This is a genomic window from Caulobacter sp. 05L422 (genome assembly GCF_056397765.1).
In genome coordinates this window covers 395,262-505,341 of the sequence record NZ_JBFTOB010000001.1, presented here as the reverse complement: position 1 = coordinate 505,341, position 110,080 = coordinate 395,262, and the positions used below count along the sequence as shown (strand labels likewise).

Annotated in this window: 103 protein-coding genes, 1 tRNA gene and 3 pseudogenes (2 of these 107 only partly in view); 36 read left to right on the top strand and 71 right to left on the bottom strand. The window is 69.5% G+C overall.

Annotated features, from left to right (window positions below; genetic code table 11):
• From AC1DMQ_RS02205 to AC1DMQ_RS02195, 3 genes are all read right to left on the bottom strand, one after another.
• On the bottom strand, nt 1-951 hold the 5' portion of the coding sequence (locus AC1DMQ_RS02205; protein ID WP_477031915.1) for an MFS transporter. It extends 315 nt beyond the left edge of the window; 951 of the gene's 1,266 nt are visible here — the first part of the coding sequence; it begins with the start codon at nt 949-951; its stop codon lies beyond the left edge, outside the window.
• A complete protein-coding gene (locus tag AC1DMQ_RS02200; RefSeq protein ID WP_477031914.1) occupies nt 951-3,350 on the bottom strand; it encodes a TonB-dependent siderophore receptor in 2,400 nt (799 codons plus the stop codon). Before AC1DMQ_RS02200 ends, AC1DMQ_RS02205 begins: the two co-directional genes overlap by 1 nt.
• 147 nt (nt 3,351-3,497) lie before the next feature.
• A complete protein-coding gene (locus AC1DMQ_RS02195; protein ID WP_477031937.1) occupies nt 3,498-4,241 on the bottom strand; it encodes a GntR family transcriptional regulator in 744 nt (247 codons plus the stop codon).
• A 236-nt stretch (nt 4,242-4,477) separates the two neighbouring features.
• On the opposite strand from AC1DMQ_RS02195, the gene AC1DMQ_RS02190 reads away from it, so the two are divergent.
• Entirely contained in the window at nt 4,478-4,972 is a 495-nt protein-coding gene (locus AC1DMQ_RS02190) for a pyridoxamine 5'-phosphate oxidase family protein (protein WP_477031913.1), read from the top strand.
• Between the two features lie 4 nt (nt 4,973-4,976).
• On the opposite strand, the gene AC1DMQ_RS02185 is transcribed toward AC1DMQ_RS02190, so the two are convergent.
• Nucleotides 4,977-5,777, bottom strand: a complete 801-nt coding sequence (locus AC1DMQ_RS02185) for a MetQ/NlpA family ABC transporter substrate-binding protein (protein WP_477031912.1) — start codon at nt 5,775-5,777, stop codon at nt 4,977-4,979.
• 150 nt (nt 5,778-5,927) lie between these two features.
• Between AC1DMQ_RS02185 and AC1DMQ_RS02180 the strand changes: the two genes are divergently transcribed.
• On the top strand, nt 5,928-6,176 hold the full coding sequence (locus AC1DMQ_RS02180) for a hypothetical protein (RefSeq protein ID WP_477031911.1): 249 nt from the start codon (nt 5,928-5,930) through the stop codon (nt 6,174-6,176).
• Nucleotides 6,177-6,179: 3 nt separating this feature from the next.
• On the opposite strand, the gene AC1DMQ_RS02175 is transcribed toward AC1DMQ_RS02180, so the two are convergent.
• The 5 genes from AC1DMQ_RS02175 to AC1DMQ_RS02155 form a co-directional block, all read right to left on the bottom strand.
• Nucleotides 6,180-6,548: a hypothetical protein gene (locus AC1DMQ_RS02175; protein WP_477031910.1), complete on the bottom strand. Its 369-nt coding sequence runs from the start codon at nt 6,546-6,548 to the stop codon at nt 6,180-6,182.
• A gap of 9 nt (nt 6,549-6,557) precedes the next feature.
• Nucleotides 6,558-7,223 (bottom strand): methionine ABC transporter permease, encoded by a 666-nt coding sequence (locus AC1DMQ_RS02170; protein ID WP_477031909.1) that lies wholly within the window; start codon nt 7,221-7,223, stop codon nt 6,558-6,560.
• Nucleotides 7,220-8,233 carry a methionine ABC transporter ATP-binding protein gene (locus tag AC1DMQ_RS02165; protein WP_477031908.1) on the bottom strand — a complete coding sequence of 338 codons (1,014 nt, stop codon included), beginning with the start codon at nt 8,231-8,233 and terminating at the stop codon, nt 7,220-7,222. Before AC1DMQ_RS02165 ends, AC1DMQ_RS02170 begins: the two co-directional genes overlap by 4 nt.
• 110 nt (nt 8,234-8,343) lie before the next feature.
• Nucleotides 8,344-10,461 (bottom strand): ATP-binding protein, encoded by a 2,118-nt coding sequence (locus AC1DMQ_RS02160; RefSeq protein ID WP_477031907.1) that lies wholly within the window; start codon nt 10,459-10,461, stop codon nt 8,344-8,346.
• A 104-nt stretch (nt 10,462-10,565) separates the two neighbouring features.
• Nucleotides 10,566-11,855 (bottom strand): Xaa-Pro dipeptidase, encoded by a 1,290-nt coding sequence (locus tag AC1DMQ_RS02155; RefSeq protein WP_477031906.1) that lies wholly within the window; start codon nt 11,853-11,855, stop codon nt 10,566-10,568.
• A 168-nt stretch (nt 11,856-12,023) separates the two neighbouring features.
• On the opposite strand from AC1DMQ_RS02155, the gene AC1DMQ_RS02150 reads away from it, so the two are divergent.
• Together AC1DMQ_RS02150 and AC1DMQ_RS02145 are read left to right on the top strand one after the other, a co-directional pair.
• Nucleotides 12,024-12,110, top strand: a tRNA-Leu gene (locus AC1DMQ_RS02150).
• A 26-nt stretch (nt 12,111-12,136) separates the two neighbouring features.
• Nucleotides 12,137-12,649, top strand: a complete 513-nt coding sequence (locus AC1DMQ_RS02145) for a hypothetical protein (RefSeq protein WP_477031905.1) — start codon at nt 12,137-12,139, stop codon at nt 12,647-12,649.
• Nucleotides 12,650-12,686: 37 nt separating this feature from the next.
• Here AC1DMQ_RS02145 and AC1DMQ_RS02140 read toward each other — a convergent pair whose 3' ends face one another.
• From AC1DMQ_RS02140 to AC1DMQ_RS02095, 10 genes and pseudogenes are all read right to left on the bottom strand, one after another.
• Nucleotides 12,687-14,318, bottom strand: a complete 1,632-nt coding sequence (locus AC1DMQ_RS02140) for an alkaline phosphatase D family protein (protein ID WP_477031904.1) — start codon at nt 14,316-14,318, stop codon at nt 12,687-12,689.
• Between the two features lie 90 nt (nt 14,319-14,408).
• Entirely contained in the window at nt 14,409-17,582 is a 3,174-nt protein-coding gene (locus AC1DMQ_RS02135; RefSeq protein WP_477031903.1) for an outer membrane beta-barrel protein, read from the bottom strand.
• Nucleotides 17,583-17,674: 92 nt separating this feature from the next.
• A complete protein-coding gene (locus AC1DMQ_RS02130) occupies nt 17,675-18,694 on the bottom strand; it encodes a FecR family protein (RefSeq protein ID WP_477031902.1) in 1,020 nt (339 codons plus the stop codon).
• On the bottom strand, nt 18,663-19,265 hold the full coding sequence (locus AC1DMQ_RS02125; RefSeq protein WP_477031901.1) for an RNA polymerase sigma factor: 603 nt from the start codon (nt 19,263-19,265) through the stop codon (nt 18,663-18,665). Before AC1DMQ_RS02125 ends, AC1DMQ_RS02130 begins: the two co-directional genes overlap by 32 nt.
• A gap of 172 nt (nt 19,266-19,437) precedes the next feature.
• Nucleotides 19,438-20,649 carry a hypothetical protein gene (locus tag AC1DMQ_RS02120; protein ID WP_477031900.1) on the bottom strand — a complete coding sequence of 404 codons (1,212 nt, stop codon included), beginning with the start codon at nt 20,647-20,649 and terminating at the stop codon, nt 19,438-19,440.
• A 105-nt stretch (nt 20,650-20,754) separates the two neighbouring features.
• A complete protein-coding gene (locus AC1DMQ_RS02115) occupies nt 20,755-21,558 on the bottom strand; it encodes a TOBE domain-containing protein (protein WP_477031899.1) in 804 nt (267 codons plus the stop codon).
• 55 nt (nt 21,559-21,613) lie between these two features.
• Nucleotides 21,614-22,057 carry a hypothetical protein gene (locus tag AC1DMQ_RS02110; protein WP_477031898.1) on the bottom strand — a complete coding sequence of 148 codons (444 nt, stop codon included), beginning with the start codon at nt 22,055-22,057 and terminating at the stop codon, nt 21,614-21,616.
• Nucleotides 22,058-22,124: 67 nt separating this feature from the next.
• On the bottom strand, nt 22,125-22,469 hold the full coding sequence (locus AC1DMQ_RS02105; protein ID WP_477031897.1) for a hypothetical protein: 345 nt from the start codon (nt 22,467-22,469) through the stop codon (nt 22,125-22,127).
• A gap of 202 nt (nt 22,470-22,671) precedes the next feature.
• Complete coding sequence (locus AC1DMQ_RS02100; RefSeq protein ID WP_477031896.1) at nt 22,672-23,025, bottom strand: hypothetical protein; 354 nt, start codon at nt 23,023-23,025, stop codon at nt 22,672-22,674.
• 157 nt (nt 23,026-23,182) lie between these two features.
• Nucleotides 23,183-23,374, bottom strand: a pseudogene (locus AC1DMQ_RS02095) (LuxR C-terminal-related transcriptional regulator); the annotation flags it as partial.
• 117 nt (nt 23,375-23,491) lie between these two features.
• On the opposite strand from AC1DMQ_RS02095, the gene AC1DMQ_RS02090 reads away from it, so the two are divergent.
• On the top strand, nt 23,492-23,881 hold the full coding sequence (locus AC1DMQ_RS02090) for a helix-turn-helix domain-containing protein (protein ID WP_477031895.1): 390 nt from the start codon (nt 23,492-23,494) through the stop codon (nt 23,879-23,881).
• Here the strand turns inward: AC1DMQ_RS02090 and AC1DMQ_RS02085 are convergent.
• Both AC1DMQ_RS02085 and AC1DMQ_RS02080 read right to left on the bottom strand, forming a co-directional pair.
• Nucleotides 23,878-24,639: a competence/damage-inducible protein A gene (locus tag AC1DMQ_RS02085; protein WP_477031894.1), complete on the bottom strand. Its 762-nt coding sequence runs from the start codon at nt 24,637-24,639 to the stop codon at nt 23,878-23,880. The two genes, AC1DMQ_RS02090 and AC1DMQ_RS02085, sit on opposite strands and share 4 nt — an antisense overlap.
• A 66-nt stretch (nt 24,640-24,705) precedes the next feature.
• Nucleotides 24,706-25,266 carry a hypothetical protein gene (locus tag AC1DMQ_RS02080; protein ID WP_477031893.1) on the bottom strand — a complete coding sequence of 187 codons (561 nt, stop codon included), beginning with the start codon at nt 25,264-25,266 and terminating at the stop codon, nt 24,706-24,708.
• An 81-nt stretch (nt 25,267-25,347) separates the two neighbouring features.
• On the opposite strand from AC1DMQ_RS02080, the gene sfsA reads away from it, so the two are divergent.
• From sfsA to AC1DMQ_RS02050, 6 genes are all read left to right on the top strand, one after another.
• Nucleotides 25,348-26,076, top strand: coding sequence for a DNA/RNA nuclease SfsA (gene sfsA / locus AC1DMQ_RS02075; RefSeq protein WP_477031892.1), 729 nt, complete (start codon nt 25,348-25,350; stop codon nt 26,074-26,076).
• Nucleotides 26,077-26,088: 12 nt separating this feature from the next.
• On the top strand, nt 26,089-26,919 hold the full coding sequence (gene map / locus AC1DMQ_RS02070) for a type I methionyl aminopeptidase (protein WP_477031891.1): 831 nt from the start codon (nt 26,089-26,091) through the stop codon (nt 26,917-26,919).
• A gap of 56 nt (nt 26,920-26,975) precedes the next feature.
• Nucleotides 26,976-27,725: a RadC family protein gene (gene radC, locus AC1DMQ_RS02065; protein ID WP_477031890.1), complete on the top strand. Its 750-nt coding sequence runs from the start codon at nt 26,976-26,978 to the stop codon at nt 27,723-27,725.
• A gap of 196 nt (nt 27,726-27,921) precedes the next feature.
• Complete coding sequence (locus AC1DMQ_RS02060; RefSeq protein WP_477031889.1) at nt 27,922-29,163, top strand: dipeptidase; 1,242 nt, start codon at nt 27,922-27,924, stop codon at nt 29,161-29,163.
• 66 nt (nt 29,164-29,229) lie between these two features.
• Nucleotides 29,230-29,883: a lysozyme inhibitor LprI family protein gene (locus AC1DMQ_RS02055; RefSeq protein ID WP_477031888.1), complete on the top strand. Its 654-nt coding sequence runs from the start codon at nt 29,230-29,232 to the stop codon at nt 29,881-29,883.
• Nucleotides 29,884-29,888: 5 nt separating this feature from the next.
• Complete coding sequence (locus tag AC1DMQ_RS02050) at nt 29,889-30,584, top strand: lysozyme inhibitor LprI family protein (RefSeq protein ID WP_477031887.1); 696 nt, start codon at nt 29,889-29,891, stop codon at nt 30,582-30,584.
• Here the strand turns inward: AC1DMQ_RS02050 and msrQ are convergent.
• The 3 genes from msrQ to AC1DMQ_RS02035 all read right to left on the bottom strand — a co-directional run bounded on the left by msrQ (nt 30,581) and on the right by AC1DMQ_RS02035 (nt 35,228).
• Nucleotides 30,581-31,219, bottom strand: a complete 639-nt coding sequence (msrQ, locus tag AC1DMQ_RS02045; protein WP_477031886.1) for a protein-methionine-sulfoxide reductase heme-binding subunit MsrQ — start codon at nt 31,217-31,219, stop codon at nt 30,581-30,583. The genes AC1DMQ_RS02050 and msrQ overlap by 4 nt on opposite strands.
• Nucleotides 31,219-32,139, bottom strand: a complete 921-nt coding sequence (gene msrP / locus AC1DMQ_RS02040; RefSeq protein ID WP_477031885.1) for a protein-methionine-sulfoxide reductase catalytic subunit MsrP — start codon at nt 32,137-32,139, stop codon at nt 31,219-31,221. Before msrP ends, msrQ begins: the two co-directional genes overlap by 1 nt.
• A 212-nt stretch (nt 32,140-32,351) precedes the next feature.
• The gene (locus AC1DMQ_RS02035) at nt 32,352-35,228 is read right to left on the bottom strand and encodes a bifunctional [glutamine synthetase] adenylyltransferase/[glutamine synthetase]-adenylyl-L-tyrosine phosphorylase (RefSeq protein ID WP_477031936.1); all 2,877 of its coding nucleotides are present in this window, start codon (nt 35,226-35,228) and stop codon (nt 32,352-32,354) included.
• A 134-nt stretch (nt 35,229-35,362) separates the two neighbouring features.
• On the opposite strand from AC1DMQ_RS02035, the gene AC1DMQ_RS02030 reads away from it, so the two are divergent.
• The 4 genes from AC1DMQ_RS02030 (at nt 35,363) to AC1DMQ_RS02015 (ending at nt 38,890) form a co-directional block, all read left to right on the top strand.
• Entirely contained in the window at nt 35,363-36,892 is a 1,530-nt protein-coding gene (locus tag AC1DMQ_RS02030; RefSeq protein ID WP_477031884.1) for a collagenase, read from the top strand.
• Nucleotides 36,893-36,968: 76 nt separating this feature from the next.
• Nucleotides 36,969-37,337, top strand: coding sequence for a BlaI/MecI/CopY family transcriptional regulator (locus AC1DMQ_RS02025; protein WP_477031883.1), 369 nt, complete (start codon nt 36,969-36,971; stop codon nt 37,335-37,337).
• Nucleotides 37,327-38,229, top strand: coding sequence for a M56 family metallopeptidase (locus tag AC1DMQ_RS02020; protein WP_477031882.1), 903 nt, complete (start codon nt 37,327-37,329; stop codon nt 38,227-38,229). Before AC1DMQ_RS02025 ends, AC1DMQ_RS02020 begins: the two co-directional genes overlap by 11 nt.
• A 112-nt stretch (nt 38,230-38,341) precedes the next feature.
• The gene (locus tag AC1DMQ_RS02015; RefSeq protein WP_477031881.1) at nt 38,342-38,890 is read left to right on the top strand and encodes a hypothetical protein; all 549 of its coding nucleotides are present in this window, start codon (nt 38,342-38,344) and stop codon (nt 38,888-38,890) included.
• 24 nt (nt 38,891-38,914) lie between these two features.
• Here the strand turns inward: AC1DMQ_RS02015 and AC1DMQ_RS02010 are convergent, their stop codons facing one another.
• The 13 genes from AC1DMQ_RS02010 to AC1DMQ_RS01950 form a co-directional block, all read right to left on the bottom strand.
• Nucleotides 38,915-40,321 (bottom strand): sensor histidine kinase, encoded by a 1,407-nt coding sequence (locus tag AC1DMQ_RS02010; RefSeq protein ID WP_477031880.1) that lies wholly within the window; start codon nt 40,319-40,321, stop codon nt 38,915-38,917.
• 3 nt (nt 40,322-40,324) lie between these two features.
• The gene (locus tag AC1DMQ_RS02005; protein ID WP_477031879.1) at nt 40,325-40,639 is read right to left on the bottom strand and encodes a type II toxin-antitoxin system RelE/ParE family toxin; all 315 of its coding nucleotides are present in this window, start codon (nt 40,637-40,639) and stop codon (nt 40,325-40,327) included.
• A gap of 6 nt (nt 40,640-40,645) precedes the next feature.
• The gene (locus AC1DMQ_RS02000; RefSeq protein WP_477031878.1) at nt 40,646-40,864 is read right to left on the bottom strand and encodes a hypothetical protein; all 219 of its coding nucleotides are present in this window, start codon (nt 40,862-40,864) and stop codon (nt 40,646-40,648) included.
• 44 nt (nt 40,865-40,908) lie between these two features.
• The gene (locus AC1DMQ_RS01995) at nt 40,909-41,580 is read right to left on the bottom strand and encodes a response regulator transcription factor (RefSeq protein ID WP_477031877.1); all 672 of its coding nucleotides are present in this window, start codon (nt 41,578-41,580) and stop codon (nt 40,909-40,911) included.
• Between the two features lie 132 nt (nt 41,581-41,712).
• A complete protein-coding gene (locus AC1DMQ_RS01990) occupies nt 41,713-43,284 on the bottom strand; it encodes a trypsin-like peptidase domain-containing protein (RefSeq protein WP_477031876.1) in 1,572 nt (523 codons plus the stop codon).
• 146 nt (nt 43,285-43,430) lie between these two features.
• A complete protein-coding gene (locus tag AC1DMQ_RS01985; RefSeq protein ID WP_477031875.1) occupies nt 43,431-43,895 on the bottom strand; it encodes a cytochrome c-type biogenesis protein in 465 nt (154 codons plus the stop codon).
• Complete coding sequence (locus AC1DMQ_RS01980; protein ID WP_477031874.1) at nt 43,892-45,868, bottom strand: heme lyase CcmF/NrfE family subunit; 1,977 nt, start codon at nt 45,866-45,868, stop codon at nt 43,892-43,894. The genes AC1DMQ_RS01985 and AC1DMQ_RS01980 overlap by 4 nt, the downstream gene beginning before the upstream one ends.
• Complete coding sequence (gene ccmE, locus AC1DMQ_RS01975) at nt 45,865-46,398, bottom strand: cytochrome c maturation protein CcmE (RefSeq protein WP_477031873.1); 534 nt, start codon at nt 46,396-46,398, stop codon at nt 45,865-45,867. Before ccmE ends, AC1DMQ_RS01980 begins: the two co-directional genes overlap by 4 nt.
• Nucleotides 46,395-47,519, bottom strand: coding sequence for a c-type cytochrome biogenesis protein CcmI (gene ccmI, locus AC1DMQ_RS01970; protein ID WP_477031872.1), 1,125 nt, complete (start codon nt 47,517-47,519; stop codon nt 46,395-46,397). Before ccmI ends, ccmE begins: the two co-directional genes overlap by 4 nt.
• Before the next feature lie 68 nt (nt 47,520-47,587).
• On the bottom strand, nt 47,588-48,928 hold the full coding sequence (locus tag AC1DMQ_RS01965) for a hypothetical protein (protein WP_477031871.1): 1,341 nt from the start codon (nt 48,926-48,928) through the stop codon (nt 47,588-47,590).
• A 217-nt stretch (nt 48,929-49,145) separates the two neighbouring features.
• A complete protein-coding gene (locus AC1DMQ_RS01960) occupies nt 49,146-50,528 on the bottom strand; it encodes an ATP-binding protein (protein ID WP_477031870.1) in 1,383 nt (460 codons plus the stop codon).
• 79 nt (nt 50,529-50,607) lie between these two features.
• A complete protein-coding gene (locus AC1DMQ_RS01955; protein WP_056442765.1) occupies nt 50,608-51,285 on the bottom strand; it encodes a response regulator transcription factor in 678 nt (225 codons plus the stop codon).
• 34 nt (nt 51,286-51,319) lie between these two features.
• Nucleotides 51,320-51,637 carry a PepSY domain-containing protein gene (locus tag AC1DMQ_RS01950; RefSeq protein ID WP_477031869.1) on the bottom strand — a complete coding sequence of 106 codons (318 nt, stop codon included), beginning with the start codon at nt 51,635-51,637 and terminating at the stop codon, nt 51,320-51,322.
• Between the two features lie 288 nt (nt 51,638-51,925).
• Here AC1DMQ_RS01950 and AC1DMQ_RS01945 point away from each other — a divergent pair, with 288 nt between their 5' ends.
• Nucleotides 51,926-52,924 (top strand): hypothetical protein, encoded by a 999-nt coding sequence (locus tag AC1DMQ_RS01945; protein ID WP_477031868.1) that lies wholly within the window; start codon nt 51,926-51,928, stop codon nt 52,922-52,924.
• 16 nt (nt 52,925-52,940) lie between these two features.
• On the opposite strand, the gene mazF is transcribed toward AC1DMQ_RS01945, so the two are convergent.
• The 7 genes from mazF to AC1DMQ_RS01910 form a co-directional block, all read right to left on the bottom strand.
• Nucleotides 52,941-53,273: an endoribonuclease MazF gene (mazF, locus tag AC1DMQ_RS01940; RefSeq protein ID WP_477031867.1), complete on the bottom strand. Its 333-nt coding sequence runs from the start codon at nt 53,271-53,273 to the stop codon at nt 52,941-52,943.
• A complete protein-coding gene (locus tag AC1DMQ_RS01935) occupies nt 53,273-53,515 on the bottom strand; it encodes an AbrB/MazE/SpoVT family DNA-binding domain-containing protein (RefSeq protein WP_477031866.1) in 243 nt (80 codons plus the stop codon). Before AC1DMQ_RS01935 ends, mazF begins: the two co-directional genes overlap by 1 nt.
• 71 nt (nt 53,516-53,586) lie before the next feature.
• Nucleotides 53,587-54,534 (bottom strand): DnaJ C-terminal domain-containing protein, encoded by a 948-nt coding sequence (locus tag AC1DMQ_RS01930; RefSeq protein ID WP_477031865.1) that lies wholly within the window; start codon nt 54,532-54,534, stop codon nt 53,587-53,589.
• Between the two features lie 85 nt (nt 54,535-54,619).
• The gene (locus AC1DMQ_RS01925; RefSeq protein ID WP_477031864.1) at nt 54,620-58,450 is read right to left on the bottom strand and encodes a baseplate multidomain protein megatron; all 3,831 of its coding nucleotides are present in this window, start codon (nt 58,448-58,450) and stop codon (nt 54,620-54,622) included.
• A gap of 154 nt (nt 58,451-58,604) precedes the next feature.
• On the bottom strand, nt 58,605-59,081 hold the full coding sequence (locus AC1DMQ_RS01920; RefSeq protein ID WP_477031863.1) for a C40 family peptidase: 477 nt from the start codon (nt 59,079-59,081) through the stop codon (nt 58,605-58,607).
• A gap of 127 nt (nt 59,082-59,208) precedes the next feature.
• Nucleotides 59,209-59,859 (bottom strand): baseplate hub domain-containing protein, encoded by a 651-nt coding sequence (locus AC1DMQ_RS01915; RefSeq protein WP_477031862.1) that lies wholly within the window; start codon nt 59,857-59,859, stop codon nt 59,209-59,211.
• A complete protein-coding gene (locus AC1DMQ_RS01910; protein ID WP_477031861.1) occupies nt 59,859-60,491 on the bottom strand; it encodes a phage distal tail protein, Rcc01695 family in 633 nt (210 codons plus the stop codon). Before AC1DMQ_RS01910 ends, AC1DMQ_RS01915 begins: the two co-directional genes overlap by 1 nt.
• A 67-nt stretch (nt 60,492-60,558) precedes the next feature.
• On the opposite strand from AC1DMQ_RS01910, the gene AC1DMQ_RS01905 reads away from it, so the two are divergent.
• Both AC1DMQ_RS01905 and AC1DMQ_RS01900 read left to right on the top strand, forming a co-directional pair.
• On the top strand, nt 60,559-61,098 hold the full coding sequence (locus AC1DMQ_RS01905) for a hypothetical protein (protein WP_477031860.1): 540 nt from the start codon (nt 60,559-60,561) through the stop codon (nt 61,096-61,098).
• A gap of 65 nt (nt 61,099-61,163) precedes the next feature.
• Nucleotides 61,164-61,622: a DUF805 domain-containing protein gene (locus AC1DMQ_RS01900; protein WP_477031859.1), complete on the top strand. Its 459-nt coding sequence runs from the start codon at nt 61,164-61,166 to the stop codon at nt 61,620-61,622.
• A gap of 54 nt (nt 61,623-61,676) precedes the next feature.
• Here AC1DMQ_RS01900 and AC1DMQ_RS01895 read toward each other — a convergent pair whose 3' ends face one another.
• The 10 genes and pseudogenes from AC1DMQ_RS01895 to AC1DMQ_RS01850 all read right to left on the bottom strand — a co-directional run bounded on the left by AC1DMQ_RS01895 (nt 61,677) and on the right by AC1DMQ_RS01850 (nt 67,720).
• A complete protein-coding gene (locus AC1DMQ_RS01895; protein ID WP_477031858.1) occupies nt 61,677-62,204 on the bottom strand; it encodes a phage tail tape measure protein in 528 nt (175 codons plus the stop codon).
• Nucleotides 62,201-62,386 (bottom strand): phage tail assembly chaperone, encoded by a 186-nt coding sequence (locus AC1DMQ_RS01890; RefSeq protein ID WP_477031857.1) that lies wholly within the window; start codon nt 62,384-62,386, stop codon nt 62,201-62,203. The genes AC1DMQ_RS01895 and AC1DMQ_RS01890 overlap by 4 nt, the downstream gene beginning before the upstream one ends.
• Nucleotides 62,383-62,676 (bottom strand): GTA-gp10 family protein, encoded by a 294-nt coding sequence (locus AC1DMQ_RS01885; RefSeq protein ID WP_477031856.1) that lies wholly within the window; start codon nt 62,674-62,676, stop codon nt 62,383-62,385. The genes AC1DMQ_RS01890 and AC1DMQ_RS01885 overlap by 4 nt, the downstream gene beginning before the upstream one ends.
• 148 nt (nt 62,677-62,824) lie before the next feature.
• Complete coding sequence (locus tag AC1DMQ_RS01880) at nt 62,825-63,241, bottom strand: phage major tail protein, TP901-1 family (protein WP_477031855.1); 417 nt, start codon at nt 63,239-63,241, stop codon at nt 62,825-62,827.
• Nucleotides 63,242-63,400: 159 nt separating this feature from the next.
• The gene (locus tag AC1DMQ_RS01875) at nt 63,401-63,811 is read right to left on the bottom strand and encodes a DUF3168 domain-containing protein (RefSeq protein ID WP_477031854.1); all 411 of its coding nucleotides are present in this window, start codon (nt 63,809-63,811) and stop codon (nt 63,401-63,403) included.
• Complete coding sequence (locus AC1DMQ_RS01870; RefSeq protein ID WP_477031853.1) at nt 63,808-64,077, bottom strand: head-tail connector protein; 270 nt, start codon at nt 64,075-64,077, stop codon at nt 63,808-63,810. The genes AC1DMQ_RS01875 and AC1DMQ_RS01870 overlap by 4 nt, the downstream gene beginning before the upstream one ends.
• Nucleotides 64,078-64,250: 173 nt before the next feature.
• Complete coding sequence (locus AC1DMQ_RS01865; RefSeq protein WP_477031852.1) at nt 64,251-65,477, bottom strand: phage major capsid protein; 1,227 nt, start codon at nt 65,475-65,477, stop codon at nt 64,251-64,253.
• A 159-nt stretch (nt 65,478-65,636) separates the two neighbouring features.
• Entirely contained in the window at nt 65,637-66,056 is a 420-nt protein-coding gene (locus AC1DMQ_RS01860) for an HK97 family phage prohead protease (RefSeq protein WP_477031851.1), read from the bottom strand.
• Nucleotides 66,049-66,300 carry a hypothetical protein gene (locus AC1DMQ_RS01855; protein ID WP_477031850.1) on the bottom strand — a complete coding sequence of 84 codons (252 nt, stop codon included), beginning with the start codon at nt 66,298-66,300 and terminating at the stop codon, nt 66,049-66,051. Before AC1DMQ_RS01855 ends, AC1DMQ_RS01860 begins: the two co-directional genes overlap by 8 nt.
• A gap of 174 nt (nt 66,301-66,474) precedes the next feature.
• A pseudogene (locus tag AC1DMQ_RS01850) lies at nt 66,475-67,720 on the bottom strand (phage portal protein).
• Between the two features lie 30 nt (nt 67,721-67,750).
• Here AC1DMQ_RS01850 and AC1DMQ_RS01845 point away from each other — a divergent pair.
• Nucleotides 67,751-68,089: pseudogene (locus tag AC1DMQ_RS01845) on the top strand (endonuclease domain-containing protein); the annotation flags it as partial.
• Between the two features lie 134 nt (nt 68,090-68,223).
• Here AC1DMQ_RS01845 and AC1DMQ_RS01840 read toward each other — a convergent pair.
• Nucleotides 68,224-69,429 carry a DNA-packaging protein gene (locus tag AC1DMQ_RS01840; protein ID WP_477031849.1) on the bottom strand — a complete coding sequence of 402 codons (1,206 nt, stop codon included), beginning with the start codon at nt 69,427-69,429 and terminating at the stop codon, nt 68,224-68,226.
• Complete coding sequence (locus AC1DMQ_RS01835; RefSeq protein WP_477031848.1) at nt 69,359-69,847, bottom strand: hypothetical protein; 489 nt, start codon at nt 69,845-69,847, stop codon at nt 69,359-69,361. The genes AC1DMQ_RS01840 and AC1DMQ_RS01835 overlap by 71 nt, the downstream gene beginning before the upstream one ends.
• Before the next feature lie 208 nt (nt 69,848-70,055).
• On the opposite strand from AC1DMQ_RS01835, the gene AC1DMQ_RS01830 reads away from it, so the two are divergent.
• Nucleotides 70,056-70,358, top strand: a complete 303-nt coding sequence (locus tag AC1DMQ_RS01830) for an ArsR/SmtB family transcription factor (protein ID WP_477031847.1) — start codon at nt 70,056-70,058, stop codon at nt 70,356-70,358.
• A 99-nt stretch (nt 70,359-70,457) separates the two neighbouring features.
• Nucleotides 70,458-71,207 carry a glucose 1-dehydrogenase gene (locus AC1DMQ_RS01825; protein WP_477031846.1) on the top strand — a complete coding sequence of 250 codons (750 nt, stop codon included), beginning with the start codon at nt 70,458-70,460 and terminating at the stop codon, nt 71,205-71,207.
• Between the two features lie 83 nt (nt 71,208-71,290).
• On the opposite strand, the gene AC1DMQ_RS01820 is transcribed toward AC1DMQ_RS01825, so the two are convergent.
• Nucleotides 71,291-71,848: a hypothetical protein gene (locus AC1DMQ_RS01820; RefSeq protein ID WP_477031845.1), complete on the bottom strand. Its 558-nt coding sequence runs from the start codon at nt 71,846-71,848 to the stop codon at nt 71,291-71,293.
• 206 nt (nt 71,849-72,054) lie between these two features.
• Between AC1DMQ_RS01820 and AC1DMQ_RS01815 the strand changes: the two genes are divergently transcribed.
• Complete coding sequence (locus AC1DMQ_RS01815) at nt 72,055-72,282, top strand: DUF4287 domain-containing protein (RefSeq protein WP_477031844.1); 228 nt, start codon at nt 72,055-72,057, stop codon at nt 72,280-72,282.
• Nucleotides 72,283-72,286: 4 nt separating this feature from the next.
• Here the strand turns inward: AC1DMQ_RS01815 and AC1DMQ_RS01810 are convergent, their stop codons facing one another.
• Nucleotides 72,287-72,967 (bottom strand): DUF3313 family protein, encoded by a 681-nt coding sequence (locus tag AC1DMQ_RS01810; RefSeq protein ID WP_477031843.1) that lies wholly within the window; start codon nt 72,965-72,967, stop codon nt 72,287-72,289.
• A 186-nt stretch (nt 72,968-73,153) separates the two neighbouring features.
• On the opposite strand from AC1DMQ_RS01810, the gene AC1DMQ_RS01805 reads away from it, so the two are divergent.
• Together AC1DMQ_RS01805 and AC1DMQ_RS01800 are read left to right on the top strand one after the other, a co-directional pair.
• Complete coding sequence (locus AC1DMQ_RS01805) at nt 73,154-73,360, top strand: hypothetical protein (RefSeq protein ID WP_477031842.1); 207 nt, start codon at nt 73,154-73,156, stop codon at nt 73,358-73,360.
• A gap of 17 nt (nt 73,361-73,377) precedes the next feature.
• Entirely contained in the window at nt 73,378-74,103 is a 726-nt protein-coding gene (locus tag AC1DMQ_RS01800) for a hypothetical protein (RefSeq protein ID WP_477031841.1), read from the top strand.
• On the opposite strand, the gene AC1DMQ_RS01795 is transcribed toward AC1DMQ_RS01800, so the two are convergent.
• Nucleotides 74,085-74,570 carry a YcgN family cysteine cluster protein gene (locus AC1DMQ_RS01795; RefSeq protein WP_477031840.1) on the bottom strand — a complete coding sequence of 162 codons (486 nt, stop codon included), beginning with the start codon at nt 74,568-74,570 and terminating at the stop codon, nt 74,085-74,087. The two genes, AC1DMQ_RS01800 and AC1DMQ_RS01795, sit on opposite strands and share 19 nt — an antisense overlap.
• A 54-nt stretch (nt 74,571-74,624) precedes the next feature.
• Between AC1DMQ_RS01795 and pbpC the strand changes: the two genes are divergently transcribed.
• On the top strand, nt 74,625-76,766 hold the full coding sequence (gene pbpC, locus AC1DMQ_RS01790) for a multimodular transpeptidase-transglycosylase PbpC (protein WP_477031839.1): 2,142 nt from the start codon (nt 74,625-74,627) through the stop codon (nt 76,764-76,766).
• 37 nt (nt 76,767-76,803) lie between these two features.
• Here pbpC and AC1DMQ_RS01785 read toward each other — a convergent pair whose 3' ends face one another.
• On the bottom strand, nt 76,804-79,269 hold the full coding sequence (locus AC1DMQ_RS01785; protein WP_477031838.1) for a response regulator: 2,466 nt from the start codon (nt 79,267-79,269) through the stop codon (nt 76,804-76,806).
• 569 nt (nt 79,270-79,838) lie between these two features.
• On the opposite strand from AC1DMQ_RS01785, the gene AC1DMQ_RS01780 reads away from it, so the two are divergent.
• The 3 genes from AC1DMQ_RS01780 (at nt 79,839) to AC1DMQ_RS01770 (ending at nt 85,555) form a co-directional block, all read left to right on the top strand.
• Complete coding sequence (locus AC1DMQ_RS01780) at nt 79,839-82,658, top strand: TonB-dependent receptor (protein WP_477031837.1); 2,820 nt, start codon at nt 79,839-79,841, stop codon at nt 82,656-82,658.
• Between the two features lie 255 nt (nt 82,659-82,913).
• Nucleotides 82,914-83,573 (top strand): transposase, encoded by a 660-nt coding sequence (locus AC1DMQ_RS01775; RefSeq protein ID WP_477031836.1) that lies wholly within the window; start codon nt 82,914-82,916, stop codon nt 83,571-83,573.
• A 149-nt stretch (nt 83,574-83,722) separates the two neighbouring features.
• Nucleotides 83,723-85,555 carry an ABC-F family ATP-binding cassette domain-containing protein gene (locus AC1DMQ_RS01770; protein WP_477031835.1) on the top strand — a complete coding sequence of 611 codons (1,833 nt, stop codon included), beginning with the start codon at nt 83,723-83,725 and terminating at the stop codon, nt 85,553-85,555.
• 25 nt (nt 85,556-85,580) lie between these two features.
• Here the strand turns inward: AC1DMQ_RS01770 and AC1DMQ_RS01765 are convergent, their stop codons facing one another.
• Nucleotides 85,581-87,479, bottom strand: a complete 1,899-nt coding sequence (locus tag AC1DMQ_RS01765) for a potassium transporter Kup (protein WP_477031834.1) — start codon at nt 87,477-87,479, stop codon at nt 85,581-85,583.
• A 236-nt stretch (nt 87,480-87,715) separates the two neighbouring features.
• Between AC1DMQ_RS01765 and AC1DMQ_RS01760 the strand changes: the two genes are divergently transcribed.
• Nucleotides 87,716-87,997 (top strand): hypothetical protein, encoded by a 282-nt coding sequence (locus tag AC1DMQ_RS01760; RefSeq protein ID WP_477031833.1) that lies wholly within the window; start codon nt 87,716-87,718, stop codon nt 87,995-87,997.
• An 84-nt stretch (nt 87,998-88,081) separates the two neighbouring features.
• Nucleotides 88,082-89,014 carry an iron-containing redox enzyme family protein gene (locus tag AC1DMQ_RS01755; protein WP_477031832.1) on the top strand — a complete coding sequence of 311 codons (933 nt, stop codon included), beginning with the start codon at nt 88,082-88,084 and terminating at the stop codon, nt 89,012-89,014.
• Between the two features lie 106 nt (nt 89,015-89,120).
• Here AC1DMQ_RS01755 and AC1DMQ_RS01750 read toward each other — a convergent pair whose 3' ends face one another.
• Nucleotides 89,121-90,014: an EamA family transporter gene (locus AC1DMQ_RS01750; RefSeq protein ID WP_477031831.1), complete on the bottom strand. Its 894-nt coding sequence runs from the start codon at nt 90,012-90,014 to the stop codon at nt 89,121-89,123.
• 249 nt (nt 90,015-90,263) lie between these two features.
• Between AC1DMQ_RS01750 and AC1DMQ_RS01745 the strand changes: the two genes are divergently transcribed.
• Entirely contained in the window at nt 90,264-91,307 is a 1,044-nt protein-coding gene (locus AC1DMQ_RS01745) for an alpha/beta hydrolase (protein ID WP_477031830.1), read from the top strand.
• Between the two features lie 183 nt (nt 91,308-91,490).
• Here AC1DMQ_RS01745 and AC1DMQ_RS01740 read toward each other — a convergent pair whose 3' ends face one another.
• Together AC1DMQ_RS01740 and AC1DMQ_RS01735 are read right to left on the bottom strand one after the other, a co-directional pair.
• The gene (locus AC1DMQ_RS01740) at nt 91,491-91,688 is read right to left on the bottom strand and encodes a hypothetical protein (RefSeq protein WP_477031829.1); all 198 of its coding nucleotides are present in this window, start codon (nt 91,686-91,688) and stop codon (nt 91,491-91,493) included.
• A 70-nt stretch (nt 91,689-91,758) separates the two neighbouring features.
• Nucleotides 91,759-92,391, bottom strand: a complete 633-nt coding sequence (locus AC1DMQ_RS01735) for a TetR/AcrR family transcriptional regulator (protein WP_477031828.1) — start codon at nt 92,389-92,391, stop codon at nt 91,759-91,761.
• A gap of 234 nt (nt 92,392-92,625) precedes the next feature.
• Between AC1DMQ_RS01735 and AC1DMQ_RS01730 the strand changes: the two genes are divergently transcribed.
• From AC1DMQ_RS01730 to AC1DMQ_RS01710, 5 genes are all read left to right on the top strand, one after another.
• On the top strand, nt 92,626-93,687 hold the full coding sequence (locus tag AC1DMQ_RS01730) for an efflux RND transporter periplasmic adaptor subunit (RefSeq protein ID WP_477031827.1): 1,062 nt from the start codon (nt 92,626-92,628) through the stop codon (nt 93,685-93,687).
• A gap of 211 nt (nt 93,688-93,898) precedes the next feature.
• Nucleotides 93,899-96,985 carry an efflux RND transporter permease subunit gene (locus AC1DMQ_RS01725; RefSeq protein ID WP_477031826.1) on the top strand — a complete coding sequence of 1,029 codons (3,087 nt, stop codon included), beginning with the start codon at nt 93,899-93,901 and terminating at the stop codon, nt 96,983-96,985.
• A gap of 219 nt (nt 96,986-97,204) precedes the next feature.
• Nucleotides 97,205-98,854 carry a phytoene desaturase family protein gene (locus AC1DMQ_RS01720; RefSeq protein WP_477031825.1) on the top strand — a complete coding sequence of 550 codons (1,650 nt, stop codon included), beginning with the start codon at nt 97,205-97,207 and terminating at the stop codon, nt 98,852-98,854.
• 177 nt (nt 98,855-99,031) lie between these two features.
• Nucleotides 99,032-100,189 (top strand): aromatic ring-hydroxylating oxygenase subunit alpha, encoded by a 1,158-nt coding sequence (locus tag AC1DMQ_RS01715; RefSeq protein ID WP_477031824.1) that lies wholly within the window; start codon nt 99,032-99,034, stop codon nt 100,187-100,189.
• A 35-nt stretch (nt 100,190-100,224) separates the two neighbouring features.
• Nucleotides 100,225-100,857: a TetR family transcriptional regulator C-terminal domain-containing protein gene (locus AC1DMQ_RS01710; RefSeq protein WP_477031823.1), complete on the top strand. Its 633-nt coding sequence runs from the start codon at nt 100,225-100,227 to the stop codon at nt 100,855-100,857.
• Nucleotides 100,858-101,007: 150 nt separating this feature from the next.
• Here the strand turns inward: AC1DMQ_RS01710 and AC1DMQ_RS01705 are convergent, their stop codons facing one another.
• The 7 genes from AC1DMQ_RS01705 to AC1DMQ_RS01675 form a co-directional block, all read right to left on the bottom strand.
• Nucleotides 101,008-101,247: a hypothetical protein gene (locus AC1DMQ_RS01705; protein WP_477031822.1), complete on the bottom strand. Its 240-nt coding sequence runs from the start codon at nt 101,245-101,247 to the stop codon at nt 101,008-101,010.
• A gap of 226 nt (nt 101,248-101,473) precedes the next feature.
• Nucleotides 101,474-101,659: a hypothetical protein gene (locus tag AC1DMQ_RS01700; protein WP_477031821.1), complete on the bottom strand. Its 186-nt coding sequence runs from the start codon at nt 101,657-101,659 to the stop codon at nt 101,474-101,476.
• A gap of 632 nt (nt 101,660-102,291) precedes the next feature.
• A complete protein-coding gene (locus AC1DMQ_RS01695; RefSeq protein WP_477031820.1) occupies nt 102,292-103,566 on the bottom strand; it encodes a Xaa-Pro dipeptidase in 1,275 nt (424 codons plus the stop codon).
• A 70-nt stretch (nt 103,567-103,636) separates the two neighbouring features.
• The gene (locus tag AC1DMQ_RS01690; RefSeq protein ID WP_477031819.1) at nt 103,637-105,016 is read right to left on the bottom strand and encodes an amino acid permease; all 1,380 of its coding nucleotides are present in this window, start codon (nt 105,014-105,016) and stop codon (nt 103,637-103,639) included.
• A 202-nt stretch (nt 105,017-105,218) separates the two neighbouring features.
• Complete coding sequence (locus tag AC1DMQ_RS01685) at nt 105,219-107,603, bottom strand: TonB-dependent receptor (protein ID WP_477031818.1); 2,385 nt, start codon at nt 107,601-107,603, stop codon at nt 105,219-105,221.
• Between the two features lie 127 nt (nt 107,604-107,730).
• Nucleotides 107,731-109,758 (bottom strand): tetratricopeptide repeat-containing sulfotransferase family protein, encoded by a 2,028-nt coding sequence (locus AC1DMQ_RS01680; protein WP_477031817.1) that lies wholly within the window; start codon nt 109,756-109,758, stop codon nt 107,731-107,733.
• 193 nt (nt 109,759-109,951) lie between these two features.
• Nucleotides 109,952-110,080: the final stretch of an NAD(P)/FAD-dependent oxidoreductase gene (locus AC1DMQ_RS01675; RefSeq protein ID WP_477031816.1), read on the bottom strand. It continues 1,161 nt past the right edge of the window; the window shows 129 of its 1,290 coding nt (coding positions 1,162-1,290); its start codon lies off the right edge, out of view — the gene reads right to left on this strand; the stop codon is at nt 109,952-109,954.

Genomic DNA, 110,080 nt, shown 5'->3' with positions numbered 1-110,080 from the left:
GACCACCAGCAGGCCCTGGGCGAACACCAGCAGCCAGCGCGGATCGATCCGATCGCCGATCGCCCCGCCGCCCAGCCGCGCGACCACCTGCATCCCGCCCTCCAGGCTGAGCATGCCCGCCGCCACCGCGCCGGCGACGCCCAGCTGGGTCAGGTGGGCCTGGGTCAGGCTGGCGGCGCTGATCCCGGCCAGCAGATGGCTGAAATAGGCGGCCAGCAGCACGTAGAACTGCGGCGTGCGCACCGCGTCGCGGACGCTCCATTCGTGGTCGGTGTGATAGACGTGGCTTGGCGTCTTGCCGGCCTTGGCCTCGGCGTCCAGCTCCCGGTCCAGCGCGGCGCCGGCCTGCTCCAGCCAGCGCGGGCCGCCCACGGCGACGGCGCAGATCAGGCCCACCAGCCCCACGGCCACCGCCTGCAGCGCCCAATAGAGCCGCCAGTCGTTGTGGGTCGCGCCCAGGACGCTGACCACCATCCACGGTCCGGCCACCCCGCCCAGCGCGCCGAAGGTGAAATAGATTCCGAACGGCAGGGCCCGTTCCTTGAAGATCGCCGACAGCACGTGGGTGCCGGGGATCAGGGCCGCCATCTGGAAGCCGATCCCGCAAAGGGCTGTCCCGAAGAAATAGATCGGCAGGGCGTGGACCCGCGACAGGCAGGCCAGACCCCCGGCCATCACCGCCACCCCCACCAGGATCGCGCCGCGCACCCCGATCCGGCGGATCAGCAGGGCCGGCAGCCAGGACGAGAGGCCCGTGAACACCCCCAGGATCGTGAAGCCCAGGAAGGCGTGCTCCCAGCTCCAGCCCAGTTCCGGAACCATGGCCGGGATCACCACGCCCAGCGACGAATAGGTCGCCGCCGTGATCAGGAACAGCAGCAGGCTGAACACGCCGACCAGCAGCCAGGGACGCCACGCCGTCGTGGTCCGGGAAATCGACAGGTCGGTCATCAGAACGTCCGCTTCAGGGTCACGCGCCATTCCCGCCCCTTGCCGGGCAAGGCCCCGAGATTGGCATAGGTGTCGGCGTCCGGGGTGAAATAGAGCTTGTCGAGCAGGTTATCGACGTTGAGCTCGGCGGTGTAAGGCCCGCGCGTCACATAAGCCGAGGCGTTGACCACGGCGTAGGCGGGATAGGTCACCGCGTCCTGCACCGTGCCCGAGGTCTTGGTCACATGGGTGACGCCCAGGGTCGCGCCCGCCGAACCCCAGTCATGGGCGTCGCTGGTATAGGCGCCGTACAGGCTGACCACCGACTTGGGGATCAGGGTGTAGTCGTAGTCGCCCGCCCGCCCCGGCAAGGTGTTGAAGGTCCAGACGACGTAGCTGCCGCCATAGCCCTGCGCGCCGGGCACGCCCGCCGTATAGGCCGGGATGTACTGGAACGACTGGTCCGGCCCCTTGACGGTGGTGTGCTGGGTGTTGCCGGTCGCCGTGAAGCTCAGATGCTCGGAGGCCAGCCACCGGACCTCCAGCTCGACGCCCTTGGCCCGCGTGCCCTGCACCACCGGCGTAAGGCCCGACAGCTGGGTGCGGTTCTGGCGATAGGCGGCGAGCGAGCCGACCAGGGTTCCGCGCAGCAGCTGGAACTTCACCCCGGCCTCGGCCAGGTCGCTGTCCGACAGCCACGAGCCGTCGGCGACCAGGCCCGGGGCGATGTCGCCGGCCTGGCTGACCTCCAGGGCCGAGGCCTTGGCGTAGCTGATGTAGGGTATCAGCCCGACCGGCGTCTGGTAGGTCAGGCTGGCGCTGTAGGTCCCCTTTCCCCGGTCGTCGGTCTGGCGGCCGGCGACGGTGAACGGCAGGAAGCCGGTGTCCTCGGCCTCGACCTCGTACCAATCGTAGCGGCCGCCCAGGGTCAGGGTCAGGCGCTGGCCGAACTTGATGTCGCTGGTGAAGAACAGGCCCGTCTGGCTCCAGGTGCTCCTGTTGTCGTTCTCCCACTCCAGGCCCTGGACGCCGGCCGGCTCGGTGCTGAACGGGCTGTCGATGATGTCGTTGGGCTGGGCGCCGACCGAGACGTCGCGACGATCGATGGCGATCATGCCGCTGTTGAAGCTCTCACGCCGGCGGCCGTCGAACGCCCGATAGCCCGCCCCGACGATGGTGTTCGTGCTCACCGCCCCGAACGCGCGCTTGAAGGCGTAGCTGGCCCGCGCCTCCCAGATCGAACTGTCGAACCAGGCCGGATAGCCGTACGAGACGAAGCGCTTGTTCTCCTGGTCGTCGTAGAACAGTTGCAGCTTCAGCACGCTGTCGTCGTCGAACCGCTTGGCCAGGTCGAAATAGAGGGTGTTGGTCCAGGTCTTGGAGAAGTCGGCGGCGCTGACATGGACCGTGCGCGGGTCCAGCTTCGTCGCTCCCACCCCGGTGTCCAGCGTGTGGTTGGCGTCGGTGGCGGGGAAGCCGAAGTACGGGATGTAGAGGGCGCTGCCGAACGGGTAGAAGCCCACCTCGCCGGGCGTGATCCGGCCGTTGCCGTCGGCGTCGACCAGGGTCGTGTCGCGGCCGGTGATGTAGGTCTGGTGGTCGATCAGATCCTGGGTCAGGCGGTTCCAGCCCGGCGTCTGGATGTCGCCGGTCGAGTGATAGACCATGCCGCCGAAGGCCGTGCTCCAGCCGTTGTTCAGGTCGAAGTCAGCCGAGATCTCGGCCAGTTGCCGCTTGGGGTGCAGACCCCGGTAGAAGCTCCTGGAGTCGTCGATCTCGCCATAGGCGTAGATCCCGCCGTCGGCCGAGCCCAGCTTGACCGGCAGGGCGACCTGGCCGGTCAGGTTCTTCTTGTCGTAGGCCCCGAAGGTGGCGGTGACCTCGCCCTTGGGATCGGTCAGGAAGCGGCCCTCGTCGCGCGCGGACTTCGGGATGAAGTTCAGCATGCCCCCGACCTTGCCCGCGCCGTAGATCGGGGTCGGCGGACCGCGCACGATCTCGATCTGGGCCGCCCCGCCGATCGGGGTGGAATAGGTGCCGCGGTTCTCGACCCGCTTGAAGCCTCGGAAGTAGTTCTCGGCCAGGGTGCCGCGGATGTTGAGCGCGCCCGGGACGCCATAGAAGCTGGCGGTGTAGGTCCCCGGCGACACCGCCGTCAGCCCGTCGATGGTCTCGATGCCGAACCGCTGCAGGGTGGTGTCGCTGACGAAGCTGGCCGAGCGCGGCGTCTCCAGCAGCGACTTCTCCAGGCCGAACACCGTGGTGCTGGGCTGCTTCTCCAGCAGACCCGCCTTGTCGCGGGCCAGGACGATGACTTCGTCCACGGCGTCGGCCTGGGGCGCATCCTGGGCCAGGGCGTATCCGGCCGTGAACAGGCCGGTCGCCATGGCGCTGCTCAGCAGGAAGACGCGGATCGACATCGCGGAAAGCTCCAGATCCGCCGAGGGAGCAGCGGTGGAGCTAGCAAATGGGATGTTACGCAACGTTCGTCAAAACGTTATGTAACATTTCAGAAGAAATTATATTGAGGCCGCGATTAGGAAAGCAGAAGGCGTCGCGGGACGCTCTCAGCCTTCCAGCAGCGGCCGGGTCGCCTCGGGCATGATGTTGAGCACGCGCATCATCGCCAGCTTGGCGCCCTCGACGTCGCCGCGGGCGATCACGTCGGCCACGGCGCGGTGCTGCTCGACGTCCGAGATCAGCTCGGCCTCGGTGGCCGCGCCGAACGAGAACACCCAGTAGCGGGCGGCCTTGTGCTGCAGGGGGATGAGGATGCGGGCCAGGGCCATGTTGCCGCCGGCGCGGGCCACGGCGGCGTGGAAGCGCTGGTCCATGGCCACCAGGGCCGGCAGGTCGCGGTCACGCGCGGCCTGCTCGCCGCCGTCGAAGGCCGCGCGGATGGCGTCTGCCTCGGCCTTGCTGGCGTGCTTGGCGGCCAGACCCGCGCAGTGCGGCTCGATCAGGGCCCGGGCGTCATAGCCCTGGCGCAGCTCGACCAGGTCCAGCGGCGCGACCGTGGTGCCCGAGCGGGCGCGGCGGATCACCAGCCCCTCCAGGGCCAGCCGTCCCAGGGCGTCGCGCACCCCGGCCAGACCGGCGTCGTAGCGGGCCGCCAGCGACTGCTCGTCCAGGCGCGCACCGGGCGCCAGGCGGCCCAGGATCAGGTCCAGCAGGATGCGCTCGTAGACCTTGGCCTTCTGCAGGTCGGGCGACCAATCCTCGAGCCCCGAAGACGAGCAGATGTCCAGCACCAGCATCCGGTCGCGGCCGCCAGCCGGTTGGGCGCCGGCCAGGGCGTCGTCAGGGGCCATGAACTGTCGCAAGGCGGGGCTCCGAGTAAGCAAGCCCTGATATGTACGGTGAAATGTCAGCTTCGCCTAGGGCGACTGATCTACTTCAGGACGCAAGCAAGCAAACCACCAGCGGAAATCGGCGGTTGTGCTAGTCTTCACGGCAGCCGCGCCCGCGCCACGCCGCTCTTCGCCGAGATTTCTGCCGGCTTTCTTCGCGGACCTTCGGTCATCCGACGCGAGCAGGAGACGACGCCATGACCTCCACGGACATAGCCGCCGAAGCAGCCGGCAAGAAGGCGCTGCAAATCCTCTCCGAGAACCGGATCATGGCGGTGGCCACCCTGCGTCCCGACGGCTGGCCACAGGCGACCATGGTCGGCTACATCCATGACGGCCTGACGCTGTATTTCGTCGTCGCCCGCGATGGACAGAAGCTCGCCAACATCCAGCGAGACGCCCGGGTCTCGATCGCGATCGGGCGGCATGACGGCGACGGATCCGATCTTCGCGGCCTGTCGATGGCGGCCGACGCCATCGAGGTCACCGACGCCAACGAGGTTCGCCGCCTCAACGCCATGCTCGTGAAGCGCTACCCAGAACAACAGGTCTTCAATCCGCACGGCGCGTCGGTGGCGGTGATGAAGGCTACGCCGTTGGTGATCTCGCTGATCGATCCCCACGGCGGCCTGGACCGGTCTCCGCTGCTGCGGGTGGACCCGCTGACCGGCGCGCTCCGACGGGCCGATTAGCGCCCTAGAACGCCGGCACCACCGCGCCGCCGTACTTGCGCTCCATGAACGCCTTCACCTCCGGCGAGATCAGGGCTTTGGCCAGCTTCTGGACGCGCGGGTCGTCCTTGTTGTCCGGACGGCCGACCAGATAGTTCACATAGGGGCTGTTCTTGTCCTCGATCAGCAGGGCGTCCTTGGACGGGTCCAGCTTGGCGTCGAGGGCGTAGTTGGTGTTGATCACCGCCAGGTCGACCTGGCCCAGGGTGCGCGGCAGGGTCGCGCCCTCCAATTCCTTGAACTTCAGGCCCTTGGGATTGCCGCTGATGTCCTTGAGGCTCAGCGCCTTCTTGGTCGTGTCCAGCGAGATGACATTGCCGCGCGCCAGGAGCCGCAGGGCGCGGTCCTCGGTGCTGGCGTCGTTGGGAATGGCCACCGTCGCGCCTTGCGGCAGGTCGGCGATCGACTTGTGGCGGCTGGAATAGGCCCCGATCGGCTCGATATGCACTCCGACCACCGGCACCAGGTTGGTGCCCTTGTCGACGTTGAAGGTCTCGAGATACGGCAGGGTCTGGAAATAGTTCACATCCAGGCGCTTCTCGGCGACCTGGATGTTGGGCTGGACGTAGTCGTTGAAGACCTTGATCTCGATCTTCAGCCCTTCGGCGGCCAGTTTCGGCTTGATGAACTCCAGCACCTCGGCGTGCGGGATGGCCGTGGCGGCGACCGTCAGGGTGTCGCCGGCCCCGCTGGCGGCGGGCTTCTTGCCGCAAGCCGCGAGGCTCAGAACGGCGAGGCTGACGAGAAGGGCGCGGCGGGCGACCATGAACGGCTCCGTTAAGGCGATTAATCGGGTCGGGTATTGCCCGCTTCCCGTCGGATCGGGAAATCAGTTTTCCTGAACCGGCGCGCAGAGTCTTGGATCATTTCAGCCCCGCGTCTTGACCCGAAGGCCAAACAGGTCGCCTGGAGAAGGATGGCCAGAGAAACCGTCTACATCGTCCAAGCCTACAAGGCCGGCCGCGGCAAGGGCCTGAAGGCCGAGCAGCAGGTCGGCTGCAAGGACGCCGAGGAAGCCCGCCGCAAAGCCGAGCGCCTGGCTCCGATCCGCGAGGGCGTCGTGGCCTTCGCCGCCTCGGCCGACGTCGAGCTGGGCGATTACGACGAGAACCCGCAGATCATCTTCAAGGCCGGCCGGCTGCCGTTCCCGTTCGACCAGGCCTGAGGCCTATTCCTCGTCGTTCGCCGGCTCTTCCGGCCCGGCGATGGTCCAGCTGGACAGGAAGTCGGGGTTCTCGACCGACTCGCCGCCGGTCAGCGGGTAGAGGCCCGGCGCCGCCGCGACGATATTCGAGGTCTGGGGCGGCAGGGTCGTGGTGTCGCCGTCCTGCGGGCCCAGCAGGTCGAGCAGGATCCCCTCCTCCGCATCGGCGGTGATCACGACGCCGTGGAAGGCCTCGCGCCCTTCCAGGTCGCCGTCGGCGTCCAGGAAGGTCAGGTTCACCAGCATGATCTTGCCGACCAGGCCCTGGGCGAAGCTTTCGTCCCAGTGCTCGGGCGGCGGGGCGGACAGGATGGGGATGTCGTCGTCGGTCATGGGAGGGTTCTAGCGGTGCGAGACGCGGCGCACCACCGCGTCGCCGACCATCTGCAGCGCCTGGACCAGCACCAGCAGCAACACCACGGTGACCACCATCACGTCGGTCTGGAAGCGCTGGTAGCCGAAGCGGATCGCCAGGTCGCCCAGGCCGCCGGCGCCGACCACGCCGGCCATGGCGGTGTAGGACACCAGGGCGATGGCCGTGACGGTGGCCGCGGCGATCAGACCCGGCATGGCCTCGGGCAGCAGCGCCCCCAGCACCACCTGCCGCCGCTTGGCGCCCATGGCGAAGCTGGCCTCGATCACGCCCTTGTCCACTTCACGCAGGGCTGTTTCCACCAGGCGGGCGAAGAACGGCGCTGCGCCGACCACCAGAGGCGGGATCGCCCCCGGCACGCCCAGCGAGGTGCCGACCAGGGCCACGGTCAGCGGGATCATCACGATCAGCAGGATCACGAACGGCACCGAGCGCAGGATGTTGATGACCAGCGACAGCACGCCGTTGGCCGCGCGGTTCTGCAGCATCTGCCCCTTGCCGGTCAGAAAGAGGATCACGCCCAGCGGCAGGCCCAAGATCACCGTCAGCACCATCGAGCCGCCCAGCATCGACAGGGTGTCGAGCGTCGCCTGGCCGATCTCCGACCAGTCGATATTTTCCATGAAGGCGCTCATCGGCCCGCCTCCGTGACCAGGTCGACCCGGACGCCGTCGGCCTGGAACCGCTTGATCGCCGCCTCGACGTCGCCGCCGGTCAACGACAGGGTCAGCTGGCCATAGGGCGTCTCGCGCAGGCGATGGATGCGGCCGCCCAGGATCGAATAGTCGACGCCGGTCTCGCGGGCCACCGCGCCCAGGATCGGCTTGTAGGTCGCCTCGCCCCGGAAGGTCAGGCGCACCACCCGGCCGTCGACCGCCGCCCCGGCCTCGCCCGGCACGCCGTCGGCCTCCATGACGAACCGCCGGGCCGTGGCGCTGGCCGGGTGCAGGAACACCTCCTCGACCGCGCCGGTCTCGACCACCTTGCCGCCCTCCAGCACCGCCACCCGGTCGCAGACCCGGCGCACCACGTCCATCTCGTGGGTGATCAGCACGATGGTCAGGCCCAGCTCGCGGTTAAGATTGGAGACCAGCTCCAGGATCTGTTCGGTGGTCTCGGGATCCAGGGCGCTGGTGGCCTCGTCGCACAGCAGCACCTTGGGGCCGGTCGCCAGGGCGCGGGCGATGCCAACCCGCTGCTTCTGGCCGCCCGACAGCTGCGCCGGATACTTGTTCGCGAAGTCGCTCAACCCCACCCGCGCCAGCAGCTCCGCTGTGCGCGCCTTGACCTCCGCGTCGGGCCGGCCGGCCAGCTTCAGCGGGAAGGCGACGTTGCCGTCCACGGTCTTGGACGACAGCAGGTTGAAGTGCTGGAAGATCATCCCCACCCGGCGGCGCAGGGACCGCAGCCCCTCCACCCCCAGGGCCGCCACGTCGTCGCCGTCGACCACGACCTTGCCGCCCGACGGCTTCTCCAGCCCGTTGATCAGCCGGATCAGCGTCGACTTGCCCGCGCCCGACGCGCCGATCACCCCGAACACCTCGCCGGGCGCGACCGACAGGCTGACCCCGCTGAGCGCGGCGCGTCCATCGTCCTTGGCGCCGGCTCCGGCATAGGTCTTGGAAACATCGTCGAAGGTGATCAAGGGCGAGGCCTGAAAGCGGAAGGGCGGCCGTCGCGCGGCCGGGAGCCGTCCGATTTAGGCGCTGTGGCGCGAAAGGTGAAGCCTGTCCCGCGCGGACAGGTTCGCCGCCCTCAGATCGCGGCGACGCTGGTCGGGTTCAGAGCCCGGCCGATGCCGGTCATCAGGGCGACCGCGTCGACCGGCTTGGCGACGTGCAGGTCGGCGCCGGCCGCCAGGGCGTCCTGCCGGTGGTGGTCCATGGCGTTGGCGCTGAGCATGATGATCGGCGTACGCGCGCCGCCGCGCTCGCGTTCGCGGGTTCTGATGACGCGGGTGGCGGCCAGCCCGTCCATCACCGGCATCTGCATGTCCATCAGCACTAGGTCGAACAGGCCGGTCTCGAACGCCTCGACGGCCAGGGCGCCGTTTTCGACCACCGTCACCTCCGCGCCGTACGGGGCGAGGATCAGCTGCACGACCTTCTGGTTGACCGGATGGTCCTCGGCCAGCAGCACCCGCAGGCCGTCCGACCGAGCGAGCGGCGGCGCGGCGACCTCGCGCGACGCGTCGTGATCGGCCGGGCCGCGGGCGCGCGCCAGGGGGATGGTCACCTTGAACAGGCTGCCGCGAGCGGGCTCGGAATCGGCGACGATCTCGCCGCCCATCATCTCGACCAGGGTCTTGCTGATCGACAACCCCAGGCCCGTGCCTCCGAACCGGCGGGTGATGGTGGTGTCTGCCTGGCTGAACCGCTGGAACAGGGTGGCCGCCAGGGCGGGGTCGAAGCCGACGCCGGTGTCGGCCACCTCGAGGATCAGACGCGCGGCCTCATCGGCCGGTGCGGGGTCGACCACCGCGATCCGCGCGACGATCTCGCCCTGGTCGGTGAATTTCAGGGCGTTGGACAGCAAGTTGCCCAGCACCTGCTTGATGCGGACGCTGTCGCCCCGGAAAACGCCGCGCGTCTCGCCAAAGCGTTCGACGCGGAAGGCCAGGCCCTTGTCCCCGGCGCGGATGCGCGTGATCTCCAGCAGGCCGCCCAGATCGGCGTCGAGGTCGAAGTCGCGCTCCTCGATGGCCAGGCGTCCGGCCTCGATCTTCGAGACGTCCAGGATGTCCGACACCAGCCGCTCGAGGGTCGCGCCTGAGCTCTGGATCAGTTCGACCATCTCGCGCTGGGCCGGCGTCAGGTCGGTCTGGTCAAGGGCGGCGACCACGCCGATTACCCCGTTCAGGGGCGTGCGGATCTCGTGGCTCATATTGGCCAGGAAATCGGTCTTGGCGCGGTTGGCCGCTTCGGCGGCCGACTTGGCCGCCTCGATCTCGGCCTGCTGGCTCAGCCGTTCGGTGACGTCGCGGGCCACGGCGAACACCAGGTCGCCCGAGCGCCGCGCCCGCCATTCCAGCTGACGATAATGGCCCTCGCGATGGCGGTAGCGGTTGATGAAGCCGACCACCTCGTCGTCGAGATTGGCCCGCGCCATCAGGTCCTGGGTGGCGGGCAGGTCGTCCGGGTGAACCAGGGGCTGAAGCGGCGTCCCCTCCAGCATCTCAATGGGGTAGCCCAGGACGTCCTCCCACGCCCGGCTCAGCTTGACGAAATTGCCCCGCATGTCGCGGATGCACAGCATGTCGAGCGAGACGTCGAAGAAGGTCGTCAGGTCGCGCGCGGTCTCCCGCGCCGCCTCGGCGGCTTGCCGGGCCCGGGCCTCGCTGGCGGCCAGGGTCTCTTCGGCGCGCTGGCGGTCGATGGCGATCGCGGCCAGTTCGGCGGCGGCCTCGATGAAGGCGATGTCCTCGCTGTCCGGCGCGCGGATCTGTCGGAGATAGATGGCGAACGTGCCGACCACCGCGCCGCCGGCGGCGACGATCGGCTGCGACCAGCAGGCGGCGAGACCGGCCTGGCCGGCGAGCCTGGCAAGGTCCCTGTAGTCCGCCCAAAGGGGATCGGTCTGGATATCCTCGACGATCACCCGGCGTCCCAGGAAGGCGGCCGTCCCGCAGGAGCCGGCGGCGGGCCCGATCTCGGCCCCGTTCAGAGCCTGGTTGTAGAAGTCGGGCAGTCCGGGCGCCGCGCCCAGCAGCAGGTGGCGGCCCTCGTCGTCCAGCAGCAGGATGCTGCACAGGATGTCCGGGTCCTCGGCCTCCACCGCCTGGACGATGGCCAGGAGCACGGACGACAGCGGGTTGCCGCCGGCGATCAGCGTCATGGTCCGCCTGAACGCGCGGTGGGCCGAGGTCCGGCTCATGGCTGGGAGGCTCCGAGGAATGACCATCCTGGACTATCACCGCCGCGAAGCCCTGGCGTTAAGTCCAGGCTTCGCGACGCCGCGACATTCTGAAGCGGCGGAGCTTAAGGCTGCTTGACCACCGCCCCGCCCTTCATCACGAACACCGGCTTTTCCAGGGTCGTGACATCGCTCAGCGGGTCGCCGGCCACCGCGATCAGGTCGCCGTAGCGGCCCACGGCCACCTGGCCGACGTCCTTCTCCTGGCCCAGGGCCTGGGCGGCGGTGATCGTCGCGGACTGGATCGCCTGCAGCGACGTCGCGCCATAGCGCACCATGACGGCGAACTGCTTGGCGTTCTGGCCGTGCGGATAGACCCCGGCGTCGGTGCCGTAGACCATCTTCACGCCAGCCTTCAGGGCCTTGCGGAAGTTCTCGCGCTGGATCTCGCCGATGTCGCGATCCTTGCGCAGATTGTCCTCCAGCACGCCGTTCTTGGCGCCCTCGGCCTGGGTGTAGTCGGTGTTGTAGATGTCCATCGAGAAGTAGGCGCCCTTCTGGACGGCCAGCTTGATCCCCTCGTCGTCGACCAGGCTGACGTGCTCGATGGTGTCGACGCCGGCCCGGATGGCGTCCTTGATGCCTGCCGCGCCGTGGGCATGGGCGGCGACCTTCAGGCCGGCCATGTGGGCCTCGTCGACGATCGCCTGCATCTCGGCCAGGGTCAGCTGCTGCTGGCCCGGCTCGTTCCCGCGCGAGAACACCCCTCCGGTGGCGCAGATCTTGATCACCCGGGCGCCGTACTTCTTCAGCTCCCGCACGCGCTTGCGGCCCTCGTCGGGGCTGTCGACGTTGTAGGGGCTCTTCTCGTCCATCGACGGTGGGAAGAAGGTCGAGTCGCAGTGACCGCCGGTCGCGCCGATCGCATAGGCGGCGCTGACCACCCGCGGACCGGGCACGTAACCCTCGTCGATCGCCTCGCGCAGGCCCACGTCGTCGAACTGGGCCGAGCCGACATTGCGCACGGTGGTGAAGCCGGCCTCCAGGGTGACCTTGGCGTTGCGGGTCTGGACCACGCTCCAGAAGGCGTCGCTGTACTGCAGGCCCTGATAGCCGCCGATCTCGGCGACGCTGTCCAGGTGCACGTGCATGTCGATCAGGCCCGGCAGCAGGGTCGCGCCCGGAAGCTCGACCACCTTGGCGCCGGCCGGAACCGCGTCGCCCGCCTTGCCCGCCGCCGTGATCCGGCCGTCGGTGACCACCACCTGCGGATTGTCGAGGTACTTGCCCGTGGCCACGTCGAGCAGCCGCGCGGCGCGCACCACCTCGACGTCGGCGGCCCAAACCGCGGAAGGGGCCAGAGGCGCGGCGCAGGCCGCCGTCAGGAAAGCCAGAACGGCCAGTTTGCGCTGCATGATCACGATCCCCCGTCCCCGGACGATCGGGGACGGCGACGCTATCACGCGCCCGCCGAACGTCGAGCCGTAACGCTCGAGTTTCACGCCGGCGCCGCGAACCAGGGCGCCCGGCGCTCGCACGGCCTTGGCGAGACTCTCCCCTCATCCTATACGGGCAGGACCAGCGCGGGCGTGGCGAAACTGGTAGACGCAACGGACTTAAAATCCGTCGGGAGCAATCCCTTGCCGGTTCGACCCCGGCCGCCCGCACCAACATGCGTCGCCTGCCGTCAGGAAACATGTCCAACGCCCCCGCATCCATCATCGCCACCCTCGACACCCGCGACGAGCGCCGGTTTGACGAGGAGCCTGACGTCGTAGACTTCGCGCGGTCGTCTGCTCCGACGCCGGACGGAGCGTTCGCCGACAACGAGGACCTGGACCTCGAACTCGTCTGGGGAGGCGAACAGCTGGATCCCAACAATACGAATTGGGATGGTGCCGACGCGCTCAGGGACGGCTTCACCCACCGCGTTACATTTTGCGCGCGCGGAGTTGCGGATCAACGGCCGTACGCGATCCTGGAACTTTACAGTAACGGGACGGATCTCCCTGCGGCGAAGAAGAAGGTCATCGCCCTGGACGTAGACCACCGCTTCCAACGGCGCGGCATCGGATCCCAATTGCTGTCCCGACTGAACACGCTGTTCGGCGTCATGCCCGATCCTCCGTACACCAAAGCGGGAGCGGCCTTCGCTCAGAACTATCTCGCCTCGCGGCCCACCGATCCAAATGCCGACGATATGATCTAACCGTAGGCGCCGGCTCTGATCGGACAGCGTCGCGGACCTAGGCCGCGAACACCCTCCGGCCGCGTTCGACGTGCATGCGGTGGGTTCCCGAAAGCGCGGTGTCGCGGGCCTTGATCGTGTTCATGAACAGCCACTCGCCGGTCACGCGCTGCGGCGTGACGTCGATCATCATGTAGCCCCGCCGGCTGGTGTCCGCCCATTTCAGTTCGGGATTGGCGGCCATGAAGCCTTGGGCGACGAGCTTGGGATCGGCTCCGAAATCGCCCTCGGCGCCGCCCGAGGTGACGGCCTGGCCGGCGAACTCGACGCCGGCGGGCCGGCCGTCCTCGACCAGCCCGTAGGCCCAGGCGTTGTGGCTGTCGCCGGCCAGCATCACCAGGTCCGCATCGGCCTGTTGCGCAGCCTTCAGCAGTCGCGACCGCGCCTCGGGATAGCCGTCCCAGCGGTCCATCCACATCGGCAGGCCCAGCTTGGCGGCGCGGATGTTGTTCTTGTAGCTGGCGACCTTGCGCTCGGTGACCTCGGGGCGAAGCCAGCCGACGGCGTCCTGCGGCATCACGGTCCGCCCGATGATGGTGCCCATGCCGACCATCTGCCACGCCGTGGAGCGCGCGTTGGTCTTCAGTTGGTGCGCCAGCCAGCTTTCCTGGGTCGAGCCCAGCATCGTCGCCGAGGGATCGCGCCAAACGCCGTCGCGGAAGGCCTTCAGCGCGGCGTCGGGATCGTCCGACCGGAAGGCGGCGCCGATGTCGGCCGGACGGGTGCGGCCCAGCAGGCGGGATTCGGTGCGGTACAGCGTCGCCAGCGTGCCGATCGGATAGGCCTTCCAGGGCTCGTCCGAGACCGGCATCCACTCGCGATAGACCTGCATCGCGGCGGCGCGGCGGACGTTCCAGTCGCCCTCGGTCGCGGCCTGATGGTTCTGCGCGCCGCCTTCCCAGCTGTCGTTGGCCGACTCGTGATCGTCCCAGAGGGCGACCATCGGCGCCATCTGGTGCAGGCGCTGCAGATCGGGGTCGGCGCGATAGGACGCGAACCGCAGGCGATAGTCGGCGATGGCCAGGATCTCGTGGGCCGGCTCCTGGGACCGCCCCTCGGCCCGGTCGCTCTCACGGACCGAGGCCAGGCCGTATTCGTAGATGTAGTCGCCGGTGTGCAGCCACAGGTCCAGGTCGGGCCGTGCAGCCGCGTGGCCATAGGCGTTGAACCAGCCCACGGGCAGGTTCGAGCACGAGAACACGCCCAGCTTGAAACGGGCCACGTCGCCCACGGGCAGGGTCTTGGTGCGGCCGACCGGGGACTTGGTCCCGTCGGGGGCCACGAACCGATACCAGTAGACCGTTCCCGGCTTCAGTCCGTCGACCGTGATCTTGGCGGTCCAGTCGCGATAGGGGCCGGTGCGGACGACGCCGCCCGAGACCACCTTCGTGAACTGCGGGTCGAGCGCCACCTCGGCCTCGAGCCGGATGACGCCGTCGCCGGTCGCGGGGACGTAGCGCGTCCACAGCAGCATGGCGTCGGGGCCCGGCTCGCCGCTGGCCACGCTGTGGGTGAACCCGGTGGCGCCGATCAGTTCGGCGGCCACGCCGCGCCCGGCCGGCAGAAGGAGCGCGCTCAGCCCGAGCCCGGCGCCGAGAACCATGCTGCGACGATCGATCTTCAGAACCATGACAAGGTCCTCGACTGGAATGCGGGGGGAGGCAGAAGGAAGAGTGGCCGCGCCGAGGGGAGCCGGCGCGGCCACGGACGGGATCGGCGCCTAGAAGGTGCCCTTGATCCCGACGTTCCACATCGAACCGTAGATGCTGTACTGCTGCACCCGGTCGCGGACGTTGGAGTAGATGACGTCAGGCGCGTTGAAGATGTTCCGCCCGGCCAGCATCACCTCGAAGCTTCGGTTGATCTTGTAGCTGGCGCTGATATTCCAGAGCTCGCGCGCGGTATGATAGAGGATGCCGTTGTTGGCGGTGGTCGGCGTGTTGCTCAAGGCGCTGGTGCGATACTTGCCTTGCGCGTTGCCGGTCAGCTGGAAGTCGAAGCGGCCGTTGCTGTAGCGGACGCCCCAGTTGGCGGCCGTCTTGGGCAGGTTCACGCGCTCGCCGTCGGGATCGATCTTGGTGATCGAACCGCGCAGGCCCAGGCCCTTCAGCGCCCCCGGCAGGAAGGTCAGCTGCTGGTCGTATTCCAGGGTCAGGCCCTTGTTGGTGCTGGTGCCCGGCAGGTTCTGCGCGCTGCGGAAGGTGTAGCCGGCGTAGGCGTCGGGATCGTAGCCGACATCCTCGGGATCGACCGTGATGCCGGTCACCTGCATGTCCTCCACGTCCAGCTGGTAGGCCGAGATGCCGATGATCCCGGAGGGCTCGAGGAAGTACTGCAGGCTGGCGTAGTACTTGGTCGAGTGCTCGGGCTTGAGCAGCGGGTTCGGCACCGTGACGATCTGGTTGTTGTCGTCCACCGAGACGACGCCGCCCAGGTTGCCGTAGTCGGGGCGGAGGATGGATTGGCTGAAGGCCAGCTGACCGACCAGCTTCTTGGTGAGGTCGTACTTGGCCCCGCCGCTGAGGAACCAGTCGTCATACTCGCCGTGGCGGGTGGTGTAGGTCCCGTTTTCGCCGACCCGAGCCTCCGTCTTGGTGTTCTCAAAGCGCAGGCCCAGGTCGAACTGCGCCTTGCCGACGCGGGGCTGGACTTCGACATAGGCGGCGGCGATCTCTTCGCCGACCTTCTTGTTGTTGGCGAACTGGCGCGACAGGTTGCCCGCCGTGTCGGGCACGAAGTACTCGGGGTGCGCCTTGTAGATGTCGTAGACGGCGTAGTTGCTGTCGGCGCGCCAGTTCTGGTCGTTCATGTTGCCCGCGTCGAAACCGAGCATCTTGAACTGGTATTTCTGAGTCCACGGAATGTAGGCCTCGGGAGCCTTCTGGGTCAGGTCGCCGGTCGGGCCGACATACTGGAACTGCTTGTAGGACCCTTCATTGGTCTTCCAGACGTTGGTGCGGGCGCCCGCGCCGGCCAGGACCTTGACCTGCACCGCGCCGATGTTGAGCCGCTGCTTCAGGTCCAGGTAGGCGCTGTACATCTGGTTGTTGGCGTTCGACTGCGACGTGCGGATGTTGTTGCCGATGTCGTCGTCGCGGTTGAAGTTCGACGGCACGCTCCAGTCGCGGCCGGCGGTCTGCTTCAGCGTCCAGGCGTTCGAATCCTGCGACGCGCGGTCCAGGGTGAAGCCAATGCGGGTCAGGTAGCTGTCCGTACGCTGAAAGAAGCCCTCGTCATTGTCCCGAAAGTTGAACTGCGAGCTGGAATAGCTGGTGCGCAGCGCGGCCTCGGTCGTATCGCCCCGGTATTCCAGCTTGGGCGCGAACAGCACCGAGGGCGTGCCGGCGTAGCGGTGGGAATACTGCGTATGCAGGCGGGTGTTGGTCCCGTTGGGATTGACCACGATGTGGGTGGGCGTGGAGTCCGCCGTGGCCCGCGACACCGTCGTCGTGCCGAAGATCAGGTAGGTGTACTGGTTGAAATACTCGACGTCGTAGAACGAGTAGGTGCTGCGCAGCGACAGCGCCAGTTGGTCGGTGATCTTGTAGTCCACGGAAAGGTTGGCGGCCTTGCGGCTGGTCAGCTTCGGGCCGGGACGCCACATCACCTGGTAGGGCATGACCCGGCCGCCGGGAAGGTAGGACCAGTCCGTTTGGATGCGGTCCTGCTGGACGTAGTTGGCGTTGTAGCTGGCGTTGAACGCGATCCCCAGACGACCGTCCAGGAACACGTCGGCATAGCCGACCTGGGCCGAGGGGAAGATCCGCGCGTGCAGTTTGTCGTCGGGCAGATAGATCCGCGAGAGGCCGGAATCCGACGTGCCGACGGCGCCGACCTGGAAGCGCAGCAGGCGGCTGGTGCGCTGGAAGGCGTACTTACTGCGCAGGTTGATGGCGCCGCCGGGGGAGTCGGCGTCCATGTTGGCCTGCAGCGTGTTGTTCAGCTCGATCGAGTCGATGCCGGTGATCGACATCTGCTCGAACGAGTTCTGGCGGCCTGAGTTGTTGTTCGACGTGGCCGTCGCCATGCGGGCGCCGTCGGTGGTGAAGGTCGAGTACTTCGGGTCCAGGCCGCCGATGCGCACCGCGGTGGCGTCGACCTCGGTGTAGTCGATCGAGATGCCCGGCATGTTCTTCATGAACTCGCCCACGTCGCCCATGGTCAGGGCGCCGAAGTTGTCGGCGGCGACCACGTTCTTGGCGTTGGTCGAGGCGCGGCGCTCCATGATGGCGCCGGCCTGGCCCTCGCGGCGGGCGACGATCATGACCGCCTCCACCTCGCCGTCCCTGGCGGCGTAGGACTGCGGGCTCAGCGCGACGTCCAGGTTCGCTTGCTGACCGGCGGTCACCGCGACGACGACCTTGGTCTCCTGCAGGCCGGTGTACTTGACCACGACGGTGGCCTCGCCGCTCGGCACGCCGGCGAGGCGAAAGTCGCCGCCGTCTTCGGAGAAGGCGACGATCGTCGTGCCTTCGACACGGATCTCGGCGTTGCGCACGTACTCGCCGGTCGCGGTGTTGAGGATGCGGCCGCGCACGGCGCCGACGCCGGCCTGGGATTGGGACGGGGCATCGTTCGACGCCCCGGGGCCGGACGATCGCAGGGTGATGATCTGGCCGTCGTCGGTGTCGATCTGCAACGGCGTGCCGGCGATCAGGAGGCGGAGCGCCGCGCGGACGTCCATCCGGCCTTTGACGGCGGGGGTCCGAACACCCTCCAGGTTCCGTGCGGGCGCCACGATCTGCACCTGCCCCTGGCGCGCCAGTTCGGGAATGGCGCGAACGGCGGCTTGGGCCGGAATGTCGAAGACGCGCTCCTGCGCATAGGCCGGCGCGGCGACCGCGAGCGCCACGACGGCGGCCCCGCAGGCGAGGACGGAAAGACGAGAATTCATTGGCTGGTAGCCCCCAGTCATCGCGTTAGTCGCGAGGTTCGGGGGTTAAGAGCCGTCAGTCGGCGGCTTCCACTATCGGTAACAAAAACTTCTTATTGCGCGGCGGAACCCTGGGAGGCGGCGCGGGTCAAGACGACGTCGTCGCCGTCCTGTTCCAGCCTGGCGTCGAACACCCGCGCGATGGCGCGGCTGAAGCCCACGGGGTCGTTGGCGGCGAACAGGCCGGTCACCGGTTCACGCGCCAGGCTCGCGTCGCGGATCTGGATCCGTGTCCCGCTGTAGCGCGCGAAGGTGTCCGCCGCCTGCTTCAGGGTCTCCCCCTCGAAGGCCAGCTTGCCCTCGCGCCAGGCCAGTTCTCGGGTGACCGTCTCGGGGGTGATCGCCTGGGGACGCTCGACCGCGGCGCCGGCGGGATCGGACAGGATCAGCCGCGTGTTGTCCCTGAGCGCCAAGACGCCGGTCGAGGCTGACGGGCGCGCGGCCGCGACGTCGACCCGCCCCTGATTGACCAGCACGTCGACCGGATCCTGGTCGAGCTTGCGGACCCGGAAGCCGGCCTGGACCGTGCTGAGGCGGCGACCGTCCACCTCGACGATGAACGGGCGCTCTTCATCGCGCGCCACCGAGAAATAGGCCTCGCCCTTGAGCAGGGTGACCAGGCGCTCGCCCTTGCTGTACCTGACCCGGATCCTGGTCTCGGTGTTCAGCAGCACCGTCGAACCGTCCTTGAGCGGCGCCAGGCGGATCTCGCCCCGCTCGGTGCTGATGACGGCCCCGGCGGCCGGCATACCGACGCCGAGCGCCACCAGGGAGGCCGCGGCGGCCGCCCCCCCCGTCCAGGTCAGCGCCTGGCGACGGGACACACCAGCCAATCGCGAGCGCTTCGGCTCCTCGAAGGCGATCGGGTCGAAGCTGGATCCGAGCGCCTGGGCGGACTCGCTGATCATCGACACGGCCCGGGCGCGCAACAACGCGCCCTTGCTGCGTGGATCCCCACTCAGCCAAGCCTGGAACGCCTCTTCTCCCTCCGGGGACAGCGGCCCACGATCCAGCCGCGCCGTCCAATCGGACGCCGCCTGATCAATGTCTCGACTGGTGTCTCGCTCGGCCATCTATCGAGGCAATCTCCGCTTCCGTATTCCTAGAGGTTTGGGACCGCTTGTTTCCGCTACGCCCGAACCAATCAATCAAGAATAGGATGCCTCGTGAAATATGGGTCTCGACCGTATTCTCGGATATCCGCATCTGCGCCGCAATCTGCCGCTGCGGCATTCCCTGGACCCGGCGAAGGACAAAAGCCTCGCGGGTCTTGAGGGGCATCGCCGCGATCGCCCGGGCCAGCTGGCGTAATTCGTCCCGGTCTATCGCGTGCTGCTCGGGCGAGGCCGCGTCGTCGAAATGCTCGAGCCGTTCCAGATCGTCGACGGTGTGGATCGGAACGATTCGCGCGCGACGGACGTGACGCATGATGACCGAGCGCGCGACCTGGAACAGATAGGCGCGCGGGTGACGGATGGCGTCCACGGACTCCAGCTCGGCCAGGATCGTATAGGCCTCCTGGATGACGTCATCGGGATCGACTCCCGACGGCGTGCTGCGCGAAAGCCAACCTCTGAGCGCGGGCTCGTGAGGCAGGATGTTCCGCAGGAACCATCGTGTTCTTTGCCTGTCGGCGCCGCTCATCCCTGACCCGTTGGTTGGACATTGCGCTGGCGGAGCGGTCCAGCGTCGGAAGCGACGGAACAGCGCCGCTTCGGTTCGACGCCCTGCCTAGACGCCAATTGTGACACTCAATCCTCTTTGCACGCGGGCGGACGATCTCGGAGGTTTCCAACCTCCGGTCGCGCGTCGAAACTCACGGTGCGGTCGATGCTTTCGCCAAGGCGTCCCGCTCCTCCGCCGTCACCGGGGCGAACGGCTTTCGCGCGTCGCCGGTCCAGCGCATGAGCGTCAGGTCGGCGGTCTGCTTGCCTTCGACCTTGGCGTTCACGGCGGCGTAGAGCAGTCCGTGGCCCACGGGCTGGAGGCCGACATCGGCCTTCTGATTCCATCCGCGGACGCCCGTGGCGGCGTCCTTCAGGCCGTCGTCGGCCAGCGCCAGCGTCAGCCCCTGCTCCCATCCCTTGCCGCCGGGGCCGGGCACGCCGACGAGGTCGGCGCTCACGGGCTTCTCGCCGGCCTCGACGGCGAACAGCAGGTAGTTGGGAAAGGTCGTCTTCTGGCCCTGGTACACGCCCATGAACCAGCGCCGCTGGGTCTCGTCATAGGCCAGGTTCTGCACGCCGTAGCGCGTATTGCCGGTGCGCACGAAGACCTTGCCGTGCACGGCGGCGGGACCGTTGTGGTGGGGCGCGGCCTCGGTCAACGGACTGGCGTAGCGGGCCCAGTCGGCGATGTCGTATTGCAGCAGCACCTGATGATCGTTGTCGGTGCGCGTGGTGTTGCCATAGATCCCGTAGGCCACGGTCAGATAGCGCGTGCCGTCGGTGCGGCCGAACTCGGGGCCGAAGCTCACCCCGTCGATGCCCGAGCAGTCGTAGCGGTGATCGGGCGAGGCGACGACGTCGCCCTTGAACTTGCCGTCGTCGCCTTCGAAGACCCCGTCGCCGTTCAGGTCGGCGGCGTAGTCCTTGACCACCTCGGGCAGATAGACCGTGCGGAAGATCTCGGTCTTGCCGGCCTCGACACCGACCCGGTCCAGCCGGCCCACGTCGATCACGGCGATGTAGAAGGCCTTGTCTTCCTTGTACTCGAGCGAGCCGTACACCTTGCCGTCGGCCGGGTTGAAATCGAGGTCGCCCAGGTGGCCCGTCCAGCCGACGAGCGTGCCGATCAGCTTGCCGCTGAAATCGTATTTCGCGAGCAGGTTGGTGAACGAGTAATAGATGTAGCCGCCCCGGACATCGACGGCGACGCCCTGCACGTGGCCCGACGGCCAGACGCCGCCGTTCTGTTTGAGCGGCAGATTGGCCGCGCCGCCCAAGGCGACGGGGTCGGCGAGCGCGGGACTCGCGACGCCAAGGACGAGAACCGCGAGCGCCGTGGCGAGACGGTGACGATCGAACATGATGGAAGGCCCCGCTTTTTCGTTGGGGCGGGGCTAGCGGGCCACTGTGACAGGCGCGTGAAATCCGTGACGGTTTGGCCGCGCGGCGTCAGTTAGGCGTCGGTCCTAGTCGACCGCGAGGATGACGTGCGAGGCCTTGATCAGCGCCTGGGCTCGGGCGCCGACCTTGAAGCCCAGGGCTTCGCCGCTGCCGCGCGTGATCGTGGCCGTCAGGGTTTTTCCAGGCTCCATCTCCAGCACGACCTCGTCGTTGACCGCGCCCTCGTCGTGGCGGATCACCGTGCCGGCCAGGCAGTTGCGGGCGGAGGTCCGCAGGCCTTCGTCGCCCTGGGCCAGGATCACGAAGCTCGACTTGATCAGGGCGATGGCCTCCCGGCCCGGCGTCAGGCCCAGGTCCGCCACGCTGTCGCGGGTGACGATGGCGACGATGACGACGCTGGGCGAGATCCTCAGAGTCACCTCGGCGTTGACGGCGCCGTCGGTGACGGTCTCGACGACGCCCCGCAGGGCGTTTCGGGCGCTGGTCTTCATGCCAAAACTCCAGATCAGGGATTTCAGATCGACGTCCGCGCCGCCGAGCGCCTCTTCCAGTTGTCCGACCAACTGGCTCAGCCCGTCCTCGACCTTGGCGTAGGCGGCCAGGACCGCCTCGCCGGCCGGCGTGACCTGGGCCGCCCCGCCTTGGCGACCGCCCGTCTGGGCGGTGACCAAGGGCCGCTCGAACAGGTTGTTCAGCGCCTGGACCGCGTCCCAGGCGCCCTTGTAGCTGAGCCCCACCTCCTTGGCCGCGGCGGTGATCGAGCCGTGGGCCTGGATGGCCGTCAGCAGCCGGATGCGATCGGGCCCGACGCGGGACGCGGGGCCCTTGCGCAGCTGGAGGACGGCCTGGACGGGAAGCGATCGGGTCATGGGCAATCTATGCGTCAAGCCACGCCCGGGCGCCAATCGCGAACCACGCCCACGCTCAGGCCTTCCTGGATCTCCATCGCCCCCAGCCGGCCTGCGCCACGCCGACCGCGAAGGCGACCAGCTCGGCGTCGCTCCACAGGTAGTAGGCGGAGAAGAAGCTCCACTGCATCAGCGTCCGGTCGATCATGAAGGCCACATGGGTCAGCACGACCAGCAGCTGGAAGGCGGTCATGAACAGGATCCAGATCCGGCGCTCGAACGTGCACAGATAGATCAGGATCAGCAGGTAGACGATGTCGACCGTGAAGATCCCCCACTGCACGCCGACGCGGTCGGAGGTCTGGACGGCGGCCGAGATGAACCAGGCGGCGACGGTGGCCACGGCCAGCCAGCGCTCCAGCCGCCGCCCGATCAACAGGGCCAGCGCGCAGACCGCCAGCATCGCCAGGGCCGCGATCTGGGTCGGCAGGATCGAGAAGAGGTCGTAGAACTGAGACATGCCGCCCCCGCGCCAGGAGCGACATGTGTCTCATGAATCGAGGCCCCGCCAAGACCTCCGGCGCCGGCTAGACCCTCTGGACCTCGCGCAGGTGGCCGGTGGGCGGGACGCCGCCCTCGGTCTTGTCGCCGCCGCCCACCAGGGTGACGCGCCGCAGTCCGACCTGATCCCGGGCCTCGGCCAGAGCCTCATGGGCGGCGATCAGCGAGCGGCGGGCGTGGGCCATGCCGGAGGCGGCCTCCAGCACGCGATCGACGGCCTGCTGACCCACGCCGGCGGCCAGGCCCGCCTCGAGACGCGCGCGCGGCATGGCGGCGATCAGGTCGCCCATCAGGGCCAGGGTGGTGTCGACGGCCTCCTCGGTGGTGAACAGGCGGCTGGCCAGCTGCTCGGCGACGATGCGACGTTTCATGTGACGGTCTCCCCGCGCCCTCGGGCGCATTGCTGAACGGATGACGGACGCCCGGCGCCCGTGCGGGGTTCAGCCCCGGGGGATCAGCCGTAACGCAGGTGTTGGAAGAAGTGGGCCACTTGCCGCGTCCCCAGGAGGGCGCCGATCAGCAGGCTGCAGGCAGCGGCTATGGCGAGGACGACCAACACCCGCATCGCGGGGTTCAGGACATGATCGTACCGTCCGCCCATTTCTCGTGAAAAGCTTCGTCCAGGACCGTGGCCGCGATGATCAGGATCTCGCGCAGCACCATCTCCGGCGGCTTGGGGCTGGCTTCCTTGCGCACCGCCGAGACCAGGTCGCGGACCATCGGCGCCAGGTCGTCGGGCGCCAGGCTCAGCAGTTGTCGCTCCAGCTCCGTCCAGGCGAAGACCGGCATCGGCGGCCGGTTCAGCAACGGCGGCCAGTCGCGGTCGAAAGTCTCCACCGCGTCGCGGATCTGCAGCGCCTTGCGGACCAGCAAGCCCAGGCGAGCCCCCGCCAGATTGGTCGCCTCGTTGTCGTTCATCACGCTCATGATCACCGTCTTCGTCCGTCTCTTGGGATGTCGAGACGGCAGCAGACGGCGGCGGCGGGACGGACGACAGTCCCATTGAATCGGGGTGGGATTCAGTCCCATAGCCGGGCCCATAGCCGGGAGCGGCGTTTTCGTGGGCGCTCAGCACCCGCGCCGCGGCGCGGCGGCCGCTGACCCCCAGCTTGCGGCAGGCGCTTTCGACCAGGGCGTCGGCGCGCGACTTGGAGACCCCCATCAGCGGGCCGATTTCCTTGGACAGCCTATGCTCGGCGACCCAGCGCAGGGCCTCGCGCTCACGCTGGGTGAGCAGCTCGATATTGGGAGCCGAGGGGATCGAAGGCCTGTCCATCACGCTCGACGTCGATACCGCTGGCGCCCGACGCGCCGCGCAGGGTGCAAGAATGCATTGCGGCCGGCCAAGGCCAAGCCGATAGTTCCACATCGCCCTCTGTGTGTGGAACCCACCTTGAACACGCCGACCGGTCCCGACCCCATCGACGTCGCGGTTGGAACCCGCATTCGGGTTCAGCGGCGACACATGAAGATCAGCCAGGACGAACTGGCCCAGGTGTTGGGCCTGACCTTCCAACAGGTGCAGAAATACGAACGCGGCACCAATCGGGTCTCGGCCTCGATGCTGGTGCGCATCGCCGCGAAACTGCAGACGACGGTCGGCAGCCTGGTGGGCGAGGATGTCCTGGCCGAACAGGATGTGGCCATGCTGACGGCGCTTTCGACGCCGGGCGCCATCGACCTGCTGCGGGCCTACAGCCAGGCCACGCCGAAGGGCCGCAAGACCATCCTGACCGTGGCCAAGACCCTGGTCGAACCGGACGAGACCGCGGGCGCGGCCTAGGCGGCTCCCGCCTCCAAGCGCTCGATGCCCTTGACGCCGACATCGGTCAGCGCCGCCACCAACTCTTCCACCGCCACATCGACCTCGATCGGATCGCGGCCGCGGATCACCAGGCTGGCGCCGTAGACGTCCGGCGGGGCGAAGAACGGGTAGCTGCCGATCGACAGGTCCGGGTGGGCCTTGGCCACCGCTTCCAGCGGCGCGGCGATCGTGCCCTCGCCGGTGCCGGTGACCCGAACCGTCTTGCTGATCACCACCGCGCCGGTGCGCAGGCGCGGGCCGACGTCGTCCAGCATGCCGCGCATGATCGCCGGCACGCCCGCCAGGACGAAGACGTTGCCGATCTGGAAGCCGGGCGGCCCCTGGACCGGGTTCTTCACCAGCGTGCCGCCCTCGGGCACGTGGGCCATGCGCCGGCGCGCAGCGTTGGGCTCGCCCCAACGCTCGCGCAGCAGGGCCATGATCTCGGGATGCTCGGGGGCGGTGACGCCGAACGCCTTGGCCACCGAGTCGGCGGTGATGTCGTCGTGGGTCGGGCCGATGCCGCCCGTGGTGACCACGTAGTCGTACCGGGTGCGCAGGGCGTTGACCGCGTCGACGATCTCCTGCTCGACGTCGGGCACGATCCGCACCTCGCAGACATCGACGCCGTAGGTGGCCAGGTACTTGGCGATGGCGTTGAGGTTCACGTCCTGGGTGCGGCCCGACAGGATCTCGTCGCCGATGATCAGAACGGCGGCGGTGACACGATCTACCATGCGGGGGCTCCTGGCGTTCACCTCGACTTAAGCTGCCCGCGCGTCGCTCGCAACCGACAGCGCCGCCTACTGTTCGTCCTCGGGCCGAAGCGGCTTTCGAAACCAGTCGAAGGCTGACAGGACGGCCTTGGCGCTCTCGTCGAACTCTGGACGGTAGTAGTGCATATGGCCGCCCAACGGCGGAAGCTCGCCCTCCTGGAAGCCCAGCCCCCGCAGCGTCGCGACGAAAGCCTCGATCGGCCCATAGGCGTGGAGGAGATTGTGCCGATCCCAGACGAGGAGGGCGCTGTCCTCCGCCGAGATGACCCACAGGTCGAAGCGGCCATCCCCGGTCAGGAACGCCGCGTGGCCGTCGAGAAAGTCACGCAGCGCCGCGTGATCGATCGTCTCGCTTTCATATCGCCCCGCCTCGCCTTCGCCGCGCGGCGTATGAAGGACGTAGAGGACAGCCAGCGGCTCGGCGAGATGCGCGGCCAGGGCCCCGAACACGGCGGGATCGCCGCCCGGCACGCCGATCACCAGCCGGCTTCGCCCCGAATCTCCGGGCGCAACGATCTGGCGAATAAATCGCGGGGGGTGGGAGTGCTCCACCACTTCCCCATCGACTTCGTGTCCAAGCTTGTACATCACGCCCCCGAAGACTCGCGACAGGGCTATCGCGCGGCGTGATCCGCGCCTAGCTCAAAGCGTCAGGCCGGAATCCCACGCATGCTTCTCCCGCAACCGATGGCGCGCGGCGTCATCGTCCAGCGCTACAAGCGCTTCTTCGTCGACATGGTGCTGGACGACGGGCGCGAGATCACCGCGCACGTGCCCAATCCCGGCGCCATGCTGGGGCTGAAGGATCCGGGTCTGGCCGCCTGGGTGTCGTGGTCGGGCGATCCCAAGCGCAAACTTCCGTGGACGCTGCAACTGGTGGAAGCCGACGGGGGCCTCGTCGGCGTCAACACCATGAACCCCAACAAGCTTGTCGCCGAGGCCCTGGCGGCCGACGCGATTCCGGAGTTGTCGGGCTACGCGGTGATCCGGCCGGAGGTGAAGTACAGCGAAGCCAGCCGCGTCGACTTCCTGCTGACCCATCCCGACCGGCCGCCCTGCTGGCTGGAGGTCAAGAACTGCCACTACCGCCGCGACGGGACCCTGGCCGAGTTCCCCGACTGCGTCGCCGCCCGCAGCGCCAAGCACCTGAAGGACCTGGCCGCCGAGGTCGCCAAGGGCGCGCGGGCCGTGCAGCTGTTCGTGATCCAGCGCACCGACTGCGACAGCTTCGCGGCCTGCGAAGACCTGGATCCGGTCTACGCCCGGGGTTTGAGCGACGCGGCGGCAGCGGGCGTTGAAGTTCTGTGCTATCGTTGCGACATAAGCCCTGACGAAATTCGCATTTCCCGGCGTATCCCCCATCTCCCGCCTAGGGGGCGGGACGCACCGACAGTTTGAGACCAGACCGCCATGACCCTTGAAGACACGGTTGAGATCGAAGCCGAAACCCGCACCGGCGCGATCAAGATCCACAAGCCCGCCGACTTCGAAGGCATGCGCAAGGCCGGCAAGCTGGCCGCCGAGTGCCTGGACATGCTGGTCCCGCACGTCAAAACGGGCGTGTCGTCGGACTATCTGGACACCCTGGCCCGCGAGTTCATCCTCGACCGCGGCGCCCTGCCGGCCTGCCTGTTCTATCGCGGCTATCCCAAGACGGTCTGCATCTCGCGCAACCACGTGGTCTGCCACGGCATCCCCGGCGAGTGGGCGCTGCGCGAGGGCGACATCGTCAACATCGACGTGACCGTGATCGTCGACGGCTGGCACGGCGACACCTCGCGGATGTACGGCGTGGGCGAAGTCGGGCCGCGCGCCCGCCGCCTGGTCGAGATCACCTACGAAGGCATGAAGCGCGGCCTGGACGCGGTGAAGCCGGGCGCGACCTTGGGCGACATCGGCTACGCCATCCAGTCCTACGTCGAGGCGCAGCGCTGCTCGGTGGTGCGCGACTTCTGCGGCCACGGCCTGGGCAAGGTGTTCCACGACGCGCCCAACATCCTGCACTTCGGCCGCCCCGGTCAGGGCGCGGTGCTGAAGCCGGGCATGTTCTTCACCGTCGAGCCGATGGTGAACCTGGGCAAGCCGGCGGTGAAGGTGCTGGGCGACGGCTGGACGGCCGTGACCCGCGACAAGTCGCTTTCGGCCCAGTGTGAGCACTCGATCGGCGTCACCGAGGACGGCTACGAGGTGTTCACCGCCTCGCCGACGGGTCTGTTCCAGCCCGCGATCCTGGGCGGCTGAGACTCGACAACCCCCAATTGATCTGACCTACTTCCCGCTCGCATGACGGGGGCGGGATGGTCAGCGGCAGATCACTCAGGGCGACAGATCCCAGGGCCACGGGCGTCGCGGACGCCGCTACGACCAAGCCGGCGCCCAGCCACGCTTTGGGCCACCGCGAACGCCTGCGCGAGCGGGCTAAGGCCGGGGGCCTCGCCGCCCTGCCCGACTACGAGCTGCTGGAGCTCTATCTCTTCCGCACCTTCGCCCGGGGCGACGTCAAGCCGATGGCGAAGGCGCTGCTGGCCCGGTTCGGCTCGTTCGGCGCGACGATCTCGGCCTCGATCGAGGAGCTGAAGACCGTGACCGGCGTCGGCGAGAGCGCGGCGGTCGACATCAAGCTGCTGCACGAGGCCGCCTTGCGAGCCGGCCGCGACAAGATCGCCAAGCGGCCGGTGATCTCGTCCTGGACGGCTCTGCTGGGCTATGTCCGCGTCGCCCTGGCCAACGAGCCGCGCGAACAGTTCAGGGTCCTGTTCCTCGACAACAAGAACCAGCTGATCGCCGACGAGGTGATGAACCACGGCACGGTCGACCACGCCCCGGTCTATCCACGCGAAGTGATGCGCCGGGCGCTCGAGCTGTCGAGCAGCAACATTATCTTGCTCCATAACCATCCCAGTGGAGACCCCACGCCGTCGCGACCCGACATCGAGATGACCAAACAGATCGTCGAGGCCGGCAAGGCGCTGAAGATCAACGTCCACGACCACCTGGTGGTCGGCCGCGACGGCGTGGCCAGCTTCAAGGCGTTGGGGCTGTTCTAAATAGCCCCCCCTGTGGCGGAGGTGTCGGCGCAGCCGACGGAGGGGGAGTGTTCTGGGCTCGGATGCGGCGCTATCGACCCGAAAAATCCCCCCACCGATCGCTTTGCGATCACCTCCCCCACAGGGGGAGGAACAGCTTGACCCCGCCGTCCCTATCCCCGAGCGTGGCCGTCGTAATCCTTGCGTCGGAGCCAAGATGTCCCGCCTGCTGACCGCTCTCCTCGGCTCCGCCGCTCTCGCCCTCGCCACGACCGCCTCCCCTCTCGCGAGTTGGGCCGCCGACGCTCCGGTCTCGAAAGCCGACCGGGCGCTGCACGAGAAGGTCCTGACCCTGGACACCCACCTCGACACGCCCGAGCACTTCGCGCGCAAGGGCTGGAGCATGGTCGACCGTCACGAGGTCAAGGTCGACGGCACCCAGGTCGACCTGCCGCGCATGGACGCCGGCGGCCTGGATGGCGGGTTCTTCGTGATCTACACCGAGCAGGGCCCCCTGACCGCCGAGGGCTATCGCGCGGCGCGCGACGTCGCCCTGGAGCGCGCCACCGAGATTCGTGAGATGGTCGCGGCCCATTCGGACAAGTTCGAGCTGGCCTACACCGCCGACGACGCCGAGCGGATCAACAAGGCCGGCAAGAAGTTCGTCTTCCAGAGCATCGAGAACAGCTGGCCGATCGGTGAGGACCTCACCCTGATGCAGACCTTCCACGCCACCGGCGTGCGCATGGCCGGCCCGGTGCACTTCAGGAACAACCAGTTCGCCGACAGCTCGACCGACAAGCCGATCTGGCACGGCTTCTCGCCGCTGGGCCTGCGCTGGCTGGCCGAAGCCAACCGGCTGGGCATACTGATCGACGTCAGCCACGCCTCCGACGACGTGGTCGATCAGGCCGTGCAGCTGTCGAAGGTCCCGATCATCGCCTCGCACTCCGGGGCCAAGGCGATCTACGACCACGCCCGCAATCTCGACGACACGCGGCTGAAGAAGATCGCCGACGCGGGCGGGGTGATCTGCATCAACTCGGTCTATCTGAAGAACACCAACGCCAGTCCCGAGCGCCTGGCGGCCCTGAAGGCCCTGGGGACGGCGGCCGACAGCGAGACGGCGACCGAGGCCGAGATGGTCGCCTATCTGAAGAAGCGCGCCGAGGTGGACGCCAAGTTTCCGCCGGTCCGCGCCAGCTTCGAGGACTTCATGGCCAGCCTGACCCACACCCTCAAGGTGGTCGGGCCCGAGCACGTGGGCATCGGCGCCGACTGGGACGGCGGCGGCGGCGTGGCCGGCTTCGAGGACGTCGCCGACCTGCCCAAGGTCACCGCCCGGCTGAAGGCGGCCGGCTACACCGACGCCGACGTGGCGGCGATCTGGGGCGGCAACGTGCTGCGCATCGTGCGCCAGGCCCAGGACTACGCGGCCAAGCAGACCGCCGCGAAGTAGCTCGCGCTTTCGAATAACGCGGTTCTCGGTTAGCCTCTCCCGGCGTCGTTTGGAGGGGCTCTCCGCATGGTCCGTGTCACGCTCTGGGTCGGTCTGGCCGCCCTGCTTTGCCTTGCCGCCCCGACGGCGAGCTGGGCCGCCAGTTTCGACTGCGCCAAGGCCGGCACGCCCACCGAGAAGGCGATCTGCAAGGATCCCGCGGTCTCCAAGCTGGACGACCAGGTGGCGGCCGCCTTCAAGGCGGCCCAGGGGCTGTGGCCGGCCGGGAACTGGTCGACCTACATCCGCACCGAACAGCGGGAATGGCTGAAGGACCGCAACGAGATCTGCAAGGCCGACGCCGCCTGCCTGAAACAGGACTACGAGCGCCGCCTGACTTTCCTGACGCATCCGAGCCTGAAGTGGACGGGCCGATACGTCGCCGGGCGCTGCCCGCACGACGGGGTCTATCTGGACGTGACGCAGCGCTATCCCGAGGCGGGGATCGACGTCCTGCTCTACATCTGCCCCGAGCCGAAGGGGAGCGTGTTCCTGCAGGCCGACGGCGACGTGGACGCTTCGGGGAAGCTGAGCTTCGAGGACGCCGGCTGTCCGCGCGTCCTGGCCTTCACCCAGGACACCGCGACCCTGTCCGCGCCCAAGACCGAGCGGTGCGCCATGGGGACCGACTTGAAGGTCTTCCGCCGCGACCCGGTAAAGTCGCCCTATCTGTCGGAGTAGGCGCCATGAGCCTTTTTGGAACCCGCGTCGCCCCCGTCCTCGCCGGACTTCTGCTGCTCCTGGTGGCCGCCCCCGCGACCGCCGCCAGCTTCGACTGCGCCAAGGCCCGCACCAAGGTCGAGAAGCTGATCTGCAAGGATCCCCAGCTGTCGCGCCAGGACGAGGACCTGGCCAAGGCCTATGGCGAGGCGCTGAAACTGTGGGACGGCCAGATCGCCGCCTATGTGAAGATGAACCAGCGCGGCTGGGTGGGTTCGCGCGCCTTGGAGCCTCCCGGGATGAGCGGTGGCGGGATCCTCTGCACCGACGACGAAACCGCCCTGCCCTGCCTGCGGACCATCCACGCCGACCGCATCGCGGTGCTGAGGAACCCGGGGTTCCGGCTGAGCGGGATCTATGCGCGCGGCCAGGACTTCCTGAGCATCAAGGCCGTGCCGACCGGCCTGGACTTCGCCTACCAGTTGGCCGACGCCAACGCCGCCCAGGGGTTCACCGACGACACCCAGCCGGTGAAGGTCATGACGGGCCAGACGATCACGAGCTTTCCGCTGACCGGGACGGGCCCCGACGCCTGCCGGCTGGACGCGTCGTTCACCGTCGACACCGTGCTGCTGACCCAGAAGGGCCCTTGCGGCGGGGCCAAGCTGGGCGGGTGGTGGAAGCGGGACCAGACGCGCGATCCGGACGCGGAGCTGTTCTAGGACCGGGCCCGCCGCTGCCAGGCGTCCCAGAACCGCCACAGCATCAGCACCGTCAGGATCGCCGCATAGACCAGCGGCGGCCGGTGGTCGGCCTTCACCAGCAGATAGTAGTGGGCCACGCCCAGCGGCACGATCAGATAGATCAGCCAGTGGATCCGTTGCCAGGTCGCCCGGCCCAGGCGCCGGATCATGCCGTTGGTCGAGGTCACGGCCAGCGGGATCAGCAACACGAAGGCCAGCATGCCCAGGGTGATGAAGGGCCGCTTGAGGATGTCCTTCACCAACTGCCCCCAGTCGAAGAACAGGTCGACGCCGATGTAGGTCAGCAGGTGCAGGCAGATGTAGCTGAAGGCGAACAGGCCGATCGTCCGGCGAAAGCGGACCAGGCGCGGCTTCTTCAGGATGCGCGCGGCCGGGGTGATCGCCAGCCCGACCAGCAGCAGCCGCAGGCCCCAGACGCCGATCTGGCGGATCAGGGTCTCGATCGGATTGGCCCCCAGGTCGTCGCTGAACACGCGCCAGGCCAGCCAGACCAGGGGCGCGAAACAGGCCAGCCAGACGGCGGCGTAGACCAGGTTGTCCCAGGTCTTGGAGGGGCGCTTGCTCTTGGCCGCCCGCTTCACCGAGGCGTCCATCAGAAGTTCCGCTTCAGGTCCATGCCGCGATAGAGGTCGGCGACATACTGGCCATAGCCGTTGAACGGCAGGGTTTCGCGGCGGCGGAACTCGCCGATCCGGCGCTCGGTGGCCTGGGACCAGCGCGGGTGGTCCACGGCCGGATTGACGTTGGAATAGAAGCCGTACTCGCGCGGGGCCAGCAGGTTCCAGGCGGTGACGGGCATCTTCTCGACCAGGCTGATCCGCACGATCGACTTGGCGCCCTTGAAGCCGTACTTCCACGGCACGACCAGCCGGACCGGCGCGCCGTTCTGGTTGGGCAGGACGTCGCCGTACAGGCCCACGGCCAGGATGGTCAGCGGGTGCGTCGCCTCGTCGATCCGCAGGCCTTCACGATAGGGCCACTGCAGGGTGTCCCAGCGCTGGCCCGGCATCTCGGACGGTCGCATCAGGGTCTCGAAGGCGACGAACTTGGCCTTCGACGTGGGCTTGACCTGGGCCAGCAGGTCCTTGAGCGGGAAGCCCACCCAGGGGATCACCATCGACCAGCCCTCGACGCAGCGCATGCGGTAAATGCGCTCCTCCAGCTTGTTGGCCTTGATCAGATCGTCGATCGCGAAGCTGGCCGGCTTCTCGCACTCGCCGTCGACGCGGACCGTCCAGGGGCGGGTCTTGAGGGAGCCCGCGTTCTCGGACGGGTCCTCCTTGTTGACCCCGAATTCGTAGAAGTTGTTGTAGCTGGTGATGTCCTTCTTCGGGGTCGGCTTCTCCGTGGTCGAGAAGCCCGGGCTGTAGGCCAGGTCCCGCGCGCCGGCCGCCCCGGCCGCGCCCAGCAGACCCAGTCCCGCCGCCCCGCCGATGAACTCGCGCCGCCGCAGGTACAGGCTCCGGTCGGTGACGTCGTTGTCGGTCAGGTCGGGGGCGTGGCGGATCAGCATGGGCGGGCTCCGAGGGGCTACCTTGGAAGATACGTACGATGAGGGGGAATGGTTACAGGCGGGCGAGGAATGTTGCCACTTGCCCCCTACGGATCGCTTCGCGATCGTCTTCCCCCACAGGGGGAAGAGGCTTGGCCGGCACCGCGCGTCCTCCGCCCCTATGGGGGCGGACAGACGGCGTAGCCGTCAGGTGGGGGCAAGTGGGTGAGCCCCTAACCCCGCACCACCGCCTCGAACGCCCCTCGCGCCTCGACCTTCGCCTTGGCCAGCTTCACCTTCAGAGACCGGAACTCCCGCACGCCTCCGGCCCGCGCCAGCAGCGCCCGGAACGCCTTCGGCTCGGTGTCAGGGTCATGCCCGTCCTCCAGCGCCACCTTCAGCAGTTGCGACAGGTCCTGCTCCAGCCGCCACGCGGACTCCAACGCCGCCAAGGCCGCCGGATCCCCCAGCCCCGCGCGTCCCAAGGCCGCCAGGGCCTCGCCGGTGTTCTGCGCCAGCGGACCGCCGTCCGCCGCGTGGACCAGCTGCAGGAACTGGGCGGCGAACTCGATGTCGACCAGGCCGCCGGGGGTGAGCTTCAGGTCCCAGTCGCCCTTGCCGGGCCGCTCGTCCTCCATCAGCTGGCGCATCTCCAGCACGTCGACGGCGGTCTTCCTCGGGTCGCGCGCCCGACGCAGGGCGGCGGCGATCGCGCCTTCCGCCCGCGCCTGGAAGTCCGGCGACGACGCCCAGATCACCCGGGCCCGCGTCAGGGCCTGCAGCTCCCAGGTCTCGGCCTCGCGCTCGTAATAGTCCTCGAACGCCGCGTAGCTGACCGCCACCGGCCCCTTGGTGCCCGACGGCCGCAGCTTCAGGTCAACCTCGTAGAGCGTGCCCTCGCCGGTCGGAGCCGACAAGGCCGAGGTCAGGCGCTGGGTGAACCGGGCGTAGAAGCTCTCGGCGCCCCAGGCCTTCACGGCCGACATGCCGGCCGGATCGTCGGCGGCGTAGAGCGTCATCAGGTCCAGGTCCGACTTGACGGTCATCTCGCGCGAGCCGGCCTTGCCCAGGGCGACGACGGCCACCTGGCCCGGGAATTCGCCTCCGAGCCGCTCGACTTCGGCCAGGGCGGCGGGAGCCAGCCCGCGGACGATCACGTCGGCCAGGTCGGCGAAGGCCGCGCCGGCATCGCGCGCACCGGCCGTGCCGCTGATCACCCGCACCCCGATCCGGAAACTCTGGTCGCGGAACAGCCGCCGCGCCGCGTCCATCGCCCCCTCGAAATCGGCCGAATCCCAGGGCGCGTCCTTGGGCATCTCCATCGGCCCGAAGAACGCAGGGTCCAGCAGGGCGTCCAGGGCCGTCGGCCGTCGCGCCAGGGTCGAGGCCAGGCGCGGCGCGAAGGCCATGACCTCGACGATCAGCTCGAACAATCGCGGCTGGGCCAGGAACAGCGACTGGATCTGCACCCCGCTGCTCAGCGACGAGAAGAAGTCGCCGAACCGGTTGAAGGCGTCGTCCGACGCGCCGGTGGCGTTGGCGGCGTCCAGCAGGCGCGGCGCCAAGCGGGTGAACAGCTCGCGCCCCCGCGCGGTGCGGGTGGCGGCGATGTGGCCGTGGTGCCAGCCGCGGATGGTGGCGGCCACCCGCTCGGGGTGCGAGAAGCCCATGCGCTTGAGCGTGGCCAGGGTCTCTGGATCGTCCTCGACGCCGGTGAACACCAGGCTGCCGAACCGCGACGACAGCTCCTCCTCGCCCTTGAACAGTGCGCCGTAGCGGCGGTTCACGCCCTTGAGGATCTGGCCGACCACGGCGTCGAAACTGCGCAGCGCCGCGTGGCCCCACAGGGCCGCCACCTTCTTGCGGTCGGCGTCGGACTCCGGAAGCTTGTGGGTCTGGTCGTCGGCGATCATCTGGGCCCGGTGCTCCAGGGCGCGCAGGTCGCGATAGGCCTTGATCAGGTAGTCGCGGTCTTCCGGCGTGACGTGGCCGGCCTCCGACAGGGCGGCCAGGGCCTCCAGGGTGCGCGGGCTGCGCAGGTCGGGATGACGGCCGCCCAGGATCAGTTGCTGGGTCTGGACGAAGAACTCGATCTCGCGGATGCCGCCGCGCCCCAGCTTCAGGTCCGCGCCCTTGGCGGTCAGCCGGTCGTCCACCTTGTAGGCGTGGATCTGGCGCTTGATCGAGTGGATATCGGCGATGGCCGCGAAGTCGAGGTTCTTGCGCCAGATGAACGGCTGCAGCTCGGCCAGGAACGCCTCGCCCTGCGCGAAGTCGCCGGCGCAGATCCGCGCCTTGATGTGCGCCGCCCGCTCCCAGTTCTGGCCGACGCTCTCGTAGTAATCGAGGGCCGCGTCGATCGGCATGGCCGGCGGGGTCGAGGACGGATCCGGGCGCAGCCGCAGGTCGATGCGGAACACGTAGCCGTCGACCGTCCGCTCGGCCAGCAGCCGGCCCAGGTGGTTGGCGATGCGCACCGCCACGCCCTGCGGCTCGACGCCCTCGGCTGCCGGCAAGGCCTCGGGGTCGTAGAAGATCGAGAAGTCGATGTCGCTGGAGTAGTTGAGCTCGAAGGCCCCGTGCTTGCCCATGGCGATGCAGAACAGGCCGGGGGCAGGCCCCTCCGGTCCCTCGCCGACATGGGTCAGGGCGCCGCGCGCCACTTCCAGCCGCACGGCCTGGGTCAATGAGGCGTGCAGGGTGGCGTCGGCGAAGCGGGTCAGGGCGGCGGTCACCGCGTCCAGGTCCCAGACACCGCCCAGGTCGCACAGCGCGGTCAGCAGGTGCAGGTCGGCCTTCAGCTCGCGCATCGTCCGGCGGGCGGTCTCGAAGTCCGGCTCCGCGCCAACGGCTTCGGCTTCGGCCAGGATACGGGCCAGCCGTTCGTCGGGATCGCCATCGAGGATCGAGGGCAGCCGCTTGGCGTCGCGCCGCGCCAGGCCCGCCAGGTAGGGCGAGGCGGCGAACACCGGCGCCAGGGCGGGCCAGACGGCCTCGACCAAGGGCGCGGCCTCGCCGACCCGCCGGGTGATCGCCTCATGCGCCCGCTCGGCGGCCTTGGGATCGACGACGGGGCCGCAGGGGGTGAGACGTTCGAGCAGGCGAGTCATGGCCGCCACTGTGGCGCGGTGGAACGGCGAGGTCATCTGTTGGACTTCAAAAAATGGGTTGTCGAGCGCGCGCGTCGAACCTCAACCTTAGATATGCGCGCGAGACACAGTGCGCCGAGGGTGGGGAAACGGACATGAAGACAATCGTGCGCGGCCTGGTGGCCCTGCTGTTCCTGGTCGTTTGCCGACCGGCCCTGGCGGCCGACACCTGGCTCAAGGCCCAGACCCAGCACTTCAACGTCTATGGCGAGATCAAGGAGTCCGACCTGCGGACGGCCGCCTCCGACCTCGAACGCTATCACCGCCTGCTGGCGGCCGTGATGAAGGTCGACGACAAGGCCGCCGTCGCCCGGCTGGACATCTATCTGGTCGGCGGGCGCGACGACCTGCAGAAGGTCGAGCCGAGCCTGGATCGCGCGGTCGCCGGCTTCTACCGCGCCGGGCCCGGCGGCCGGGCCGCCTTCGTCTCCTGGAACAGCGTCGACCGCGACCAGGCGCGACTGATCCTCCAGCACGAATACGCCCACCATTTCATGCGCCAGTACTTCAGCTGGTCCTATCCGGTCTGGTTCACCGAGGGCTTCGCCGAGTACTTCGCGCCCACTCTCGTCAAGGGCGACACGATCCAGCTGGGCGCGGCCGACGACGGACGCGTACGCGCGCTGGAGAAGCAGCCGTGGATGTCGATGGACGCCTTGCTGGACGCGCGGCAGAGCATCACGCGCGGCGGGATGGTCTACGCCCAGGGCTGGTTGCTGACCCACTATCTGCTGCGCGACACGGATCGCGCCGGCCAGTTGCAGGCCTATTTCGCCGCCTTGCGCACGGGCCAGGCCGAGCCCGAAGCCTTCGCCGCCGCCTTCAAGACCGACAAGGCCGCCCTGCAAAGGCAGCTGACCACCTATGCCCGCTCCGGCATGACCTTGACGGTCATCCCGATCAAGCCCCTGGCCCCGACCGACGTGGTCGTCACCTCCCTGCCGCCCTCGGCCGACGACCTGCTGCTGGACTCGCTGCGGCTGATCCGCGGCCGGCGCGGCGAGAACGACGGCCAGGCCGCCGACGCGCTGAAGTCCATCGAGAAGAAAGCCGCCAAGTATCCGGGCGATCCTCTGGCTGTCCGCACCCTGGCCCACGCCCAGCAGGTGTTCGGCGACCCGACTGTCGCGGTCCAGATGCTGAGCGGCTCCGAGGCGACCAAGACCGACGCCTACGCCCAGTACCTGCTGGGCGTCTCGTGGCTGAGCGTCGGCAAGCGCGACCCGGCGCGGCTGGCCGAGGCCACCACCGAGGGCAAGAAGGCCCTGGCCCGCGCCCTGAAGCTGGACCCGACCTTCTATCCCGCGCTCTACCGCTATTCCCGCACCCTGCCGGCGGGCAGCGAGCAGGTGCTCGACGCCCTGGTCCAGGCCCATCTGATGGCCCCGCAGGTCGAGGAGATCCGCATCGACGCGGTGATCGCCCTGCTCCGCAAGGGCGAGTACGACACCGCCGACTCCCTGATCGAGCCGCTGGCCCAGGCGCCCCACCTGAGCCTCAACGTCGCGGTGGCCCAGGTGCTGCGCGACAAGGCGCTGGCCCACCAGGCGCCGGCCAGTGACCAGGCCATGGTCGCCGAGGCGCGGGCGCGGCTGGAGATCCTGACGGCGCAAGCCAAGTCCTGACGCCCCGCCCCGGAAACGTGGTCGCTTGACAGTCGATGTTACAGGCGTAATCGTTGGCGTCGGAGATCGGAACGCCATGAACATCACTCAGGCCGAAAGCCGCATCATGGAGGCGCTCTGGACGCGCCAGCCCCTGACGGTGGACGAAATCATGGCCGAGGTCGCCGAGCCGCAGGGCTGGGGCGAGGCGACGGTCAAGACGCTGATCAACCGGCTTCTGAAGCGCAAGGCGATCCGCTCGGACCGCATCGAGGGCCGGGCGCGCTACGCCCCGATCATCCAGCGCGCCGACTATGTGCAGGCCGAGAGCCAGAGCCTTCTCAACCGCCTGTTCGACGGACAGCTGACGCCGCTGGTGGCGCACTTCGCCCAGCACCGCGCGCTGTCCAACGACGAGATCAAGCAACTGAAGACTCTGATCGAGGGTCTCGAAGATGGTCGCTGAACTGCTGGCCCTGACTCTGCTGCGCACCCAGGCGGCCGCCGCCGCGGCGGTGCTGCTGGTGCTGTTGCTGCGCGGTCCGACCCGCAAGGTGATCGGCGCGCGCCTGGCCTACCGCCTGTGGGCCCTGGTGCCCGTCGCGGCGATCGCCACGGTGTTCCCCAGCCTGTCGGAGACCCTGGGTTCGGGCCTGCCGGCCTCGCTGATGGGCGAGGAGCGCGCGGTTCTGCTGCTGGCCGTCTGGCTGGCCGGCGGCGTCGCCCTGGCGACGGCCATCCTGCTGCAGGAGCGCGCCTTCCGGGCCCGCGCCGAGGCCGGTCGCGCCGGTCCGGCGGTGATGGGAGTGTTCTGGCCCCGGGTCGTGCTGCCGTCCGACTTCGCCACCCGCTTCGAGGAGCAGGCCCGCAAGATGGTCGACCTGCACGAGCGGGCTCACATCAAGCGCGGCGATCCCGTGGCCAATCTGGTCATCGCCGGGATCCAGGTGCTGGGCTGGTGCAACCCGCTGGTCCATGTCGGCGCCCTGTGCGCCCGACTGGACCAGGAGATGGCCTGCGACGCCACCGTGCTGAGCCTGCGCCCCGACCTGCGCCGCACCTATGCCGAGGCCCTGGTCGAGGCCCACACCCGGCGCACCGGTTCGGCCCTGGCCTGCTTCTTCGCGGCCCATCCATTGCTGCTGCGGGTCAAGCTGCTGGGCCGTCCCGAGCCGAGCTATCGCCGCCAGACGGCGGGCGCGGCGGCGATCTTCCTGCTGGCGATCATCACCGCCGGCGGGGTCTGGACCGTCACGCCGCGCGGTCCCGTGCCGCAGTACGAGACCTCGTGGCCCGGCCGCTTCGTCGGCGACACCCCGGCCGACGGCATCACCCTGCCCGTCCTGAACAGCCACTAGGCCGCCCTCGCCGTCTGGGTCCTGACGTCACGCTTGCCTTGACGCAGTAGATTACATCTGTAACTTTTATAATCTACAGACGTAATCCAGCTTCGACCTGGGGGGAGCGGACATGGCCTTCATCCTGCGGATGCCCGAGCGGCGCGGCCGTGGCGCCCGACACAAGGCCCTGGCTGTCCGGGCGTTCGACGTCCTGGTCATGGGGCTGATCGTGCTGGGCGTCGGGCTGATGCTGATGTTCTTCGTCCAGTACGAGATGAAGGTCGAACCCAAGCGCCCCGCCACGGGCTCGCGGCTGGTCGCCGCCAAGTCGATGGCTCGGGTGCGCTGGGCCAGCGTCAAGCCGCGGCTGATCGCCCGCCTGGACCAGCCGCACGCCCTGGAGCTGGGCCGGGTCTGGGCGCGCCGCGACGGCCGGGTCTGCGGTCTGGTCAACGGCTGGGGCAGCTTCGGCGGCTTGACCGGCATGACCCGCTTCTACGCCCAGGGCGACGAGCCGGTGTTCAAGCAGGACGGCGGGGCCGGCTTCGAGGAAGAGTGGTGGGCCTGCAGGCGCGACCGCTACGTGATCATCCGCGAGGGCTCGGAGGAGACGGGGTTCTGCCCGACGAAGCTCGGTCGGGAGCGGTGCTATGACGTCGTGTACGGGCGGCCGGAATAGGTTTGGTCGCCTAGCGCCTGCCCCCTACTCCACCCGCGGCAGCACCAACGCCACCCGCAGGCCGGGGCCGAAGCCGCCGTACTCGCCCGGCCCCTCGGCCAGCTCCAGCCGTCCGCCGTGCGAGGCGGCCACCGCCTGGACCAGCGACAGGCCCAGCCCCGCCCCCGGCTCGCTGCGGCTGTTCTCCAGCCGCACGAAGCGCTGGACCACACGGGCGCGGTCGGCCTCGGGCACGCCGGGGCCGGTGTCGGTGACCGAGAACTCCAGGTCGCCGGACGAGGTGCGCCGGGCCCGCAGCATCACCGCCCCGCCCTCGGGCGTGTACTTAATGGCGTTGTCCAGCAGGTTGGCCAGGGCCTGGGCGATGAACTCGCGATTGCCCCGGATGCTGAGCGCCGGAACGATCTCGGCCTTGAAGTCCAGGCCCTTGTCCTCGCAGCTGGCCTCGTAGAGCTCGGCCATGTCCGAGGCCAGTTCGCTGGCGTCGAAGCTTTCCTGGTTCGGCGCCTCGCCGGCCGCCTGCAGGCGCGCGATGGCCAGCACGGCGTTGAAGGTCTTGAGCACGCCGTCGGCGTCCATCAGGGCCGTCTCCAGGGCCGCCATCGGATCGCCCTTGCCGTTCTCGGCGTCGATCAGGGCCACCTCCATGCGGGCGCGCAGGCGGGTCAGGGGCGAGCGTAGGTCGTGGGCGATGGCGTCGCCGGCGTGGCGCAGGCCGCCCATCAGCCGCTCGATGCGGTCGAGCATGTCGTTCAGGCCCTCGGCCAGCTCGTCATACTCGTCGCGGGTGCCGCGCACCCTCGCACGGGCGTGCAGGTCGCCGGCCCGCACCGCGTTCACGACGTCGACCAGGCCCTGCATGCTGCGCGAGACGTTGCGGCTGATCAGCACCCCGCCGGCCAGGCCCAGGATGATGACCAGCGCCCCGGCCCCGCGCAGGGCCCGGACGATCTTCATCACATAGCCTTCCGACTCCTGGACGTCGGCCCCGACGAACAGGGCCTCGCCGCCGGAGAGGCGCTCCTGCACGCCCCGCGCCGCGCGCTTGACCTCGGCGCCGTCGATGTCGGTCTCGGTGAGCTTGAAGGTCTCCCAGGTCGGGCCCGGGCCTTCGAAGTCGTCGATCGGCGACTCCTCGATCGAGCCCGAGATCCGCTTGCCCTCCTTGTCGAGCAGCAGGTACAGGAACGGCCGCTCGCCGGTGGCCCGCTCGACGATGGTCTGGTTCAGGGCATTGATCCCGCCCACCCGGTAGGCGGCCTCAAGGCTCTCCATCTCGCGGGTGATGTCGGCGTCGGCGCGGCGGTTCACCTCGCCGGCGGTGGCGATGTAGATGTAGCCCAGGAACGCGCTGGCGGCCGCCGCGAACAGGGCCAGGAACAGCAGGGTCAGCCGAAACGGCGTCGATCGGATCAGGCGCGGCAGGCGCATGGGCTAGCTCTTCTTGCCCATGAGGGCGGCGATGTCTCGGCGACTGTCGAGGATGCGGAGCACGAGAATTCCGCGATCCTCCGCGAGAGGCTCGTAGACCACAAGCCATGGCGGTACTGAAAACGATCTCGGCTCGCCCACGAAATCAGCTCTGACACGTCCCAGCCCCGGGCGGGCGGCAAGCCGTTCGAGCGTCCGTTCAATTCTGAAGATGACGCCGCGGGCTCGGCTCGCACCGTCACGCCGCGCGATCCAGATGAAGACATCCTCGGCGTCGACGACGGCCTTCGCGCTTCTGACAACCGTCGGCGGGACCATTCCGGACTATTGATCTTCCTCAGCCATGCGCTTCAAGGCGCCAGCGATGATCTCCTCGGAGTCCCAAGGCTCGGCCTTGCCTTCCGCGAATTCCTGACGCGCCTCACGCAGAGATTCGTTAATGACCTCGCGATTGCGCGCGATCCAGGCGTCCATCTCGGCCTCGGAAAGCTCGGGGCCGAAGTCGCCTTCATCGTCAGGAACGGGCTGGGTCAGCTTGTTCATGCCACGAGCCTAACACGGGTCGGCCGACCGCCAAACCGCGCCGCCTACGGATCGAGCCGGTAGCCCGCCCCGCGCACGGTCTGCAGCATGGCCCGGTCGAAGCCCTTGTCGATCTTCGAGCGCAGGCGCGAGATGTGCACGTCGATGACGTTGGTCTGCGGGTCGAAGTGGTATTCCCACACCTTCTCCAGCAGCATGGTGCGGGTCACCGACTGGCCGGCGTGGCGCATCATGAATTCCAGCAACTGGAACTCGCGGGGCTGGAGATCGATCTCCTTGCCCTGGCGATGGACCGTGCGATTGATCAGGTTCATTTCCAGTTCGCCCACCTTGAGGGTGGTCGCGACCGCGCCTGTCTCGCGGCGACGCGACAGGGCGTCGACCCGGGCCATCAGCTCGGCGAAGGCGTAGGGCTTGACCAGGTAGTCGTCCGCGCCGGCCCGCAGGCCCACGACGCGGTCGTTGATCTCGCCCAGGGCCGAGAGGAACAGCACCGGCGTCTGATCGCCCTCGCGGCGCAGGGTCTCGACCACCTCGACGCCGTTCTTCTTGGGCATCATGCGGTCGACGATCATCACGTCGAAGCCGCCCTTGCCCGCCTCGGTCAGGCCGGCCTCGCCGTCAGGGGCGTGGACGCAATCGTAGCCGGCCTCGGTCAGGCCGTGGCGCATCGCCGCCGCCGCCTCGAGATCGTCTTCGATGATCAGAATACGCATCACAAACCCCCAGATGCACGAAAGGGCGTCATCGTGCGAATCGATGACGCCCTCTGTCGTGTCGTCGTCACGTCCCCGAGATGGTGACGTGATCCGCGCGCGGGCGAAAGCCCCCGCGTATCCGCGTTACCCTTACGGCGCGATCTTCAGCGGCACGATCGTCGGGCGACCGGCGCGGATGATGCGCAGGTTGACGCTGGGGCGCTGCAGCTTCTTGGCCGCTTCCACCGCCGAGGCCACTTGCGAGGCCGAGGTGACGGGGTCGCCGTTGACGCTGGTCAGCACGTCGCCCTTGCGCAGGCCCTTCTCGCCGGCGTCGGAATTGGCCTTCACGCCGTCGATGAGGACGCCGCGGACGGTCGCGTCGATGCTGTAGGTGCGACGGGCCGCGTCGTCGATCGGCGCCAGGCTCATGCCCAGGGCTTCCGACTTCTGGACCTGCGGCTTGGTCGGCGTGTCGGCGCCGCCCTCGTCGCTGTCGTCGTCGCTGAGCGCCAGCTCCTTCTCGGTCGGACGCACGCCCGACTTGATGTCGACGGTGCGGGGCTTGCCGCCGCGCAGGACCGACAGCTTCAGGGTGTCGCCGGGACGGCCCTTGGCCACTTCGCGGGTCAGCTCCGAACCGCTCTTGATCGGCACGCCGTTGACGGCGGTGATCACGTCCTCGGGCATCAGGCCGCCCTTCTGGGCCGGACCTCCGTCCAGAACGTCGGCGACGATCGCGCCCTTGATCTCGCCCAGACCCTGGGCTTCGGCCATTTCCTTGGTGAAGGGCTGGATCTGCGCGCCGATATAGCCGCGCACCACCTTGCCGCCGCTGATCAGCTGCTTGGCGGTGGCTTCGGCCACGTCGGCGGGGATGGCGAAGCCGATGCCCACCGAGCCGCCGGTCGGCGAGAAGATCGCGGTGTTGACCCCGATCACCCGGCCGTAGATGTCGAACGACGGACCGCCCGAGTTGCCCCGGTTGATCGGCGCGTCGATCTGGATGTAGTCGACGAAGGTCGACGAGCTGTCGCCCAGGTCGCGGTTGTAGGCCGAGATGATGCCGGCCGTGGCGGTGCCGCCCAGGCCGAACGGGTTGCCGATGGTGATCACCCAGTCGCCGACCCGCGGCTTGGCCTGGTTCTCGAAGTTCACATACGGGAACGCCGCGCCCTTGGCCTTGGGGTCGACCACCTTCAGGACCGCCAGGTCGGTGCCTTCGTCGCGACCGACCACCGTGGCCTTCAGCTCGCGGCCGTCCTTCAGGACGACGTTGATGCCGTCGTCGTCAGCGTCGGCGACGACGTGGTTGTTGGTCACCAGATAGCCGTCGGCCGAGATGAAGAACCCCGAGCCCGAGGACTGCTGCTTGGGGCCCGGAGCGGCTTCCTCGCCCTCCTCGCCCGGCTTCTGGCCGCGCGGCACGATGTCGAAGCCTTCCAGGCCGGGGATGCGCAGGCGCGGGGCCGCGGCGGCCTTGGACGTCACGTCGATCTGCACCACGGCGGGCGAGACCTGTTCGAAGATGTCGGCGAACGACATCGGCGCGCCGGGGGGCGGCGCGAACATCGGAGCGGGCGCGCCCGAGGTGCGAACCACCTGGGCCGGCTCGGCGGCGCCCGCGGGCGCCATGCGCATGCCGACCCCGGCCAGCGCCGCGCAGGCCACGCCCGCGCCGGCGACCGCACCGACAAAGAAACCAGACTTCCTAGCAGCCATCTTAACGTCTTTCCTCACCCACGGCGCGCGGCGCCGGGTCCTTGGCTTGAGAACCTAGTTGCGCTGGCGAAAGGCGCAATGGTCTTCGAAGAGATCATGCGTCCACGCTCAAGATGGTCTTGCGGCGTCTTCGCGGCGCAATCGTGTCATTCGTCCTTCAACAACACCTGAAGACGCGCTTCCTCCACCTGGGAAAGTGTCTGCGCATCTTCACCGTCCGCGACCGACGCGGTCCGCCGACGCAGGAGCAGCGCCATCAGCACGCCGCCCAAGATCAACGCAATCCCAGGCGTGGCCCAGAGCAGCGCGTTGCCCAGCGAGAACGGCGGCTTGAGCAGCACGAACTCGCCATAGCGCTCCACCAGGAACGCGCGGATCTGCTTGTCGCTGCGTCCCTGCTTCACTTGGTCGCGTACGACCTGTCGCAGGTCGCCCGCCAGGTCGGCTTCGGAATCGTCGATCGACTCGTTCTGGCAGACCAGGCAGCGCACCTCGCGGAAGATTTCGCGGGCCCGGGCTTCCTGGACGGGGTCGGGCAGGCGCTCGGCCGGGTCGGCGGCGGCGCCGGCCATGCAGGCGATGGCGGCCAGGGCGATCAGGAGGCGCTTCACGCCGCCGTCTCCGCGCGCTTCGCCACGCCGAACCGCAGCCGACGGTCCGACAGCGAGACCAGGCCGCCGATCGCCATGACCAGCGGACCCAGGAAGATCAGCCGCACCCACGGATTGACGAAGGCCCGCACCAGCCAGGCCGGCTGGCCGCCCGCGCCTTCCCGGCGCTCGCCCAGCACCACATAGAGATCGTCCAGCACCTTGGGGCAGATCGCGACCTCGGAGGTGGTCTGCTTGCCGGTCGGATAGAAGCGGCGCTCGGGCTTGGCTTCGCAGACCAGGGCGCCGGCCTTGGTGATCGTCACGATCCCGCGCTCGGCGATGTAGTTGCCGCCTTCCACCGTGCCGACGTCGGTCAGGACCAGCTCATAGGCGCCCAGCTTCAGCTGCCCGCCCACGCTCAGCGCCTGGGCCGCCTCGACCCGCCAGGTGGTCTCGAACGACGCGCCCAGCACGAAGATCCCCAGGCCCGCGTGGGCCAGGGTGGTGCCCCAGGCGCCGCGCGGCAGGCCGGTCAGGCGGCGGCGCACCTCGGCCCAAGGGGCGCGGAAGGCCTTCACCCGCTCGCCCAGCTCCAGCACCGCGCCGCCGATCAGCCAGAAGCCGACGACGAGGCCGGCGCTGGCCAGGGCGCTGCGCGGGGCGACGACGGCGAAGGCGACCAGGCCCAGGATCGCGGCGACCGCCAGGGCCAGCCACAGGCGGCGGACCACCAGGCGGGCGTCGCCGCGCTTCCACGCCAGCAGCGGACCGGCCGGCAGGATGGCCATGGCCAGGATCATCAGCGGCACGAACGTCATGTTGAAGAACGGCGCGCCCACCGACACCGCCTCGCCGTCCGTCGCCTCGCGGATCAGCGGGAACAGGGTGCCCACCAGCACCACCGCCGTGGCCGTCGACAGGATGATGTTGTTCAGGACGATGGCGCTCTCGCGGCTGACCGGGGCGAACAGGCCGCCGCTGTTCAGGCTGGGTGCGCGCAGGGCGAACAGGAAGAAGCCGGCCCCGGCCGCGATGCCCAGAATGCTCAGCAGCAGGATCCCGCGCGCGGGATCGACGGCGAAGGCGTGGACGCTGGTCAGCACGCCCGAGCGCACCAGGAAGGCGCCCAGCATCGAGAAGGTGAAGGCGGCCAGGCCCAGGAACACCGTCCAGCCCGGCAAGGCCCCGCGCTTCTCCAGCACCACGGCCGAGTGCAGCAGGGCCGTGCCGATCAGCCAGGGCATGAAGCTGGCGTTCTCGACCGGGTCCCAGAACCACCAGCCGCCCCAGCCCAGTTCGTAATAGGCCCAGAAGGCGCCCAGGGTGATGCCGACGGTCAGGAAGCTCCAGGCCGCCAGGGTCCAGGGCCGCACCCAGCGGGCCCAGGCCGCGTCGACCCGACCCTCGATCAGGGCCGCCATCGAGAACGAGAACACCACCGAGAAGCCGACATAGCCGCAATAGAGGAACGGCGGGTGGAAGGCCAAGGCCGGGTCCTGCAGCAGCGGATTCAGCGACGCGCCCTCGACCGGCGCGTCGAACAGCCGGGTCATCGGGTTGGAGGCGAAGACGGTGTAGGCCAGGAACAGCACGCCCAGCGCGCCTTGGGTCGCCACGGCGTAGGCCCGCAGGCGCGGCGGCAGGGCCTCGCCGAAGCTGGCCACGGCCGCGCCGTAACCGGTCAGCACCAGGCACCACAGCAGCATCGAGCCCTCGTGGCTGCCCCAGGCGCCGGCCACCTTGTAGAGCATCGGCTTGGCGGTGTGGGAGTTGGCCGCGACGTTGGCCACCGAGAAGTCCGACATCACGAAGGCGTGGACCAGGGCCAGGAAGGTCAGGGCCGTGCAGAGGAACGCCCCGACCGCCGCGCCGCGTCCGGCCCCGGCCAGCAACGACGAGCGCCGCGCCCCGCCCACCGCCGACAGGATCAGCTGCAGCACCGACAGGACCAGGGCCAGGACGAGGGCGTAGGCGCCGAATTCGGTGATCATGACTTGGTCTTCGGCCCAGAGCCTTGGGGGGCGTAAGCGGGCGCGCCATAGGCAGGCTTGGCGCCGTCGCCGCGCCACTCGCCCTGTTCCTTCAGCGCCTTGGAGACCTCGCGCGGCATGTAGCGTTCGTCGTGCTTGGCCAGCACCTGCTTGGCGACGAAGGCGCCGGACTCGTCGAAGGCGCCGGAGGCGACGATGCCCTGGCCTTCGCGGAACAGGTCGGGCAGGTCGCCCTGGTAGCGCACCAGGGCGGTGGAGGTCTGGTCGGCGACCACGAACTCGACCAGCCCATCGGGATGCTTCACGACGCTGCCGGCCTGGACCAGTCCGCCCAGCTGCACCTTGCGGCCGGCCGGCACGTGGGCGGCGGCGGCCTGGGCCGGGGTGTAGAACAGCGAGATGGCGTCGCGCATGCCCCACAGGGCCAGGCCCACGGCCAGGGCCACCACGGGGGCGGCCACGGCCAGGACGGTCAGGCGGCGGCGCGCCTTGCGGGACTTGGGCCAAAGACTTTGGGGCAGGAAGCTCATGGCTGCGACGTCTTCTGGGACGGAGTTTGGGCGGCCTGGCTCAGCGCGGCCAGGAGCTTGGGCTGATCCTTGTAGCGTGTCCGGGCCTTGGCCAGGGTCGCGTCGCGGCGGGTCGTGTCGCCCAGCACCGAATAGGCGCGCACCAGCTTGATCCAGCCGTCGGGATCGTCGGGATTGGCGTCGAGCCGCGCGGCCAGGCCCGCGACCATGCCCTGGATCATGTCCTGGACGTCACCGCCCTGCGCCGCCTCGGCGGGCTGGCCCGTGGGGGCGGCGGAGGCCCGCAGGCCGCCGTCGGCCTGGACCTGGGCGATCTGCTGACCAAAGCCCATGCGGCGCGGATCGTCGGGCGGCAGGTCGGCCAGCAGGGCCTTCCAGTCGGCCAGGCCGCCCTGGACGTCGCCGTCGGAGATCCGGGCCAGGCCCAGGTGATAGCGGGCGCTGGTGTTCTTGGGGTCGTGCTTGAGCGCCTCGGCGAAGGCCTTGCGGGCGTCCACGCCGATCTCGCCCTGCCCCTCGGCCACGAAGGTCTCGCCCAGCCCGGCCCAAAGGTCGGCGCGGGCGGGGGCGATGATCACGGCTCGGCGCAGGGCCTGCGAGGCGCCGGTGGCGTCGCCGGCGGCCATGCGGGCCAGGGCCAGGTTCTTCAGCGGCTCGGGATCGGTCGGATGCTGGAGGGCGATCTGCTCCAGCACGGCGGCGATCTTCCGCGGCTCCAGCTGGAGCGGGTCGGTCCTGCGCCACTCGGCCACACGCTTGAGGTACGGCTGGTCGGACACGCCCAGCGCGCCGATCATGCCGTAGATTCCCAGGGCCAGGATCGGGGCGGCGGCGCCCAGGACCAGCACCAGGGGCCGCTGCCGGGGATTGGCCGGCGGCCAGGGGGCCTTGTGGTCGGCGGCGGCGATCAGCCGGCGTCCGGCCTCGGCCCGCGCGCCCTTCAGCTCGGCGTCGGCCAGCAGGCCCCGCTCGGCCAGGTCGTCGATCTCGGACAGTTGCCGCCGGTGCACGGCGAGGCTGGCGTCGTCGCCCACAGCCAACGACGCCCGCGCGGCGCCGCGCAGCATCAGGGCGGCGACGACGGCCGACAATCCCGCCGCGGCGATCCAGAAAGCGATCATGGACCGCGTGTTAGCTGGGAAACGGCGCCGGCCGTTAGCGAAAAAATCGCGTAAGGAACCCGGGGGCCCTAGGCCGCCGCGGCCATCGCCGCGGCCGCGCGGCGGCGGACGATCTCAGCGGTCTTCTCGTCGCGGCTGTAGGCGATGTAGCCGGCGGCCAGGTCGACATAGAGACGCGCCAGCCCCTGGTCGCCGCCGTCGCCGGTGCGGACCACGTGCAGGATGTCCTCGATGTACTGGTCCAGGCGTCCGTTCAGCTTTTCCAGCACCTTGGCCCGGCTCGAGCCGTAGCCGCTCTGCATGGCGCAGCCGCGGATCTCGGCGATGAACACCAGCACCGCCGTCAGCCGCCGGCCGGCGACCTCGTCGGGCTCGGTCGTCAGCTGGGGCACGCCCTTGCCCTTCTTGCCGCCGAGGATCGAGATCGGCCGCAGCGGCAGGGCCGCCAGGAATTCCCGCTCGGCGCCGTTCATCCGCATCTCGACCGTCTCGGCGACGGCCTGCTTGTGCTTGGCGATCCGCCGGCCCCAGGGACCGTCCTTGGCCAGGTTCACCGAATGCTCGAACTCGGTGATCTCCTGCGAGACCTTCTGGGCGGCCAGGGCGGCCTTGCGGCCCTCGGCCTCGCCCTTGCCGGCGTCGAAGTTCGCGATGAATTCGATGTTCCTGGCGATGTCGGCCAGCACCCGCTCGCCGAACACGCTGACCTCCGAGGAGGCCCAGAACTTGTCGCCCGGCCGGTCCATCACCGCCGAGATCACCCGCAGGATCCGCCAGTCGTCCGGCAGGTGGGCGGCCAGGATCTCGAACAGCAGCGGTCCGGCGTCCGAGCGGATGGCGCAGGCGTCGTTATAGGCCAGCCGGGCCGAGGAGGCGCGCTCCTCGTTCATCTTGCTGACCCACTCCTGCAGTCGCGGCAGGGCCATCCGGACGATGTGCGCCAGCTCCAGGCACGAGGCCAGCTCGTCGATGTCGCAGATGGCGTCCAGCGCCTGGAAGCCGGGCTCGGCCTGGGCGCGCAGGCCCTTGGAGGCGATCTTGCAGAGGTCGTTGAAGACTTCGGGCGGGCCCTCGTCCAGGTCCCACGGATTGCAGCGCGCGGCGGCCTCCTCGACCTCCCTCGGCGCCACGGTCCTCAGCGCGGTCCACAGCAGGCTCAGGGTGCGGGGCGGGAACGAGGTCTGCTCGGTGTCGCGCTTGGCGCACAGCGGGACGATCGGGGCCAGGACGCTGTTGCGGACATAGCGGGCGGCGGTCTCGTCCTCGACGAGGCCGCGCACGGCCGCCAACGCGCCTTGCCCGCCGGCCGGACCGGCCAGGGCGAGTTCGAGACTGCGCAACGCGGCGTCGGGCGCGGTTTCCACCAGCTTCCGAACCATCAGCAACTTATTGGCGGCGACCCCGGCCATAACCCCCCGCTGGACCAGCCCGCTCCCGGGCCGCGTCAACCATGTTGCCAACGAGGTTAAGACTTTCCGAAACCATATGTTTTTGGTGGTCGAAGATCAGCGTCGAAACGTCGCTGGATCGTTGTCACCGGTGTCTGTCGAAAACCGACGAAATGCTGGGTTGAGCCAAAGGCGTGTTTTTCCCCTCACCGGGGAAATCGGGAAAGGCGCTTCGCCCCTACCCCTCCGAACGCGGCAGAATCAGCGTCACCCGCAGGCCGCCCAGGGGCGAAGCGCCCAGGGTCACCGAGCCGCCGTAGGCGCGGGCCAGTTCGTCGACGATCGACAGGCCCAGGCCCGAGCCCGGCGTGTGCTCGTCCATCCGCTGGCCGCGCTTGAGGGCGTCGCTCCACCGGTCCGGCGGCAGGCCAGGGCCATCGTCATCGACCGTAAGCGTCATCTGCTCGGGCGAGCTGGCCACGGCCTCGGCCCGCACCTTGCCCTTGCACCACTTGCCGGCGTTTTCCATCACGTTGCCGGCCAGCTCCATGAAGTCCTGGCGCTCGCCCTGGAAGCACAGGTTCTCGGGGCATCGCCAGTCGATCACGACGCCCTTGTCCTGGAAGATCCGCTCCAGGGTGACGGCCAGTTCGTCCATGATCGGCTCGACCGGCGTGCGCTCGCCCGAGGTCTGGGAGCGGGCGGCGGCGCGGGCCCGGCGCAGGTGGTGGTCGACCTGCTCGCGCATGGTCGCCGCCTGGCGCTCGACCACCTCGGCCAGCGAGCCCGGCTGCTGGGCGGCCTCGGTCAGCATCACCGACAGCGGGGTCTTCAGGGCGTGGGCCAGGTTGCCGACGTGGGTGCGCTGGCGCTCGACGACCTCCTGGTTGTGGGTCAGCAGGGCGTTCAGTTCGACCGCCAGGGGCTCCAGCTCCTCGGGATAGGCGCCCTCCAGCTTCTCGGCCCGGCCGCGCCGCACCGAGGCCACTTCGCGGCGCAGGCGGAACAGCGGCAGCAGGCCGACCCGGACCTGCACGACCACGGCGGCGATCAGGCCGCCGCCCAGGATGACCAGGGCCACGGCGGTGATGCGGGCGAAGCGGTCGGCGTCGGCGTCGATCGGCGTGCGGTCCTCGGCGGCGATGAACACCACCGGCCGCGGATAGTCCGGCAGCCGCGCCAGCAGGGCGGCGGCGCGCAACGGCCGGTTCTGCGGTCCCTTGAGGTCGAAGAACAGGGTCTTGCCCGGCTCGGACATCAGCCGCTCGGACTGTTCGGCCGGGATCATCAGGTCGCTGTCGAACAGCGAGCGCGAGCGCTCCAGCACGTTCAGCCCGCCGCCGCCCGCCGGCTGGTCGAAGATCGTCCAGTAGCGGCCCGAATAGGCCCGGGTGGCGCGGATGTCGGTCAGGACCGGGGCCTTCAGCACCCCGCCGTCGACGCTGGACCCGGCGTAGAGGTCGTCGGTCAGCACGGCCAGCGACTGGTCGAAGCGCCGGATCGCCGCGTCGCGGAACTGGGCGGTCAGGAACACGCCCGCCAGCACCAGCACCACCAGGTTCCAGATCCCCGCCAGCAGCACCAGCCGCCGGACCAGCGAACGCTTGCTGAGGTCCCACATGTCTAGCGGGCCCCGCAAGTTGGTTTGCAGCGCGTCCTTGTCGCGAAACCGCTCACACTTTCGCGGGACGCGCCGGCGGTCACTCGGTCGTCTCGCCTTCCAGCGGCGTCAGGCGATAGCCCAGGCCGCGCACGGTCTCGATGCGGTCGCTGCCCAGCTTCTTGCGCAGCCGGCCGATGAACACCTCGATGGTGTTGGAGTCGCGGTCGAAGTCCTGGTCGTACAGGTGCTCGACCAGCTCGGTGCGGCCGATCACCCGGCCCTGGTGCATCATCATGTAGTGCAGCAGGCGGTATTCCAGCGAGGTCAGGCGCAGGGGCTCGCCGTTGACGCTGGCCCGAGCGGCGCGCGGGTCCAGGCGCAGGCCGCCGCACGACAGGCTGGGCGAAGCGTGGCCGGCCGAGCGGCGCAGCAGGGCGCGCAGGCGGGCCAGCAGCTCCTCGGTGTGGAACGGCTTGGTCAGGTAGTCGTCGGCGCCGGCGTCGAAGCCCGCGACCTTCTCGTTCCACGAGCCGCGCGCGGTCAAGATCAGCACCGGGGTGGCGACATTGCCGCGCCGCCAGCGCTCCAGCACCGACACGCCGTCCACCTTGGGCAGGCCCAGGTCAAGCACGACGGCGTCGTAGGGTTCGGTCTCGCCCAGGAACTGGGCCTCCTCGCCGTCGGCGGCGTGATCGACGGCGTAGCCCGCGTCGCCCAGGGCCAGCTTCAGCTGGCGCGACAGGTCGGGATCGTCTTCGACAAGCAGGATACGCATGGAGGAGCCTCTGTCTCGTGACGCGATGGGGGAATTAGTTGGCGCTCAGGATCTGACCGGTCCGGGCGTCGACGATGAAGTCGATGCGGCGGCCGTCGGTGGTGGCCCAGCGGACCCGGTAGTTGGGGCCTTCCAGGCCGGCGTCAAGCACGCGGCCGGGCGTGCGCCGACCGATCTGCTCGATCACCCGGCTCAGCGGCACCAGCTGGCCCGACTGCACGCCGCCACGCGCCTGGTCCTGCCGGGCGCGCCAATCGGCGCCCAGCGAGTCCGGGCCGCGCTGCGCGGACGCCACGCCCGGGAGGGCGGAGGCGGCCAGGACGGCGACGAAGAGGAAGTGGATCGGCTTCATGGGCTCCGGTTTAGAGCTTGGCGGCTGAATAGAGGCTGAACACGGCCGTTATGGACGGGTAGCGTCGTTCTGTCACGGATTCGGCGCACGAAAGCAAAGCTTGCCGCCGCGCGGCCGATCCTGGCGCGGAAACGCCGCGAACGGAGCTTTCGCCCTGGACTTGCCAGTCAAATAACACGGTTCTAGCGTGCAATTGTTGCGTGTAGAACGCTGGGTTACAGCCCAACGTCCGGGCGCGGCGTCGGATCCTCACGAGGTCCGATCCTGAAGGTCCTTGGGGGGAAACACATGCGACCGTTCGGAAATCCACGAGGCCTGGCCCTGGCCTGCGGTCTGGCGCTGGGTCTGGTCCTGGCTCCAAGCTTGACCCTGGCCGCCGCCGACGCGCCGCCGCCCAGCGCCTCGCCCGCCACGGCCGACGGCGTGATCCAGGCCATCGGGGTCGAGCCCTCGAAACTGGGCGCCAATTCCGACCAGCTGACGTTCCTGCCGACCGGCGCCGCCTACCCCGTGGTGCTGACCGTGGACCGCGTCGCCGACAAGACGACCCTGGACCTGGGCGCCCGGCCCGGCGACCGCATCTGGCTGACGGTGGACGATCCGCTGAACCCCGAGCATGTGGTGCAGATCACCCGCGTCGCCCGGCCCGTGCCGGTGCTGCAGCGGCTGATCGCCCTGGGCGCCGCCTTCGCGGTGATCGTCGTCGTCGCCGCCCTGGCCACCGGCGGCAGGCCCTGGCGCTTCGCGGTCGGCAACGACAACCGCATGAGCAATTCCCAGACCCAGCTGGTGCTGTGGTTCGGCGTGGTCGCCATGGTCTATGGCGCGACCCTGATCCTGCGCGCCTGGTTCCTGGGCTGGGAGTTCATGGGCGGCATCTCGATGACCACCAACGTCCTGGCCATGACCGGCCTTTCGGGCCTGTCGTTCGGGGCCGCCAAGGTGGTGGCCGTGCAGAAGGCCTCCAACGCCGCCGCGGCGGCCGCCGCCACGGGCGTCGCCTCGGCCTCGGCGCCCGCGCCCGCCGCCCCCGCGTCCCGGCCCAGGGTCACCGACCTGGTGTGCGACGACTTCGGCGCCGCCGACCTGGGCGACTTCCAGATGATCCTGATCAGCGGCGTGGCCACGGTGATCTTCGCCTGCGCCAGCTGGGAGTTCCTGACCCTGGTCGACATCGTCAAGACCACCCAGCTGCCCGACGTCGACACCGCCCTGCTGGGCAGTTTCGGCATCGGCCAGGGGGCCTACCTGATCAAGAAGGCGGCGCTGCCGGCGGGGGCGGGGTGAGGGCGGCCGGGCCGGTTTAAAGCTCCAGCAACGCCTTCAGCTTGGCGCGGACCTCGGCCAGCACGGGCGCGGGGGCCGTCTGCTTCTTGCGGGCGCGGCGGGCGACCCAGTCCAGGCTTTTGACCTGATCCGCCAGAATGACGCTGGACTCTTCCCCCGGGATCACGACCTCGAAAGGGTATCCCTTTACCCTGCTGCTCATCGGGCAACAGACCATCATGCCACGCTTGCCATTGTAGGCGGCGGGCGACAGCACCAGCGCCGGGCGATGGCCGGCCTGTTCGTGACCTGCCTGCGGATCGAATTCCAACCAGACGATGTCACCGGCGTCGGGCACGTAGCCCGCCATCACCAGGCCTCTTGACCAACGGCGGGACCGAAGCCCTCGTCGTCGGGGAAGGTCTCCGGCTTCATGCCCGCCAACAGTTCATCCAGGGTGTAGGTGGGCGCGCGGACGGGTTCGATGACGATGCGCCCGTTTTCCTCGCGCACCTCGACCGCCTGGTCGACGCTCAGCGAGGCGGCGGCCATCACGGTCGCCGGGATGCGCACCGAGGCGCTGTTGCCCCACTTCTTGATCAGCACCTGCATGGTCGAACCTCCAGCCCTTGAGGCTGAAGCATCCTCCTCACGTCAAGACGTGTCAACAAATGTCGATACACTTACCGCCGCTTGGGCGCGTACGGCCGCTTCTCGCGCCACGTCTCCGCGAACTTCTCCAGCTCCGCGTCCGGCGCGTCCGGCAGGGTCACCACCAGCCGCGCGAACAGGTCGCCGCGGTGGCCCTTGGCGTCGGCCAGGCCTCGGCCTTTCAGCCGCAGCTTGGCGCCGCTGTTGGAGCCCTTCGGGATAGACAGGGTGACCGGGCCGTCCGGTGTGGGGGCCTCGACCTTGCCGCCCAGCACGGCGTCGGGCACCGAGATCGGCAGGTCCATGACCAGGGCGCCGTTCTCGGGCCGGTAGATCGGGTGCGGCTTGATGGCCAGTTCGATCATGGCGTCGCCCTGGCCGCCCCGGCCCGGACTGCCCTGCCCCTTCAGGCGAAGCGTCTGGCCTTCCTGGGCGCCGGCCGGGATGGTGACGTCGATCGTGCGGCCGTCCGAGAAGGCCACGCGCTTCTTGCCGCCCTTGATCGCCTCTTCCAGGTCGATGTCGAGCCGGGCGCGCACGTCGGCGCCCTTGGCCGCGAAGCCGCCGCCGCCGAAGCCGCCGCCCGCCCCGGCCCCCGCGCCGCGATTGCGGCCCAGGATGTCGCCGAACAGGTCGTTGAGGTCGATTTCGGGACCCTCGCCGCCGCCCATGCCGCCAGCGCGGCCGCGCCCGCCGAAGCCGGCCCCGAACGGGTTGCCGCCGCCGCCTCCGCCGAACCCGCCGCGCATGGTCTCGCGGCCGTCGGCGTCGATCTCGCCGGCGTCGAACTTCTTGCGCTTGTCGACGTCGCCCAGGATGTCGAAGGCGGCGCTGACCTGCTTGAACTTCTCTTCCGACTTCTTGTCGCCCTTGTTGGCGTCGGGGTGATGCTGCTTGGCGAGCTTGTGGAAAGCCTTGCGGATTTCCGCCGCGCTCGCGGTGCGGGAAACGCCAAGCTCCAGATAGGGGTCGCGCGCCAAGGAGGCTCCTCACGTCAGTTCGAAAAGGCGGAACGCCTCAATTAGGCCGTTCGGCGCGGCGCGCAAGCGTTATGTTGCATTAATATCACAGCAAGGTTCGCGATGCAGCGCCCCAGCCGAACAAGGCCGAGCCCTGAGCGATCCTGACAGCCAGGGCCCCGGCGGGTCCAGCGGGGAAATCCGCGGCGCGCTGGGCGGCGGCGTAGGTGAAGGTCGACGTCGTGGTTTCGGCCGTGCGGATCACGGTCTCGCCGTCCAGGATCTCGACGCGATAGACCTCGCGCTCCTCGCCCAGCGGGACCTCGGCGTCCCAGCCGTCGCCGGCCAGGCGGGCGCGGCGGATCCAGGTGACGACGGCGTCGCCGCCTTGCGTCCGAACACGCAGGTGGGCGGGCGACCAGGGCCGGGCCGACAGGCCGCGCCAGGTCTCGACCGTCTCGCTCATCGACGGTCCCGAGGCCGGACCGCCGGCCGGGGCGGCGCGCCAGACCAGCGGCAGGCCGCGCTCGGCGGAGGCCAGGTCGACGCGGACCAGGGCTTGATCCAGCATCACCACCGCCGCGCCCGCCGGCGTGAGCGACGCCATGGCCGGGTCGCTGCCGCCCTGGCCGCGCAGCAGGCCCGACAGGGTCCAGACGTCGTCGGCGACCGGCTCGGCGGTCAGGAACTGGACGAGCTGCCATTCCCCGCCCGCGCCGCGCACGGCCAGGGCGTTGGCGCCGGCCAGCACGGCGGAGCGGTCACGGCTGATCGGGCTCGCCCCCTCCAGCCGGACGGTCAGATGCGTGGCGTGGTCGAAGCGGTGCAGCGGGCCCGCGGGCAGGTCCGACAGGGTGAGGCCGACCGTGGCGGGAACCCCGGCGGTGGCCCGCACGCGCAGGGCCTCCTGGCCGACGCCGGCATGGATGTCGAACGGCCGCCAGGGCGCGGCGGCGACCGCGACCAGCGGCCGCTCGTCGGCTTGGCCCGGCAAATCCAGCACATGCAGCACCGGCGGGCCCGAGACCTCGCGCGGCGGGCCGGGCGACCAGTCCAGGTCGCCGCCCACCCGCACCGGATCGACCACCGGCGCCAGCTGGGCGCGGGGATGCTCGTCCAGATCGATCCGCGTCACCCGCCAGGTCGCGCCGTCCAGCGCCAAGCGATCGCCGGGCTCGAGCCGCAGGGCGGCCAGGGGCGACAGGTGGACGGTGGCCTCGCGCGGATCGGCGGCGGCCAGCAGGCGCTCGGTCACGGCGCGGGCGTCGGCTGCGGCCAGGACCAGCGGCGCGTCCAGATCGGCGCCGCCCTCCCCCGTGTCCCGCCGAACGATCACCGCGCCGGTCTGGTAGTCGCGGGCGGCGTCGATGAAGCGCAGACGCAGGGTCTGGACCGGGGCGGTCAGGGTCCGGGCGGCGGCGGCCGGGGCGTCGCGATCCTCCGGCCAGGCCAGGTCGTCGTCATCCAGCGTGACGGCCGCCACGCCCGAACGGCCGGCCAGCACGACGCCGTCACCGCGCTCGACCGGATCCAGGGCGAAGGCCTCCAGCAGCGGCGCCAGGGCGTCTCGCAGCCGCATCGGCCGGTCGATCACATAGCCGACGATCGAGCCGCCGGCCTCGCCGGGATCGATCGTCACGCCAGCCCGTCCGGCCAACGCCGAGACCAGTTCGGGCAGCGGCGCGATCCCGGAGCGGCCGTTCAGCCAGTGGCCCAGGGTCCAGTTCGGCCCGTCGGCCCAGACGGCGCCGCGGGCCGGGAAGTCGGGAAAGGGCCGGGCGTCCCAGCACCAGGCCGAGGCGCCGTCGATCATCGGCCCGCCATAGACCGGCGAGACCGGGTTGGTCGCCGGATCGGCCACGTGGGCCAGCACCGCCTCCAGCGCCCGGCGCTGGCCGACCTCGTCGCGGGTCCCGTCCGAGAACGGCGGCAGGGCGCTTTCGGCGCTCTTGGCGTCGACGAACAGGTTCGGCGCGTTCGCGCCCTTGTCGACCGCGCCGCAGCCGAACTCGACCAGCCGCAGCGGCTTCGAGCGCGGGACCCAGGCGGTCGGCGTCGCGGCCCGCGCGCCGCCGGGGCGGTTGAAGTGGATGTTGCTCCACCAGGCCTTCAGGTCCTTGGACCGGAACACCCAAGGCTCGGCATAGGCGCCGTCAGTGATCGGCGTGCGGGTCTGGGCCGTGCGCGCCGCGTCGGAGGCGTAGAACCAGTCGAAGCCCTCGCCGCCGGTCAGATTGGCGCGCAGGTAGTTCACGTCGTGCGGCCCGCCCTGCTGCGCGTCCAGGTGGTCGTCCCCGTCGCGCCAGTCGGCCATCGGCGGATAGAAGTCGACGCCGACGAAATCGATCTCGGCGTCGCTCCACAGCGGGTCGAGGTGGAAGTGGACGTCGCCGGAGCTGTCGCCCGGCTGGTGGCCGAAATACTCGCTCCAGTCGGCGGCGTAGCCCAGCTTGGTCGTGGGTCCCAGCAGGGTGCGCACCTGGCCGGCCAGGCTCTTCAGCGCGGTCACGGCCGGATAGGACGAAGCCCCGTCGCGCACCGTGGTCAGGCCGCGCAGCTCCGAGCCCAGGATGAAGCCGTCCACCCCGCCCGCCAGCTGGGCCAGCTTGGCGTAGTGCAGCAGCATCCGCCGCAGGCCCCAGTCGCCGGCCGGGCCGCCGTAGGTCGGCAGGCCGTCCGCCGCCCCGAACTGTCCCGCCGTCGCCGCGCCGAAGAAGGCCGAGACCTGGGCGGTCGCGGCGGCGGTCTTGTCGGGCGAGCCCGGGCGACCGGCGGCGGGATGGCAGGTGATCCGGCCGCGCCACGGATAGGCGCCCTGGGCCGCGCCGCCGTACGGGTCGGGCAGCGCATTGCCCGCCGGCACGTCCATCAGCACGAACGGATAGAGCGTCACCCGCAGCCCGCGCCGCTTCAGCTCGGCGATGGCCTGCAGCACGGCCCGGTCGGCGGGCGTGCCGCCATAGGCGGGACCGCCGCCGCCCCCAAGAGAAGTATTGGGCGAGACCACGGCCGCGTCGGCGCGCTCAACGCCGTTGACCCGCCAGTCGAACGGGATCGTCGCCTTGGCCGCCGCCTCCACCTTGGGACGGATCGCGCACGATCCGCAGCGCAGGTCGTCGCCGAACCAGGCGACCACCAGGGTCACCTCCTCGACGTTCGGCAACTGGGCCTGCATCTGGTCCAGCGACACCACCAGGTCGGGGCGCCCCTCGGTGTTGTTCAGGGTCTCGGCCGAGGTCCAGGTCAGGCCGTCTCGGCGCAGGACGATGTCGGTGGCGTAGACGAACTCGCCTGCGCCCGGGATCAGGCAGACGCCCTTCAGCCTTTCCTCAAGACCCGCTGGCGCGCCGCTGGCGCGCGGCCGATGGAAGACCTCGAACGACAGCTGCGGCGGCCGGTTGCCGTACGCCCCCAGCGGCAGGTCCTCGAACACCACATAGGCCGTGCCGCGATAACCGGGGCCCTCGCCCTCCACGGCCGCGATCAGCGGGTCGGGCGCCTGGTCCTCGGCCCCGGTGTGGACGCGCATGACCACCCCGGCCATGTCCATCGGCTTGCCGTCGGCCCAGACCCGGCCGATCCCGTCGATCGGGCCTTCGCAGACGGCGACGGCGAACGACAGGCTGTAGGCGGCGCTGGTGGTGCGCGGACCCTTCCCGCCTCCACCGCCGCCCTGGACGTCGACCCAGCGCTCCTTGAACCGCGCCGCCCAGATCACCTGGCCGGCCACGCGGACCCGGCCGAACACCGCCGCCATCGGCGCGCCCTCGGCCGCGCCCGACAGCCGCAGCATCGGGATGCGCGGCCCGACGTGACGGTCCGGCGCCAGGCCGTTGATCACGGCGTTGTCGATCGCCTGGCCGATGCTGAAACCGATCGCCCCGCCGATGGGGCCGGCCAGGGCCGAACCGACGGCGGAGAGGATGACCTGGGCCATGATGAAGTCCTGAGCGTCCGGAAACCCTCTCCCATGGGGAGAGGGAGGGGCCCATGCGCGAGCATGGGAGGGTGAGGGGGTGGTGAGTCCGACGGAGAGCCGGCAGGGCGCTTGCGTGAAATCGGTGAGGGCGTAGTCCCTCTCCCTCCCACCGCTACGCGGCGGGCCCCGCCCTCTCCCGCTGGGAGAGGGTGTCAGGAAAGCGAAAGGCCCCCGCCAGCCGCTCGCGCCACCAGCGGCCCAGCCAGCTCTCGACGCAGGCCCGGCCCCAGTAGGCGTGGATCATCCGGTCGTCGGCCGAGGCGATGGCGCAGTGCTTGGCCGGGACGCCGGGCGCCATGCGGAACAGCAGCACGTCGCCGGGGAGCGCGGCGGCGGGGTCCAGCGGGATCAGCCGCCGCTCGAGGGCCTCGCGCAGCAGCTCGCGCCCGCCCAGTTCGGCCCAGTCGGGGCGATAGGGCGGCGGGGTTTCGGGTTCGGGGCCGTGCAGGGCCCGCCAGACGCCGCGCACCAGGCCCAGGCAGTCGCAGCCGACACCGCGCAGGGAGGCCTGGTGCTGGTAGGGGGTGGCGAGCCAGAGGCGGGCTTCTTGGAGGGCGGCTGTGCCTATCGGTGTTTCGGCGGCGAACACTTGCCCCCTACGGATCGCTTCGCGATCGTCTTCCCCCGCAGGGGGAAGAGGCGCGCCGTGCGGCGTCCTCCGCCCCCGGTGGGGGCGGACAGACCGCGAAGCGGTCAGGTGGGGGCAAGTGGGTGAGCTACCGCCGCCCGCCGTCATTGCGCTCCCCTTCACTGGGATACAGCGTCAGGAAATCCTCGCCCGGCGCCGTCGGGAAACCCCGGAAGTTCAGGCCGTTGCCGAACACGTCCCGGCACGTGACCCACCGCTTGTCGCAAGCCGCCCCCGGAAACGCCGCGACATCCACCCCGCACCGCCCATCGCCGAACGCCGCGTCGCAGGACCGGCCGAACGTCCGCCCCGCCACGCGGTCCAACGCCGCCAGCGGTCCCTCCAGGGCCAGGGTGAAGGCCCCGCCCTCGGCCTTGGCCGAGGCGACGCGGGCCGTCCACAGCCGCACGGAAAGGCCCGGCGCCGACCAGTCGACCACCCGGCACTCGACCCGCGCCCCGTCATAAAGCCCGGCCGCCAGGTCCCCCTCCGACAGCGCCGCGTCGTCGAAGCCGCCGACCGCCGTGGACAGGCCCCGCGAGAAGCCGGCCGCGGTCTCGGCCGCCCCGGCGGTCCAGCCGCTGGCCGCCCGGCAGGTCACGCCCTCGACCACCAGGTCTCGGTCGTGGTCGGTGAAGCCCAGCACCACATCGTCGGCGCGGGTCAGGATCCAGGCGTGGCAGAGGGCCGCCGCGCCGCTGTCGAGGCGATCGGCCAGTTCGGCTGGAACGGCGCGCATCAGACCCGCACCTCGACCAGGGCCACCGCCCCGACCCGGGCGGCGTTGAAGCTTTCCAGGGTCACGTCGATGCGGTCGCCGTCGAAGCGCACCGGCACGTCGAACTCGAAGCCGGCGGTGATCGCCGCCCCCGCCGCCGGGGCGGCCGCCAGGGTGACCAGTCCGGTGGCCGTGTCGACCGCGAAGGCCCCGGCCGCCAGGGCGACGCCAGCCACCGCGACCTTGACCGTCCCGGCCGCCGGCTTGGCGATCGGCCGGACCACCGCCGTCGGGCCGGTCCCGTAGGTCTTGGCCAGGGCGAAGGTCTTGCGGACGCCGTCGCCGGTCCCGATAGGCTGGTCCGTGGCGGCCGGGGTTCCCGACGGCGCGCACGAGCGGCAGTCGGCCGGGTCGCGGAACCGGAAGCCGTGCAGCCGCCCGCGCCGCGCCTCGAAGAACGCGACCAGCTCGGCCGCGTCGTCCAACGGACGCGTCGCGGTGCCGATCAGATAGCGCCGCCGCCCCTGGCTCCAGGGGCTGGACCGCCGCTCGAAGCCCGAGGCCAGGGTCGTCACCTGGGTCCGCCGCTCGACCCCGCCGGTGCAGCCGAACGCCAGCCGCGCGGGCAGGCGCGTATCGTGGAACGCGGTCATGGCGGATTCCTCTTGAATGTAAGTGAGCATTCACTTATTGGAATGGAAAACCTGGAGAAGCCCGCCGATGAGCGTCTTGCCCCTGCTGTTCGACCCGCGCGGCGTCGCCGATCGGCGCGCGTTCTGGAGCGGTCTGGTTCAGTTGATGGTCGTCAGCGCGGCGGTGTACGCCGGGCTCGGTGTCCTGGATTCGATTGTCTCGCTGGCGGCTCCGCCGGTGATCGGCGAGATCTTCCTCGTCAACGCCGTGGTCGGGCTGCTCCACGGAAGCGCCCTGCCCAAGGTGGCGCTGGAGGCGTCGGTGTTCATCGTCGCCGCGCGCCTCTACGTCACGGGGTGCCTGATGCTGAAGCGCTCGCGCGACGCCGGCAAAGGCTCGCGCCCGCTGATCGTCTTCGGCGTGGTCGGCCTGACCATCCACGGCCTCATGGGGCTATGGGCCTACGACCTGTTCGACGACGGCATGGCGTTGATCGTGCCGATGGTCGCCGACGCGATGCTGACAGCCGCCCTGGGACTTGTCTTCACGGCCTGGATCGGCGCCCGCCCTTCTCGCCCGGGAAAGAACGCCGGTTCGAACAGGCTGCAGGTTAAACCCGCGTCATGACTTGCAATTCACTTCAACCGCGAGCTTGCCGGTCCTAATCTCGCTTCAGGATTTGGGAGCTGGAAATGGACTGGAAATCGCTGTTCTTCTCCGCCGAGGGCCGCATCGGCCGCCAGGCGTTCTGGATCGGTTGGCTGGTGTTGCTGGGCGTCCAGGTGGTGGCCGGGTGGATCCCGGTGATCGGCCACGCCCTGGGGCTGGTCGCGCTGTTCGCCTGGGTGTGCCTGTGCAGCAAGCGCCTGCATGACATGGGCCGCAGCGGCTGGTGGCAGGTTCCGCCGTTCGCGCTGAGCCTGGCCCTGGTGGTCGGCTCGGTCCTCTGGATCGGCGTCGGCGCGGCCCTGGCCGCGATCACCGACGGCAACCCCGAGGTGGTCGCCCTGGCGGGCGTCGGCGTCCTGCTGATCGGCATCTTCGTGGCCTTCGTGGCGATGATCGGCTTCACCCTGTGGGTGGGGATCGCCGAAGGCCAGCCCGGCGAGAACCGCTACGGCCAACCGCCGCTGACGCCGGCGATGGTCTAGAAAACATCTAGGATCGCGGAAACCCTCTCCCCATCGGGAGAGGGTTTTTCGTTGTTAGAGCCGCCGCGCTCCCAGGCTCACCGCCCTCGCCAGAGCCTGGGCCAACTGTGCGTCCGAGCGCGCAAGGCCCGCCGTGTCGCCGCCCTGGACGTTGATCGTGACATTGACCCCGCCGCCCGCCAGCGGCTCGACCGCGCCGGCCGAGGCGGGGCGGAACAGCTCGGGGCCACGCTCGCCGACCAGATAGGCGCCGCCGGCCGAGACCGGGCCGCCGTCGGCCCTGGCGCCGGAGAAGCGCGAGCTGACCGCGTTGGCCAGGGCCTGGGCCAGGCCGCTCCCGCCTTCGCCGGAGCCCGCCGAGACCGCCTCGATCACCGCCCGCGCCAGCTCGGCCAGGCTGACCTTGCCGTCGGCGGCCGCGTGGGCCAGCGAGCGGGCCAGGCCGGTTCCGGCCTTGGCGAAGGCCTCGTCGATGGCCCGGGCCGCCTGCTCGGCCGGCGCGCGCAGGGCGGCCAGGGCCGCGGCGGCCTCGGTGGCGCGGGCGGGGACGGTCTCTAGGCCGTCGGTGTCGAAGTCGCTCATCGGATCTCCTCGTCGGGAAAGCGGGCGATCAAGGCGTCCAGCGCCGCGCGGTTCAGGACCGGCGCGGCGGGGGCCTCGATCAAGGCGCGCCACTCGGCCAGGGACAGCCGCCAGAAGGCCTCGGGCGGGATGGCCAGGCCCAGGGTCGCCAGGCGCAGGGCCGCGCGCCAGCGGGCGTTCATGCGCAGGCCGCGAGAGCGGAGGCCACGGCCGCGACGGCCTCGGGGATCGCAACTCGCTGAGCATCCAGGATCGCCGGATCCTCGCCGCCGCCTTCGAGCAGGGCGGCCAGGACCGCGAGCAGTTCGGCGGCCGACAGCCGGCCGAAGCGCTCAGGCAGAGCGCTCCAGTCGTCCAGGCCCAGCGCGGTTTCGATGCGGGCCAAGGCGCCCAGGGTCAGGCACAGGCGGCGCGGCGTTCCGGCGAGGGGGACGACGACCTCGCCTCGGGCGGGGTTGGGGGTGTGGGGCATAGGGATTTCTCCGGTGCGGTGAACACTTGCCCCCTACGGACCGCTTCGCGGTCGTCTTCCCCCAGAGGGGGAAGAGGAGTGCGTCCTCCGCCCCCTATGGGGGCGGACAGGCGACGAAGTCGCCAGGTGGGGGCAAGTGGGGTGAGCGCTAGATCGCCGTGAACGTCACCGCCCCGGCCGAGGCCAGGGACAGGGCGAACGCCGCCTCGCCGTCGTGGTCGCCGGCATATTCCAGGGCCGCCACCAGGAACGGCCCCTCCAGCTGCACGAAGTCGGGGATCACCAGCCGCCACACCCGGGCGGTCTGGGCGAAGAAGCTGTCGCGCACCGCCGCGTCGGAAGCCGCGTCGCGGAACACGCCGCTGCCCGAGACGGCGACCGAGCGCACGCCCGATCCGGCCAGCAGCTCGCGCCAGCGGCCGGCGCTGTCGCCGTCGGTGGCGTCGATGGTCTGGGCGTTCAGGCTGATCGTGCGGGCCCGCAGGCCGGCCACGGTGGTGAAGACCGGCGTCGGCGCGCCGTCGCTGATCTTCAGGAGGAGGTCTTTGCCGGCTTGGGCGGCCATGGGGGGTCTCCTTGTTGCGTGATTTCGGCGAGCACTTGCCCCCTACGGGCCTTCGGCCGTCTTCCCCCAAAGGGGGAAGAGGCGCGTCCTCCGCCCCCCTATGGGGGCGGACAGACCGCGAAGCGGTCAGGTGGGGGCAAGTGGGTGAGCTGCTGTCGTTCAGGCGCTCTCGGTCACCGCCCGCACCCGCAGCACGCCCAGCGACAGTTCGCGGTCGGCGGCGCGGAAGACGTCGGCATAGGTGACGCGCAGGGTGACCAGCCGGCGACCGGCCACGCTCAAGGGCGCGTTGTGCAGGGCCGCGCGGACGGCGGCGGTGACGGCGCGGGCCTCCTCGGGGCCGCCGAACTTGCTGGCGCAGGTGACGGTGAGCAGGTGCTCCAGGCCGTCGGCGTCCGGCCCGAACGGCCGGCTCTCCTGGCGACCCAGGCTGACGCACGGATAGACCGGATGGCGCGGGGCGTCGGCGTGGACGCGAGCGGCGACCAGGGCGGAGACGGCGGGCGCGGCCTTCAGGGCGGCGACCAGGGCGGCGGCGACGGCCTCTTCGGGGCCATTGGGGGCGCTCACAGCCGGGCCTCGCGATAGGGCGCGAGCCAGGGCTCGACCAGGCCCGGCGGCGGTTCGCCGCCGTCCCGGTGCTCGTAGGCGTGGGCGACCAGGACCAGCACGGCCAGCCGCAGCGGCGCGGGGCTGGCCAGGGTCAGCGCCAGGCGCGTGGCGGCGGCGACGCGCGCCTCGGCGGCGTCGATCAGCAGAGTCACCAGGGCGTCCTCGCTGGCGTCGGCCACGCGCAGGAAACCCTTGGCCTCGGCCAGGGTGGTGGAGAGGGGCATGTGGAAAATCCCATTCCTTCTCCCCTTGCGGGAGAAGGTGTCGGCGCAGCCGACGGATGAGGGGTCGCGCGGCGTTTCAGCAGCCTGTCGCGAAGCAGGTCGGACAGGTCTTTCGACCCCTCATCCGACCTGCTTCGCAGGCCACCTTCTCCCGCAAGGGGAGAAGGAAAACCTTAGCTCACCGCGAACTTCAGCAGCTTGATCGCGTCGAAGTTCTGCACCCCGCCGCCGACCCGCTTGGTCGTGTAGAACAGCACGTGCGGCTTGGCGGAGTACGGGTCGCGCAGGACCCGCACGCCGGCGCGGTCGACGATCAGGTAGCCCTTCTCGAAGTCGCCGAACGCGATGGCCATGGCGTTGGCCACGGCGTCGGGCATGGCCTCGATCTCGGTGACCGGATAGCCGAGCAAGCTGGCCGACTGGCCCGGCTGCAGGGCCGCGTTCCAGATGTAGTTGCCTTGCGCGTCCTTGAACTTGCGCACGGCGCTGACCGTGCGGCGGTTCATCACGAAGCGGCCGTTCTGGCGGTACTGGGTCTTGGCCGCGTAGATCAGGTCGATCAGCTTGTCGGTGGGGTTCGAGGCAGGCCAGGCGCCGGCCACGCCGGTGGCCAGATAGCCCACCTGGCCCCAGGTGGCCGAGGCGTCGGCGGCGGCGGTGTAGGCCAACAGGCCCTTGGGCTTGTTGACCCCGTCGCCGCTGATGAAGGCCGAGGTCTCCTGGGCGGCGAAGGCGTCCTGCACCTCTTCCGCCAGCCACTCGTCGATGTCGACATAGGCGTCGTCGAGCAGGGCCTGGGTGGCGGCCGGGCTGGCGTAGAGCTCGCCGGCCGGGAAGTCGATCACGTCCAGGGTGGGCGCGGTCGTCTCGGGCCGGACGGCGGTCTCGGCCACCCAGCTGGCGGCCAGGCCGGCGGTCGACACCGGCTTGCGGAACGTGCCCGAGCCGATGGTGCGCACCTGGCAGATGTCGCGCATCGGACTGGACGCCGCGAGACGCCGCAGGATCTGCCGCTCCAGCTCGGCCGGGGCTACATAGCCGCCGGCCGTGGCCACGCCTTCCGACAGGCCCTTGGCTTCCAGCAGGAGGCCCGGGGTTTCGCCGGTCTTGATGTAGCGGTCGAAGGCGGCCTTACGCTCGTCGGGGACAACCAGCCTGCCCTCCCCGCCGATGGTCGGGCGGCGGGCGTCGCTCAGCACGCGGTCCAGCCGCGCCTGGGCGTTGGAGACGGCGTCGTCGATGCGGGCGACCTTCTCCTCCAGCAAGACGTCGGCGCGCTTGGTTTCGAGCGCCGCCAGCCGCTGGTCGTTGGCGGCCTTGAAGCCCTCGAACGCCGCCAGCACTTCGTGCAAGGCGGCGCGAGCCTCCGGCGAGGCCGCGGCCTGTTTGGTTTCCTTCATGGGGATCTCCGGTTTTTGGGAAGTCGTGGGAACAGGTCCTCCCCCTGTGGGGGAGGTGTCGGCGAAGCCGACGGAGGGGGGAGTTGGCTGAGTGTGGGTCTGCTCCCCCCACCGGCCCATTCGGGCCGCCTCCCCCACAGGGGGAGGAACTTGGACGGTTCAGCCGACGCGCTTGAGCCGCGCCCCCGGCAGCATCGGGAAGGTGACGATCGACACCTCCCACAGTTCGACCGCCGTCAGCACGCGCAGGCGGCCGGTGTCGTCCGGGCGGGCCTTCACGGCGCGGAAACCGATGGACAGGCCGTCCAGGGCGCCGGCCTCGACCAGGGCGGCGACGAGCCTTCCTCGTGGGGTCGCGCGGAGTATCCGGCCGCGGACGTAGAGGCCGGAGGCGTCCTCGGCGATCTCGTCCCAGACGCCGACGGGCTCGGCGTCGTCGTGCTGGTGCAGCATCTTCACGCCGGCCGGACCGGTGCGGGCCAGGCTGGCGGCGAAGGCGCCGGCGGCGGCGACGTCGTCGTTGAGGTCGCGGGTCCAGAAGAGGGAGGCGTGGCCTTCGATCTTGAGGTCTTCAGTCACGGCGCTCTCCATCCAGCTTGCTCTCGATCCGGGCCAGCGAGGCCCGCGTGGCGTCGGCCTGGGTCTCCAGCCGCGCTAGGCGCTCGGCGACCGGGGCCTGGGCGTCGAGGCGCTGGCGCAGGTCGTCGATCCGCGCCGAAGCCCGGCCGGCCCACATCAGGGCGGTCGCGGCCTGCAGGGCCACGGCGACCAGCAGGCCGATGGAGACCTGGCGGTCCAGCCGCCAGCGGGTGGGTGATGTCATGGGTTCGTCCCGCTAAATCCCTCCCCCTGTGGGGGAGGCGGCCGAAGGCCGGTGGGGGGAGTATTTGGGTGGTCGATCCGGGAGGACGGCGCCTGCCGATCACTCCCCCCTCCGTCGCCCTGCGGGCGACACCTCCCCCACGGGGGGAGGGCCTAAGAGAAACGGCTCGGCCGCCTACCCCTCCAGCCCCGCCAACCTTCTCCGCTCCGCGTCGGTGAGAAAACTCGCCCCCTCCAGCCGCGCCCACAGGGCGTCGCGCTCGGCCGACAGCGCCGGCACGGCGTCCAGGTCGCAGGCGATCCTCGCGCCGGGGAACTTCGGTTCCAGCCACACCGACAACGCCCGCGCCGCCCGCTCGGCCAGGGGCACGACCGTGTGGCGCCAGAACGCGCCGTTGGCCTCGCGGTAGTTGGCGTAGGTCGCGTCGCCCGGCACGCCCAGCAGCTGGGGCGGGACGCCGAACGCCAGGGCGATCTCGCGGGCGGCGGCGTGCTTGCCGGCGATGAAGTCCATGTCGGCGGGGCTCAGCGACATCGGCCGCCAGTCGAGCCCGCCCTCCAGCAGCAGCGGCCGGCCGGCGTTGGCGGTCCCCGCGTGGGCGTCGGACAGCTCGGCCTTCAGCCGCTCGAACTGCTCGGCCGAGAGCCGGTCGCCGGCCTCGCGATTGGCGTAGACCAGGGCCCCGGACGGCCGGGCCGAGTTGTCGAGCAGGGCCTTGTTCCAGGCCCCCGAGGCGTTGTGCACGTCGATCGCGAAGGCCGCCGCCTCGAGCGGGCTGAAGCCGTAGTGGTCGTCGGTCGGGTTGAACAGCCGCAGGTGCAGCACCGGCAGCCAGCCGGCGGCGTCGCGGCCGATCCGGGCGGTGCGGCCGGCGGCCTGGTAGTCGTAGGCCAGCGGCCAGCCGCGCGGTCCGGGGACGACGGTCATCCGGTCGGGGCGGAGGGCGTAGAGCTCGGTGGGGACGTCGTCGTTTCCTGAGGCTTCCAGATAGCCGTTCCCGGCCACCTGCAGATGCCCGAAGAACGCCTCCATCAGATCGGCCCCGCCCTGTTCGGGATTGGGGCCTTGCAGCAGCTTGCGCAGCGGATGGTCGTCGGCCCGCTTGCCGCCGACGAAGACGGTGAGCGGCACGGCGGCGGCGGCCTCGGCGATCATCCGCACGCAGCGGTAGGCGACCGGGTTCTTGGCGAACCCCTCGGAGGCCAGGGCGGCGTAGTCGCGCGGCGTCCAGCGGGGACGGCCGGCCGTGGTGACGGCGATCAGCCGCGCGGCCCGGGAGTCCTTGGTCTCCGGCGGGCGTCGGGGTTTAAACAGGGGCATGGGGCGCCTCGCGGAGGTTGAGAACGAAAAGGGAACATGTTATGCGGGAGCTGTCGGTCGGGCGGCAACAAGAACCTCCGCCCCCTATGGGGGCGGACAGACCGCGAAGCGGTCAGGTGGGGGCAAGGGGGTGAGCCACGTGAACGCGCCACGACCGACGGTCACGAACGCCAGGCGGCTTCGCAAGGAGATGACGCTGCCGGAGGTGAAGCTGTGGAACGCGATCCGGCGCGGGCAACTCGACGGTTTGAAATTCCGCAGGCAGCACCCGATCGGGCCGTACGTGCTGGACTTCTTCTGTCCGGCGCACCGGCTGGCGGTCGAGGTCGATGGCGCGGAGCACTATGCGGAAGACCGCTCAGAGAAGGACGCCGCTCGCGATCGATGGTTGGCGCGGCACGGGATCATGACGCTGCGGATCCCGGCGAGCTGGGTGCTGGATTCGGTCGACAGCGCGGTCCTCGCCATTCGTGAGCAGCTCACCCACTTGCCCCCACCTGGCGACTTCGTCGCCTGTCCGCCCCATAGGGGGCGGAGGACGCTCCTCTTCCCCCTATGGGGGAAGACGGTCGCGAAGCGACCCGTAGGGGGCAAGTGCGTGAGCTACAACACCGACAACCGCGGCCGCCTCCCCACTCCCAGCATCAACTCGCTCACCGCCCAGACCAGAGCGTCCGCCCGGTCCGGACTATGCCCAAGATCCCCCGACCCCAGGGCCATCAGCTCCTCCTCCAAGGCCGGAAACGCCCCGCAGTGGACCACCCGGCCCTGTTCATACAGCGCCGCCACCGGTTCGGCCCGGGCGCGCTTGCCGACCGAGGCCTTGACCAGTTTGACCGCACAGGGCGGGCCGGCCTGGGCCAGGACGGCGCGGACCATGTCGCCGCCCTGGTTGGCCTCGGCCACCAGGGCGTCGGCCGACCAGCGGACGGCGGCGTCCACCGCGCGACGGGCCCAGCCGTTGGGCGACAGGCCCTTCGCGGTCTGGTCCTCCAACACGAACGCCCGGCCCTCGAAGCGACCGACAACAACAATCCCACAGGCGTCGCCGCCCGCCGTGGCCGGCGGGTCGACGGCCACGACCACGCGGTCGAAGGCGGCCGGCGGCGCGCCCCGGCAGCGGGCCAGGTCCTCGGCGCGGAACAGACCGCCCTCGCCCTCGACGATCAGGCCGTCCAACTCCTGGGCGGCCAGGCGGGTGCCGCCGTAGAGGCCTTGCAGCGTCGACAGGAAGGCCGGCGCCAGGTGGGCTTGGTTGGCCGCCGTCGGGGCGCGGGTGTCGACCGTGCCCGGCTCGGCCATCAGGTTGCGCAGGGCGCGGATCGGCCGGGGCGTGGTGGTGACCACCAGGCGGGGGTCGGTCCCCAGGCGCAGGCCGAAGCGCAGCATGGCCAGGGTCTCGGCGGGCTTGGGCCAGGCGCAGAACTCGTCGGCCCAGGCGGCGTGGAACTGCGGCCCGCGCAGACTGTCCGGGTCCTCGGCCGAGAAGGCCTGGGCGACGGCGCCGTTGTGGAATTCGAGACGGCGGCGGCTGGCGCGCCAGACCGGGCGCTCGCCCGGCGGGTAGAGGCTCTTGAGGCCCGAAGGGCCCTCGATCATCACCTCGCGGACGTCGTGGAAGGTTGGGCCGACGAGCGCGAGGCTGTCGTTCCATCTCGCCTGCCTCGCGATCCACGATGCGCCGGAGAACGTTTTGCCCGCGCCGCGACCGCCGAGGAAGAGCCAGGTGGTCCAGGGATCAGCCGGAGGAATCTGATGCGGCGACGGAGCCGGTCGCAGGGCCGCCTTCAGCGCCTCCAACTGCGACATAACCGTCTCGTCCACCCCATCCCTTAGCTTCCCGTTCCGCCTGGAGAGCAGCCAGTCGTCGATCGATCTCGTGATAGAGAGCGTCAATGCGCTCGGGGGTGCGGCCGGTGTCGTCATCCATTTCCATCTCCTCGGGGGTTTCGACGTCGTTCTCGTTGGCGGCGCCCGGGGCGCCGACGGTCGTCTGCGCCGACGCCTTGGCGACCTCGGCCTCCAGCTTCGCCAGACCGCCGAGCATCTTCTGGCCCTGCGCTTGGAAGGCGCTGACGCGACACCCTTCCATCGATGCGCGGCCAAGGAGCTTCAGGTTCGCCTCCTCGCCGCGCTCGTCGGCGCCGCTGTCGATCTTGATCGCCACCTTGGCGTACCGTTCGACGAACAGGTGGGCGATCTTCGCCATCAGCTCTTCGGGCTTCATCTCGCTTCTCCCGGCCATGACACAAAGATACGGGAGCAGCGGGCGCCGCTGATAAGTTCGGTCGAGAAAGTTCAAGGCGTTGATTTCGTTGGCGTCGACTCGCTGAACGCCGAGGATCGACGGCGCTCTATCCCCGTCAGGGCGCCGACGGCGGGCCGTCTAAGGCCAGGCCGCCAACCCATTTGCTTCCGCCGCCGCCCCATCGCATATGAGGGCCATGGAAGACCCGTCGCGCACCGTGCTGGACGAACGCCAGGTGAATCTGATCGGCAAGGCCCTCGCCGAGCCGCGCCGCCGCCAGATCCTCAAGGAAATCGGCTCGGCCAGCGAGCCCACGCCCTGCGGCGCCGTCGCCCAGCGCCATCCGGTCAGCGCCGCCACGCTCTCGCACCACATGAAGGAGCTGGAGCGCGCCGGCCTGGTCCGCATGTGCAGGCAGGGCAAGTTCACCTATCTGGTCCTGCAGCGCGACGTCCTGAACGCCTATCTGGCCCAGCTCGCCGAAATCTGACTCCGCCCGCGAAAATTCTCGCGGCTCCGCGCATTGAATTACTTCGATAGTTATCTAAGTATCGAAGCGTTCGCCACTAAGGGCGACCGGAGAGAGTTCATGAGCAAGCTTGCAGGCAAGACCGCCGTCGTCACGGGCGCGTCGAAGGGCATCGGGGCCGGCATCGCCAAGGCCCTGGCCGCCGAGGGCGCGGCGGTGGCGGTCAACTACGCCTCCAGCCGCGAAGGCGCCGACAAGGTGGTGGCCGAAATCGTCGCCGCCGGCGGCAAGGCCATCGCCGTCCAGGGCTCGGTGGCCAGCAGCGACGACGTCTCGCGGTTGTTCGACGAAACCCAGAAGGCCTTCGGCGGCATCGATATCCTGGTCAACAACGCCGGCGTCTACGCCTTCGCGCCCATCGAGGAGGTGACCGAGGCCGAGTACCGGCGTCAGTTCGACACCAACGTCCTGGGCGTGCTGCTGGCCACCAGCGAAGCGGCCAAGCGCTTTGGCCCGGACGGCGGCAGCGTCATCAACATCAGCTCGGCGGCCACCACCGTCGATATCCCGACCGCCTCGGTCTACACGGCCACCAAGGCCGCCGTGGACTCGATCACCCGCGTGCTGGCCAAGGAGCTCGGCTCGCGCAACATCCGGGTCAACACCATCGCGCCCGGCGCCGTAGAGACCGAAGGCACCCACACCATGGGCATCATCGGCTCCGAGCTGGAGACCCAGATGGTCGCCCAGACCCCGCTTGGTCGCCTGGGCCAGCCGTCGGACATCGCGCCGGTGGCGGTTTTCCTGGCCTCGCCCGAGAGCTTCTGGATCACGGGTGAAATCATCGCCGTGGCCGGCGGCAACCGCTAGGCCGCTCGATATCGCCGCGCCGAGCGTCGCGGGACTGGCCTCAGGGCCGTCCTGTCCGCTCGGCGCGGCGATTTCCGCGCGGCCTAGAACGGCTTCACGCAGGTGACGCCCGCGCGGACATTGCTGTCGTCGCCCCTGACGTCCGGATCGCCGCCCATGCGAGCGCGACAGCCGTTCTTGGGCCGGCGCAACAGGAAGGGTTCCGGGTTCCTGGCGTAGCGGCCGGACAGGTCCAGGTTGAGCCGCGCCGTGACCGGGGCGGCCTTGGCCCAGCGCTGGGCTTCGCAGTCCTCTCGCTCCTGGCGTGTCAGCTCGGCCCGGTCGCAGCCGCGCAGGCCGCGAAGGACCCTCGCCGCGACGTCGGCTTCGGTTGGCGAGGGCGAGGCGTCGCCGGGTGTGAAGGGCGCGACCTCGCCGGGGCGCGGCGCCGCGGCCTGAACGGGAAGCACCGGTGCGGCTCGGGCCAGGGCGTCGCGGTCGTCCGACGACGGAGGACGGAGGCGGTCGCGATGGGTCGGGCTTGGTCGATCCGGCGGCACGAGCACGGCCTGGATCGTGGGCGGCTCACGATGGGTCGGCGTTCCCCGCGCCGCGTAGCGCACCAGAAGGACCAGCAGGACCGCGTGAAGGACGCCCGACACGACGAGCGCGGCCGTGCGTACGACGCCGCCCGGTGACCTCCCCCGTTTGAACATCCCGCCCCGCGCTCCCACGACCGCGGGGACTCCGCTCTAGATTGCGGACCGAAGTGTGGCCGCCGCCCGCCCAAGAAAAGCCGTCGCGCCTTGTCGGCTTCGGCGCTCCCCGGCCGTCCTGGCATCGAGAACCACCTCCACGGAGCCGCCCCATGTCCTTCCAAGCCTATCTCGACACCATCCAGGCCAAGACCGGCCTCGACGCCGAGGGTCTCAAGGCGGCCGCCGACGCCGTCGGGCTGTCGGAGGGCGGCGCGCTCAAGCCGGGGGTGAAGGCCGGCCAGGTCGTGGACTGGGGCAAGGGCCAGCTGGGGCTGGGCCACGGGCACGCGATGGCGATCTACGCCCTGCTGTCGGGCAAGCGGGGGCCCGGCGACTGAGGGCCTACCCCGCGATCGGCGACAAGGCCTTCAGCTCGTCCAGGCCCTTGACGCTGTTCTTGGCCCAGGTCTCGATCTGCCGGCTGAAGTCCTGGCGGTTGGTGACGCGGTTGCGCCATTCCATCGAGAAGTCGTCGATCGTGCGGCTGTCGACCGCCCGGCCCAGCAGGGCGCCGGTCATCGAGTCCCGCGCCTCGACCACCAGGGTGGCGCCGCCGGCGTCGCGGCTGTAGCTGCGCACGATCCCGGGACTGTCGGTGTCGGGCGAGGTGACGGTGATGTCGATCAGGGCCGTGCGCACCCGCAGGACGTCGGCCGCCGGCTCGCTGACCACCGGATAGCCGCCCGCCGCATAGGCCTTCTGCAGGATCTCGGCGGCGCCCTTGCGGCCCTCGTCGGCCATGCGCGCGATGTCCCGGTCGGACACCTGCAGCGACGAGCTCGCCGAGGAACTGTTGTAGTCGCGCTTCCAGTTCTTCTCGAACGCGATCTCGGTCGGGTCGAGGATCACCTTGGTGTAGCCGCGGAAGTCGGCGCCGGGCCGCAGATAGACCAGCTCGAACCGCTTGGCCTTGACCTTGACCAGCCCGTCCCACTCGGCCGGCGGCTTGGCCGCCAGAGCGGGCCGAGCGGCGGCGAAGGTCAGGCCGGTCAGGGCGAAAACGGTGAAATGACGTCTGTCCATCGTCCAGCTCCGGATCCTTGTCCGGCTGGACGATCCGGCGGAGGCCCGAGGGTGTCTATACGGGGGAATACCGAGTTCCCGCGGTGCAAACCCCGCCTCGTCGCCGGCCCATCGCACCGGTTGCCGAACCGCCGAAAACCCCTCAAAGCTTGACCATCGGATTCGGGGAGCGTCGCGATGGGAACCATGTCCTGGCTGCATTGGCTGATCGTCCTGAGCACGGCGATCGCGTTCGGCGCCGCCTTCCTGTGGCCCGGCGTGCGGATTCTTCAGCGCGCCGGCTTCTCGCCGTGGTGGGTGCTGCTGGCCCTGATCCCGGGCGGCGCCTTCGTCGGCTATCTGCTGCTGGCCTTCGTCCCCTGGCCGGCGCTGGAGGCCGAGGCCGATCTGTAGGTCTGGGAGAAATCGCCATGGGCGCCGTTAGACCGAACGCTCTCGCCGTCGTCGCTGTCGCCCTGATGGCGCTGGCCGGCTGTTCGGAGCGGAAGACGCCCGAGACGGGCTCCGCCATCGAGGACATCGCGCCCAAGATCGAGGCCTGGGAAAAGGCCAACGGCGTGCGTGTCGGCCCCACGGCCCTGCGCCTGCGGGACGGCTCCTGCCTGGACGTCTCCCGCCTGTCGCCGCCCTGGAAAGCGACGCCGCTGGGCCAGCCGCTGACGCTGACGATCGCCGCCCCAGGCGATACGGTCGGCGAACCCGCCGCGCCGACGGACGACGAGGATCCCGATCAACTGCGGATCTGGATCTCCGGATGGTCGCGCCCGCCGGGCGAAGGCTTCGGCTGGCGAGGCCTGACGCCGGAGAGGATCAAGGACAACATCGAAACGGGGATCTTTCGGCGTGTCGACCTGTGGCCGCCCAACGCCTTGTCGTTCAGGTCCTATCTCGGCCCCGGAGACGCCTACGCCTTCGCCGACGAGCGCCGCCTGAGCCAGTGCCGGGACTATGGGCAGGAGGGGAACCGTCTACGCTGCGCCATCGTCTCGGCGGATGAGCAGTACATCTTCGGCGGCGACCTGGCGCGCTCGAACATGCCCGACCTGCCCGCGCGGCTTCAAAGGATCGGCGAGGCGATCGAGGCGATAAGGGGCGTCTGCCCGACGGAACCGAGCCCTCAGTCTTCCGGGTCGTAGATCACGTCGCTCTTGTCGTACATCAGGTCGGTGGCGACGAAGTCCAGGGCGTCTTCGGGGTCGTCGAACGACAGCTCCGACACCGTCTGGTCGCGCACCGAGATGCCGGCCTTGTGGGTGCTTTCCGGGTCGCCGGTGATCAGCGGATGCCACAGCGGCAGGGTCTTGCCCTCGTGCAGCCGGCGATAGGCGCAGGACGGCGGCATCCATTCCAGGGTCTCGATATTGTGCGGCGTCAGCTTGATGCAGTCGGGCACGGTCTTGCGGCGGTTGGGATAGTCCTTGCAGCTGCAGCGGTGCTCGTCGAACAGCTGGCAATGCACCCTGGTGGGGATGATCTCGCCGGTGTCTTCGTCTTCGAAGCGAACCAGGCAGCAAAGGCCGCAGCCGTCGCATAGACTCTCCCACTCGGGGACGGTCATCTGGTTTAGGGACTTCGTCTCCCAGAAAGGTTTGCGCGCCATCATCGCGGCGTCCTAAACCCAATTTAGCTTAAGACCAAACGGGACCATGGGGCCGACTTGAACGACTGGACGCTGCCGCCCTATCGCTTCGACGACAAGCCGGCGGGCCAACAGCCCGCGCGGCCTCAGGAATTCGCGTCCGCGCCGCCGCCTCCGCCCCCGTCCGAGCCCCCGCCGCAGAGGCCGCCGGAAGAGCCGTTCCGCGCTGATTTGAAGCACGCCAAGGCCAAGAAGGGCCGTTGGATCTGGTGGACCCTGGCCGTCGTCGTGCTGCTGATGCTGCTGACCGCCGCGTCGGGCGCCGGCTATGTCTGGTGGAAGTACCTGCGCGACGCCCCGCCCCTGCCGTCGCGCGAGGCGCTGTTCGCGGTGAACCGCGCGCCGGGCATCCGGTTCGAGGACCGCAACGGCCAGGTGATCGCCACCCGGGGCCCGCGCTACGGCCAGCGCATCACCCTGGGCGCGGTGCCCAACTACGTGCCGCTGGCCTTCCTGGCGGCCGAGGACAAGCGCTTCTACAAGCACGGGGCCATCGACCCCTACGGCATCGTCCGCGCCGCCTGGATCAACCACCGGGCCGGCCGCACCGTGCAGGGCGCCTCGACCCTGAGCCAGCAGCTGGCCAAGGGCATGTTCCTGACGCCCGACCGGATCACCAAGCGCAAGGTGCAGGAGATGTACCTGGCCTGGAAGCTGGAGCGGGTGCTGACCAAGGACGAGGTGCTGGAGCTCTATCTGAACCGGGTCTATTTCGGGGCCGGCACCTATGGCGTCGACGGCGCGTCCCAGACCTATTTCAACAAGCCGGCCAGCCAGCTGACCCTGTCGGAATCCGCCCTGCTGGCCAGCCTGCTCAAGGCGCCCTCGCGCCTGGCCCTGACCCGCGACATGAGCCCGGCCCTGGCCCGCTCGCGCCTGATCCTGGCCAACATGCGCAAGGAGGGCTGGATCACCGCCGAGCAGGAGAGCCGGGCGCTGGACGACACGCCCAAGCTGTCGCCGCTGGCCGTGGCCGACGAGGGCGACTACGGCTGGGTGCTGGACTACGCCACCGGCGAGGCCGTGCGCATCGCCGGCCAGAACGCCCCCGACCTGGTGGTGCGCCTGACCATCGACCCGCGCCTGCAGCACGTGGGCGTCCAGACCGTCCGCCAGGCCATCGCCGTCGGCGGCGAGAGCGCCGGGGCCCGGCAGGCGGCCCTGCTGTCGCTGTCGGCCGACGGGGCCGTGCGGGCGATGGTGGGCGGGACCGACTATGTCGAGAGCCCGTTCAACCGCGCCGTCCAGGCCCGCCGCCAGCCGGGCTCGACCTTCAAGCCGTTCGTCTACGCCGCGGCCCTGGAGAAGGGCGTCATGCCCACCGACATCCGCGTGGACGGGCCCGTGCAGTTCGGCGACTGGAAGCCCGAGAACTACGCCGGCGGCTATCGCGGTCCGATGACCGTGCAGGACGCCCTGGTCAACTCGATCAACACCATCGCCGTCAAGCTGGCCCAGGAGGCCGGCGGTCCGGCGATCGGGGATCTCGCCCGGCGGTTCGGGATCACGACCCTGCCCTCCAACCCCGACCTGTCGGTGGCGCTGGGGGCCTATGAGGTGAACCTGCTGCAGCTGACCTCGGGCTTCCAGGTGTTCCAGCAGGGCGGCGTCCGCGTCCAGCCCTACGTGATCGAGAGCATCTCCACCCAAGGCGGCGAACCGATCTTCAGCCACACCGTCCCGGCCGCTCCGGCCAGCGTCTACGACATCAGCAAGGCCAGCATGATGGTCAAGATGATGAAGAAGGTCGTCGAGGTCGGCACCGCCAGGCGCGCGGCGTTCGGCTGGCCGGCGGCGGGCAAGACCGGCACCAGCCAGAACTGGCGCGACGCCTGGTTCGTGGGCTTCACGCCCGACTACGTGACCGGCGTCTGGGTGGGCAACGACGACGACCGGCCGATGAACCGGGTGGTCGGCGGCGACATCCCGGCCAGCATCTGGCGGCGCTTCATGCTGGCCGCCCACGAGGGGCTGGCGGTGCGCGACTTCCCCTGGCTGCTGCCCGATCCGGAACCCCTGTCGACGCCCGATCCCCGCAACGGCTTCTACGAGACCCTCGGCGCGGAGTTCGCCCGCTCGGCCTCGGAACTGGAGCCCGTGGCTCCGGATCCCGCCGCGCCCCCGGCGGCCGGAACGGCGCCGGAGCAGCTGCCTTACTAGACCCATCTCTCATGGAGAGAGGGGTTCTAGGAACCCATCACCCCGCCAGTTCCAGCTGCGGCAGCCGCTCGTCGGCCACCGCCGCGATCAGGGCGTAGAGCTGGCGCAACTCGATCGGCTTGGCGAGGCAGGCGTCCATGCCGGCCGCTCGGTATTCGACCTGGTGGTGGTCCAGCGCGTCGCCCGAGAGCGCGACGATCGGGGTGCGGCGGCGACCGGTGCGGGCCTCGTCCGAGCGGATGGCCCGGGTGGCCTCGACGCCGGACATGCCCGGCATCCGCACGTCCATCAGCACCAGGTCGAAGTCGTCGGCCGTCCAGGCCTCGACCGCCTCGGCGCCGTTCGAGGCCATCCGCAGGTCAACGTCCAGGCCCTGCAGCATGGCGTGCAGCAGCGCCTTGTTGGCCGAATTGTCCTCGGCCGCCAGGATCCGCAGGCGGCGCGAAGGAGCAACCGCCGGTTCCTCTTCGGCCTCGGCCTGCGGCGCGGCCCGGGCCCCGTCGGCGAGGACCCACTCCAGGTCCAGCGCCCGGCCGATGGCGCCCAGCAGCTCGTCGCTCTCGATCGGCTTGCTGACGAAGTCGTCGGCTCCCGCCAGCCGCGAGGTGGCCCGCGCCTCCTCGGCGTTGTTGGCCGACACGGCGATGATCGGCGCGTCCTTCAGCGGCTCGATCAGGCGCATCAGGCGCGTGGCCTCGTGGCCGTCCATGACCGGCATCTTCAGGTCCATCAGGATCAGGTCGGGCCGGACGAGCTGAGCCAGCCGCACCGCCTCGCGGCCGTCGCCGGCGGTCTCGATCTCGAAACCCAGGGGCAGCAGCAGGTCGCGCAGCAGGTCTCGGTTGTCGGGGTTGTCGTCGACCACCAGCAGGCGGCGGCGCTCGCCGGCGTAGCCGCGGATGTCGGCCAGGGCCGGGGCGGCGCCGGCTTGCGGCGCGTCGGCCAGGGGGAAGCGGGCCTCGAACCAGAAGCAGGCGCCCTGGCCCAGGCGGCTCTGCACCTGGATCGTCGCCCCCATCAGGCCGGCCAGCTGCCCGCTGATGGCCAGGCCCAGTCCCGTGCCGGCTTCGCGTCGCTGGATCTCGCCGACCTGTTCGAAGGGCTGGAAGATGCGCTCCAGCTCGTCCTCGGCGATGCCCGGACCGCTGTCCTGCACCTCGAAGCGCAGGGTCGCGGCCTCGGCGTCCTGGTCCAGCACCGAGACGCGCAGCGACACCCGGCCCTCGCCGGTGAACTTCACCGCGTTGCCCAGCAGGTTGAGCAGGATCTGGCGCAGCCGCTTGTCGTCGGCCAGCACCGCCTCGGGCGCGTCGTCGTCGACCACGCACTGGAAGGCCAGGCCCTTCTCCTGGGCCCGCACCTGGACCATCTCGGCGACGGCGGCGATCGCCTGGCGCAGCCGCACGGGCCCGGCCCGCAGCTCCATGCGCCCGGCCTCGATCTTCGAAAGGTCCAGCAGGTCGGTGATCAGCGACAGCAGGTGCTCGCCGCTGCGATGGATGGTCCGCACGGCGCCGAGGTCGGCCGGGGCCAGCGCGCGGCGCTCCAGCAACTGGGCGTAGCCCAGCACGGCGTTGAGCGGCGTGCGCAGCTCATGGCTCATATGGGCCAGGAAGTCGGACTTGGCCTCGCTGGCCCGCTCGGCGGCCGACTTGGCGGCGGCCAGGGCGGTCCTCGCCTCGGCTTGCGCCCGCTCCTTGTCCTGGGTGTCGCGGCGCGCGCGTTCGACCCGCACGGCCATGTAGAAGACGATCGCCACCGCCCACGAGGCCAGGATGATCAGGTAGAGGGTGGCCGGCGCGATGCTGGAGCGGCGCAGGACCAGCGACTCGATCCGCATGGCGTAGCGGCCCGGCGGCGCGGTCGTGGCCGTGGACACCTCGACCGCCACGACGTCGTCGAACTGGGTGCGGGCCAACTCGGGCGCGAAGTGCTTGCCCGACAGCCACCACTCCGCGACGCTGAAGTCGCGCGGGCCCAGCACCACGGTCTGGCGGCCCTTGCGGACCGAGAACTCGACCTTGTTGATCTTGGCGGTCGAGCGGTCGCCGATCGTGCTGTACCGGGGGTCCTGGTTCTTCAGATAGAACCGCAGGGCCGTCGCCGGGCCGTCGTAGTCGATCGTCAGGGCGATGGCGTCCAGCGTGCGCAGGTCGACCCCGGGCAGCGCGCCGTTGCCGTCGAGCACGACCTCATAGCCGCAGAACAGCGAGGCCGACCCGCCGGTCTTCAGGTCGCAGGACCAGGTCAGCGGCCTTGCGGCCGCCTTGAAGGTGGAGCTGCCGCCGACCACCTGGTCGGCATAGCCGCTGTAGCCGTAGTTCGCGGCGGTGGCGTCGGTCACCACGATCTCGCGGTCGAACAGCTGGTGCTGGAAGCCGATGATCGCGGCGGTCAGGACGAACAGGACGATCAGGCACAGCTCGGCCCCGTGGCGGGTCCACGACCGGCGACGCGCGGACGTCGCGGAGACACCGCTGTCAGCCTTCTCGAACGTGTCCACGCCGTGCGCTGGGCACGGTTCCGGCAAGTCTGTCTCAGTGCTCACGGTTTCCCCCGACCCGAACCCCACGTTGTGCCGCAACGGGGTGGCCAAGAGCTTAACCGTGGTTGCGACGAACGGTCGCTGCCGGGGGCAGATCGAGCGGTTCGAGCCCTCCAGAGACTCGCTTTGTGCGGTTACACGTATCGATAATCGATCTCGGAATATCGACTTTCGATGAGCATTGTTACAATAGTTGCAGGCCTGTAAGGATTCAGCTCAGATCACCAAGTTCTTCGAACCTTATTCATTACAGTCAAGCTTAGATATCGGTGTTTTATCTACGCCTCATTGCGCCGCTGACACCTAAAAGTCCTATTCTCGCCGCATTTGGGTATCGGCCGTTGCTTGGATGTGACAGGTCTTCGACATATTGATTACATAACAGCGTCCACGATTGACGGGCGTCTTTGACGGCTCCTATCCCAACGGCAACCGGGGACGGAGGTCCTCCGGGAAACCTGAAACTGACAGGGCGACGGGACGAGCGGGTCGATGAGGCCAAGCTCTGAGCGCCCGGAGGGACCGACATGAAATTGCACATCACCCGCGGGCGTCTGCTCGCGACGACGATGATCGCGGGGGCCGCCACCTTCGCCGCCTTCGCCGCCCAGGCTCAAGAAGCCGCCCAGCCGGCCGCCCCGGCCGACAACGAAGTCGAAGCCGTCGTCGTCACCGGTTCGCTGCTGCGTCGCACCGACACCGCGACCCCGTCGCCGGTCACGGTCCAGACGACCGAGGCGCTGAAGGCCCAGGGCATCACCACGATCGCCGACGCCATCCGCAGCCTGTCGGCCGACAACTCCGGTTCGATCCCCGCCGCCTTCGGCAACGGCTTCGCCGCCGGCTCGACCGGCGTGTCGCTGCGCGGCCTATCGGTCAACTCGACCCTGGTGATGATCGACGGCCTGCGGAACGCCAACTACCCGCTGGCCGACGACGGCCAGAAGGCGTTCGTCGACCTCAACTCGATCCCGTTCAACGCCGTTGAGCGCATCGAGACCCTGAAGGACGGCGCCTCGTCGCTGTACGGCGCCGACGCCATCGGCGGCGTCGTCAACATCATCATGAAGTCCAACTACCAGGGCATGAGCGCCGACGCCTCGATCGGCACCAGCGAACACGGCGGCGGCGACCAGTACCGCTTCAGCGCCGACTTCGGCTACGGCGACCTGGATACCGACAAGTACAACGTCTACGGCGACTTCGAGTACCAGCTGGACAAGCGCATCCGCATCGACCAGCGCGGCTTCCCGTTCAACACCAACGACCTGACCTCGATCCCCGGCGGCCAGAACAACAATCCCCAAGCGGGCGGCAGCACCTTCTACGGCAACGTCAAGCCGGCCATCCTGACCGAAGCCGGCAACCTGGCCAGCGGCCAGGCCATCGGCGGCCTCGGCAACGAGTGGCGTCCGCTGCGCGCCTGCGCCCCCGACGCCCCGCTGACCGTCGATCCGCGCCTGGACGACGACACCGGCGCTTCGATCGGCAGCTACTGCGCCCAGAACATCGCCACCTTCGGCGACGTCCAGCCCAAGCAGGAGCGCATCGCCACCTACGGTCGCTTCACGATCAAGCCGAACGACAACCTCGAGGCCTACCTGTCGGGCAGCTTCGTGCAGAGCAAGACCTCGGTCACCGGCACCCCGGTTCCGATCTCGTCCAGCACGCCGCATAACCTGAGCAACATCGTCCTGCCGATCACCCTGACCGACGGCAGCCTGAACCCGAACAACCCGTTCGCGGCGGCCGGTCAGTACGCCCTGATCAAGTACCGCTTCAGCGACCTGCCGGCCGACGCCGAGTTCACCAACCGCATGGCCCGCATGGTCGGCGGCGTGAAGGGCTCGGCCATGGACTGGGATTACCAGGCCAACCTGGTGATCGCCCACGGCTGGCTGGAAAGCGCCCAGAACGGCTTCGTCAGCTACGACAACCTGATGAAGGTGATCGCCGACGGTTCGTACAACTTCATCGATCCGTCCAAGAACAGCGCCGCGGTCCGCAAGGCCCTGTCGCCGACCCTGGCCAAGACCTCGACCTCGGACCTGGACTCGATCAGCTTCCAGGCTTCGCGCAGCGTGTTCGCCCTGCCGGGCGGCGACGCTCAGCTGGGTCTGGGCGGCGAGTTCCGCTACGAGGCCACCAACGATCCGGCCCTGAACCCGGTCAACGACGCCCAGGGCCTGGGCAACGCCAAGACCATCGGCAACCGCACGGTCGCCTCGGCCTTCGCCGAACTGGGCATGCCGATCACCGACAAGCTGGAAGTCAACGCCTCGGGTCGCTACGACCACTATTCCGACTTCGGCGACAACTTCTCGCCGAAGCTGGGCGTGAAGTTCTCGCCCACCAAGGAAATCGCGATCCGCGGTACGGTGTCGAAGGGCTTCCGGGCTCCGAGCTTCTCGGAATCGGGCGACTCCGCCGCCCAGGGCTTCACGACGTTCTCGTTCGACGACGCCTCGTTCGACGCCTTCCGCGCCGCCCACGGCGACAACGAGTACACCAAGGACTACTCGCTCTCGCAGATCACCACGGCCAACCCGGACCTGAAGCCGGAAAAGTCGACCAGCTATACGTTCGGCGCGGTGTGGGCTCCCACGCGTAACTTCAGCGTCTCGCTGGACTACTACCACATCAAGAAGACCGACGTGATCGCCCAGGCCGCTCCGGGCGTGGCGCTGGACGCCTACTATTCGGGCCAGGCCATCCCGGCCGGCTACACCGTCGTCGCCGACGCCGCGGACCCGGACCACCCGACCGCCCAGCGCCGGGTGCTGTCGATCGCCTCGCCCTACATCAACGCCGACTCGCTGGTCACCAGCGGTCTGGACCTCAACGTCCAGGCCAGCTTCTACCTGCCGTACGACGTGAAGTGGACGACGAACCTGGACGCCACCACCCTGTTCGACTTCAAGTACACGCAGGACGGCACGACCTATAACTACGTCGGCAAGGAAGCGCCGTACGCTCTGTCGTCGGGCGCCGGCACCCCGAAGAACCGCCTGTCGTGGTCGAACACCTTCGAGCACGGTCCGATCCACGTGACCGGCACGATGAACTACGTCAGCGGCATGCGCGAAGTCGACGACAGCGCCGCCAACGGCTGCCTGTACGGCGACGACGACTTCTACTGCCGCGTGAAGTCGTTCACGACCGTCGACCTGACGGGCGCCTACGACGTGACCGAAAAGGCCAGCGTCTACGCCGACGTCATGAACCTGTTCGACGCCGGCCCGATGTTCAACCCGGCCAACTACGCCGCGGTGAACTGGAACCCGACCTACTCGCAATCGGGCATCGTGGGCCGCTACTTCCGGGTGGGCGTCCGCCTGAAGTACTAGTCGAGAGAGATCTCGCTTACGGGGTCACCAGTACGAACCCCGATGAGATGGAGGGGCCGTCCGCAAGGGCGGCCCCTTTTTCTTTGGGGCGATGGGGACTGGGGGCGACACAGGGGACACACACTCACCCTCAAGCCTCTGCCGGATCGGTCGGCGCCTTGCCGTGAGTGTGTGTCCCCACCTTCACCCAAGGCGATTCTTGACTTAAGAACAAAAAGAGAACATCGTTCACCCTCCTCGGAGAGGACTCGTCAAATGCCCAGGACGGCGCGCGTGGTGTTCCCCGGCGTTCCGCATCACGTGACCCAGCGGGGCAACCGACGGCAGTCGACTTTCTTCGGCGTCAACGACTATGCCACCTATCTGAGGATCGCCGCCGGCGCCTTCGCCGAAGCCCGTGTACAGGTCTGGGCCTATTGTCTGATGCCCAACCACGTTCACTTGATCGCCACGCCCGAGGATGAAGCCAGCCTGGCCCACGCGGTCGGCGCCACCCACGTCCGCTATGCCCGACACATCAATCGACGTGAAGGCTGGTCGGGCTATCTCTGGCAGGGCCGGTTCGCCTCGGTTCCGATGGACGAGGCCCACCTGAGGCTTTGCGCCCGCTATGTTGGCCTCAACCCCGTACGCGCTGGACTTGCCAGACGGGCCGTCGACTGGCCTTGGTCCAGTGTGAGCGCGCACCTGTCCGGAAAGGCCGATCCCCTACTGACGCCCGGACCACTCGCGGAACTCCTGGGCGCGCAGATGACGACCTTCTTCGATCTCGACGCTCCCGAAGAAGGATATGATCTGCTGCGCGACGCCACGCGAACCGGCCGTCCGCTGGGATCAACGGCCTGGCAGCGGGCGACACAGGGGACACACACTCACCCTCAAGCCTCTGCCGGATCGGTCGGCGCCTTGCCGTGAGTGTGTGTCCCCACCTTCGCCAAGATTACTCAGGCCGTGGGGTGAGTGTGCGTCCCCCGCCCCGCGACAAGAAAACCCCCCGCCCTCTCGCCGGCCCTGCTATACGCCCCCATCTCCTCACTCCTCGCCGACAGTAAGACCTCCCGATCATGGCCTCCCCGACTCGCGCCCCTGTCCTGGCTCTCAAGGACGTTCGCCTCGCCGATGGCGCCAAGCCGCTGTTCGACGGCGTGGACCTGGCGCTGGAGCCGCGGGTGCGCGCCTGCCTGGTGGGTCGCAACGGCGCGGGCAAGTCGACCCTGCTGAAGATCCTGGCCGCCCAGGGCGTCGAGGCCGACAGCGGCGAGCGCGCAGCCCAGCCGGGCGCCAAGATCGTCTATGTCAGCCAGGAGCCGGACATCACCGGCGAGACCCTGCTGGACTACTGCACGGCCGGCGGCGCCGAGGACTACGAGGCCCACGCCACCCTGGCCGACTTCGGCCTGGACTACGCCAAGAGCACGGTGGGCCTGTCGGGCGGCGAGCGCCGCCGCGCCGCCCTGGCCCGCGCGTTCGCCGAACAGCCCGACGTGCTGCTGCTGGACGAGCCGACCAACCACCTGGACATCTTCGCGATCCAGACCCTGGAAGAGGAGCTGGCCGGCTCCAAGTGCGCGGCCCTGATCGTCAGCCACGACCGCGCCTTCCTGAACCGCGTCACCCAGCGCACCTTCTGGCTGGAGCACCGCAAGGTGCGTCGCCTGGACAAGGGCTTCGCCGAGTTCGAGATCTGGAGCGAGCAGGTGCTGGCCGCCGAGGCCGACGAGGAGCGTCGCCTCAACAAGCAGCTGGAGAAGGAAAACGCCTGGCTGGCGCGCGGCGTCCAGGGTCGCCGGGCCCGCAACGAAGGCCGCCGCCGGGCCCTGATGGACCTGCGCAGCCAGAAGCGCGACCTGCAGGCCGACAAGCGCGGCAGCATGACCCTGGCCGTCGAGAGCTCGGGCACGTCGGGCAAGCGCGTGGTCGAGGCCAAGCACGTCACCAAGAAGTTCGGCGACCGGGTGATCGTCGAGGACTTCTCCACCCGCATCCTGCGCGGCGACCGCGTGGCCCTGGTCGGCCCGAACGGCGCCGGCAAGACCACCCTGGTGCGCATGCTGCTGGGCGAGATCCCGATCGACGCCGGCGACATCAAGCTGGGCACCAATCTGGAGATCTCCTACGTCGACCAGAACCGCATGGCGCTGTCGGAGAAGATGACGCTGTGGGACTTCCTGACCCCCGGCGGCGGCGACTCCATCCTGGTGCGCGGCATCCCCAAGCACGTGGCCGGCTACGCCAAGGAGTTCCTGTTCACCGAGGCCCAGCTGCGCCAGCCGGTCACCAGCCTGTCGGGCGGTGAGCGCAACCGCCTGCTGCTGGCCCGCGCCCTGGCGACGCCGACCAACCTGATGGTCCTCGACGAACCGACCAACGACCTGGACATGGACACCCTGGACCTGCTGGAAGAGGTGCTGGCCGATTTCGAGGGAACCCTCATCCTGGTCAGCCACGATCGCGACTTCATCGATCGCCTGGCCACCTCGACCATCGCCATGAACGGCCACGGCAAGGTGCTGGAGACCCCCGGCGGCTGGAGCGACCTGATCGACCAGGCCCCGGACTTCTTCAAGGGCGCCCGCGGCGCGGCCGGCGACTTCGCCACCGGCACAGGCTCGCACAAGGCCATCGTCACCCCCGCCGCCCCGCCGGCGCCGAAGAAGACCGTCAAGCTGTCCTACAAGGACCAGCGGCGCCTGGAGGAGTGCGAGGCCCTGGTCGCCGCCAGCCCCAAGATCATCGCCGACCTGGAGGCCAAGCTGGCCGACCCCGACCTCTACGCCAAGGACCCGGCCGGCTTCGACAAGCTGATGAAGGCCCTCGACAAGGCCCGCGCCGACCTGGCCACGGCGGAAGAGGACTGGCTGGCGCTGGAGGAAAAGCGCGAGACGATGGCGGGGTAAGGGGCCCTCTCCCCATGGGAGAGGATTAGACCACCACCTGCGACCCCATCTCAACCACCCGTCCGGCCGGGATGTGGAAGAAGTCGATCGGGTCGGCGGCGTTGCGGACCATCCAGATGAACAGCCGGTCCTGCCACAGCGGCATGCCCACCCCGGGCGAGGCCACCACCGTGCGGCGGCCGACGAAGAACGAGGTCGACATCAGGTCGAACACCAGGCCGCGCCGGCGGCAGCTGCCCAGTGCGCGCGGGATGTGCGGCGTCTCCATGAAGCCGTAGTGCACGGTCACCCGCTTGAAACCGGGGCCCAGGACCTCGATCTCGATCCGGTCCTTCTCGGCGACGCGCGGCTGGTCGGCCGTGCGCACGGTCATGACCACGTTCTCGGCGTGCAGCACCTTGTTGTGCTTGAGATTATGCAGCAGTGCGACCGGGGCCGCGGACGGGTCCGAGGTCAGGAAGATCGCCGTGCCCGGCACCGGATGCGGCGGCCTGGCCCGCAGGCTGGCGATCAGGTCGGTCAGCGAGACCGAGTCGCGATGCACCTTGCCGTGCAACAGGTCGCTGCCCGCCCGCCAGGTCCACATCGCCAGCACGATCGCGCCGGCCGCCGCCAGGGGGACCCAGCCGCCGTCGGCGATCTTCAGCGCGTTGGAGCCCAGGAACACCAGGTCCAGCGCCAGGAACGGGGCCAGCAGCGCCACGCAGACCCACAGCGGCCACCTCCAGTGGCGGCGCGCCACCACGAACAGCAGGGCCACCGTGACGACCATGGTCGTGGTCACCGCCACCCCGTAGGCCGAGGCCATGTTCGACGAGGTGCGGAACATGAACAGCAGGAACAGCACGCCCACCGCCAGGGCGATGTTGACCTGCGGCACGAAGATCTGGCCGGCCACGGTCTCGCTGGTCCGCTTGATATCGATGCGCGGCAGCAGGCCCAGTTGCACCGCCTGCTGGGTGACCGAGAAGGCCCCGGTGATCACCGCTTGGCTGGCGATGATGGTCGCGGCCGTGGTCAGCAAGATCACCGGCCAGTAGACCGCGTGCGGGATCAGGCCGAAGAACGGGTTCTCCATGGCGGCCGGGCGGATCAGGCACAGCGCGCCCTGGCCCAGATAGTTCAGCATCAGGCACGGCAGGGCCACCATCAGCCAACCGGCGCGGATCGGGGCTTTGCCGAAATGGCCCATGTCGGCGTACAGCGCCTCGGCCCCGGTCACGCACAGGAAGACGCTGCCMAGGATCGTCACGCCCAGCAGGCCGTCGGCGGCCAGCAGCTTGACCGCGTAAACCGGGCTTAAGGCCAGCAGGATGTCGGGCCGCTGCAGCACGAACGGCAGGCCCAGCGCCGCCAGGGTCACGAACCAGACCAGGGTGATCGGCCCGAAGAACCTCCCCACTGCCTCGGTGCCCCTTGACTGCACGGCGAACAGGCCAAGCAGGATGATCGCCGCCAGCGGCAGGAYGAACGGCGCGAAGTGGGCGCCGATCACCGGGGCGGTCGTCAGGCCCTCGACGGCCGACAGCACCGAGATCGCCGGGGTGATAAGGCCGTCGCCGTAGAACAGCGCCGCACCGACGATGCCCAGCAGCACCAGCCAGGCCGAGCGCTTCTTCAGGGCGTTCTGAGCCAGGGCCATCAGGGCCAGGGTGCCGCCCTCGCCGCCGTTGTCGGCCCGCATGACGATGACCACGTATTTCAGGGTGACAACCAGGGTCAGGGCCCAGAATACCAGCGACACCACGCCGAAGATCGCCACCTTCGGATCCATCCCGTGGGCGTGGACCAGGGCCTCGCGCATGGCGTAGAGCGGGCTGGTGCCGATGTCGCCGAACACCACCCCGATCGCCCCCAGCCACAGGGCCCCGAACCGGGCGGCGCGCGCCTCCGGAGTGGCGGGCTCGGGTGAGGTATGGGCCATGAGGCTTAGCGTCCGTCGCAGGGAGCGGTGGCCTACAGGCGGTCGGCATAAGGGCGCCATGTGGATTCAGGCCGCGGGCATAAGGGACCTATAAAGATCGCCGGAAACGCGCCCGATCTGGGCGAAGCGTGACTTTTGCGCAGCTTTTGTCGCTTTTTCGACTTAGGAACGACCGTCGTTCCACCTCGTTCATCTCCCCGCCGGAAGCCTCCGGCGCGTATCAGGGAGCGACCACCATGGGCGACGAAGCCAATCGCGAAGGTCTGCAACAACAACCGTCCGACGATCAACGCCGGCAATCCGACCAGCAGAACCAGCAGGGCGAGACCCGCACCCCGCAGCAGCAGCAGGACGACGCCGCGCGCAATGCGCCGGGCCAGCAGCAACGGCAGGGGGAGCGCCGTGACGACGGCCTCAACGAAGGCGTCGAGGGCACGCCCGTCGAAGGCCTGGACGACGGCCTGGAAGGCGGCGTCGACACCGGCGCCATCCAGCCCGGCAAGACCGACCAGCGCTGATCCGCGCGACCTAACGGCTCTGGCCGCCTCCTCGCGGGGGCGGCCTTTTCCGTCTCGACCCCGCAAACGACCTAGGAGCACGCCGTGTTTGGTGGCGAACGACTGGCGCGCATCGGCGCCTTCAGCCCGCAATTCCCCGACGCCGAGGCCCTGCACCGGGGCCTGGCCCACTGGAACCACCGCCGCCTGGCGGTCGGGACGCCCGATCCCGACTGGCGCAACGCGGTCTCGGACGAGGCCCGGATGAAGCGGCTGGAGGGCGACTATGTCGAGCAGTTCCGCGACCACATCCTGCCCCTGGTCGCCGGCGTGCCGACGAACGCCGACGACTTCGTGGCCTGGTTCGAGGATCTGCGCGAGACAGGCCCCGGCCAGGATGACCCGCTGTTCGACTGGCTCGAAGGCGCTGCGGGCCTGGAGGACATCAAGTGGTTCCTGACCCAGGAGGCGGCCGGCGAGGCCGGTTTCGACGACTTGGTGGCCATGACCCAGGTCAAGGTCAGCGACCGCGCCAAGCTGGAGCTGGCCCGCAACTATTGGGACGAGATGGGCCGGGGCGCGGCGGCCGGCATGCATGGCCCGATGCTGACCCGCACGACGCAGGTGCTGGGCCTGACGCCGACCATCGACTCCACCCTGTGGCAGTCGCTGGCCCTGGCCAACACCATGACCGCCTTCGCCACCACCCGGCGCTACACTTACCAGTCGATCGGCGCCCTGGGCGTGGTCGAGCTGACCGCGCCGGGCCGCGTGGCCTGCGTCGACGCCGGCCTCAAGCGCCTGGGCGTCTCGCCCTCGGCCCGCAAGTACTTCGCCCTGCACGCCCAGCTGGACATCGAGCACTCCAAGGCCTGGAACGCCGAGGCCCTGCATCCCCTGGTCACGGAGTTTCCGGAGTGCGCGAGGTTCATCGCCGAGGGCGCGGTCATGCGGCTGATCTGCGGCGAGCAGTGCTTCGACACGTATCGGGCGCACCTGTGGGCGCATGTGCATCCCGTGGTCTACGCGGCGGAATGACGGCCGGGGACATGCACTTGCTGCGTGTCCCCAGCAGCACCTGCTGCGCCAGCCGGCTCATGCCGAGGATGAGGTTGGGGACACGCGCAAGCGCATGTCCCCGACTCTAGTCGTGCAGCGGCGCCTCGGGCTGCTTGCGCGACGGGTCGGTCGCCACCGTGCCCACAGAGGCGGCGATGACGAAGCCGATGGCCAGCCATTGGCGGGGGGCCAACTGTTCTCCCAAGAGCAGCAGGCCGGCCAGGGCGCCGACCGCCGGCTCCAGGCTCAGCATCACCCCGAAGCTGCGCTTGGAGATGCCGCGCAGGGCGACCATCTCCAGCGAATAGGGGATGGCGCTGGAGACCACCGCCACCACCAGGCCCAGGCCCAGGGCGACCGGGCTCAGCAGGGCCGCGCCCGCCGTCACCAGTCCAAACGGCGCCACGACCAGGGCCGCCGTGGTCATGCCCAGGGCCACCGAGCGGCCGCCGTGCAGGTGTCCGGTCCGCTGGCCGGCCACGATGTACAGCGCCCAGAACACCGCCGCCGCCGCCGCGAAGCCCACGCCCACAGGGTCGAGGTTCAGGCTGGTGTCGCCCAGCGGCAGCAGCAGGGCCAGGCCCGCCACCGCCAGGGCGATCCAGAGGAAGTGGATCGGCTTGCGGGCGTGGATCATCGCCAGGCTCAGCGGCCCGGTGAACTCGATGGCGATGGCCAGGCCCAGCGGGATGGTGCGGATGGCCATGTAGAAGCACAGGTTCATCGCCCCCATCACCGCGCCGTAGGCGGCCACGGCGATCAGGTCCTTGCGAGCCAGGGGGAAGCGCCAGGGCCGCCAGATCAGGCACAGCACCAGGGCCGAGAAGCCGACGCGGTAGGCGCTGGTCCCCTGCGCCCCGACCAGCGGGAACAGGGTCTTGGCGAACGAGGTGCCGGCGCACAGCGACACCATGGCGCCGACCAGGCAGACATAGGGCAAGGCGGCGCGGAAGGGCGAGGTGGAAGCAGAGCGGGACATTCGGCGTCTCTAGCAGGGCGCGCCTCTTCCCCCTATGGGGGAAGACGGCCGAAGGCCCGTAGGGGGCAAGTGTTCACCTGCCGGACGGAGGCTCACTTACTTGCCCCCACCTGGCGACTTCGTCGCCTGTCCGCCCCCATAGGGGGCGGAGGACTGAAACTGGTCCTGTTCCCCTGAACCTCTCAGCAGATCGCCCCATTTACCCCTGTCCTGCGTCAGCCAGGATGGAGCCACGCCAGGAGACCGCCCGTGGCCGCCGTCCGACGATATGCCGCCGTCCTGGCCGCCACGCTCCTGCTGGGCGCCTGCGGGAGCACGCCCAAGGGCTTCCTGATCCCGACCGCCGCCTCTGCGCCGGACGCGACCCAGATCGACATGCTGGTGGTCACCACCCGCGCCGCCTCGCCCGCGCCCGGGGTGATCTACGGCGGCGAGCGCGACAACAGCGCCTCGGGCGCCGAGATCGTCGTCTCGGTGCCGCCCAACCACAAGGTCGGCGCGGTGGAATGGCCCAAGGGCGCCGCGCCCGATCCGGCCACCGAGTTCACCACCGTCAGCGTCGCGCCGTCCAGCCGCGAGAACACCCTGGCCTGGTTCAACCGCATGGGCGGCAAGCACGCGCGGCTGCTGGTGTTCGTCCACGGTTTCAACACCCGCTTCGAGTCGTCGGTCTACCGCTTCGCCCAGTTGGTCGCCGACTCCAAGGCCGACGCCGCGCCGTTGTTGTTCACCTGGCCCTCGCGCGGCAAGCTGTTCGACTACGAGTACGACCGCGACAGCGCCATCTATTCGCGCGACGCCCTGGAGGAGGCCCTGGCCAAGGCGGCCGACGCGCCGGACGTCAAGGAGATGACCGTGGTGGCCCACTCGATGGGCACCTACCTGACCATGGAGGCCCTGCGCCAGCTGGCCATCCGGCGCGGCGGCCTGCCGCCCAAGCTCAACAACGTGGTGCTGGCCTCGCCCGACATCGACCCGCAGGTGTTCAGCCAGCAGTTCTACGCCCTGGGCCCGAACCCGCCGCACATCACCATCTTCGTGTCGCGCGACGACCGGGCCCTGCTGATCTCGCGCCTGCTGGCCGGCAACCTGCTGCGCCTGGGGGCCATCGACCCGACCCAGGAACCCTTCCGCTCGCGGCTGGAGGCCAACGGCCACATCACCGTCATCGACCTGACCAAGCTGAAGGCCGGCGACAAGCTCAACCACGGCAAGTTCGCCCAGAGCCCCGAGGTGGTGAAGATGCTGGGCGCCCAGCTGATCAACGGCCAGGTGCTGACGGAGGAGGAGTGAGGGGGGGCAGCCTGGACGTCCTCTTCCCCCTTTGGGGGAAGACGGTCGCGCAGCGACCCGTAGGGGGCAAGTATTCGCCGCTATGGCGTCTGACGAGGACCGTGGCTCACCCACTTGCCCCCACCTGGCGACTTCATCACCTGTCGCGGCGAGGGGGCGGAGGACGCGCGCTCTGGCTAAGCCCTAAAACGCCTCGTCTTCCTCGACGCCCTCTTCCTCTTCGCCGCCCATGGCCGCTTCAAGGCTTTCGATGATGTCGTCCATCTGGTCCGCCGTGATCGAGACATAGAGCGCCTCGCCGCCGACGGCCGAGACCAGCAGGCGGTAGCCGTCCTCGGTTTCCTGCAGGCTGAAAGTGTCGAGAAGCTGCAGCTTGGCCATGATGAAGTCCTGGGTATTCGCGGAATGAGGCGCGGATATAGGGGTTGATCGCCCCTTCCGAAACCCTCTCCTACCTCAGCGCCCCGCGCCGCAGCATCGCGATGTGCCCGGCGATCAGCGCCTCGCGTTCGACCCACGGGAACTCCGGCCTCGCGATCAGCAGCGAGGTCAGGCCGTGCAGGCCCGCCCACAGGGTCTGGGTCAGGCGCAGGGGATCGTCGTCGGCCGTCAGCCCCGCCGCGTGCAGGTCGGCGATCATCGACACGAAGCACTGGAACGCCTCGATCCCGGCCGCCATCGGCCGCCCGCCCGTCCGCGCGTGGAACGAACCGTCGTGGCTCTTCTCGACCATGAAGGCCACGCGATAGGCGTCGGGCTGCTCCAGGCCGAAATCGATATAGGTCCGCATGGCCCTGTCGAAGGCCTCGGGCGTCGGGGTCCAGTCCGCCCTGCCCGCCGCCATCCGCGCCAACAGGGTGGCGAAGGCCCGCACGCACAGCTCGGCGATCAGGTCGTCCTTGGTGGCGAAATAGGCGTAGAGCGCCGGCTGGCTGATCCCGGCCGCCTCGGCGATCTGCCGGGTGGAGACCGCGTGGACGTCCTTGGCGGCGAACAGCTTCAGGGCCGCGTCGAGGATCTCCTCGCGGCGCTCGGCGCCTTGACCCTTGGGCTTTCGGGGAGATCGGACCTGCGGCGGCTTCATCGTGTTCCAGCCTTTCCCAGGCTCGACCCGGCTTGACAAGCCGCGATAATCTATCACTGATAACTTATCACTGATCGATAGTCGAGGGGCGAGACTGTGCGTGGACGGATCGAGGATCTCGCGAGCGGCGCAGACGGCTGTCATCCCGGACAAGCGCGCAGCGCGCCGATCCGGGACCGACGCCTGGGCTCAGCGCTTCCGGCGGTCCCGGGTCTTCGCTTCGCTACGCCCGGGATGACAGCCGTTTTGGCCCTGGCCTTGGCGAGCTGCGGCCCCGCCAAGACCCCCGCCGCTCCGCCGCCGCCCCAGGCGGTGGAGGCGGTCGCCGTCAGCGCCCCGCGCGCGTCCGGCGGCGTCACCGCCACCGGGACCCTGGAGCGCCGCCGCGAGATGGCGTTGTCGTTCCGCATCGCCGGCGTCCTGACCAAGGTCAACGTCGAGGCCGGCGACAGCGTCCGGGCCGGTCAGGTGCTGGCCACCATCGACCCGGCCGCCGTCGACGCCCGCCAGCAGGCTTCGTCGTCCGACCTCGACAAGGCCCGCCGCGAGCTGGAGCGCGCCAAGACCCTCTACGCCAAGGGCTATGTCGCCAAGGCCCGGCTGGACGACGCCGAAAGCGCCGTGCGCTCGGCCGGCGCCGCCTACAACGCCGCCGCCTTCGACCGGCGTTGGGCGCAGCTTGTCTCGCCCGCTTCGGGGGTGGTGCTGGAGCGCCGGGCCCAGGCCGGCGAGGTGGTCCAGCCGGGCCAGGCGGTGGTCAGCGTCGCCGACCTCGCCAGCCCCCTGGTGCTGCGCGTGCCCCTGCCCGACCGCGACGTGGCCGGGATCGGGATCGGCGCGCCGGTCGAGGTGAGCGTCGACGCGCTTCCCGGCCAGGTGCTGGCCGGACGCGTCACCCGCGTGGGCCAGTCGGCCGACGCCCGCACCGGCGCGGTGACGGTCGAGATCGAGGTCGCCGGCCCCCCTAACAAGAATGGCCCCGAGCTGCGCAGCGGCCAGATCGCCACCGCCCGCCTGGCCAGCCGCGTGGCGGCGACTACCGGCCCGGCCTTCGCCCGCATCCCCGCCGAGGCGGTGCTCGAGGCCTCGGGCGGCAAGGCGGCCGTGCTGCGCCTCGACAACGGCCGCGTCCGCCGCACCCCCGTCCAGTTCGGCGGCTTCGACGGCGACGACGCCCTGGTCTCCGGCCTGCCCGACGGCGCCCGGGTGATCACCGCCGGCGCCGGCTTCGTCTCGGACGGCGACCGGGTGACGGTGACCGATCCGAAGGCGCTGGGGAAGGTGGCGGGCAAATGAGGGGCGTGGCCTTTCCCAATAATTCCTCCACCTATCAGCCGTCATTCCCGCCCTTGTGGCGGGAACCCCTCTGTCCGCCGCAGGTGCAGAGGTGTGGCGCGCCAGCGCGCCATTTCGCTTCACCGTCCGCTGAACGAGGGGGTCCCGCCACAAGGGCGGGAATGACGGGCGTTGAGGGAATGCGGTTGGCGCCCATGCGAGGCCCTTCGCAATGAAGTTCGACCTCGCCGGTTTCGCGGTCCACCGCTGGCAGTTCACCCTGGTCGCCTTCGGCCTGCTGGTGATGCTGGGGCTGAACGCCTTCATGAACGTGCCGCGCTCGGAGGATCCGCACTTCCCCGTGCCGATCGTCATCATTCGCGCCGTGCTGCCGGGGGCCGAGCCCTCGGAGATGGAGCAGTTGGTCGCCGACCCCATCGAGGACGCCGTCGACGGCCTGGACGACATCGACAAGGTCGAGTCCACCAGCCTGGACGGCGCGGCGGTGATCCGCGTCCACTTCAACTGGAATGTCGATCCCGAGCGCAAGTACGACCAGGTGGTCCGCGAGGTGAACGCCATCCGCGGGAACCTGCCGTCGGGTCTCGCCCGCCTCGACATCGACCGGGTGCGCACCACGGAGGTGGCCATCGTCCAGGTCGCTTTGACCAGCGACGTCCTGCCGATGCGCCGCCTGGAGAAGGTGGCCGACCGGCTGCGCGAGCGTCTCGACCGCGTGCCCGGCGTGCGCCAGTCGCGCTACTACGGCGCGCCGTCGTCCGAGGTGCGGGTGTCGCTGGACCTGGCCCGGCTGTCCGCGCTCAAGCTGCCGGCCACAGCCGTCTCCGACGCCCTGAAGGCCAACGGCGCGGAGGCCCCGATCGGCGCGGTCCAGGCCGGCGACCGCCGGTTCAACGTCAAGGCCGGCGGAGCCTTCCGCTCGCTGGACGCGGTCAAGGACACCCCGGTCCGCTCGATCGGCGGCCAGGTGGTGCGGGTGCGCGACGTGGCCGAGGTGGCCTGGGCCCAGGACGAACCGACCCACCTGGCGCGCTTCGACGGCAAGCGCGCGATCTTCGTCACCGTCACCCAGAAGGACGGCCAGGACGTCGCCCGGATCACCAAGTCCGTCGACCAGGTGCTGGACGACTACGAGAAGACCCTGCCGGCCGGGGTGAAGCTGGAGCGCGGCTTCGTCCAGGCCAAGAACGTCGAGCACCGCCTCAACAACCTGTTCCGCGACTTCGGCATCGCCCTGCTGCTGGTGCTGATCACCCTGCTGCCGCTGGGACCGCGCGCGGGCCTGGTGGTGATGGTGTCGATCCCGCTCTCCCTGCTGATCGGCCTGGTGCTGCTGCAGGCGTTCGGCTTCACCCTGAACCAGCTGTCGATCGCCGGCTTCGTGCTGGCCCTGGGCCTGCTGGTCGACGACAGCATCGTCATCACCGAGAACATCGCCCGCCGCATCCGCGAGGGCGAGGAGCGCACCGCCGCGGCCGTCAACGGCGCCAACCAGATCGCCCTGGCGGTGCTGGGCTGCACGGCCTGCCTGATGCTGGCCTTCCTGCCGCTGATGGCCCTGCCGGCCGGATCGGGGGCCTACATCAAGTCGCTGCCGGTGACGGTGCTGTGCACGGTCGGCGCCTCGCTGCTGGTGTCGATGACCATCATCCCGTTCCTGGCCAGCCGGGTTCTGGACAAGCACTCCGATCCCGAGGGCAACCCGCTGCTGCGGGCGGTGAACGGCGGCATCCACCGCTTCTACCGGCCCGTGCTGCACTTCAGCCTGGCGCGGCCGTGGCTCTCCCTGGCGATCATGCTGGCGATCTGCGCCACCACCGTGCCGATGCTGAAGATCGTCGGCTCAAGCCTGTTCCCGGCCGCCGAGACCCCGCAGTTCCTGGTCCGGGTCGAGACCCCCGACGGCAGCCCCCTGGCCCGCACCGACCGCGCCCTGCGCTTCGTCGAGGCCCGGCTGAAGCAGGAGCCCGACATCACCTGGCAAGCCTCGAACCTGGGGCGTGGCAATCCGCAGATCTTCTACAACGTCACCCAGCGCGAGAGCGCCACCACCTATGCCGAGGTGTTCGCCAGCCTCCGTCGTTGGGAGCCGGGCGAGAGCGAGCACGTGCTGGACCGCCTGCGCGAGGACTTCGCCCGCTTCCCCGGGGCGCGTATCAGCGTCGTCACCTTCGAGAACGGGCCGCCGATCGACGCCCCCGTCGCGGTGCGCCTGACCGGCCAGAACCTGGAGGTGCTGAAGGCCTTGGCCGCCCGGACCGAGCAGGTCCTGAAGGCCACGCCCGGCACGCGCGACGTCAACAACCCCGTGCGGCTGGACCGCACCGACCTCGACCTCGGCGTCGACGAGGGCAAGGCCGCCGCCCTGGGCGTGCCGGCCGGGGCCCCGCGCCGCGCCGCCCGCCTGGCCCTGTCGGGCGAGGAGACCGGCCGCTTCCGCGATCCGGACGGCGACGACTACGCGGTCAAGGTGCGGCTGCCCCTGAACACCTTGGCGGGCGGGACCACGGGGAGCTTGGAAGGTTCGCGCAACGCCCTGGCCGACCTGTCGAAGATCTACGTCCCCACCGCCGAGGGCGAGGCCGCGCCGCTGGGCTCGATCGCCAGCCCGACCCTGCGCTCCAGCCCGGCCCGCATCGACCGGTTCGACCGCGAGCGGACGGTGACGGTCAGCTCCTACGTCCAGACCGGCTATCTGACGGCCAAGGTCACCCAGGACGTCGTGGCCCGCCTGAACCGCGACCTGCCCATGCCGCCCGGCTACCGCCTGACCCTGGGCGGCCAGGCCGAGGCGCAGTCGGAAAGCTTCGCCGGCCTGGGCGCGGCGGTGATGGTGGCGGTGTTCGGGATCCTGGCGGTGCTGGTCCTGGAGTTCCAGAAGTTCAAGACCGCCCTGGTGGTGGCCGGGATCATCCCGTTCGGGCTGTTCGGCGCGGTCGCGGCGCTGTGGATCACCGGCTACTCGCTGAGCTTCACCGCAACGATCGGGCTGATCGCGCTGATCGGCATCGAGATCAAGAACTCGATCCTGCTGGTCGATTTCACCGAACAGCTGCGGCGCGACGGCATGGGCCTGCACGACGCCATCGAGAAGGCCGGCGAGGTGCGCTTCCTGCCGGTGCTGCTGACGTCCGTCACGGCGATCGGCGGGCTGCTGCCGTTGGCGATGGAGGGGTCGGGGCTCTACTCGCCGCTGGCCATCGTGATCATCGGCGGGCTGATCACCAGCACCGTGCTGTCGCGGGTGGCGACGCCGGTGATGTACTGGCTGACGGCGCGGGGTGGGGAGCGCGGCTAGTCCGAGGGGTCTAAGCAGCTAACACTTGCCCCCTACGGATCGCTTCGCGATCGTCTTCCCCCACAGGGGGAAGAGGGCGCGCGTTTTCGTCCTCCGCCCCCTATGGGGGCGGACAGGCGACGAAGTCGCCAGGTGGGGGCAAGTGGGTGAGCCACCGAGTCCCCTTGCCTATTTTACACTCGTATAGCAACCTCTCCTCAACACCCGGGGAGAGACACCATGGCCGCCACCCAGCACCGCGACGCGATCATCATCGGCGGGGGTCACAACGGCCTGGTCTGCGCCTTCTACCTGGCCAGCGCCGGGCTGAAGGTCACGGTTTGCGAGGCGCGCGACGTGGTCGGCGGGGCGGCGGTGACCGAGGAGTTCCACCCGGGCTTCCGCAACTCCGTCGCCAGCTACACGGTCAGCCTGCTGAGCCCCAAGGTCATCGCCGACATGGACCTGCACGGCCACGGCCTGCGGATCCTGGAGCGGCCGATCTCCAACTTCCTGCCCATCGACGACAAGACGTACATGAAGCTGGGCGGGGGCCTCGAACGCACCCAGGCCGAGTTCCGCAAGTTCTCGGAGAAGGACGCCGCCGCCCTCCCCGCCTATTACGACATGCTCGACGAGATCGGCGACGTGCTGCGCGACCTGGCCGGCGAGACCCCGCCGAACCTGGGCGACGGCCTGCCGGGCCTGCTGCGGGCCCTGCGCCAGGGCGGGCGGATGGCGGGCCTCAGCCGCGAGCGCAAGCGCGACCTGCTGGACCTGTTCACCAAGAGCGCCCGCGACTTCCTGGACGGCTGGTTCGAGAGCGACGCGGTCAAGGCCAGCTTCGGCTTCGACGCCGTGGTCGGCAACTTCGCCAGCCCCGACACCCCCGGCTCGGCCTATGTGCTGCTGCACCACACCTTCGGCGAGGTGAACGGCAAGAAGGGCGCCTGGGGCCACGCGGTGGGCGGCATGGGCTCGATCACCCAGGCCATGGCCAAGGCCTGCCGCGCCAAGGGCGTGGAGATCCTGCTCAACGCCAAGGTCGAAGGTCTGCATGTGGAAGACGTCCCGAAGGGCGGCGGCAAGCGGGTGGCCGGCGTGCAACTGGTCGACGGCCGCCAGATCATGGCCCCGATCGTCTCGTCCAACCTCAACCCGGCCCTGCTGTATGGCTCGATGGTCCCCCCCTCGGCCCTGCCCGCCCCGTTCAAGAAGGCGATCAAGGGCTACAAGAACGGCTCGGGCACCTTCCGGATGAACGTGGCCCTGTCGGAGCTGCCGGACTTCACCTGCCTGCCGGGCAAGGCGGTGGCCGAGCACCACCAGTGCGGCATCGTGCTGTCGCCGACTCTGGACTACATGGACGAGGCCTATCGCGACGCCAAGGCGACCGGGATCAGCAAGCGCCCCATCGTCGAGATCCTGATCCCCTCGACCCTGGACGACAGCCTGGCCCCGCCCGGCCAGCACGTGGCCAGCCTGTTCTGCCAGCAGTTCGCCTGGGAGCTGCCCGACGGCCGCTCGTGGGACGACGAGCGCGAGGCGGCCGCCGACCTGATCATCGACACGGTCAACCAGTGGGCCCCGAACTTCAAGGCGTCGGTCCTGGGGCGGATGATCCTGTCGCCGGTCGACCTGGAGCGGAAGTTCGGCCTGGTCAACGGCGACATCATGCACGGCCACATGTCGCTGGATCAGCTGTGGGCGGCGCGGCCGGTGCTGGGGCACGCCAGCCACCGGGCGCCGATCAAGGGGCTCTACATGTGCGGCGCCGGGTGCCATCCGGGCGGCGGGGTTTCGGGCAATCCGGGACGGAACGCGGCGCGGGAGATCCTGCGGGACAAGGACTTCGCGACGGCGGTGAAGCTGAGTTTGGTGGGGCGGTAGAGGTGAGAAGCTCACCCACTTGCCCCCACCTGGCGACTTCGTCGCCTGTCCGCCCCCATAGGGGGCGGAGGACGCGCACCGCGCCGGCGGCGGAGCCTCTTCCCCCTATGGGGGAAGACGACCGCGAAGCGGTCCGTAGGGGGCAAGTGTTCGCCGGCATGGCCGTGGGGATTTGAGATGGACCTGAACCTCCCCAACCACGACCCCGACGCGGACTGGGGCCTGCCAGGCTGGCTCTACGACAACGCCCGCTTCTTTCGCGAAGAACAGGACAAGGTCCTGCGCCCCTCCTGGCAGATCGTCTGCCATCTGAACGACATCCCCAAGCCCGGCGACTTCCACACCTTCGACTTCCTGGGCGAGAGCACCGTGGTGGTGCGCGGCAAGGACGGCGGGGTCAAAGCCTTCGCCAATGTCTGCCGCCACCGCGCCGCGCGGCTGCTGGACGGCCCGTCGGGCCACTGCGGCCGGATCGTCTGCCCCTACCACGCCTGGACCTACGCCCTGGACGGCCAGCTGATCGGCGTGCCGCACCGCGAGACCTATCCGGCGCTTCAGATGGACAAGCAGGGCCTCGCGCCCGTGCAGACCGAGGTCTATCGCGGCTTCGTCTTCGTGCGGCTGGAGGGCTCTCTTTCGAAAGAGGGGGGCCCCAGCGTCGCCGAGATGATGGCCCCCTACGACCACGAGCTGGAGCCCTACCGTTTCGAGGAGATGGTGCCGTTCGGCCGTGTCACGCTGCGGCCGCGCGAGGTGAACTGGAAGAACATCAGCGACAACTATTCCGACGGCCTGCACATCCCCATCGCCCACCCCGGCCTGACCCGGCTGTTCGGGCGCGGCTACGGCGTGGAAGCGCAGACCTGGGTCGACAAGATGTGGGGCCGGCTGATCGAGGAGCCGTCGCGCAATCCCTCGGAGCGGATGTATCAGCAGGTCTTGCCCGACGTCGAACACCTGCCGGCCGAGCGCAAGCGGCTGTGGACCTATTTCAAGCTCTGGCCCAACCAAGCGTTCGACATCTATCCCGACCAGGTGGACTTCATGCAGTTCATCCCAGTCTCGCCGACCAAGACGATGATCCGCGAGATCGCCTACGCCCTGCCCGACGCGCGGCGCGAGATGAAGGCGGCGCGGTATCTGAACTGGCGCATCAACCGCCAGGTCAACGCCGAGGACACCGAGCTGGTGGCCCGCGTGCAGCAGGGCATGGCGTCGCGCAGCTTCACGGCGGGGCCGCTGGCGGAGACGGAGGTCAGTCTGCGGAGCTTCGGCCGGAAGATGCGGGCGCTGATCCCGCAAGCGCGGCTGCCTCGGCCGCCGGAGGGGTGGTGAGGCAGCGCTCCGCGATTGGGGACACGCCCAAGGGCATGTCCCCCGCCCGGGGACATGCCCTTGGGCGTGTCCCCGGCGAAACCCGCGCCCCCTTCACCCGCGAGACCCCCGACGTCCGCCGCACCGCCCTGATCGAGGCCGCCGCGCGGGTGCTGGCCGCCAGGGGCGTGGCCGGCGCTTCGGTGCGGACGATCTGCGCCGAGGCGGGGGTCAGCGCCGGGTTGCTGCGGCACTATTTCGAGGGGGTGGATGCGCTGGTGGCCGCGGCCTACGAGGCGACCGGGGCGCGGATCGACGCGGCGCTGGAGGCGGCGGTCGCGGCGGCGGGCGGCGATCCCCGCGCGCGGCTGTCGGCCTATCTGACCGCCAGCTTCGCCCCGCCCGTTCTGGACCCGGACCTTCTGGCGACCTGGCTGGCGTTCTGGAGCCTGGTCAAGGTCGACCCGGCCATCGCCGCCATCCACCGGCGCACCTATGCCGGCTATCGCGCGCGGCTGGAGGAGTTGCTGAGCGCCTGCGACCCGAGGGTCGATGCGAGACTGGCCGCCATCGGCCTGACGGCCGTCGTGGACGGACTATGGCTGGAGCTGTGCCTGGACGCGACGGTGTTCACCCCGGCCGAGGCGGGCGCGATCGCCGAGCGGTTGGCGGCGGGGTATCTGGGGTAACTTGCCCCCTACGGGTCGCTTCGCGACCGTCTTCCCCCAAAGGGGGAAGAGGAGAACCGCGCGCGTCCTCCGCCCCCTATGGGGGCGGACAGACGGCGAAGCCGTCAGGTGGGGGCAAGTGGGTGTGATCCCACGCCCCCGCCTTTCTCTTTAAGCCGCCGCCTGGGCGCCCATGTTCGTGCGGCCCCAGTTGGCGCGGCGGGCTTCGGGTTCGGACACCTGGACCCGGGCGGTCTTGCCCTGGGTGCGCATGTGGCGGGCCAGCATCTCGGCCACGCCGACGGCTTCGGGCTGGCAGGGATAGGAGCCGATCAGGTCGAGCGTGTCGTTCCAGGTGACGTGCCAGACGCCGGAGACGGGTCGGACGAAGTAGGTGTGTTCGTCGGCCATGGGGATCACTCCTTGATGCTCACTAAGCGTCGGTCTTACAGCGCGTGCGTGACAGCTGTTTCAATGCTGCACAGCAACATCCTGTTGCATTGCACACTGCAGGAGCCGAGCCAAGGGCATCAATGGTGAATCTGGGTGCAAGAATAAGGCGTGTCCCCTGAAATGGGGACACGTACGCGCCCGACGATGCGTGAAAAGACTCTGATCGCGAAACGCGGGTGAGCGCTCAGTGCTTCCAGACGAAGAGCGAGACCACGCCGAGGATCAGGCTGACATAGAAGCCCAGGCCCCACATCAGGTGCTCGCCCTCGTCGTCGCTGTAGCGGGCGTCAAGCAGGCGATCGCCGAGCGGCAGGGCCGCCCCGAACGAGACGACCAGCTGGCCGGTGGCGATGAGGAGACGAGTGATCATGGTACGGACGGTGCGCCCGAAAGGTTAACGGGACGCTTAAGTTGTAGGTTGCATTTCGCTCAACGAAACTATGTCGCACCCCTCCTGAAACCTTCTCCCGGAGGGAGAAGGAGGGACCCGCGCCGCAGGCGTGGGAGGATGAGGGGTTACGCCCTCGACGGAGCGCCGGCACGCCGTCGGGCGCCTTAGCGCTCTCCCCTCCGGAAGAGGGTTCCCTTATGGTGACGCCATGACCTTGACCGACGCGCTCCTGCTCCTGGGGTTCCTCATAGCCAACATTGCGTGCGGAGCCGTCGCCATGTTCCGCTACGCCCAGGTGAGTTCGATCGTGGCGCAAAGCCATCCGGAGATCTGGCGAAAGATGCAGGGGTATTCCTTCGCTGCCTGCAGCGGGGCGTTTCTATTCCAGCCTTGCCCCGTTCCGGCTGAACGACCCTGCGTTGTCACGGGCTCTCATCAAGGCTTGGATCGCAACAGGCCTTTGGTTCGCCGTGGTCATAGCCGCCTTCCTAACGGCGGCGGTGCGGGAGTCAGCGGGCCGCTAAGCCCTGCCGGCACGCCGTCGGGCGCCGTCACCCCTCACCCTCCCATCGCTTCGCGACGGGTCCCTCCCTCTCCCCTCCGGGAGAGGGCTATTTCACCACCACCCCGCCCTTCATCACCGCGCTGACATGCTCCAGCACCGAGATGTCGGCTATGGCGTCGCCGTCCACGGCGATCAGGTCGGCGTAGCGGCCGGGAGACACCGCCCCGACGTCGGTCTTCTTCATCAGCTCGGCCGCCACGGTGGTCGCCGACTGGATCGCCTGCATCGGGGTCATGCCGTAGCGGACCATGTAGGGCAGCTGGCGGGCGTTCAGGCCGTGGGGGTAGACGCCGGCGTCGGTGCCGTAGGCGATCTTGACCCCGGCCTTGACCGCCTTGCGGAAGCCCTCGCGCTGGGCCTCGGTGGTCTCGTAGTTCTTGCGCAGGGTCTCGGCCGGCCAGGCGTGGGCCTTGCCGTAGGCGTCGATCCAGTCGCCGTCATAGATGTCGGCCACCAGATATACGCCCTTGGTTTTCATCATGGCGATGGCCTCGTCGTCCATCAACGAGCCGTGCTCGATCGAGCGCACCCCGGCCCGCATGGCCGACTTCATGCCCTCGGCCCCGTGGGCGTGGGCGGTGGCGTAGGTCCCGCGCCGGGCGGCCTCGTCGACGGCGGCGCGCATCTCGTCCTCGGTCAGCTCCTGCTGGCCCGGCTCGGTGCCGACGGTCAGGACGGCGCCGGTGGCGATCAATTTCAAGAAGTCGGCCTTGTGGGCCAGGATGTTGGCCGCCTTGCGCCGGGCGTCCGCGGCGTCCTCGACCACGCCCACCCGCATCTCGTCGGGGATCTTCACGTCGGCCGCGATGCCGGTGATCTCGCCGCCGCCGCCGGGGATGGTGATGTAGGCGCCCGCCACCGACATCCGAGGCCCGGGCACCAGGCCGGCGTCGATGGCGTCGCGCAGGGCCACGTCGCCGAACGCCCGCCAGGTGCCGACGTCGCGCACGCTGGTGAAGCCGGCCTCCAGGGTCACGCGGGCGTGGGCGGCGCCGATATAGGCCTGGTAGGCGGCGGTGGTCAGCAGCGGCTCGGCGATGTTCTCGGTCTGCTCCTGGTCGACCAGGTGGGTGTGCATGTCGATCAGGCCGGGCAGCACCATGCGAGTCGACCAGTCGATGACCTTGCCGTCGGTGGGCGCGGCCTTCCAGGGCGTGACCGAGACGATCCGCTCGCCGTCGATCTTGATCAACTGGTCGGTCAGGACCTTGCCCTGCAGGGTGTCGACCAGCTTGCCGGCGTGGACGTAGACGGGGGTGGCCTGGGCGGCGAGCGGCGCGAGCGCCAGGGCGGCGGCGATCAGGGCGGTGCGGATCATCATGCGGTTCGTCCTGCGGGACCGGGGGTTGAGAGGGGGACACACACTCACCCCGCGACCTGTGTGAAAAGGGCTAGGCGGTGGGATGAGTGTGTGTGCCCGCCTTCGCCCCGCCCCTGCCCCGCGTCAGCCAGTAGAACGGCGCCCCGATGGCCAGCAGGCCCACGCCCAGCGCCACGGCCTGGCCGCCGGCGCCGAACAGCGTCCAGACCGAATAGATTCCGGCCAGGATGGCGATCACGGTCAGGGCCGTGGTCGGGGCGATGCGGCGGCCGGCCTGCAGCTTCAGGGCCGCCAGGGCGCAGGCCAGGTAGGTGAACAGCGAGGCCGTGGTGGCCAAAAGGGCGATGAAGGTGAAGATGTCGGCCATCGACTTGGCGTAGTTCATCAGCACCAGGACGGTCAGGAAGCCGGCCGACAGCAGGTGGGCGCGGACGGGCGCGCCGCGCTTGGACTCCTTGGCCAGGAACGCCGGGAACACCCCGCCCTTGGCCATGGCGTAGGGCATCTCGCCCTGCAGAAGCACCCAGCCGTTCAGGGCCCCGAAGGCGCTGATCGCCGCGAACAGGGCCAGGACCTTGCCGGCGGCGCCGCCCCAGTAAAGACCAATAAAGTCCGACAGCGGGGCGTTGGAGGCCTTCAGGCTGTCGGTCGGCATCAGCAGCACCACGGCCGAGCAGACCAGCAGGTAGATCACCCCGGTGAACACCGCCCCCACCAGGGTGGCGCGGGGGATGGTGCGCTCGGGGTCGACCACCTTGCCGGCCGGCACGGTGGCCGACTCCAGGCCCAGCAACGCCCACAGCGTCAGGGCCCCGGCGGCGGTGACCCCGCCCAGGTGGATGTCGGCGGCGCGGAACGGCGTCAGGCTGGCCCCGCTGTCGCGGCCGATCACCCAGAAGGCCAGGCCGGCCACGGCCACCAGCGGCAGCAGCTTGAGCACGGTGGTCACCACCTGCACCCCGCCGGCGAGGCGGGCGCCGGCGATGTTGATCCCGACCATCAGCCAGACCGCGCCCAGGGTGACCAGCAGGTGCAGGCCCGGCACCTCGGCGATGGCGGGAAAGATCACCGACAGATAGCTGACCGCCCCGGTGGCGATGGCCGCGTTGCCGACCCACAGCGAGATCCAGTAGCTCCACGCCACCATGAACCCGACCAGCGGCCCGAAGGCTTCCTGGGTGTAGGCGTAGGGTCCGCCGGCCCTGGGGAATTCGCGCGCCAGGCCGGCGAACACGAAGGCCAGGCACAGGGCGCCGCCGATGGTCAGAAGCCAGCCGAACACCGCGTTCCAGCCGTAGGGGGCCAGGGACGCGGGCAGCATGAACACCCCCGAGCCGATCATGTTGCCGACGACAAGCGCCGTGCACATCCAGAAGCCCAATTCTTTCGAGGAGGGGGCTTTTGGCGCCGTGATCTTGGGGATGAGGACCTTCTGGGGGGTCTCTGTCATGCGGTTACGCTTTCACGGGGCGAGGCGGTCGTCCACATCGGAGATCCTTCTCCCCTTGCGGGAGAAGGTGGCCTCCGAAGGAGGTCGGATGAGGGGTCGCACCGACATGTCCGCCGCCGTGCGCGGTGGCGTCTTTCATCGTCCCCTCATCCGTCGGCTGCGCCGACACCTTCTCCCGCAAGGGGAGAAGGATGCGTCTCCCCTAGAACTTCTGCCCGAACTTCACCCCGATGGTCCGCGGCTGCAGCGGCACCGAATAGACCTGGGCGCCGCAGACGGACTCCACGCATTCGGTGCTGCGCGTCAGGCTGCCCCGGCTGTCGTTGAGGTTGGTGACATAGGCCTGGAACGTCCAGTTCGACCGGCCCAGCCCCGCCGACAGGTCGGTGGTGATGTAGCCGGCCTGCTTGCCCAGAACCTCGCGGGCGAAGGTGCGCAGGTCGGCCCAGGCGTCGGTCTGGCCGACGATGCCGCCCTGCACGAACGCGTCGAACCCGTTGAGGTCGAACTCGTAGCGCGCGTTCAAGGTGGCCTTGAACTTGGGCGTCACCGGCAGGCGCTGCCCGGCCGGGGCGCGTTCCGGATAGACGTCCAGGTCGACCGGGCAGTCGGTGATCGGCTCGCCGCTGGCGGGGTCGACCTTGCCGCAATAACCGTCCGTCAGGGTGGCGTCGATGTAGGACGCCGCGCCGTTGACCGTCAGGCCCTGCATCACCGCATAGCTGAAGTCGGTCTCCACCCCGTTGATCTCGGCCGAGACGGCGTTCTTGATCTCGGTCAGGCCGTTGGCCCCGACGATCGAGAACTGGAAGTCGTCCCAGGTCTGGTGGAACACCGCGCCGTTCCAGCGTAGGCGGTTGTCGGCCCAGCTGGTCTTCCAGCCGAACTCGTAGTTCTTCAGGAAGTCGGACTGGTACGGCGGCAGCGTGCCGCGACGGTTGATGCCGCCCGGCCGGAAGCCCTCGGAATAGGTGACGTAGACCAGCTTGTCGGAGTCGATCTTGTAGGTGAGGTTGAACTTCTTGCTGTTGCCGTTCTCCTTGACCCGCTTGTCGAGGTTCGTACAGGGCGCGCCCTCGATCTCCGAGGGTTTGAAGCACGCGCCCTCGCCGGTGCCCGAGCTGTAGCCCAGGCCATAGCCGTAGAAGCCCTTCAGGCTGTTGTCCGACTCGAAGAAGCGGATGCCGGCGGTGAAGGTCAGCTTGTCGGTGATGTCGAACGCCGCCTCGCCGAACACCGCGCTGTCGCGGTCGATACGCTTCTGCTCGGTCAGCCAGATCGTGCCCGGATTGCCCGGCACCGACAGCGACGGGCCCAGGTCGTCGATCCGGTAGTTCTGATGGATGCCGTGGGTCTGGCGCTGGTAGAACAGACCGCCGACCACGCGGAAGCGGTATTCCTGCGGGGTCGAGACGCGCAGCTCGTGGCTGAGCTTCATGTAGGCGTCGTGGCCGATGATGTACTGCGACGGGTCGACCGGATTGCCCGCGTCGTCGGTCCAGTAGGCGCCGTAGCCGGCCAGGGTGTCGTAGAAGAACGAGTAGTCGGTGTAGTCCTGGCGGGTGTCGACGTCGCGGTCCAGGTACGAACCGGCATAGGTGACGTCGAGGTTGCTGATCTTGCCCTCGACGGTCATGGCCGCCTGCCACCACTTGTCGTCGGAGTTTTCCGGATAGTAGTGGGCGACCTTCAGCGCGCCCAGGCTGCGGTCCTCGGCGAAGATGCCGCCGACCTTCTCGACCTGGCCCATGACCTGGGGCGTGATCACCCAGTTGTCGCCGGCCTCGATCTTCATGGCCGCCCGGCCGCCGTAGATGTCGACGTCGTTGTAGTCCTTCTTGACCCGGTCGGCGTTGGTCACCGTGATCCCCGAGGTGGGGTAGGTGCGCGAGCCGGCGACGTTGTCGATATAGCCGCCCTGGTGCTCGGCCCAGCCCACCAGGCGCACCGCGACCTTGTCGTTGATCGGCTGGTTGACGAAGCCCTCGGCCACGTAGCCCGCATCGCCGTGGGCGATGGTGTTGGCCTCCAGGTCATAGCCGGCGCTGAAGCCGGCCGTGCTGGGCTTGTTGGTGATGATGCGCAGGGTGCCGGCCTGCGAGCTGGCGCCGTACAGCGTGCCCTGCGGACCCGACAGCGCCTCGACCCGGGCGATGTCGTAGATGTGGATGTCCAGGGCGCCCTGGATGGTGGTGACGGGCTGTTCGTCCAGATAGACGCCGACGCTGGGCAGGGAGCCCGAGTGGTTGCCGTCGCCGCCGCTGGCCACGCCGCGGAAATAGACGTTGGAGAAGCCGGGCGAGGTGGTCTGGAACGACACGCTGGGCAGGTACTTCACATAGTCGGTGAAGTTGCTGACCTGCAGCTCCTCGAGCTTGGCCTCGCCGAAGGCCTGGATGCTGACCGGCACGTCCTGCAGGTTCTCGGAGCGCTTCTGGGCGGTGACGACGATCTGGTCCAGCGCCACCGAGCCTGATGCGGTCTGGGCTTGGACGGTCACCGCCGTGAGCATCGAAGACGCCAGCAGGGCTGTCGTCCAAATCGCCGTCTTGGACGATCCGTGCGCACTACGCTTAATCAACGGCATTATCGCTCCCCCGAACTGGTTAGGTGAACGATGGTCTTCCTGTGATTTGGTCCTCGCAAGGATCAAAATTCAAACAAACGTCAATTCGGCTGACTGTTGCAGAAATGGCAGGGTTCGAAGCGGGTGATCAAAATTCAGGCGCGGCGGGATATCGGGATAGGACCGGTCCCAGGGCGGTCTTGAGCGGGTCCAGCCACGACTCGTAGTTCTGCCAATGCTCGACCGCGTCCTTGAAGATGGGACGCCTGACCTGTTCAGAGCTTGCGGTGCGCACGGCCCGGTCGTTTTCGTGGAAATTCAGGCAAGATTCCTCGAACGGCAGGCCGCAATAGGCAAGCAGGGCGCGGATCTGCGCTTCCGGATCCTCGATCATCGATTCGTAGATCACCCGATGCACCCGCCCCGGCAGCACGGCGTCGAAATGGGCCATCAGCTCGACGTAGTCGGCGTAGTAGCGGCCGATGTCCTCCAGGCCGTAGCTGAAGGTCTGGCCGCGGGCGAAGTGCTGCTTGAAGCCCGAGAAGCAGCAGCCCATCGGGTGGCGCCGGGCGTCGATGATCTTGGCGTTGGGCAGCATCAGGGCGATCAGGCCGATGTGGGCGAAGTTGTTGGGCATCTTGTCGATGAACAACGGCCGGCCGGTCTTGCGCTGCACCCGCGTGCGGTCGAGGAACTCCTCCCCCAGCGCCTCGAGGTCCTCCGGGCCCAGGGTGGTCAGGATCTCGGGATAGGCGGACGGGTCGCGCGACGACTTGGCCCCGCCCAGCCGCTTGGCCATGGCGCCGACGTCGGGCAGCTCCATCGTGCCCTCGACCGCCGAGTGGCTGGCCAGGATCTGCTCGACCAGGGTCGAGCCGGCGCGGGGCAGGCCCAGGATGAAGATCGGGTCGGGGGCGGGGCAGCCCTGGCCGGCGCGCGAGGCGAACAGCTGCGCGGTCAGCGCCGCCTTGCTGCGCGCCACATGCTGCGTCATCACCGCCGGATCGTAGTGGACGTGGGCCCGCCGCTGGGCCGCGCCCTGGGCGTAGTGCTCGAACGACTCGGCGTAGCGGGCGGCGTCCTCGTGGGCCTTGCCCAGGGCGTAGTGCAGGTGGAAGCGGTCGTCCTCGGCCAGATCCTCGCGGGCCAGTTGGGCCTCCATGGCCGCCAGGTCCGCCGCGTCGAAGCGGTAGGTCTTCATGTTGGCCAGGCTCCACCAGGCCTCGCCCAGCGACGGGGCCTGGTCGACGGCCTTGCGGTAGGCGGCGGCGCAGTCGGCCGAGCGGCCGATGGTCTTCAGGGCATGGCCGTAGCTCATCCAGCCCTTGGGCTGCTGGGGATAGCGGGCCAGCACGTCCTCGTAGAGGGCGATGGCCTGGGCGTATTCGCCGATCCGCGCCAGGGCGGCGGCCTTCAGATTGAGGTGGGCCGGGTTGCGCGGGTCCTCGGCCAGCAGGCTGTCCAGCTGGTCCAGCGCCGCCTCGGACCGGCCCAGCCGGTAGAGCACGGTGGCCAGGTTCTGGCGCGCGGCGGTGAAGCCGGGGGCGATCTCCAGGCAGCGGACCAGCAGGGTCTCGGCCTCCTCCTGGCGGCCCAGCCGGGCGACGGCCTCGGCCAGCATGCGGATCGCCGCCGGCTCGTCGGGCCGGGTCTCCAGCAGGGCGCGCAGGGTCTTCTCGGCCTCGCCGGGCTTGCCGTCGACCAGGGCGGCGGCGGCGGCCATCAGGGCCGGGTCGCGGATCCCGCCCTTGATCTGCCGGGCCCGGGCGGCCTGGGCGCCGTCCTCGTCGCCGACCAACTCCAGGGCCTCGGCCAGGCCGCGCCAGGCCTCGGGCAGGTCGGGGTTCAGGGCCAGGGCGCGCTTGAACGCGGCGATGGCGGCCTGGGTCTGGCCGGCGGCGGCCAGGATCCAGCCGTGCTCCAGCTGGACCGGCGGCGACTGGACCAGGGCGCGGGCCATGGGATCGATCACCCGCAGGGCCTGCTGGAAGTCACCCGACAGCCGCAAGGCCGTCGCCAGAATGAGCACCGCCTCGGCGTGACGCGGCACGGCCTCCAGGATCGCGATGGCCTGCTCGGCGGCCAGGCGGGGGTCGCTGGCCAGCAGCCGCTGGGCATGGGCCAGGGCGGTGGCGACGCTGCCGGAGGGCTCGGTGGTGGTGGTCGTGGACGGCATGGGAGGATGGGATGGCTGAGGGCTGGGGAAGTCAATCGTTGGCGCCCTGCCCGCGAACACTTGCCCCCTACGGGTCGCTTCGCGACCGTCTTCCCCCACAGGGGGAAGAGGAGGCCGTGCGGCGGCAAGCCTCCGCCCCCTATGGGGGCGGACAGACGGCGAAACCGTCAGGTGGGGGCAAGTGGGTGAGCCACTAGAGTCGATCCCTAAGCGCGTACCAGCTCAACCCCGCCACCGTCAGCGGCCACCTCAGCAGCCGCCCCCCCGGGAACGGCGGCGTCGGCAGCCGCGACAGCAGCTCGACCCCCTCGCCCTCGCCCAG

What these genes read in the sequence shown, in the direction of transcription:
- AC1DMQ_RS02105 (WP_477031897.1), bottom strand. Translation starts at nt 22,469, where the DNA reads ATGAAACGTCGCATCGTCGCCGAGCAGCTGGCCAGCCGCCTGTTCACC.
- AC1DMQ_RS01775 (WP_477031836.1), top strand. Translation starts at nt 82,914, where the DNA reads ATGCCCAGGACGGCGCGCGTGGTGTTCCCCGGCGTTCCGCATCACGTG.
- AC1DMQ_RS01980 (WP_477031874.1), bottom strand. Translation starts at nt 45,868, where the DNA reads ATGATCACCGAATTCGGCGCCTACGCCCTCGTCCTGGCCCTGGTCCTG.
- msrP (WP_477031885.1), bottom strand. Translation starts at nt 32,139, where the DNA reads ATGCTGATCCGCCACGCCCCCGACCTGACCGACAACGACGTCACCGAC.
- AC1DMQ_RS02195 (WP_477031937.1), bottom strand. Translation starts at nt 4,241, where the DNA reads ATGGCCCCTGACGACGCCCTGGCCGGCGCCCAACCGGCTGGCGGCCGC.
- AC1DMQ_RS02135 (WP_477031903.1), bottom strand. Translation starts at nt 17,582, where the DNA reads ATGAATTCTCGTCTTTCCGTCCTCGCCTGCGGGGCCGCCGTCGTGGCG.
- AC1DMQ_RS01735 (WP_477031828.1), bottom strand. Translation starts at nt 92,391, where the DNA reads ATGAAGCCGCCGCAGGTCCGATCTCCCCGAAAGCCCAAGGGTCAAGGC.
- AC1DMQ_RS01960 (WP_477031870.1), bottom strand. Translation starts at nt 50,528, where the DNA reads ATGTGGGACCTCAGCAAGCGTTCGCTGGTCCGGCGGCTGGTGCTGCTG.
- AC1DMQ_RS01835 (WP_477031848.1), bottom strand. Translation starts at nt 69,847, where the DNA reads ATGAAGCCCGAAGAGCTGATGGCGAAGATCGCCCACCTGTTCGTCGAA.
- AC1DMQ_RS02170 (WP_477031909.1), bottom strand. Translation starts at nt 7,223, where the DNA reads ATGAGCGCCTTCATGGAAAATATCGACTGGTCGGAGATCGGCCAGGCG.
- AC1DMQ_RS02155 (WP_477031906.1), bottom strand. Translation starts at nt 11,855, where the DNA reads ATGCAGCGCAAACTGGCCGTTCTGGCTTTCCTGACGGCGGCCTGCGCC.
- AC1DMQ_RS01695 (WP_477031820.1), bottom strand. Translation starts at nt 103,566, where the DNA reads ATGATGATCCGCACCGCCCTGATCGCCGCCGCCCTGGCGCTCGCGCCG.
- AC1DMQ_RS02055 (WP_477031888.1), top strand. Translation starts at nt 29,230, where the DNA reads ATGGTCCGTGTCACGCTCTGGGTCGGTCTGGCCGCCCTGCTTTGCCTT.
- AC1DMQ_RS01910 (WP_477031861.1), bottom strand. Translation starts at nt 60,491, where the DNA reads ATGACCGCGTTCCACGATACGCGCCTGCCCGCGCGGCTGGCGTTCGGC.
- AC1DMQ_RS01705 (WP_477031822.1), bottom strand. Translation starts at nt 101,247, where the DNA reads ATGGCCGACGAACACACCTACTTCGTCCGACCCGTCTCCGGCGTCTGG.
- AC1DMQ_RS01880 (WP_477031855.1), bottom strand. Translation starts at nt 63,241, where the DNA reads ATGGCCGCCCAAGCCGGCAAAGACCTCCTCCTGAAGATCAGCGACGGC.
- AC1DMQ_RS01900 (WP_477031859.1), top strand. Translation starts at nt 61,164, where the DNA reads ATGGACTGGAAATCGCTGTTCTTCTCCGCCGAGGGCCGCATCGGCCGC.
- AC1DMQ_RS01825 (WP_477031846.1), top strand. Translation starts at nt 70,458, where the DNA reads ATGAGCAAGCTTGCAGGCAAGACCGCCGTCGTCACGGGCGCGTCGAAG.
- AC1DMQ_RS01840 (WP_477031849.1), bottom strand. Translation starts at nt 69,429, where the DNA reads ATGTCGCAGTTGGAGGCGCTGAAGGCGGCCCTGCGACCGGCTCCGTCG.
- AC1DMQ_RS02030 (WP_477031884.1), top strand. Translation starts at nt 35,363, where the DNA reads ATGAAGACAATCGTGCGCGGCCTGGTGGCCCTGCTGTTCCTGGTCGTT.
- AC1DMQ_RS02110 (WP_477031898.1), bottom strand. Translation starts at nt 22,057, where the DNA reads ATGTCTCAGTTCTACGACCTCTTCTCGATCCTGCCGACCCAGATCGCG.
- AC1DMQ_RS01810 (WP_477031843.1), bottom strand. Translation starts at nt 72,967, where the DNA reads ATGGACAGACGTCATTTCACCGTTTTCGCCCTGACCGGCCTGACCTTC.
- AC1DMQ_RS01990 (WP_477031876.1), bottom strand. Translation starts at nt 43,284, where the DNA reads ATGGCTGCTAGGAAGTCTGGTTTCTTTGTCGGTGCGGTCGCCGGCGCG.
- AC1DMQ_RS02120 (WP_477031900.1), bottom strand. Translation starts at nt 20,649, where the DNA reads ATGTTCGATCGTCACCGTCTCGCCACGGCGCTCGCGGTTCTCGTCCTT.
- AC1DMQ_RS01995 (WP_477031877.1), bottom strand. Translation starts at nt 41,580, where the DNA reads ATGCGTATTCTGATCATCGAAGACGATCTCGAGGCGGCGGCGGCGATG.
- AC1DMQ_RS01935 (WP_477031866.1), bottom strand. Translation starts at nt 53,515, where the DNA reads ATGCAGGTGCTGATCAAGAAGTGGGGCAACAGCGCCTCGGTGCGCATC.
- sfsA (WP_477031892.1), top strand. Translation starts at nt 25,348, where the DNA reads ATGCTTCTCCCGCAACCGATGGCGCGCGGCGTCATCGTCCAGCGCTAC.
- AC1DMQ_RS01885 (WP_477031856.1), bottom strand. Translation starts at nt 62,676, where the DNA reads ATGCCCCACACCCCCAACCCCGCCCGAGGCGAGGTCGTCGTCCCCCTC.
- AC1DMQ_RS01865 (WP_477031852.1), bottom strand. Translation starts at nt 65,477, where the DNA reads ATGAAGGAAACCAAACAGGCCGCGGCCTCGCCGGAGGCTCGCGCCGCC.
- AC1DMQ_RS01685 (WP_477031818.1), bottom strand. Translation starts at nt 107,603, where the DNA reads ATGCCGTTGATTAAGCGTAGTGCGCACGGATCGTCCAAGACGGCGATT.
- mazF (WP_477031867.1), bottom strand. Translation starts at nt 53,273, where the DNA reads ATGGCGGGCTACGTGCCCGACGCCGGTGACATCGTCTGGTTGGAATTC.
- AC1DMQ_RS02080 (WP_477031893.1), bottom strand. Translation starts at nt 25,266, where the DNA reads ATGTACAAGCTTGGACACGAAGTCGATGGGGAAGTGGTGGAGCACTCC.
- AC1DMQ_RS01955 (WP_056442765.1), bottom strand. Translation starts at nt 51,285, where the DNA reads ATGCGTATCCTGCTTGTCGAAGACGATCCCGACCTGTCGCGCCAGCTG.
- AC1DMQ_RS02140 (WP_477031904.1), bottom strand. Translation starts at nt 14,318, where the DNA reads ATGGTTCTGAAGATCGATCGTCGCAGCATGGTTCTCGGCGCCGGGCTC.
- AC1DMQ_RS01690 (WP_477031819.1), bottom strand. Translation starts at nt 105,016, where the DNA reads ATGACAGAGACCCCCCAGAAGGTCCTCATCCCCAAGATCACGGCGCCA.
- AC1DMQ_RS01915 (WP_477031862.1), bottom strand. Translation starts at nt 59,859, where the DNA reads ATGCGCGCCGTTCCAGCCGAACTGGCCGATCGCCTCGACAGCGGCGCG.
- AC1DMQ_RS02060 (WP_477031889.1), top strand. Translation starts at nt 27,922, where the DNA reads ATGTCCCGCCTGCTGACCGCTCTCCTCGGCTCCGCCGCTCTCGCCCTC.
- AC1DMQ_RS01760 (WP_477031833.1), top strand. Translation starts at nt 87,716, where the DNA reads ATGGGCGACGAAGCCAATCGCGAAGGTCTGCAACAACAACCGTCCGAC.
- AC1DMQ_RS02200 (WP_477031914.1), bottom strand. Translation starts at nt 3,350, where the DNA reads ATGTCGATCCGCGTCTTCCTGCTGAGCAGCGCCATGGCGACCGGCCTG.
- AC1DMQ_RS01925 (WP_477031864.1), bottom strand. Translation starts at nt 58,450, where the DNA reads ATGGCCCAGGTCATCCTCTCCGCCGTCGGTTCGGCCCTGGCCGGCCCC.
- AC1DMQ_RS02125 (WP_477031901.1), bottom strand. Translation starts at nt 19,265, where the DNA reads ATGAGCGGCGCCGACAGGCAAAGAACACGATGGTTCCTGCGGAACATC.
- AC1DMQ_RS01750 (WP_477031831.1), bottom strand. Translation starts at nt 90,014, where the DNA reads ATGTCCCGCTCTGCTTCCACCTCGCCCTTCCGCGCCGCCTTGCCCTAT.
- AC1DMQ_RS01715 (WP_477031824.1), top strand. Translation starts at nt 99,032, where the DNA reads ATGGACCTGAACCTCCCCAACCACGACCCCGACGCGGACTGGGGCCTG.
- AC1DMQ_RS02010 (WP_477031880.1), bottom strand. Translation starts at nt 40,321, where the DNA reads ATGCGCCTGCCGCGCCTGATCCGATCGACGCCGTTTCGGCTGACCCTG.
- AC1DMQ_RS02145 (WP_477031905.1), top strand. Translation starts at nt 12,137, where the DNA reads ATGTCCAACGCCCCCGCATCCATCATCGCCACCCTCGACACCCGCGAC.
- ccmI (WP_477031872.1), bottom strand. Translation starts at nt 47,519, where the DNA reads ATGATCGCTTTCTGGATCGCCGCGGCGGGATTGTCGGCCGTCGTCGCC.
- AC1DMQ_RS02050 (WP_477031887.1), top strand. Translation starts at nt 29,889, where the DNA reads ATGAGCCTTTTTGGAACCCGCGTCGCCCCCGTCCTCGCCGGACTTCTG.
- AC1DMQ_RS01700 (WP_477031821.1), bottom strand. Translation starts at nt 101,659, where the DNA reads ATGATCACTCGTCTCCTCATCGCCACCGGCCAGCTGGTCGTCTCGTTC.
- AC1DMQ_RS01740 (WP_477031829.1), bottom strand. Translation starts at nt 91,688, where the DNA reads ATGGCCAAGCTGCAGCTTCTCGACACTTTCAGCCTGCAGGAAACCGAG.
- map (WP_477031891.1), top strand. Translation starts at nt 26,089, where the DNA reads ATGACCCTTGAAGACACGGTTGAGATCGAAGCCGAAACCCGCACCGGC.
- AC1DMQ_RS02000 (WP_477031878.1), bottom strand. Translation starts at nt 40,864, where the DNA reads ATGAACAAGCTGACCCAGCCCGTTCCTGACGATGAAGGCGACTTCGGC.
- AC1DMQ_RS02025 (WP_477031883.1), top strand. Translation starts at nt 36,969, where the DNA reads ATGAACATCACTCAGGCCGAAAGCCGCATCATGGAGGCGCTCTGGACG.
- AC1DMQ_RS01710 (WP_477031823.1), top strand. Translation starts at nt 100,225, where the DNA reads ATGTCCCCCGCCCGGGGACATGCCCTTGGGCGTGTCCCCGGCGAAACC.
- AC1DMQ_RS02160 (WP_477031907.1), bottom strand. Translation starts at nt 10,461, where the DNA reads ATGAGCCGGACCTCGGCCCACCGCGCGTTCAGGCGGACCATGACGCTG.
- AC1DMQ_RS01965 (WP_477031871.1), bottom strand. Translation starts at nt 48,928, where the DNA reads ATGGCCGGGGTCGCCGCCAATAAGTTGCTGATGGTTCGGAAGCTGGTG.
- AC1DMQ_RS02190 (WP_477031913.1), top strand. Translation starts at nt 4,478, where the DNA reads ATGACCTCCACGGACATAGCCGCCGAAGCAGCCGGCAAGAAGGCGCTG.
- AC1DMQ_RS01805 (WP_477031842.1), top strand. Translation starts at nt 73,154, where the DNA reads ATGTCCTGGCTGCATTGGCTGATCGTCCTGAGCACGGCGATCGCGTTC.
- AC1DMQ_RS01780 (WP_477031837.1), top strand. Translation starts at nt 79,839, where the DNA reads ATGAAATTGCACATCACCCGCGGGCGTCTGCTCGCGACGACGATGATC.
- AC1DMQ_RS01725 (WP_477031826.1), top strand. Translation starts at nt 93,899, where the DNA reads ATGAAGTTCGACCTCGCCGGTTTCGCGGTCCACCGCTGGCAGTTCACC.
- AC1DMQ_RS02100 (WP_477031896.1), bottom strand. Translation starts at nt 23,025, where the DNA reads ATGAGCGTGATGAACGACAACGAGGCGACCAATCTGGCGGGGGCTCGC.
- AC1DMQ_RS01770 (WP_477031835.1), top strand. Translation starts at nt 83,723, where the DNA reads ATGGCCTCCCCGACTCGCGCCCCTGTCCTGGCTCTCAAGGACGTTCGC.
- AC1DMQ_RS01890 (WP_477031857.1), bottom strand. Translation starts at nt 62,386, where the DNA reads ATGAACGCCCGCTGGCGCGCGGCCCTGCGCCTGGCGACCCTGGGCCTG.
- AC1DMQ_RS01905 (WP_477031860.1), top strand. Translation starts at nt 60,559, where the DNA reads ATGAGCGTCTTGCCCCTGCTGTTCGACCCGCGCGGCGTCGCCGATCGG.
- AC1DMQ_RS02020 (WP_477031882.1), top strand. Translation starts at nt 37,327, where the DNA reads ATGGTCGCTGAACTGCTGGCCCTGACTCTGCTGCGCACCCAGGCGGCC.
- AC1DMQ_RS01815 (WP_477031844.1), top strand. Translation starts at nt 72,055, where the DNA reads ATGTCCTTCCAAGCCTATCTCGACACCATCCAGGCCAAGACCGGCCTC.
- ccmE (WP_477031873.1), bottom strand. Translation starts at nt 46,398, where the DNA reads ATGAGCTTCCTGCCCCAAAGTCTTTGGCCCAAGTCCCGCAAGGCGCGC.
- AC1DMQ_RS02185 (WP_477031912.1), bottom strand. Translation starts at nt 5,777, where the DNA reads ATGGTCGCCCGCCGCGCCCTTCTCGTCAGCCTCGCCGTTCTGAGCCTC.
- AC1DMQ_RS02085 (WP_477031894.1), bottom strand. Translation starts at nt 24,639, where the DNA reads ATGGTAGATCGTGTCACCGCCGCCGTTCTGATCATCGGCGACGAGATC.
- AC1DMQ_RS01795 (WP_477031840.1), bottom strand. Translation starts at nt 74,570, where the DNA reads ATGATGGCGCGCAAACCTTTCTGGGAGACGAAGTCCCTAAACCAGATG.
- AC1DMQ_RS02015 (WP_477031881.1), top strand. Translation starts at nt 38,342, where the DNA reads ATGGCCTTCATCCTGCGGATGCCCGAGCGGCGCGGCCGTGGCGCCCGA.
- AC1DMQ_RS01945 (WP_477031868.1), top strand. Translation starts at nt 51,926, where the DNA reads ATGCGACCGTTCGGAAATCCACGAGGCCTGGCCCTGGCCTGCGGTCTG.
- AC1DMQ_RS02005 (WP_477031879.1), bottom strand. Translation starts at nt 40,639, where the DNA reads ATGGTCCCGCCGACGGTTGTCAGAAGCGCGAAGGCCGTCGTCGACGCC.
- AC1DMQ_RS02115 (WP_477031899.1), bottom strand. Translation starts at nt 21,558, where the DNA reads ATGACCCGATCGCTTCCCGTCCAGGCCGTCCTCCAGCTGCGCAAGGGC.
- AC1DMQ_RS01870 (WP_477031853.1), bottom strand. Translation starts at nt 64,077, where the DNA reads ATGCCCCTCTCCACCACCCTGGCCGAGGCCAAGGGTTTCCTGCGCGTG.
- AC1DMQ_RS02035 (WP_477031936.1), bottom strand. Translation starts at nt 35,228, where the DNA reads ATGACTCGCCTGCTCGAACGTCTCACCCCCTGCGGCCCCGTCGTCGAT.
- AC1DMQ_RS01855 (WP_477031850.1), bottom strand. Translation starts at nt 66,300, where the DNA reads ATGACATCACCCACCCGCTGGCGGCTGGACCGCCAGGTCTCCATCGGC.
- AC1DMQ_RS02180 (WP_477031911.1), top strand. Translation starts at nt 5,928, where the DNA reads ATGGCCAGAGAAACCGTCTACATCGTCCAAGCCTACAAGGCCGGCCGC.
- msrQ (WP_477031886.1), bottom strand. Translation starts at nt 31,219, where the DNA reads ATGGACGCCTCGGTGAAGCGGGCGGCCAAGAGCAAGCGCCCCTCCAAG.
- AC1DMQ_RS01720 (WP_477031825.1), top strand. Translation starts at nt 97,205, where the DNA reads ATGGCCGCCACCCAGCACCGCGACGCGATCATCATCGGCGGGGGTCAC.
- AC1DMQ_RS01830 (WP_477031847.1), top strand. Translation starts at nt 70,056, where the DNA reads ATGAGGGCCATGGAAGACCCGTCGCGCACCGTGCTGGACGAACGCCAG.
- AC1DMQ_RS01680 (WP_477031817.1), bottom strand. Translation starts at nt 109,758, where the DNA reads ATGCCGTCCACGACCACCACCACCGAGCCCTCCGGCAGCGTCGCCACC.
- radC (WP_477031890.1), top strand. Translation starts at nt 26,976, where the DNA reads ATGGTCAGCGGCAGATCACTCAGGGCGACAGATCCCAGGGCCACGGGC.
- AC1DMQ_RS01895 (WP_477031858.1), bottom strand. Translation starts at nt 62,204, where the DNA reads ATGAGCGACTTCGACACCGACGGCCTAGAGACCGTCCCCGCCCGCGCC.
- AC1DMQ_RS02130 (WP_477031902.1), bottom strand. Translation starts at nt 18,694, where the DNA reads ATGGCCGAGCGAGACACCAGTCGAGACATTGATCAGGCGGCGTCCGAT.
- AC1DMQ_RS01950 (WP_477031869.1), bottom strand. Translation starts at nt 51,637, where the DNA reads ATGAAGCCGATCCACTTCCTCTTCGTCGCCGTCCTGGCCGCCTCCGCC.
- AC1DMQ_RS01800 (WP_477031841.1), top strand. Translation starts at nt 73,378, where the DNA reads ATGGGCGCCGTTAGACCGAACGCTCTCGCCGTCGTCGCTGTCGCCCTG.
- AC1DMQ_RS01730 (WP_477031827.1), top strand. Translation starts at nt 92,626, where the DNA reads ATGACAGCCGTTTTGGCCCTGGCCTTGGCGAGCTGCGGCCCCGCCAAG.
- AC1DMQ_RS02175 (WP_477031910.1), bottom strand. Translation starts at nt 6,548, where the DNA reads ATGACCGACGACGACATCCCCATCCTGTCCGCCCCGCCGCCCGAGCAC.